Annotated in this window: 87 protein-coding genes and 3 tRNA genes (1 of these 90 only partly in view); 34 read left to right on the top strand and 56 right to left on the bottom strand. The window is 42.9% G+C overall.

Going from position 1 to position 115,343, the window contains the following annotated elements; genetic code table 11:
• Window positions 1-117: 117 nt before the first annotated feature.
• Window positions 118-1,356: a T9SS type A sorting domain-containing protein gene (locus H6550_03575; protein MCB9045201.1), complete on the bottom strand. Its 1,239-nt coding sequence runs from the start codon at window positions 1,354-1,356 to the stop codon at window positions 118-120.
• Between the two features lie 601 nt (window positions 1,357-1,957).
• On the opposite strand from H6550_03575, the gene H6550_03570 reads away from it, so the two are divergent.
• The gene (locus tag H6550_03570; GenBank protein ID MCB9045200.1) at window positions 1,958-3,688 is read left to right on the top strand and encodes a M3 family oligoendopeptidase; all 1,731 of its coding nucleotides are present in this window, start codon (window positions 1,958-1,960) and stop codon (window positions 3,686-3,688) included.
• A gap of 62 nt (window positions 3,689-3,750) precedes the next feature.
• On the opposite strand, the gene H6550_03565 is transcribed toward H6550_03570, so the two are convergent.
• Window positions 3,751-4,464, bottom strand: a complete 714-nt coding sequence (locus H6550_03565) for a nucleotidyltransferase family protein (protein MCB9045199.1) — start codon at window positions 4,462-4,464, stop codon at window positions 3,751-3,753.
• Window positions 4,465-4,570: 106 nt separating this feature from the next.
• Between H6550_03565 and H6550_03560 the strand changes: the two genes are divergently transcribed.
• Window positions 4,571-5,494, top strand: coding sequence for a bifunctional hydroxymethylpyrimidine kinase/phosphomethylpyrimidine kinase (locus H6550_03560; GenBank protein ID MCB9045198.1), 924 nt, complete (start codon window positions 4,571-4,573; stop codon window positions 5,492-5,494).
• A gap of 65 nt (window positions 5,495-5,559) precedes the next feature.
• On the opposite strand, the gene H6550_03555 is transcribed toward H6550_03560, so the two are convergent.
• Window positions 5,560-6,138, bottom strand: coding sequence for a hypothetical protein (locus H6550_03555; GenBank protein ID MCB9045197.1), 579 nt, complete (start codon window positions 6,136-6,138; stop codon window positions 5,560-5,562).
• A gap of 96 nt (window positions 6,139-6,234) precedes the next feature.
• Window positions 6,235-6,732, bottom strand: coding sequence for a TlpA family protein disulfide reductase (locus tag H6550_03550; protein MCB9045196.1), 498 nt, complete (start codon window positions 6,730-6,732; stop codon window positions 6,235-6,237).
• Between the two features lie 193 nt (window positions 6,733-6,925).
• Here H6550_03550 and H6550_03545 point away from each other — a divergent pair, with 193 nt between their 5' ends.
• A complete protein-coding gene (locus H6550_03545) occupies window positions 6,926-8,425 on the top strand; it encodes a hypothetical protein (protein MCB9045195.1) in 1,500 nt (499 codons plus the stop codon).
• A 66-nt stretch (window positions 8,426-8,491) separates the two neighbouring features.
• Window positions 8,492-10,090, top strand: coding sequence for an L-aspartate oxidase (gene nadB / locus H6550_03540; GenBank protein ID MCB9045194.1), 1,599 nt, complete (start codon window positions 8,492-8,494; stop codon window positions 10,088-10,090).
• Here the strand turns inward: nadB and H6550_03535 are convergent.
• The 8 genes from H6550_03535 to H6550_03500 all read right to left on the bottom strand — a co-directional run bounded on the left by H6550_03535 (window position 10,085) and on the right by H6550_03500 (window position 47,285).
• Window positions 10,085-11,863 (bottom strand): ABC transporter ATP-binding protein, encoded by a 1,779-nt coding sequence (locus H6550_03535; GenBank protein ID MCB9045193.1) that lies wholly within the window; start codon window positions 11,861-11,863, stop codon window positions 10,085-10,087. The two genes, nadB and H6550_03535, sit on opposite strands and share 6 nt — an antisense overlap.
• A gap of 132 nt (window positions 11,864-11,995) precedes the next feature.
• Window positions 11,996-15,121 (bottom strand): T9SS type A sorting domain-containing protein, encoded by a 3,126-nt coding sequence (locus H6550_03530; GenBank protein ID MCB9045192.1) that lies wholly within the window; start codon window positions 15,119-15,121, stop codon window positions 11,996-11,998.
• A gap of 298 nt (window positions 15,122-15,419) precedes the next feature.
• Window positions 15,420-19,442: a right-handed parallel beta-helix repeat-containing protein gene (locus tag H6550_03525; GenBank protein MCB9045191.1), complete on the bottom strand. Its 4,023-nt coding sequence runs from the start codon at window positions 19,440-19,442 to the stop codon at window positions 15,420-15,422.
• Window positions 19,443-19,740: 298 nt separating this feature from the next.
• The gene (locus tag H6550_03520; GenBank protein MCB9045190.1) at window positions 19,741-25,803 is read right to left on the bottom strand and encodes a right-handed parallel beta-helix repeat-containing protein; all 6,063 of its coding nucleotides are present in this window, start codon (window positions 25,801-25,803) and stop codon (window positions 19,741-19,743) included.
• Window positions 25,804-26,198: 395 nt separating this feature from the next.
• Window positions 26,199-32,405: a right-handed parallel beta-helix repeat-containing protein gene (locus H6550_03515; protein MCB9045189.1), complete on the bottom strand. Its 6,207-nt coding sequence runs from the start codon at window positions 32,403-32,405 to the stop codon at window positions 26,199-26,201.
• A gap of 480 nt (window positions 32,406-32,885) precedes the next feature.
• Window positions 32,886-38,909 carry a right-handed parallel beta-helix repeat-containing protein gene (locus H6550_03510; protein MCB9045188.1) on the bottom strand — a complete coding sequence of 2,008 codons (6,024 nt, stop codon included), beginning with the start codon at window positions 38,907-38,909 and terminating at the stop codon, window positions 32,886-32,888.
• Window positions 38,910-39,376: 467 nt separating this feature from the next.
• Window positions 39,377-45,418, bottom strand: coding sequence for a right-handed parallel beta-helix repeat-containing protein (locus H6550_03505; GenBank protein MCB9045187.1), 6,042 nt, complete (start codon window positions 45,416-45,418; stop codon window positions 39,377-39,379).
• A gap of 385 nt (window positions 45,419-45,803) precedes the next feature.
• Entirely contained in the window at window positions 45,804-47,285 is a 1,482-nt protein-coding gene (locus H6550_03500) for a hypothetical protein (protein ID MCB9045186.1), read from the bottom strand.
• Between the two features lie 214 nt (window positions 47,286-47,499).
• Here H6550_03500 and H6550_03495 point away from each other — a divergent pair, with 214 nt between their 5' ends.
• Window positions 47,500-47,985, top strand: coding sequence for a calcium-binding EGF-like domain-containing protein (locus H6550_03495; GenBank protein MCB9045185.1), 486 nt, complete (start codon window positions 47,500-47,502; stop codon window positions 47,983-47,985).
• A gap of 90 nt (window positions 47,986-48,075) precedes the next feature.
• On the opposite strand, the gene H6550_03490 is transcribed toward H6550_03495, so the two are convergent.
• From H6550_03490 to H6550_03475, 4 genes are all read right to left on the bottom strand, one after another.
• Complete coding sequence (locus H6550_03490; GenBank protein ID MCB9045184.1) at window positions 48,076-48,531, bottom strand: hypothetical protein; 456 nt, start codon at window positions 48,529-48,531, stop codon at window positions 48,076-48,078.
• A gap of 116 nt (window positions 48,532-48,647) precedes the next feature.
• Window positions 48,648-50,087, bottom strand: coding sequence for a HAMP domain-containing histidine kinase (locus tag H6550_03485; GenBank protein MCB9045183.1), 1,440 nt, complete (start codon window positions 50,085-50,087; stop codon window positions 48,648-48,650).
• Window positions 50,087-50,782, bottom strand: a complete 696-nt coding sequence (locus H6550_03480; protein MCB9045182.1) for a response regulator transcription factor — start codon at window positions 50,780-50,782, stop codon at window positions 50,087-50,089. Before H6550_03480 ends, H6550_03485 begins: the two co-directional genes overlap by 1 nt.
• Before the next feature lie 299 nt (window positions 50,783-51,081).
• Window positions 51,082-51,155, bottom strand: a tRNA-Asp gene (locus H6550_03475).
• 106 nt (window positions 51,156-51,261) lie between these two features.
• On the opposite strand from H6550_03475, the gene H6550_03470 reads away from it, so the two are divergent.
• The 6 genes from H6550_03470 to H6550_03445 all read left to right on the top strand — a co-directional run bounded on the left by H6550_03470 (window position 51,262) and on the right by H6550_03445 (window position 56,222).
• Window positions 51,262-52,215: an acetyl-CoA carboxylase carboxyltransferase subunit alpha gene (locus H6550_03470; GenBank protein ID MCB9045181.1), complete on the top strand. Its 954-nt coding sequence runs from the start codon at window positions 51,262-51,264 to the stop codon at window positions 52,213-52,215.
• 32 nt (window positions 52,216-52,247) lie between these two features.
• Window positions 52,248-53,123 carry a 4-hydroxy-tetrahydrodipicolinate synthase gene (locus H6550_03465; protein MCB9045180.1) on the top strand — a complete coding sequence of 292 codons (876 nt, stop codon included), beginning with the start codon at window positions 52,248-52,250 and terminating at the stop codon, window positions 53,121-53,123.
• Window positions 53,124-53,239: 116 nt separating this feature from the next.
• A complete protein-coding gene (locus H6550_03460; GenBank protein ID MCB9045179.1) occupies window positions 53,240-54,568 on the top strand; it encodes an adenosylhomocysteinase in 1,329 nt (442 codons plus the stop codon).
• Window positions 54,569-54,645: 77 nt separating this feature from the next.
• Window positions 54,646-55,272, top strand: a complete 627-nt coding sequence (locus H6550_03455) for a hypothetical protein (protein MCB9045178.1) — start codon at window positions 54,646-54,648, stop codon at window positions 55,270-55,272.
• Window positions 55,273-55,344: 72 nt separating this feature from the next.
• On the top strand, window positions 55,345-55,911 hold the full coding sequence (locus H6550_03450; GenBank protein MCB9045177.1) for a DUF1003 domain-containing protein: 567 nt from the start codon (window positions 55,345-55,347) through the stop codon (window positions 55,909-55,911).
• Between the two features lie 59 nt (window positions 55,912-55,970).
• Window positions 55,971-56,222, top strand: a complete 252-nt coding sequence (locus tag H6550_03445; GenBank protein ID MCB9045176.1) for a hypothetical protein — start codon at window positions 55,971-55,973, stop codon at window positions 56,220-56,222.
• A gap of 55 nt (window positions 56,223-56,277) precedes the next feature.
• On the opposite strand, the gene H6550_03440 is transcribed toward H6550_03445, so the two are convergent.
• Window positions 56,278-57,651 (bottom strand): T9SS type A sorting domain-containing protein, encoded by a 1,374-nt coding sequence (locus tag H6550_03440; protein MCB9045175.1) that lies wholly within the window; start codon window positions 57,649-57,651, stop codon window positions 56,278-56,280.
• Between the two features lie 163 nt (window positions 57,652-57,814).
• On the bottom strand, window positions 57,815-58,267 hold the full coding sequence (locus H6550_03435; GenBank protein MCB9045174.1) for a 3-oxoacyl-ACP synthase: 453 nt from the start codon (window positions 58,265-58,267) through the stop codon (window positions 57,815-57,817).
• A gap of 70 nt (window positions 58,268-58,337) precedes the next feature.
• Between H6550_03435 and H6550_03430 the strand changes: the two genes are divergently transcribed.
• Window positions 58,338-58,568 carry a hypothetical protein gene (locus tag H6550_03430; GenBank protein ID MCB9045173.1) on the top strand — a complete coding sequence of 77 codons (231 nt, stop codon included), beginning with the start codon at window positions 58,338-58,340 and terminating at the stop codon, window positions 58,566-58,568.
• 338 nt (window positions 58,569-58,906) lie between these two features.
• On the opposite strand, the gene H6550_03425 is transcribed toward H6550_03430, so the two are convergent.
• From H6550_03425 to H6550_03410, 4 genes are all read right to left on the bottom strand, one after another.
• A complete protein-coding gene (locus H6550_03425; GenBank protein MCB9045172.1) occupies window positions 58,907-59,380 on the bottom strand; it encodes an OsmC family protein in 474 nt (157 codons plus the stop codon).
• A gap of 9 nt (window positions 59,381-59,389) precedes the next feature.
• Window positions 59,390-59,932 (bottom strand): N-acetyltransferase, encoded by a 543-nt coding sequence (locus H6550_03420; GenBank protein ID MCB9045171.1) that lies wholly within the window; start codon window positions 59,930-59,932, stop codon window positions 59,390-59,392.
• Between the two features lie 59 nt (window positions 59,933-59,991).
• Entirely contained in the window at window positions 59,992-62,184 is a 2,193-nt protein-coding gene (locus H6550_03415) for a glutamine synthetase III (protein ID MCB9045170.1), read from the bottom strand.
• 100 nt (window positions 62,185-62,284) lie between these two features.
• On the bottom strand, window positions 62,285-62,923 hold the full coding sequence (locus tag H6550_03410; protein MCB9045169.1) for a 4'-phosphopantetheinyl transferase superfamily protein: 639 nt from the start codon (window positions 62,921-62,923) through the stop codon (window positions 62,285-62,287).
• 161 nt (window positions 62,924-63,084) lie between these two features.
• Between H6550_03410 and H6550_03405 the strand changes: the two genes are divergently transcribed.
• On the top strand, window positions 63,085-63,621 hold the full coding sequence (locus tag H6550_03405) for a dCTP deaminase (GenBank protein ID MCB9045168.1): 537 nt from the start codon (window positions 63,085-63,087) through the stop codon (window positions 63,619-63,621).
• Between the two features lie 34 nt (window positions 63,622-63,655).
• Here the strand turns inward: H6550_03405 and H6550_03400 are convergent.
• Window positions 63,656-63,728 (bottom strand) — tRNA-Gly (locus tag H6550_03400).
• Between the two features lie 287 nt (window positions 63,729-64,015).
• On the opposite strand from H6550_03400, the gene vgrG reads away from it, so the two are divergent.
• A complete protein-coding gene (gene vgrG / locus H6550_03395) occupies window positions 64,016-65,806 on the top strand; it encodes a type VI secretion system tip protein VgrG (protein MCB9045167.1) in 1,791 nt (596 codons plus the stop codon).
• An 11-nt stretch (window positions 65,807-65,817) separates the two neighbouring features.
• A complete protein-coding gene (locus tag H6550_03390) occupies window positions 65,818-66,117 on the top strand; it encodes a PAAR domain-containing protein (protein MCB9045166.1) in 300 nt (99 codons plus the stop codon).
• Here H6550_03390 and H6550_03385 read toward each other — a convergent pair.
• Complete coding sequence (locus H6550_03385; GenBank protein ID MCB9045165.1) at window positions 66,114-67,235, bottom strand: GNAT family N-acetyltransferase; 1,122 nt, start codon at window positions 67,233-67,235, stop codon at window positions 66,114-66,116. The genes H6550_03390 and H6550_03385 overlap by 4 nt on opposite strands.
• Window positions 67,236-67,351: 116 nt before the next feature.
• On the opposite strand from H6550_03385, the gene H6550_03380 reads away from it, so the two are divergent.
• Entirely contained in the window at window positions 67,352-68,011 is a 660-nt protein-coding gene (locus H6550_03380; protein ID MCB9045164.1) for an NAD-dependent epimerase/dehydratase family protein, read from the top strand.
• Here the strand turns inward: H6550_03380 and H6550_03375 are convergent.
• Both H6550_03375 and uvrB read right to left on the bottom strand, forming a co-directional pair.
• On the bottom strand, window positions 68,008-68,580 hold the full coding sequence (locus tag H6550_03375) for a hypothetical protein (protein MCB9045163.1): 573 nt from the start codon (window positions 68,578-68,580) through the stop codon (window positions 68,008-68,010). The two genes, H6550_03380 and H6550_03375, sit on opposite strands and share 4 nt — an antisense overlap.
• A gap of 48 nt (window positions 68,581-68,628) precedes the next feature.
• Window positions 68,629-70,656, bottom strand: coding sequence for an excinuclease ABC subunit UvrB (gene uvrB / locus H6550_03370; protein ID MCB9045162.1), 2,028 nt, complete (start codon window positions 70,654-70,656; stop codon window positions 68,629-68,631).
• A gap of 515 nt (window positions 70,657-71,171) precedes the next feature.
• On the opposite strand from uvrB, the gene arr reads away from it, so the two are divergent.
• Entirely contained in the window at window positions 71,172-71,915 is a 744-nt protein-coding gene (gene arr / locus H6550_03365; protein ID MCB9045161.1) for an NAD(+)--rifampin ADP-ribosyltransferase, read from the top strand.
• Window positions 71,916-72,016: 101 nt separating this feature from the next.
• Entirely contained in the window at window positions 72,017-72,466 is a 450-nt protein-coding gene (locus H6550_03360; GenBank protein ID MCB9045160.1) for a VOC family protein, read from the top strand.
• Between the two features lie 140 nt (window positions 72,467-72,606).
• On the opposite strand, the gene H6550_03355 is transcribed toward H6550_03360, so the two are convergent.
• Together H6550_03355 and H6550_03350 are read right to left on the bottom strand one after the other, a co-directional pair.
• On the bottom strand, window positions 72,607-73,368 hold the full coding sequence (locus tag H6550_03355; GenBank protein ID MCB9045159.1) for a hypothetical protein: 762 nt from the start codon (window positions 73,366-73,368) through the stop codon (window positions 72,607-72,609).
• Between the two features lie 34 nt (window positions 73,369-73,402).
• Window positions 73,403-74,452, bottom strand: coding sequence for an oxidoreductase (locus tag H6550_03350; protein ID MCB9045158.1), 1,050 nt, complete (start codon window positions 74,450-74,452; stop codon window positions 73,403-73,405).
• A 249-nt stretch (window positions 74,453-74,701) separates the two neighbouring features.
• Here H6550_03350 and H6550_03345 point away from each other — a divergent pair, with 249 nt between their 5' ends.
• Window positions 74,702-76,495: a serine hydrolase gene (locus H6550_03345; protein ID MCB9045157.1), complete on the top strand. Its 1,794-nt coding sequence runs from the start codon at window positions 74,702-74,704 to the stop codon at window positions 76,493-76,495.
• A gap of 49 nt (window positions 76,496-76,544) precedes the next feature.
• Here the strand turns inward: H6550_03345 and H6550_03340 are convergent, their stop codons facing one another.
• From H6550_03340 to crtI, 8 genes are all read right to left on the bottom strand, one after another.
• Window positions 76,545-76,973 (bottom strand): DUF1801 domain-containing protein, encoded by a 429-nt coding sequence (locus H6550_03340; protein MCB9045156.1) that lies wholly within the window; start codon window positions 76,971-76,973, stop codon window positions 76,545-76,547.
• A 6-nt stretch (window positions 76,974-76,979) separates the two neighbouring features.
• Window positions 76,980-78,680 (bottom strand): T9SS type A sorting domain-containing protein, encoded by a 1,701-nt coding sequence (locus tag H6550_03335; GenBank protein ID MCB9045155.1) that lies wholly within the window; start codon window positions 78,678-78,680, stop codon window positions 76,980-76,982.
• A 170-nt stretch (window positions 78,681-78,850) separates the two neighbouring features.
• The gene (locus H6550_03330; GenBank protein MCB9045154.1) at window positions 78,851-79,267 is read right to left on the bottom strand and encodes an SRPBCC domain-containing protein; all 417 of its coding nucleotides are present in this window, start codon (window positions 79,265-79,267) and stop codon (window positions 78,851-78,853) included.
• Between the two features lie 19 nt (window positions 79,268-79,286).
• Window positions 79,287-79,832 (bottom strand): isopentenyl-diphosphate Delta-isomerase, encoded by a 546-nt coding sequence (idi, locus tag H6550_03325; protein ID MCB9045153.1) that lies wholly within the window; start codon window positions 79,830-79,832, stop codon window positions 79,287-79,289.
• On the bottom strand, window positions 79,829-80,575 hold the full coding sequence (locus tag H6550_03320) for a lycopene cyclase domain-containing protein (protein MCB9045152.1): 747 nt from the start codon (window positions 80,573-80,575) through the stop codon (window positions 79,829-79,831). Before H6550_03320 ends, idi begins: the two co-directional genes overlap by 4 nt.
• Complete coding sequence (locus H6550_03315; GenBank protein MCB9045151.1) at window positions 80,568-81,044, bottom strand: sterol desaturase family protein; 477 nt, start codon at window positions 81,042-81,044, stop codon at window positions 80,568-80,570. The genes H6550_03320 and H6550_03315 overlap by 8 nt, the downstream gene beginning before the upstream one ends.
• A complete protein-coding gene (locus tag H6550_03310) occupies window positions 81,041-81,877 on the bottom strand; it encodes a phytoene/squalene synthase family protein (GenBank protein ID MCB9045150.1) in 837 nt (278 codons plus the stop codon). The genes H6550_03315 and H6550_03310 overlap by 4 nt, the downstream gene beginning before the upstream one ends.
• The gene (crtI, locus tag H6550_03305) at window positions 81,858-83,354 is read right to left on the bottom strand and encodes a phytoene desaturase (protein ID MCB9045149.1); all 1,497 of its coding nucleotides are present in this window, start codon (window positions 83,352-83,354) and stop codon (window positions 81,858-81,860) included. Before crtI ends, H6550_03310 begins: the two co-directional genes overlap by 20 nt.
• A gap of 354 nt (window positions 83,355-83,708) precedes the next feature.
• Here crtI and H6550_03300 point away from each other — a divergent pair, with 354 nt between their 5' ends.
• Together H6550_03300 and H6550_03295 are read left to right on the top strand one after the other, a co-directional pair.
• Complete coding sequence (locus tag H6550_03300) at window positions 83,709-84,575, top strand: hypothetical protein (protein ID MCB9045148.1); 867 nt, start codon at window positions 83,709-83,711, stop codon at window positions 84,573-84,575.
• Between the two features lie 102 nt (window positions 84,576-84,677).
• Entirely contained in the window at window positions 84,678-85,568 is an 891-nt protein-coding gene (locus H6550_03295) for a hypothetical protein (GenBank protein ID MCB9045147.1), read from the top strand.
• A 28-nt stretch (window positions 85,569-85,596) separates the two neighbouring features.
• On the opposite strand, the gene H6550_03290 is transcribed toward H6550_03295, so the two are convergent.
• The 3 genes from H6550_03290 to H6550_03280 form a co-directional block, all read right to left on the bottom strand.
• Window positions 85,597-85,839, bottom strand: a complete 243-nt coding sequence (locus tag H6550_03290; protein MCB9045146.1) for a DUF4342 domain-containing protein — start codon at window positions 85,837-85,839, stop codon at window positions 85,597-85,599.
• 126 nt (window positions 85,840-85,965) lie between these two features.
• A complete protein-coding gene (locus H6550_03285) occupies window positions 85,966-86,736 on the bottom strand; it encodes a hypothetical protein (GenBank protein ID MCB9045145.1) in 771 nt (256 codons plus the stop codon).
• Between the two features lie 21 nt (window positions 86,737-86,757).
• Window positions 86,758-87,327, bottom strand: a complete 570-nt coding sequence (locus H6550_03280; GenBank protein MCB9045144.1) for a hypothetical protein — start codon at window positions 87,325-87,327, stop codon at window positions 86,758-86,760.
• 265 nt (window positions 87,328-87,592) lie between these two features.
• On the opposite strand from H6550_03280, the gene H6550_03275 reads away from it, so the two are divergent.
• From H6550_03275 to H6550_03255, 5 genes are all read left to right on the top strand, one after another.
• A complete protein-coding gene (locus H6550_03275) occupies window positions 87,593-88,618 on the top strand; it encodes a rod shape-determining protein (protein ID MCB9045143.1) in 1,026 nt (341 codons plus the stop codon).
• A 78-nt stretch (window positions 88,619-88,696) separates the two neighbouring features.
• Window positions 88,697-89,551: a rod shape-determining protein MreC gene (mreC, locus tag H6550_03270; protein MCB9045142.1), complete on the top strand. Its 855-nt coding sequence runs from the start codon at window positions 88,697-88,699 to the stop codon at window positions 89,549-89,551.
• On the top strand, window positions 89,548-90,108 hold the full coding sequence (gene mreD / locus H6550_03265) for a rod shape-determining protein MreD (GenBank protein MCB9045141.1): 561 nt from the start codon (window positions 89,548-89,550) through the stop codon (window positions 90,106-90,108). Before mreC ends, mreD begins: the two co-directional genes overlap by 4 nt.
• Window positions 90,109-90,389: 281 nt before the next feature.
• Window positions 90,390-91,475 (top strand): three-Cys-motif partner protein TcmP, encoded by a 1,086-nt coding sequence (tcmP, locus tag H6550_03260; GenBank protein ID MCB9045140.1) that lies wholly within the window; start codon window positions 90,390-90,392, stop codon window positions 91,473-91,475.
• Window positions 91,476-92,198, top strand: a complete 723-nt coding sequence (locus tag H6550_03255) for a phage Gp37/Gp68 family protein (GenBank protein ID MCB9045139.1) — start codon at window positions 91,476-91,478, stop codon at window positions 92,196-92,198.
• A 372-nt stretch (window positions 92,199-92,570) separates the two neighbouring features.
• Here the strand turns inward: H6550_03255 and H6550_03250 are convergent, their stop codons facing one another.
• Window positions 92,571-93,698, bottom strand: coding sequence for a glycosyltransferase family 4 protein (locus tag H6550_03250; protein ID MCB9045138.1), 1,128 nt, complete (start codon window positions 93,696-93,698; stop codon window positions 92,571-92,573).
• A 55-nt stretch (window positions 93,699-93,753) separates the two neighbouring features.
• Between H6550_03250 and H6550_03245 the strand changes: the two genes are divergently transcribed.
• On the top strand, window positions 93,754-95,196 hold the full coding sequence (locus H6550_03245; protein MCB9045137.1) for a polysaccharide biosynthesis C-terminal domain-containing protein: 1,443 nt from the start codon (window positions 93,754-93,756) through the stop codon (window positions 95,194-95,196).
• Between the two features lie 3 nt (window positions 95,197-95,199).
• On the opposite strand, the gene H6550_03240 is transcribed toward H6550_03245, so the two are convergent.
• The 3 genes from H6550_03240 to H6550_03230 form a co-directional block, all read right to left on the bottom strand.
• A complete protein-coding gene (locus H6550_03240) occupies window positions 95,200-96,105 on the bottom strand; it encodes a YihY/virulence factor BrkB family protein (GenBank protein ID MCB9045136.1) in 906 nt (301 codons plus the stop codon).
• Window positions 96,106-96,165: 60 nt separating this feature from the next.
• Entirely contained in the window at window positions 96,166-96,561 is a 396-nt protein-coding gene (locus H6550_03235; GenBank protein MCB9045135.1) for a hypothetical protein, read from the bottom strand.
• A 103-nt stretch (window positions 96,562-96,664) separates the two neighbouring features.
• The gene (locus tag H6550_03230) at window positions 96,665-96,856 is read right to left on the bottom strand and encodes a hypothetical protein (GenBank protein ID MCB9045134.1); all 192 of its coding nucleotides are present in this window, start codon (window positions 96,854-96,856) and stop codon (window positions 96,665-96,667) included.
• 105 nt (window positions 96,857-96,961) lie between these two features.
• Here H6550_03230 and H6550_03225 point away from each other — a divergent pair, with 105 nt between their 5' ends.
• Entirely contained in the window at window positions 96,962-97,552 is a 591-nt protein-coding gene (locus tag H6550_03225; GenBank protein MCB9045133.1) for a NifU family protein, read from the top strand.
• A 59-nt stretch (window positions 97,553-97,611) separates the two neighbouring features.
• On the opposite strand, the gene H6550_03220 is transcribed toward H6550_03225, so the two are convergent.
• Window positions 97,612-97,941 (bottom strand): protein tyrosine phosphatase, encoded by a 330-nt coding sequence (locus H6550_03220; protein MCB9045132.1) that lies wholly within the window; start codon window positions 97,939-97,941, stop codon window positions 97,612-97,614.
• A 110-nt stretch (window positions 97,942-98,051) separates the two neighbouring features.
• Here H6550_03220 and H6550_03215 point away from each other — a divergent pair, with 110 nt between their 5' ends.
• Window positions 98,052-98,972 carry a L,D-transpeptidase gene (locus tag H6550_03215; GenBank protein ID MCB9045131.1) on the top strand — a complete coding sequence of 307 codons (921 nt, stop codon included), beginning with the start codon at window positions 98,052-98,054 and terminating at the stop codon, window positions 98,970-98,972.
• Between the two features lie 88 nt (window positions 98,973-99,060).
• A complete protein-coding gene (locus tag H6550_03210) occupies window positions 99,061-99,780 on the top strand; it encodes a GAF domain-containing protein (protein ID MCB9045130.1) in 720 nt (239 codons plus the stop codon).
• Here H6550_03210 and H6550_03205 read toward each other — a convergent pair whose 3' ends face one another.
• Window positions 99,781-100,458, bottom strand: a complete 678-nt coding sequence (locus H6550_03205) for a hypothetical protein (protein ID MCB9045129.1) — start codon at window positions 100,456-100,458, stop codon at window positions 99,781-99,783.
• Between the two features lie 3 nt (window positions 100,459-100,461).
• On the bottom strand, window positions 100,462-103,161 hold the full coding sequence (gene metH / locus H6550_03200) for a methionine synthase (GenBank protein MCB9045128.1): 2,700 nt from the start codon (window positions 103,159-103,161) through the stop codon (window positions 100,462-100,464).
• Window positions 103,162-103,400: 239 nt separating this feature from the next.
• Between metH and H6550_03195 the strand changes: the two genes are divergently transcribed.
• Window positions 103,401-104,264 (top strand): PAS domain S-box protein, encoded by an 864-nt coding sequence (locus H6550_03195; protein ID MCB9045127.1) that lies wholly within the window; start codon window positions 103,401-103,403, stop codon window positions 104,262-104,264.
• Window positions 104,265-104,292: 28 nt separating this feature from the next.
• Here the strand turns inward: H6550_03195 and ligA are convergent, their stop codons facing one another.
• The 4 genes from ligA to H6550_03175 are packed head-to-tail and all read right to left on the bottom strand — an operon-like array spanning window position 104,293 to window position 108,178.
• Window positions 104,293-106,377 carry an NAD-dependent DNA ligase LigA gene (gene ligA, locus H6550_03190; GenBank protein ID MCB9045126.1) on the bottom strand — a complete coding sequence of 695 codons (2,085 nt, stop codon included), beginning with the start codon at window positions 106,375-106,377 and terminating at the stop codon, window positions 104,293-104,295.
• 26 nt (window positions 106,378-106,403) lie between these two features.
• Window positions 106,404-107,024, bottom strand: coding sequence for a threonylcarbamoyl-AMP synthase (locus H6550_03185; protein MCB9045125.1), 621 nt, complete (start codon window positions 107,022-107,024; stop codon window positions 106,404-106,406).
• 12 nt (window positions 107,025-107,036) lie between these two features.
• A complete protein-coding gene (locus H6550_03180; GenBank protein ID MCB9045124.1) occupies window positions 107,037-107,564 on the bottom strand; it encodes an ATP-binding protein in 528 nt (175 codons plus the stop codon).
• Window positions 107,561-108,178 carry a nicotinamide mononucleotide transporter gene (locus H6550_03175; protein MCB9045123.1) on the bottom strand — a complete coding sequence of 206 codons (618 nt, stop codon included), beginning with the start codon at window positions 108,176-108,178 and terminating at the stop codon, window positions 107,561-107,563. The genes H6550_03180 and H6550_03175 overlap by 4 nt, the downstream gene beginning before the upstream one ends.
• 80 nt (window positions 108,179-108,258) lie before the next feature.
• On the opposite strand from H6550_03175, the gene H6550_03170 reads away from it, so the two are divergent.
• Complete coding sequence (locus H6550_03170) at window positions 108,259-109,617, top strand: PQQ-dependent sugar dehydrogenase (GenBank protein MCB9045122.1); 1,359 nt, start codon at window positions 108,259-108,261, stop codon at window positions 109,615-109,617.
• 65 nt (window positions 109,618-109,682) lie between these two features.
• Window positions 109,683-109,755, top strand: a tRNA-Phe gene (locus H6550_03165).
• Window positions 109,756-109,815: 60 nt separating this feature from the next.
• Here H6550_03165 and H6550_03160 read toward each other — a convergent pair.
• Window positions 109,816-111,141 (bottom strand): ATP-binding protein, encoded by a 1,326-nt coding sequence (locus tag H6550_03160; protein ID MCB9045121.1) that lies wholly within the window; start codon window positions 111,139-111,141, stop codon window positions 109,816-109,818.
• Between the two features lie 128 nt (window positions 111,142-111,269).
• Here H6550_03160 and H6550_03155 point away from each other — a divergent pair, with 128 nt between their 5' ends.
• A complete protein-coding gene (locus tag H6550_03155) occupies window positions 111,270-112,142 on the top strand; it encodes a hypothetical protein (protein ID MCB9045120.1) in 873 nt (290 codons plus the stop codon).
• A gap of 56 nt (window positions 112,143-112,198) precedes the next feature.
• Here H6550_03155 and paaJ read toward each other — a convergent pair whose 3' ends face one another.
• From paaJ to H6550_03130, 5 genes are all read right to left on the bottom strand, one after another.
• On the bottom strand, window positions 112,199-112,687 hold the full coding sequence (paaJ, locus tag H6550_03150; protein ID MCB9045119.1) for a phenylacetate-CoA oxygenase subunit PaaJ: 489 nt from the start codon (window positions 112,685-112,687) through the stop codon (window positions 112,199-112,201).
• Complete coding sequence (gene paaC, locus H6550_03145; protein ID MCB9045118.1) at window positions 112,681-113,442, bottom strand: phenylacetate-CoA oxygenase subunit PaaC; 762 nt, start codon at window positions 113,440-113,442, stop codon at window positions 112,681-112,683. The genes paaJ and paaC overlap by 7 nt, the downstream gene beginning before the upstream one ends.
• 2 nt (window positions 113,443-113,444) lie before the next feature.
• Complete coding sequence (paaB, locus tag H6550_03140) at window positions 113,445-113,738, bottom strand: 1,2-phenylacetyl-CoA epoxidase subunit B (protein MCB9045117.1); 294 nt, start codon at window positions 113,736-113,738, stop codon at window positions 113,445-113,447.
• Between the two features lie 24 nt (window positions 113,739-113,762).
• Complete coding sequence (gene paaA / locus H6550_03135; protein MCB9045116.1) at window positions 113,763-114,722, bottom strand: 1,2-phenylacetyl-CoA epoxidase subunit A; 960 nt, start codon at window positions 114,720-114,722, stop codon at window positions 113,763-113,765.
• A 193-nt stretch (window positions 114,723-114,915) separates the two neighbouring features.
• Window positions 114,916-115,343 carry the final stretch of a paraslipin gene (locus H6550_03130; GenBank protein ID MCB9045115.1) on the bottom strand. It continues 505 nt past the right edge of the window, so 428 of the gene's 933 nt are visible here — the last part of the coding sequence; its start codon lies off the right edge, out of view; its stop codon occupies window positions 114,916-114,918.

Genomic DNA, 115,343 nt, shown 5'->3' with positions numbered 1-115,343 from the left:
GAGTAATGCTGACACATGTTCAGAATGCATTCATAGGCTTTTGAAGAATTTCCTCTCAGCCCACTGGTCCAGGCATATCGCTCGGTCCTAAGATTGCTGAAGCGTCCCGCTTAACACTTACTGCACAACAAACTTTTTACTTACAGTGTGCCCGGATTGTTCAAAGTTCATTACATAATTACCCGGAGCCAGATCTTCTATATGCAATTGAACATTCAACTCAGCTCCGGTATGTAAAGTATACTGTTTTAAACTCCTCCCGGTGATATCTGTAATACTCATGCGCAACTGCCCTGGTTCTTTGAACTGCCCTTTTAGATGCAACGTTCCTGATGCGGGTATGGGATATAACGTAATATCAGCCTGCAACTGATCTAAACCCGCAACGCTCTTAGGCCAGTAGTGCTGGTAATAGTACACCTTTGTTATCGTGTTCTTATACGAGTTATACACTTCCTCCGTAGTGATCTTTGCAATTTTATCGTGGGTATTATATTCATAGGTAGACACACCCAACGATATAGTGGTGAAGAAGCTGTCCCGATACAGGTCTCCGTTTGGATGGTAGGTGTACCAGTGAACAGCACCATTAGTAGCCCCGTATATATTACTATCCACTATTACTCTGCGGGCGGTGTCGTAAGTATAAGCTTTTGCAAGCGAGAGCCTGTATACGGTATCTACTTCATCCCATGTATAATGTCGCGTTATAACACTGTCACCATTTAGGTCGTTCTCATATTCAGACCGGGTATATTTTCCCTGGCTGGGCAAACTATGATAAGAAGTGCTGTCGTTGATAAGGAAACCCGATGAATCGTAAGTGTATATAGTAGTATATGTGGTCAACGTCGGGTACGAAGGCCACTGTTGTCTGTAGATCAATCGCTCAAGTTTCCCCTGCGTATTGAAGGTATAGCTATAACTATCCCATGCCCAATATATTGGCTGATTAGGCCCTGCATATTTTGTGTATTCTTTTGAATACAATAAGCGACTGCCACCAGGGCTGTATATGTAAAAATCTTCTGACACAGTATCGGCGGAAGAATTATTCAACGTGACCAGGCTCGTTATCCTGTCCTGCTGATCGAATTTCTGTGCCCATACGTCGCCAAACTTTACCATGCTGCCCTGTTGCAAAGAATACCTGTCCGATGTAGTGAACAAAATAGTATCCGCCATTTTGTTACTGCCACGTCCTGAAGAGTCGTAATAATAGCAGGTAGAATCCTGGTAGGTTATTTTGAGTGATGCATCTCGTTGAGTAGTAACTACAGCCCCTACCCGCCACAATTGTGCATGGGCATACCACGAGAATAATATACCTAATAGAGTTATCGATATGGTTTTCATAATATGGTTTTAAAAGCAATATAAGTTACGGCTTTTTTTTGAATAACATACAGTGAAACCAGGTGTGACATGTAAATATCACCCGGCTGGTCAGAGTATGTCGATTTAACACCGGTAAATTCCCATAAAGACATAATTTTTATCATAAACAATTTTACGTATATTTACATATTATTAGTGCTGAATATTCAGCCAAGCTCTTTGACATATTGCCATGCAAACAATTAGCCAGGAAACACCACTGAGTTGTTAAGAGAAAATCCATCATTTACTTAACACTACTTAACAACTGAGCCTGCGAAATCGTTAAGGCCGATAAACCATCATCATTTACTTAACAACACTTAACAATTTCATCCTTTACTAACCCACTTATACATACACAATTACTTAAGGTGTTCTCTAAAATAGATACACCCCCTGAAAAACAGGCAAAAACGATACAAAACAATACTAAAAAGCACGTTTTGAACAGCGGGGACAACACACGATATTTTCTTATAATACATAACCATTTTGTAGCATAATGCACCACCTGCTTTACCATAATGTTTAGAATAGGAAGCTTATTTTTGCTACCGTCAATAAAACAAAGGATCTCATGAGTTTTACATTCGAACCGATAGAAAAGATAAAAAGGAGTTTTTTACCTGAAGGTTATACCCTGACCGACTGGCCGTCGCTGGAGCCTTACCTGGAAGACCTGAAGAACAGGCCACTGGACAGCAAAGAGGCGCTGGAAAAATGGATGAGCGATGTGAGCGAGATAGAGGCGGTAGTAGGTGAAGACGCTGCATGGCGCCAGATAAAAATGACGCTGGACACTACGGATAAAGCGGTAGAAGAGGCTTTCACCTATTTCTGCATGGAGATAGAGCCTAAGATGAAGCCCTATTTCTTTGAGCTGAATAAAAAATTACTGGCCTGCCCGTTTGTCAGCGAATTGGATAAGGACACATATTTCCCTTACCTGCGCAGCGTGAAGAACGCCGTAGAACTGTACCGCGAAGAGAATGTGCCATTGGAAGCCGAAATGAGCGTTCTGGCGCAACAGTATGGTGTGATATCGGGCAAAATGACGATAGAGCACGATGGTAAGGAATACACCCTGCAACAGGCAGCCAAGTTCCTGCAAAAGCCCGACAGGGAGTTGAGGGAAGCGATATTCCGCAAAGTGGCGGAGCGCCGTATGCAGGATATCGATCAGCTGAATGAACTGTTCAACAAGCTGCTGGCACTGAGGCAAAAAGTAGCGGAGAATGCAGGCTTTAAAAATTACAGGGATTACAAGTTCAAAGCACTGGGTCGTTTTGATTATACGCCGGAAGATTGCTTCGCTTTTCATGATGCGGTACGCGAGCATATACTGCCGTTGAACAAAATGCTGAGCGAACACCGCCGCAAGCGCTTGGGCCTGGATAAAATGCGCCCCTGGGATGGCAGTGCTGAGCCGGTAGGCACTGAGCCACTGCAACCATTTGAAACAGGCGCTGAGCTTTCTGATAAGTCGACACAGGTATTCAATAAACTGCGCCCGTACTTCAGCAGTTGCCTGCATACGATGACGGATATGAAACGCCTGGACCTGGAAAGCCGCAAGGGCAAAGCGCCGGGTGGCTATAACTGCCCGTTGCCCGAAACCGGGGTACCGTTCATATTCATGAACGCTGCTGGTACCATCGGCGACCTGATAACGATGATGCACGAAGGCGGCCATGCGGTACATTCATTCCTGGCACACCCGCTGCCATTGTCGTCGCTGAAAGAATACCCGATGGAGATAGCCGAGCTGGCCAGCATGAGTATGGAGTTGTTCAGCATGGAACATTGGGATGTGTTCTTTAAAGACGCTGACGAACTGAAACGCGCGCAACTGGAAGAGCTGGAGCGCGTAATAAGCGTACTGCCATGGATAGCTACAATAGATAAATTCCAGCACTGGCTGTACACCCACCCGGGGCATACCAACGAAGAACGCACTGCAGAGTGGGTGAAGATACTGGACGAATTCAGCAACCACCTGACAGACTGGAGCGGTTTTGAAGACTACCGCGCCGTGATGTGGCAGAAACAATTGCACCTGTACGAAGTACCTTTCTATTATATAGAGTACGGCATTGCGCAACTGGGTGCGATAGCTATGTGGCGCCAGTACCGCAACAACAAGGAGCAGGCGATGGATAACTATATGAAGGCACTGAGCCTGGGTTATACCAAAACGCTGCCGCAGTTGTATGAGGTAGCAGGCATACAGTTCAACTTCTCACCGGCTTATGTTTCTGAGTTAGGCGCATTTGTAAAAGAACGCCTGAACGAGATGGGAGTAGGCTAAATGGATCAGTTTAAATGAGTCAAGTAAATAAGAACAAGGCTCAACAACATTGAGCCTTGTTCTTACTCAAACAGTTCAGATGCTTTTTGCAGGGCGTCTGGCTTGCCCACATCAAGGAAGACATCACCGGTATGGTCAAAGCCTTTTATGGTATGAGTAGCGGCAAAATGCAGGTACACGTCTATAATAGAGAACTTGCCTTCGAAAGGCATATCAAATATTTTGGGTGACAGCACCTGTATACCGGAAAATGCATAGGGCAATACCGCCCTGTCAGCGTGTACTATTTTGGCTTCGCCTGTCTTGTTGTTCTGCCAGCCGCAAAGCTGCATCTTATCGTCAAACAACAAATGGCGTGACGAGTCTCGCTGCATAACGGCCAATGTAGCTACTGCATGTGATGAGCGATGTGTTTCAATCAGTTTATCTAATTGCAGGTTGGTGAGTACATCTACGTTCATCACTACAAATGCTTCTTCAAATTTGAAGTGATGTGCAGCCATTTTTAGTCCACCACCGGTTTCCAGCACTTCATCACGCTCGTCTGATATTACGTAGTTGCTGCCAAAGCCGTTGTTATCAGCCAGCACTTTTTCTATCTGGTCGGCAAAATGGTGCACATTTACGACAACATCGTAGATGCCATACTTCTGCAAATAGCGTATGCTATGTTCCAGCAGGGGTTTCCCATTCACCTCGGCTAGAGCCTTGGGGTGTTTGTCCGTAAATGGTTTTAAGCGCGTGCCGAGCCCGGCAGCAAAAAGCATGGCTTTCATAGGCGTAAAGTTAGCAACTGAGTTTGCTTATTCAACTAATAACGTGACTGAGGCGGGCTAATAGGCAAATAATATTACCTTTGCTGCGCAAAAAAACTGAATATATATGTCTTTAATGGTAGTAGGCTCAATGGCCTTTGACGCTTTGGAAACCCCGTTCGGAAAAGTAGACCGTATCATAGGCGGTTCTGCCACGTATGCTTCATGGGCTGCGTCAAACTTCACTAATGATATCCGCCAGGTATCTATTATCGGAGGTGATTTCCCTAAAGAAGAAATAGACAAGCTGGAACACCGTGGCGTGGATTTTGAAGGTGTAGAAGTAGTTGCAGATGGCAAAAGCTTCTTCTGGAGCGGCCGCTACCATATGGATATGAACACGCGCGACACCTTGGTAACAGAACTGAACGTGCTGGAACATTTCAACCCGCAAATACCGGAAAAATCGACGGAAAGCGAATTCCTGTTTTTGGGCAACCTGGTACCTGCCGTACAGGCAAGCGTTATCAACCAGATGAGAAAACGCCCGAAGCTGATAGTAATGGACACTATGAACTTCTGGATGGATGTAGCACTGGATGATCTGAAAAAGACTATGGCGATGGTAGATGTTATCATGGTGAATGATAGCGAGGCACGCCAGCTGAGTGGTGAATATTCATTAGTAAAAGCAGCGCAGAAGATACAGCAAATGGGCCCTAAGTATGTTATCATCAAAAAGGGTGAGCATGGCGCATTACTGTTTCACGATACGCATGTGTTCTTTGCACCTGCATTGCCTCTTGAAGAAGTGTTTGACCCCACAGGAGCGGGTGATACATTCGCAGGTGGTTTTATGGGACATATAGCACGTACTAAAGACGTGTCTTTCGAGAATATGAAGACAGCAATCATTGTAGGCTCAGCTATGGCATCGTTCTGCGTAGAGAAGTTCGGACCACTGCGCCTGCAGGAGATCACGAACGAGGATATTGAAGAGCGCATACAAGAATTTGTAGAGCTGGTGAATTTTGAAATAGAAGTACGCTAAAACCGAAATATTTTGTATCACTTACAGCCTCGCTGAGCGAGGCTGTTTTATTATAGTGTTTCCTTTCACTTTTTTCCCGGTCCTAACCTATATGTAAGTCCAATAGTTGTTGGTACATATATTAACACTGAGTTTTCTCTTGCATAATAGCTAGGACTCGTTGAACCAATTACATCACCCAAATGGAAAACATGACCATAATTGATACCTGCCCTTATACCCCACTCAGCATTGAAACAGAACCGTTCAGATAAAAATACATTGATACCTAGCTGAGGCCCGAAAAGTATGGCCGGATCAATATAATGTGCACCACTGTTCTTGGCTAAATAGTCATGCACCAATCCCTCTACAGACACACCATAATATATATTGAGCCCCTTAGTAGTATCAGGCACTTTATTCAGGCTAATACCTGCAATGCCATTTGTACTGGTCTTACCTTGTTCTCCCACTTTTAAAAGCCCACCTGTAGCAACTGAACCATAAGCAGCAAACTGCAATCTTGAGATATTGTGTGCATATTTCAGTCTTATTCCCGTGTGACTCAATCCGTTACCATCAAAACCGGCTGTAATAAATGACTGTGCTGATGCGACAGTTGTTGTTATCACAAATAATAAGGGAAACAGTATTCGTTTCATAAACAAGGTGTTGCAGATACAAATTACAACTATTCAACGTACAGAAAAAGCCCCGGAGTACGGGGCTTTTGTCTTATAAATGTAATGTTTGAAAAATTACTTCTTGCTGAACTCTTTGATCTTGGCAAATAATTCATTTTCACCACCTTGTGAATATCCCTGATGCGTATACACTACCTTACCTTTTCCATCTACGATAATTGTAAATGGTACGGTACGGAAATTAAGTGAGCGCATAAGGTCAGAATTCGGATCAATATAATACGGAAAATCCCAACCCTGTGATTTAGCGTAACTCCTTACCAGGCTTTCTGCACGAGCTTCGTCTACCGAAACAGTCATATAGTTGAAATCCACTTCTTTTTTCCACTCGTCCAGGTTCTTGCGAACTATCTTGATCTCTTTTTTACATGGCACACACCATGTTGCCCAGAAATTAACCAAAGTCACTTTACCACTTTCGAAAGTACTATTGAATGCTACTTTCTTATTCGTAGTTACATCCTTGATCTGGGTATCCGGAAGGTCTGTGTTTTGGGCCATTACAGCGGTGGATACACAAACTGAGAGTGCTAATACCAAAAGCTTTTTCATATATACATATATTATTTACTAAATAAACAAACGAAAACCTTGCCAAAGTTTGGCAAAGGTTCTAAATTCGGAAAATTTTATAACAATCCAATAGTAGTTAATGAAAAGATTTACAGTTCTTTTAACATTAATCGTATCATTATTTTCGACAAGTGTTGTGGCCCAGAATGCAGGAACCCTATCAGGAAGTTTAATGATGAATACCAAATTTTATAACCGTGACACAGCGATCAATGCAGCTAACAATCCCCTGTATGATAACTATTTGAGCGGTGGAGAGGCGTGGCTTAATTTGCGTTATTATAAAGATGGTTTTACAGCTACCCTTCGTGCAGATGCTTTTCATAATTCTAACTTATACAATCCGATACAGGCACTGAATGGTTATGGAATAGGTGCATGGAGCCTTAGTAAAGAATTTGATAAATTAACAGTTACAGCTGGTTATGTTTATGACCAGATAGGTAATGGTATATTGTTCAGGGCATATGAGAACCGTGGCTTACTGATAGATAACGCATTAATTGGAATTCACCTGAAATATGAATTATCTGACAACCTGAGTATAAAAGCTTTTTCCGGAGAGTCGAAATTCATATTTGACAGGTATAAACCCGTAATAAAGGGTGCAAGTATTGATGGTAGCTTTTCTATTGGTGACAAGGTGTTCCTTACACCGGGTATCGGTGCTCTGAACAGAACGCTCGACCAGGCCAGTATGGACCAGGTTGCTTCTACTATCAACAGCCAGGATGTTACAACCCGTTTCGTGCCCAAATATAATATGTATGCCTTCACGGCTTATAATACTTTAAATGTTGGTGATTTCACCTGGTCTGTAGAAGGGTCATATAAAACAGCAGAAGCAATAGTAGCTGCTGACGGGTTATTACATAACAAACCCGGCAATGTATTTTTCACAACATTGGGTTGGGCAAGAAAAGGTATTGCTGTAAACCTGACAGGTAAGCGTACTGAAAATTTCGAGATGCGTACCTCTCCCAACGAGATTTTGATACGTGGTATCATTAACTGGCAACCTATTGTAGCACGCCTGCGTCCTCAACGTCTCATGGCCAGGTACACTCCTGCCTCGCAGAACCTCTCAGAAATGGCAGGCGGAGCAGACGTGTTGATAGCACCAAATGACAATCTTACAATCACGGTTAACTATACACATATTAACACACTGAACGAAACCAAACTATTCAGAGAAGCATATTTTGACGTTGAATACCGTGGTTGGGAAAAATTTATCATTGATATAGGTAACCAATACATGGAATACAACCAGGAATTGTACCAGGTAAAACCACTCGTTCCATTGGTTGTGGCCATGACACCATTCTTTGAACTTACCTACCTTATAAATGACAATATGTCAATACGTACGGAATGGGAGTACCAGAACACAAAGCAAGATTTCGGTTCATGGATATTCGGGCTTGTTGAGTTTGACATAGCTCCCAAATGGTCAATAGCTGTATCAGACATGTACAACTATGATCCGGGCCCCAATGCACTAACCGGCAGCCAGCACTACTACAGTGTGTTCCTGGCACGTACTATCGGCCCGCACAGGTTCACAATATCGTATGACAGACAAGTCGAAGGTATCAACTGTACAGGTGGAGTATGCCGTTATCAGCCTGCATTCAGCGGTGTACAGATCGGTTTGACATCCGGCTTCTAAGAAAATATTTTATAGTAATTTACAAAGCGGTTCCACAGGAGCCGCTTTTTTTATAAATACATGCCCATGTTGCAAACGGATTTTCTCGTTATAGGTTCAGGAATAGCAGGACTTACATTCGCTGTGAAAACTGCGAAACATTTTCCTGAACGTTCGATCATGATACTGACAAAGGTGAATACCGATGAGACCAATACCAAATATGCGCAAGGTGGAATTGCCGTAGTGAATGACCCTGAACACGACAGCTTTGAGAAACACATTAATGACACCCTTGTAAGCGGTGACGGACTATGCAATAAAAATATAGTTGACCTGGTAATAAAAGAGGGTCCTGCCCGCGTACAGGAAATAATAGACTGGGGAGCCAACTTTGACAAGGACGACGAAGGAGACTACAAGAGAGGAAAAGAAGGTGGACATTCTGAAAACCGCATACTGCATCATAAAGACATAACCGGGTATGAAATAGAACGTGCGTTAATACAAGAAGCTGAAAAATATCCCAACATCACCATCCATAACTACTGGCACGTGGTAGACATCATCACACAACACCACCAGGGGCACCTCGTAACCAAATCAACACCTGACATTGAGTGCTATGGGGTCTACGCGCTTAACCTGCAAACGAATAAGATACAGAAGATACTTTCGCGCATCACAATGATGGCCTCAGGAGGTGCCGGACAAGTATACCGCACCACTACCAACCCGAAAATTGCAACAGGAGATGGTATAGCCATGGTGTACCGGGCTAAAGGCAGAATCGAAAATATGGAGTTCATACAGTTTCATCCTACCGGTCTGCATGAACCAGGTATCAGCCCCTCATTCCTGATAACCGAAGCTGTACGTGGTGACGGTGGCATACTACGCAACAAACATGGCGAAGCTTTTATGCCCAGGTATGACCAGCGTGCAGACCTGGCGCCAAGGGATATAGTAGCACGTGCTATAGACAATGAAATGAAAATAAACGGTACCGAACATGTGTACCTGGACTGCCGCCATATGGACCGAGAAAAGTTCATGGCGCACTTTCCTAATATATTCGCCAAATGCAAAAGTATAGGGATAGATGTTTTTGAACAACTAATACCTGTTGCACCAGCAGCACATTACTGCTGTGGAGGCATAAAGGCTGACGAATACGGCCATACATCCATACAGTACCTTTATACATGTGGAGAATGCTCCAGTACAGGCTTGCATGGAGCCAACAGACTTGCATCGAACTCTTTGCTGGAAGCGATTGTATTTGCGCACCGCTGTGCAGAGGATGCCGTACAAACTATATCTAAAACGCAGTTTTACAATAACATACCCGACTGGAATGCCGAAGGGACTACAACACCAAAAGAAATGATCCTGATTACTCAAAGCCTGAAAGAAGTACAACAGGTAATGAGTGACTATGTAGGCATCGTGCGTAATGATATACGCCTGCACAGGGCATTGAGCCGTCTCGACCTGCTACACGAGGAAACAGAGTACTTATATAAGACCAGCACTTTATCTCCGCAATTATGCGAGCTGCGCAACCTGATAACCATAGGTTACCTGATAGTAAAAAGTGCGCAATTCAGGAAAGAGAGTCGTGGCCTGCATTACAATGTAGACTACCCTGAAAAAAGTGAACTGGTGCAGAACATTGTGTTATGATGCTTTTGTAAGTGCAGGTTTACGTACATCCTTACGTTCTCCTATCTGCTGTCGCCACATGGCATAGTACAATCCCTTGTCATCCAATAAAGAATCGTGAGTGCCTGTTTCTACTATCCGGCCTTTTTCCAGCACATATATCCTGTCGGCGTGCATAATGGTAGATAACCTGTGAGCAATCATTACGGTTATATGCTCTTTTCTTGCAGTAATGTCTTTTATGGTATACGATATTTCTTCCTCGGTAAGCGAATCCAACGCAGAAGTAGCTTCGTCAAATATCATCAACCTGGGGTTACGCAATAAAGCGCGTGCGATAGACAACCGCTGACGCTCTCCACCAGACAATTTCAAACCACCCTCTCCTATCACTGTATTAATACCATTTTCAGCACGTGCCAGCAAATTCTGACAAGCAGATTTCTGTAGTACGTCCATTATCTCTTCATCTGTAGCGGAAGGGTTTACAAATAACAGATTTTCTTTAATAGTACCCGAGAACAATTGCGTATCCTGTGTTACAAATCCTATCTGGTGACGCAACTCGTCAAAATCAATCTCCTTGTTATCAATATCGTTGTACAGGATATTACCCTGCCTGGGGTTGTATAAACCTACCAGGAGTTTAACAAGCGTGGTCTTGCCGGATCCTGAGGGGCCAACAAAAGCGATTGTGTCACCAGTATGTGCAGTAAATGATATCTCTTCCAGTGCAGGGTGTGCCGCTGTATTGTGTTGAAAGCTAACCTTATCGAATTGCAGTTGCCTGATACTTTTCAATTCTTTCGGGTGCTCAGGCTTGGCTTCTACCTTCTTGGCAAATAATGTTTTCAGATTACCCAATGAGGCCTCTGCCTCGCGGTAGGTAATAATGATATTGCCCAACTCCTGCAGAGGGCCGAATATGAAGAAGGTGTAGAACTGCATGGTAACCATCTGTCCTAATGTCAGATCATTCTTAAAAATAAAATACAGCAGTGCAAACATGATCGTCTGGCGAAGCAGGTTGACAAAAGTACCCTGTACGAATGATATGGCACGGATACTGCGTACCTTCTTCAACTCCAGACCTAGTATCTTGATGGTTGTAGCATTCAGCCTCCGCACCTCTTGTTGTGTCAGCCCCAGGCTTTTTACCAGTTCTATGTTCCTGAGCGACTCTGTAGTAGAACCGGCAAGTGCTGTAGTTTCACCTACTATACTTTTCTGAATAATCTTGATCTTTTTACTTAGAACACTCGTAAGCATGCCCAATAATACAGCCCCCCCAAGGTAAATGACCACCAGCCATGAATTGAGTGTAAATGCATAAATGATAACAAAAACAATGCCTACCAGGGTAGCAAACAAAACATTCACAAATACACTGATGAATTTTTCAGTATCTGTACGTACCTTTTGTAATACAGAAAGTGTTTCTCCGCTTCGCTGGTCTTCAAACTCCTGGTATGGGAGACGTAAAGCATGTCTCAACCCATCAGTATAAATGCGTGCACCAAATTTCTGTATCACTACGTTTACTGTGTAATCCTGAAATGCTTTGGCAATACGCGATACCATAGCAGTACCTACCAGAAAAAGAAGGCCTTTTGTAATACCCATAATAAATTCATGCTGAGTCCATTTGTCGGGTTGTTTGGCAAATGGGTCAATAATGAACCTACCGAATATATAAGGATCCATCAATGAAAAAACCTGGTTAATAGCTGCCAGCAATAATGCCAATGCAACCAGAGGTTTATACCGACTTAAATATTGTAATAATAATTTCATGAAATAAGAATTGCTGCAAAGGTAATAGCTTGGTAAGTGACATAAGAAATAGCCCCTTAAATGATTTCTATATTCTTGTAAAAAAGTAGCCCCGCATATGCGGGGCTACCTATCTTTCCATACTCCTTACTATTATCGTGTTATAACAAATGGTTTATTCAATACACCATCACCTGTTGCTATGCGTATTATGTAGTTACCTGCAGGTAAGTCAGCAACATTTTGCGTGTAATGTTTTGCATTCACGGCATCAGCACTACTCACCAAACACCCTAAGGCATTGATAATGTATACCTTATCAATCAAAGAAACTCCGATTACCTTAACATTGATCCTATCCGTAGCAGGGTTTGGATATGCTAAAACAGTATTATTTGTACCTGTTTCCTGTACAGATAGTGGCCATCCCAATTGCATTGTATCGGTACCACAGCCGTTATACATTACCATCCTGACATACAGATCGCCATCAATGGTTTTAAAAGGATTATTCTGTGTGCTCGTTGTTCCGTCGCTGAATATCCACATTAATCCTTTTACGTTTACAGGGCCACTGGCAAAGAATTGATATGTATTGCCGTTTCGCACAAAAGAAATACCTGCAGCCTTTGGCAAGGGGTCGATGTTAACGATGATATCATCATCATCAACACAGTTTGCCCCGGCATCCACGTGCACTGTGTATTTGCCACTTTTTTTCACTTCAATGGTCTGTGTCGTATCTCCTGTGCTCCAAAGATATCTCGCACCCGGATAACCGGCATCTAGTTTGGCGAACACGTTCTTTATTTCGCAATAGCTGGTATCCCTGCCAAGATCAATGGTTAACGGTCCCGCCTGTATTGAGGTTGGAACCGATATGCTGGCACAACCTGTATTCTCTACCTGTACTGTGTATTTACCTGCTTGTGCAACAGAATATGTTTTGCCGGTAGCCCCCGGGATATTCACTCCATTTAGTTGCCATTGATAAGTAACGCCAGGTGTGCTGCCGGCATTTAGTACTAAACCATTGCCTGTGCAATATGTAAGGTTACCACTTGCTTGTATAACTGCATTTGGCGGAGCTATTGTATTTATCATTACCGGAACCGACTCAACTCTTTTACCTGCATAAGTTATCTCTACGCTATAACTACCTCCCTGGCTTGCGTTGTAAGTCGTGCCATTTGCTCCAATTATCTCAGTACCATTTAGTTTCCATTTGTATGCATCTCCCGTAACCGGTTCTGCACTCAGTAAAACATGATCGCCTATACAGATCGTGGTCTTGGATTGCAGTTTGATAAAAGCAGATTGAATACTCCCATTCTCCAATCCGGTAAACGAACCGAAATGCGTGAGGGAAGGGGCATCTATATCATTTGTGCCGGAATTAGAAGAACTCAGTATATCATTGTATATCATCCAGTTGTAAGTTGGAACACGTTGCGCCATACGCAAGTCGTTTTCGTTAGCTACAGTACCCATCCATATATCCATATAGTCGATGTTCAGGTCAAAGTCGTAAGAAGTAGCAGTTCCCATCGGAGTAATATCAGTATGGAAATACATACTACCAAATGGTGATGCGGCAGCTTCAACACCTGCACCTTTCTCTCCACTATACTGTCTTACTTCAATTTGTGGCACAGCACCGTATATACCCCATTTTATCTGCCCTACCTCTAACTGTCCGAAAGTAAATACCTGGATATCTCCGGGATCGGCACTGGAAGGCGTAGCCGTAGCCAATGGCGGAACTGTTTCCGGCAAAAACTCATATGCACCTATATCAGGAACACCGTCTAATGGGTTTTGTACCCTTGTGTTGTTATTTATGTCAACATTATTACCTGCAATGTGGAGTGCACGCCCATTTAGCGACCAGCATGCAGGATCATTTACATCAGGACGAAGATCAGTAGTACTGGTGAAACCGGGATCGTACGATATGGTGTGCATGTCCTGGTTATAAGCAGTTCTCCAAGCTGCCATAGTTGTGTATGTAGCAGATGGCGATGTTGTTTCTACGAGTTTGTTAGTACCATTGTAGATATTATTATAATCCCATATGTTATTATAAGATTGATTGCCATTATACAGATACAAGGTATAGCCGCTTCCTGTTTCATTAGAGAAAGCATTATTCAACACATCATTGTTGCCATAAGTCGAAGAACTAAAATAAAATCGTGCCGCAACACTTGTAGCAGATGTGCTCTTTACGTTAATGCTATTATTGACAGTTAATTGATATTTACTATAATAATTAAATAGTCCATATGCTGTAGATGTACTGTTATCTATAGCAATAGCATTATTCATTACCATATTTCTGTTAGTCGATGTGCCATAGTTATAATACAACCTCATACCATATTTAGTACCGGTATTGACAATAGTAATTTTGTTATTCTTAATGATCATACCACCATCATTATAATAAGCGTAAAGTCCGTAACGGGTTCCGCTGCCGTCAAAGTTTATTGTATTGCCTGTAAATTCAAGTTTGCTATCACAGTAGTAAATCCTTGCTCCATAATGTGTTCCACTTTGTGTTTTGGTTATAGAGTTATTCCTGAATTTCAAATTATTCTGGTAGTATAAGTAGTTTGAGTAATAGTAAATATTGTTGTACGTATTGTTCTCAATCACGGTATTCTTGGTAGAGTTGGCATATGATGAGCTGGAACCGGAAAAGTAAACACCATAGTATCCCCCGGTCATAGTGTTATTCTTTATTGTATTATTAGTTCCTTTAAGGCTTGTACCATACACACATGCCATATTTGAGCTAGTACCCCCTGCATCGAGTATACAATTATCTACCTCGTTATACGAAGCATTAGATACAAAATAGATAAGCCGTCCATAGTTAGAAGTAGTCGTAGTAACTGAAATATTCTTTATTGTTACGTACGAAGCATTATTCAGCCTTATTATATAGTTATTAGAAGAACCCGGGCCAAATCTTACAATCACACTTGCGGGATTACCCGTTTCAGACTGAATAGTAATACGATTTGCAGCACTTGCACCGATGATATTATTTATTGATACCTGGCCTACGTATGTACCTGTGCGGATATTAAAAGTGACGGGGCCGCTTACACCCTGACTATTCAGGTCATTAATTGCTGCAACAAGTGTTGCATAGTCGGGAGTAGCACCACCTACAGTATAGGTGCCACTCAATTGTGCATACGCTGGGGTATATACTGCAAACGCTGTAACAGCCAGCAGCATGGATTTTAGAATAGATGTGATTTGTTTCATTTATCAATAATTTTCGTAAACATTTACATTATAATGTGGAACATTATCATCGCCTGAGCCTTGTGTTAATACAATACACAGCACACAGAACTCCGTACCTTAAAATTATTGACAGACGACCTGAAATAGCGGAACGCGCAATTAAACTATAATGAAATAATAAATGTGTTTAACTGGTATTTAATTCAATTGCCGGATTTATATAATATCATTTTAATGTCCAGATTAATACGGGAGGCGACAATAAAAAAGGCAGGGTAAAATACCCTGCCTTTTTGGTTATTATAACTGAAACAAACTACCGTACTACATCAAACTTCCTGGTGACGGTACCAGATTCGGTAACAGCGCGTAAAATGTACTGTCCGTTTGCCATACCTGTCACATTTATTTTGTAAGTAGGGGTGTTATTTACTTTAGCGGTATACACAACTGCTCCCATGACATTTAAGACTTCAACAGACTGAAGCTTAACAGCACCTGCGTTTACAGTTATATTTTCAGTAGCAGGGTTTGGATAAATAGTCAGGTCAGAATTAGCAGATACAGCGTTATCAACCGTAAGAGGCCATCCAAGCTGTAGCGTATCAGTGCCGCAGTTATTGAATAATACCAATCGTACATATAGATCTCCGGATATGGTTCTTACTGGATTATTTACAGTAGTCATTGTACCATCGCTGAATATCCACATTACTCCTGTAACATTTACAGGTCCGCTTGCAAAGAATTGATAATCGTTACCATTCTGAACAAAAGATATACCAGAAGCTGTAGGCAAAGGGTCGATATTGACAGTGATATCGTCATCGTCTACGCAATTAGGTCCTGCGTCTACATGAACTGTATATTTACCACTTTTTCTTACTTCAATTTTTTGCGTTGTATCTCCTGTACTCCACAGATATTTAGCTCCTGGATAACCTGCATCCAGTTTGGCAAAGACATCTTTCACTTCACAATAGCTGGTATCATTACCCAGGTTTACTTTCAAAGGACCTGCAGTTATCGTAGTAGGTGTAGATACACTGGCGCAGGCAACATTCTCAACCTGCACGCGATACACTCCAGCCTGTGTAACCGCATAAGTATTCGCGGTGGCACCCGGTATATCAACCCCATTCAATTGCCACTGGTATGTAATGCCTGATACATTACCGGCATTGAGTGTTAATCCATTACCTGTACAGTAAGTAAGGTTTCCGTTAGCAGCTATTACCGCATTTGGAGGAGCGATTGTTGTCACTGTTACCGGAACAGATTCAACCACTTTACCGCTATATGTGATTTTTACACTATAATCACCCTGCTGAGTAGCACTATAAGTTGTTACGTTAGCTCCGGAGGCACCCACAATAGCAGATCCATTCCTGAACCATTCATAAAAGTCGCCATCTTTCGGTTCTGCGTCCAGCAATACTGATGTACCGATACATATGATCGTTTTATCCTGAGGTATTACAAATGCAGAAGGAACGCTTCCATTTTCAAGACCTGTAAATGATCCAAACCTGTTGACCCTGCCGGCAGTAATCTTTTTAGCAGGGGTATTGACAGTACTCAAGATACCATTATAGACCATCCATTGATAACCCGGTACTTTATGTGCTGTGCGTAGGTTAGCCTCATTTGCAATATCGCCTAACCAAATATCCTGGTAGTTCACGTCAAGTGCAAAGTCAAACGTAGTGCCTGTACCCAGCGATGCAACATCTGTATGGAAATACATGCTGCCATAAGGAGCTGCTGCTGCTGCAATACCTGTGCCTTTTTCACCACTATACTGACGTACTTCTAACGGTACAACTTGTGCATTCTGTCCCCAGGTAATAGAACCTATCTCATTACCACCAAACATAAACACCTGTGTATCACCTTTATCGGCACTAGACGGCGTAACAGTTGCTGTCGGAGGCAGAACATCGGGCAAGAATTCGAAAGCGCCAATGTCCGGAGTACCGTCCTGTCTCAGTGTCACACGGTTATTACCATTAATATCTTTGTCATTACCATCAATGTGCAAAGCACGACCGTTTATCGCCCAGCAACCTGCTTTGTTTGGATCTGGAGATCCATCATTTTTCAGCTCCGGATTATAGTTCCACGAATGTTTGTCTGTGCTGGATGCCGTTCTGTATGCAGCAAAGTCGGCCCTTGTACCATTGTAATAGAAACCATTAGATCCTGCTGATGTATACCAGTTGTTGTAATCGATTATGTTATTAGTACCTGAATTATCTATATATACAGCATAACCACCACCTGTGTTTGATGAGACGTTATTATATATCTCGTTGTTGCTGTATCCTGAGGACATATACAAACCAAAAGTAAGGCAAGTACTATATGTACCTGTTGCCAGCACAGTATTGTTGTACATCATGATGCTGTTAGGATAGTTGATGTATATACCTCCATAATTCGAATTGCCGCCGATCATAGTAACGGCATTGTTTGCAATGATACCTTTATTAGAGGTACTTACACCACTTACATAATCCATTAATAATCCGTATCCGTAGTTATTATTGATCCTGTTCCCGGTTATTTCGGGAGCATTCTGCGAATAAGCAGCATACATATTATAATATGAAGTGTTGGTACCGTTGAGCGTATTATTTTTTACTTTCAGTTCTTTTGTATTATAAAAATACGCTCCGAAATAATAGTATTGAGAGATCGTATTATGCTCTACCAAAAGGTTCTGTGTATAGTTTCCTGAATTACCATCCCAAACAAATCCATAATATCCACCCGAGATCGTGTTGTCTTTAAACGTAATATCTGTATTAGTTCCGGAAAGACTTGTAGCTACGAAGGCAGCACTGGCTGTAGATGCTGATGTTGGTGCATTGAAATTACAACCTTCAAACATATCATCAGAAACGGATCCTTCCATTGTTACACCATATGCCAAAGCTATTGTAGTAAAGGTCATGTTCTTCATTCTCACATGGCTTGCCCCTTTCATTGACAACACAGTTCCGGGGCCAGACAAGTTAACAGAAGATGCAATACCGTTCTCTGCCTGGAAGGTTACAGTATTAGTTGTACTAGAACCCAGAATACTTGTTAAAACAGCCGTTCCCTGACTATATGTGCCGGGACGCACATTGAACACAACAGGTCCGCAAACACCAAATTGAGAAACGGTATTTGCTGCTGTTACCACATCCGGGAAATCAGGATTGCTACCCCCAACAGTATATGTACCATTTAATGCAGCACCTAACACTACTTTTAATGTATCATCACCGTTTACGGTATCGGCAACACCATTCGGTAAAGATGTATAAATTTCCAACGTACGCGGAGCTGTGCCAAAGAAAACATTGCCGAGTGATACTATAGCAGAGTTACCTCCTGAACTACCGAGTGTACCGATAGCTGTACTCCAGTTGATCGTTGGCTGAACTATATTATCAAGCTTCCAGTGTACCTCTACATTATTAATGATATTCTTACCATTATTACTGATCGTTACTTCTACAGGCAATGTGACATTAGGGCAAAATGCTGTGTTAGGGCTGGCGATATTAGTGGTCGCCGCATTGTTATAACCCTTCCTGATATAGCCCCAAAGATAACTCTGACCAGTTGCCGGTTTTGCAGTAATATTAGTTGTAAACGTTGAGGTAGACGGTACAGGACTCGCAGATGAATTATTCAATGTCTGGAAATCGTTGTTATTATTACCTACTATACCAATGGTGGCTGAAGAGAAGGATGCAGTACCTACTTCTTGTTTGTAAATAAATTCTATCGCATCGTCACCTTCATACAATTTTATCTGCATAGTAATTTCAGGGTTGGCCGTTGATGATAAAGGTCTTGTATTTCTCCACTCGAAAGTAAACACACGCTCCCCAGGCGCTCCTGCAGTCAAATAAGTAGTCACACTACCTGCACCCTGCAGGTCATCCCACAAAGGCATGAGCATCGGAGTAATTGATGATGCATTAGCTTTACTGTTGCTATATTGAGTACTTGTTTTTGTACCAAATGCCATCCATCCATTAGAACATGCACTTACAGTAGTATATGCATTACCACAATAGTTGAACGTAAACCCTATTGGTATACCTGTTGCTGTTTTATCATCGGCCTGAGTGTTGACCGATGTACCACCGGATAGATAGGTGAACGTTTTTGAGGATGCTGTAAATGGATAGGATGCTGCTGTGAGGAACTGTGCGTCGGACCGGCTATACGCCATTAACATGACCAGGAAAAAGCAAATAGAAAAAAATCTATCTTTTTTGTTGACAAAAATACGCCTAACAGGCAATTTTGTTTTGGTGAAAATTAGTAGCTGTTTCATAAAAAGGAATTATATCGTTTTACCATTACCACAGAAAACAACGTATAAAAAATGTAACGTAGTTCTGTTAATCAAAGGTAAGGGAAGAATAAATTACCAACAAAATCAGCCAGTAAAATATTTGAATAAATATAATTTAATCTGTTTTTAATCCCTTTTACCTAACCATTCACATAAACAAAATATTACTATGACAGTATAAACATACCGACAGACAACCATTATTAACTCTTGATTAGTGTAATAACAAAAAAGGGTGGACAGAAGTCCACCCCGTTTTTGTTATTGTTATTAGAAGCTACTTTAATACATCAAATTGTTTTGTGATCGTGCCGGAATCGGTTATTGCTCTAAGCATATAATGGCCATTTGCAAGACAGCTGATATCAATACGATGTTCATTACCGTTAACAGTTGTCTTGTATACAACACTGCCCACACTATTCACTACTTCTACTGTCTCTATCGCTGTCTGCGGCAATCTAACTGTAATTTGGTCTTTCGCAGGGTTAGGATAGATGCTTAGCTCGTCTTCACCGACTACATTTTGTACGCTTAGCGGCCAGCCCAACTGTACAGTATCACTGCCACAGGCATTGAACATCACCAGCCTTACATACAAGTCGCCTGAAATAGTCTTCGTTGGATTCGTTTGTGTACTTACAGAACCATCACTGAATATCCATAAGAAACCAACTGCACCTACTGGACCGCTCGGGAAGAACTGGTACGTATTGCCGTTCTGTACAAAAGAGATACCATTCGCTTTCGGTAGCGGGTCGATCGTTACCTGGATATCATCCTGCCCTACGCAGTTAGGACCACCATCTACCTGTACAGTGTACTTGCCGCCTTTCTTAACCTCTATCGTACGCGTTGTATCGCCGGTGTTCCACAAGTATTTCGCGCCGGGGTAACCTGCATCCAGCTTCATCCATACATTCTTGATCTCACAATAGCTGGTATCCCTTCCCAGGTCTACTACTATCGGTCCGGAGCTAACGGTTGTCTGTGTTGAAGTGCTGGAACAGCCGATGTTCGTTACAACTACAGTATAGTTACCTGCTTGGCTTACAGGGAAGGTATTGTTCGTTGCACCAGGGATGTTATTGCCGTTCAACTGCCACTGGTAGGTCACGCCTGTAGTGTTACCCGCATTCAGCGTCAGGCCGTTACCCGTACAATAGGTCAGAGGACCATTCGCGTTGATCAGCGCATTCGGTGGCGCGATTGTCGTTACCGTAAGTGGTACTGATTCTACGCTCTTACCACTGAAGGTGATTACCACGCTGTAGTCTCCTGGCTGGGTAGCCAGATAAGTTTTAGCATTAGGGCCTTCAGCGCCACTTATTGCTACTTTATTACGATACCATTTGTAATAATCACCATCTTGTGGTTCGGCGTTCAATACTACACTGTTGCCAATACAGATAACCACACTACCCTGCGCACGTACGAAGGCCGAAGCGATACTGCCGTTCTCAAGAGCCGTATAAGATCCGAAACGGTTCAGTTTGGACGCATCTATATTATCGGTAGTGGTATCAACTGTACTCAGTGAGCCACTGTATACCATCCATGGATAACCGTTTACGCGGTGCGCAAGGCGCAGGTTGTTCTCTGCTGATATGTCACCTAACCAGATATCCATATAATCCAGGTTGAAATCAAAATCAAAGGTTGTTCCGTTGCCCACAGGCGCTACATCCGTATGGAAGTACATACTGCCCATAGGGCTCGCCGCAGCAGCAATACCGTTACCTTTCTCACCGCTGTACTGGCGTACAGTTACAGCAGTAGACGGAGCTGTAAGGCCCCAGGTGATACGTCCTACTTCATTACCTGCAAAAGTGAATACCTGTGTATCACCCGGATCAGCTGTAGCAGGATTTGCAGTTGCAGCAGGAGGAGCTACCTCTGGTATTATTTCGTAAGCACCCAGATCTGGTGCACCATCCACGCGTTTCTCAATACGAGGATTTCCATTTATATCCTTATTGTTACCGGTGATGTGTACACCGTGACCATTCAGCGCCCATACACCGGGATTGGTGGTCAAAGGAGCAGGGTTTGTGCTGCTGATAAACGGAGGGTCGTAAGACACAGAGTGTGCATCAAGACCAGAACCTGTGCGCCATGCTGCCAGATCAGCAGCGGTACTGTTACCGGTCATCATCTGGGTTGTACTGCTGGAGTAAAGGTCATTATAATCCATTTCAGTACCATAACCTGAACTAAATGTCACACTGGCAGCATAACCACCTGCACGGTTGGCAAACACGTTGTTATATATCTTGTTATTCGGGTAAGTACTCAGGTAGATATAAGCACCATAATACGATGTTGAACTTCCACCGTTGTTGATCAGTGTATTGTTGTATATATCACAATTGGATGGATAGTACAGCAACATAGGATAGTAACACGTAGTGTTATCAGCAGTAATTACCGCGTTGTTCATCACCCTACTGCGTTTGCTCGTAGTACCGTCAACATAGTACAAATACATACTATACCCGTAGAAACCAATCACTTTGTTACCATAGATATCCGAGGTCTTATTAGGATTATTCGGGTTATACATATAAGCCATCAAACCATAGTAAGAAGTTCCCGGTTGACGTGCAATTATCGTATTGTTACGTGCTGTCAGCTCATTACTGTAGTAAATATAGGTACCATAATAGTACGGGTTCATCGTACAGTTGTCAACTGTCAAACCTTTACTGTAAGGTGCGCTGGTAGTGTACCAGTAGATACCATAGTATCCACCTTCAAGACTACAATCTTTGAACGTGTTGTAATTACAATCTGACTGGCCGCTGTTCCATACGCAACGAAAGTTACTGCTCGCAGTCGTGCTCACTATGACACGGCAACCCAGAATACTATCGTAAGACGCCTTGTTTTGGAACTCAATACCAGTACCATAACTACCACCGGCTGCTACTATGCCCAAATTTCGAATGGTGAAGTTTGATGCACCATTCATAAATAAGGTCGGCATGTCACCACTACCGGTTGCCGAATAACTTATTTGAGTAGTAGTTGGGTCACTATTTGTTGACTGGAAGGTTACATGATCAGTTGTATTAGATGCAGATACTGCATTTTTCAATACAACCTGGCCGGTATATATACCAGGACGAACATTGAATATTACATCACCACAAGTACCGTATTGGTTCAAAGCATTTGCAGCAGCTACTACATTCGGGAAATCCGGTGTGGTACCGCCTACTGTATAAGTGCCGCTCAGCGCTGCGAAGTAATCCTGGTTCAATGTATCATCGCCAGGTATTGGATCCTGAACTCCATTAGGAAGGTAGGTCCACGCTTTGATATTGACTGCAGAATTACCGAATGCGATCGGAGCCAGTGTAATAATTGCTGTATTGCCGGCACTGCTGCCATTGATGTCGATCGGTGTAGTGTAATTAATGGTGGTAATTGCTCCTCCATTGATCTGCCAGTCGATCTTCACATTATTGATCTTATTGTTACCGTTGTTCTTGATACGCAGACGTACCGTATAGGTACCCGGGCAGAACGGTGGTACAGGGTCGATGATCGCGTCAGCGCTCGCGTTATCACTTACGTCAATACCAGTGAAAAGAGCACTGACTGTCTGCACTGTTGGTGTAAGTATAAAGTTGCGTACTACGTTAGATGAACTGGTGCTGGGAGCATATCCAACCCAACTGTTACTACCCACTTTCTCTGCAAGACGCAAAGCTGATTTAGAGGCAATAGTACCAAGCCATGGGTCTTTAAAATATAAACTCTGCTCGCAACCTGAATTAGACCCTGTACCCTGGAAATCGGCGTAATAGAACATCTGGGTTGGATTGATTGATGTAATGCCGGGGGGATTTGTACCCGTATACTGTTTTACAGAAAAACCTGTGGGTACGGTATTGCCCCATTTGAGCACAGCTACGGTATCTTCTCCGAATGTTACCACTTGTGTTCCATTTGCCACAGGTGCAGCAGGTGCCATAGTACAGTTAGGAGGTGTAGCAGTTGGCGTGAATTCGTAAGCTCCTAAATCCGGAACACCTGCTACTGTTGTCAATGCACGTGCGTTACCATTGATATCCTTGTCGTTACCTGAAAGTTGTACACCACGTCCGTTCAGTGACCAACTGTTGGCATTGGCTGGATTTGGCCTGAGATCAGGAGCTGAAGTACTCGTGCTGTAAAACCCGGGGTTGTATGACAGGGAGTTCATATTCTGGTTCATGCCTGTACGCATAGAAGTGACAGTAGTGTATGTAGTACCTAGACCACCCCAATACAACATCGTACCTCCATTAGCCCAGTAGTTGTTATAGTCCATGTCATAAAACTGCGGTTGATAACCGTACTGCAAATAACCTGAACCGGTACTACTGCGAGAAAAAACGTTATTACGTACCGTAGCAAACTGACTTCCACTGGACTCGTAACAATAGAATGTATAGTGGGTACTTGTACCTTCAGTATGCACAGTGTTGTTATAGAAATTACCACCACCACTATTGTAACCACCAATATACCCATAACAAGTGCTGCTACCACTTGCATAAATTACGTTATTTGCAATCGTCGCATTAGATGCATAATAATTGTAAAAACCATAAACTGTACTTGCGCCACCAATAGCCGTAACCTTATTGTTCTTTACTGTCCATGGGTTCGTACCGCTGGAGTTACCATATGAGTAGATACCATATGCAGCACTCGCAGATTTTACGTAAACTGTGTTATCCGACAGATCGAGTCCATTAAAATAATAACCCATGTAGTTATAGGCAGCAGTACCGGTGGTTGTCATATTCACCTGGTTACCTTTTATTTCGTTACCTGTAGCTAAACTGTTATAGTTATAGTATCCAAAATAGTTGTACAATGCCGCAGTAGAAGTGGCGGTCATTGTTATACTGTTATTATTGTAGTGTACTGGTTGTTGGTTGTAATATGTATAATAGCCTACATAAACGTAAGAAGTACCTGTAGTCGTCGATACGTTGACAACATTATTATTGAATTCAAATCCATTTTCACCGTAGTAGTAGCCTGCATACAGATATTTTGTGCCTGTAGTACCAATCATATTGATAGTATTCCCATTCATTTGAAGGCCATACTGGTAGTAGTATCCAGCATAAATATACTGCGTACCCGCTCCACTATTTATCGTGATATTGTTGTTATTGAACTGGCAATCCTGCTGATAGTAATAGTGTCCGTATATATATACTGTAGTTGTTGATGTTGCGTTAATTACGTTGTTATTGATATAACATTGTTTACCGTAAGTAAATGCAGTACTACTATTGTAGTTGTAATTGTATATTGGGTAAAGTGTCGTTGTATTACTCAACGTCATATTATTATTTGCAAAACTATAGTAGTTGCCATAATACATTGTTGCACCATACAAGGTAGTTGTACTGGTTACATTGATGGTATTATTACTTATACTACCGCGGTTGCTGATATCACCATCGCAATAGTACATATAGATAGGATAGTTGGCACCCGTAATTGATGTACCTGTGTAACTATTGCCTTCTATTTTATAACCACCATTACCGTAGTACATATAAAAACCATAAAAAGTTCCGGCTCCTGTACGTGTAATAGTATTATTTAATATCTTGTTATTCGTTGTATAATAGGTATAGAAACCATATGCATACGGGCTGATTAGCGTGTTCCCCGAGAACTCATTGTTCGTGCTTCTTGAGGATGTTGAACTACCATACCAGTACACACCATACGAACCGCCATTGATCGTGTTATTCCTGATAATATTATCGTTGGCGGCACCAATACCAGTACCGAATACACGTGACATTGTGTTTGAGGTAGACGTATTTACCGTTCCTGTTAGTATACAATTCTCTACGATATTATAATCAGCATCACCATTAAAACGTACACAAGTACCATATGTAGCATGTGATTTATTTAATGTTAGGTTTCTTACCCTGATGTACTTTGCTCCATCTAGATAGAAGATGTTGTTCAATGTCGTAGTACTGCTTGTACTACTGTTCACCAGTACGGTAGTTGCGGCATTACCATTCTCAGCTTCGAACGTGATCGTGTTCGTTGCGCTGGCACCGGCAATGTTGCCAATAGTGGCAATAACAGTGTTAGCATCTGTCCATGTACCGGAACGTATCTTGAACGTAACCGGACCAGACACACCTGCACTCAATGCACTTGCAGCTGCCTGCAATGTTGAGTAGTTGGCACCTGAACCATAAACGGTGTAGGTACCATTCAGTTGAGCAAATAATGATGCCTGGCCTATCAAAACCATCGACACCAACATTACCAACCGAGTTAGCTTTTTGTTAAGTTGCTTCATTTTGTTCATTTTTTTAGACGTTTACCTATTATTTCAATTCGTAAAAATTTTTATCACGAATTGTTATTTTACTTTTATCCCTAATGCGTACGATGTTTCTTTTAAAAGCACATCAGAGATGAAAATAAAATTAAACTTAAATTAAAATGAAATTAAAAGCAAAAATATTATTAAGATTTTATTGTATTTTTTAATGTTCGTCCGGCGCATATATTGTGATATATTTTATAACAGCGCAATACACTTTAACTATAATATACATGTATTATTTGGGGTTTAAGAACATTGCTTCTGGCAGGTAGTTATTTTGACAATAATGTTCTGTGTAATACAAAACAAAAGGGCGACCATTACTAGTCGCCCTTTTGCTTTATTGTAGTTATTATGATCTCTACTTATTTCAGTATATCGAACTGTTTAGTGATCATACCATCCGCAGTTATTGCACGCAGCATGTAGTGACCATTGGCCAGTCCGCTGATGTCTATGCGGTGCTCGTTACTGTTTACTGAAGTCCTGTATACGACACTTCCTACACTGTTCACTACCTCTACGGTCTCTATCGCTGTCTGCTGAAGTCTCACTGTTATGTGATCCCTCGCAGGGTTAGGATAGATACTCAGCTGGTCTTCTCCCGCTACGCTCTGTACGCTCAGAGGCCAGCCTAACTGTACCGTGTCACTGCCGCAGGCATTGAACATCACTAACCTTACATACAGATCTCCGTCGATCGTCTTGGTCGGGTTGTTCTGGGTACTGCTCGAGCCATCGCTGAACAACCACAGGAACCCTACCGCACCTACAGGACCACTCGGGAAGAACTGGTACGTATTGCCGTTCTGTACAAAGGAGATACCATTCGCTTTAGGTAAAGGATCGATCGTTACCTGGATGTCATCCTGACCTACGCAGTTAGGACCGCCATCTACCTGTACTGTATACTTTCCGCCCTGCTTAACTTCTATCGTACGGGTCGTATCACCGGTGTTCCAAAGGTATTTGGCACCCGGATAACCCGCATCCAGCTTCATCCATACGTTCTTAACCTCGCAGTAGCTCGTGTCATTACCCAGGTCTACAGTCAGTGGACCGGAACTTACTGCGGTCTGCGTCGAGGTGCTTGAACAACCGATGTTCGTTACCACTACTGTATAGTTACCAGCCTGGCTTACAGGGTAGGTATTGTTCGTTGCGCCCGGGATGTCATTACCGTTCAGCTGCCACTGGTAGGTCACGCCTGTAGTGTTACCCGCATTCAGCGTCAGGCCGTTACCCGTACAATAGGTCAGAGGACCGTTCGCGTTGATCAGCGCATTCGGTGGTGCGATCGTTGTTACTGTTACAGGTACTGACTCTACGCTCTTGCCGCTGAAGGTGATCACTACGCTGTAGTCACCGGGCTGCGTGGCCAGGTAGCTCTTCGCGTTAGGACCATCGGCACCGGGGATCGCTGTTTTGTTACGGTACCATTTGTAGTTGTCCCCATCCTGTGGTTCGGCGTTCAGCAGTACGCTGTTGCCGATACAGATAACTACACTGCCCTGTGCACGTACAAAAGCCGAGGCGATACTGCCGTTCTCAAGAGCCGTATAAGATCCGAAACGGTTCAGTTTGGATGCGTCTATATTATCGGTGGTCGTATCTGCGCTACTCAGTGAGCCGCTGTACACCATCCATGGATAACCGTTTACGCGGTGCGCAAGGCGCAGGTTCTGCTCTGCAGCTATGTCTCCCAGCCAGATATCCATGTAATCCAGGTTGAAATCAAAATCAAAGGTCGTGCCGTTACCTACTGGTGCTACATCCGTATGGAAGTACATGCTGCCCATAGGGCTCGCGGCAGCAGCAATACCGTTGCCTTTCTCACCGCTGTACTGCTGTACTATTACAGGAGTCGTAGGTGCGGTAAGGCCCCAGGTGATGCGGCCCACTTCATTGCCCGCAAAGGTAAACACCTGTGTATCGCCCGGATCTGCCGTTGCAGGGTTCGCGGTGGCGGCCGGTGGCGCTACTTCAGGTAGTATCTCATAAGCTCCTATGTCAGGTACACCGTCCACACGGTTTTCTATACGGGGGTTACCATTGATGTCCTTGTTGTTTCCGGTGATATGTACACCATGACCGTTCAATGCCCATACTCCCGGATTGGTCGTTAAAGGAGCAGGGTTCGTATTGCTCGTAAACGGTGGATCGTAGGATACTGAGTGCTTGTCATTGCCTGTAGCTGAACGCCATGCCGACAAGCTGGTTGAAGTACTGGCACCTGTCATCAATTGACTCTTACTGCTTGAATACAGGTTATTATAGTCAACCTCTGTGCCGTAACCGGAGCTATATGTAATTGATGCGGCGTAACCACCTGCACGGTTAGCAAACACGTTGTTATAGATCTTGTTATTCGGATAAGTACTCAGGTAGATATAAGCACCGTAATATGAGGTTGAAGAATTTCCGTTATTAATTAACGTGTTATTATACACATCGCAGTTGGATGGATAGTACAGCAACATAGGATAGTAACAGGTCGTGTTACTGGCTGTCAGTACTGCATTGTTCATCACCTTACTGCGCTTGCTCGTCGTACCGTCAACATAGTACAGGTACATACTGTAACCGTAGAAACCTACGATCTTGTTGCCATAGATCTCCGAGGTCTTACCCGAGTTATTCGGATTATACATGTACGCCATCAGGCCATAGTAGGAAGTACCCGGCTGGCGTGCGGTAATGGTATTGTTACGTGCGGTCAGCTCATTACTATAGTAAATGTAGGTACCATAGTAGTAAGGGTTCATTGTACAACCGTCAATGGTCAAACCTTTACTGTATGGTGAGCTGGTCGTGTACCAGTAGATACCATAGTAACCGCCTTCCAGGCTACAATCCTTGAAAGTATTATAGTTACAATTTGCCTGGCCGCTGTTCCATACGCAACGCAGGTAGCTGCTCGTGGCTGTACCTACAATGATGCGGCAACCCACAAAACTGTCATTCGACGCTTTGTTCAGGAACTCAACACCGGTGCCGTAATTGCTGTTCGCTGCTACGATACCCATATTACGGAACGTGAAATTAGAGGCCCCGTCCATGGTCACGGTAGGAAGATCACCAGTTCCAGCTGCCGAATAACTTACCTGCGTAGTGGACGGATCTCCGTTCACGGACTGGAAGGTCACATGGTCAGTTGTATTCGATGCGGATACCGCATTCTTTAATACCACCTGGCCGGTATAAACACCCGGGCGTACATCAAATATCACATCACCGCAGGTACCATATTGATTCAGCGCGCCTACCGCAGCCACAACCGTCGGGAAATCCGGCGTGGTACCGCCTACCGTATAAGTGCCGCTCAGCGCTGCAAAATAATCCTGGTCCAGCGTATCATCTCCCGGTATAGGATCCTGAACGCCGTTAGGAAGGTAGGTCCAGGCTTTGATATTGACGCCCGCCTTACCAAAGGTCACAGGGCCAAGGGTGATGATCGCCTCGTTACCGGCGCTGCTGCCGTTGATATCGATCGGCGTCGTATAGTTGATCGTAGAGATAGCACCGCCATCTTTCTGCCAGTCTATCTTTACATTATTGATCTTGTTGTTACCATTGTTCTTGACACGCAGGCGTACCGTATAGGTGCCCGGGCAGAACGGTGGTACAGGGTCGATGATCGCATCTGCACTCGCATTATCGCTCACGTCAATACCCGTGAACAAAGCACCCACATCCTGCACGCTTGGTGTATGGATAAAGTTACGCACCACGTTGGAGTTACTTACACTAGGTGAATAACCCGTCCAGCCATTACTACCAACTTTCTCTGCAAGACGCAATGCGCTTTTTGATGCGATCGTACCCAACCAGGGATCTTTATAATACAGGTCCTGCTCATAATCCAGGCTCGTACCCGTGCCCACAAAGTCTGCATAGTAGAACATCTGGGTAGGGTTAATAGAAGTAATACCCGGAGGGTTGGTTCCTGTGTATTGTCTTACCGCAAAACCGGTAGGTACAGTATTGCCCCATTTCAGTACCGCTACTGTATCCTGGCCAAACGTTACCACCTGAGTGCTGTTTGCTGTTGGGGTAGCAGGTATCAGCGTACAGTTAGGCGGTGTAGCTGTAGGCGTGAACTCGTAAGCACCAAGGTCAGGTACACCTGCGATAGTTGTCAAAGCACGGGGGTTACCGTTCAGGTCCTTGTCATTACCCGTCATCTGAACACCACGGCCATTTAACGCCCAGCTGGACGGATTGGCAGGATCAGGACGAAGATCACCGGTTGCCGTGTTCATATAACCAGGCAGGTAGGACAATGAGTTCATATCCTTACCACTCGCATTACGCCAGTCCTGGATCGTATTGTAGGTAGCAGAAGGCGTTACACGGTAGATCAGCCCCGATGCTCCCGGCTTGTATATATTATTGTAGTCCATGCCGGAGATATAAGCATCCGTATACATATAGATGCCGTAACCGTTGGCACTGGTCTTGGATATTACGTTGTTATAGAAGGTACCTGTGTAGTTGGATGCGGTCTGGTAGATATATGCACCATAGTTGGTACCACCGGTCGCATCGCTGTGGAACGTATTATTGTACACATCAACATTGGTGCTGTAAGCCCAGTATAAAGGACCATAGCAGGAGCCTGCTGTTTTTGTGTACACAGCATTGTTATACACCTTTACATTGGTCTGGTAATAGACCATCATACCATAGACACTGGCCGAGCTACTGATACAGCTGATCTCGTTATTGGCGATAACACCTCCGGTATAACCATTGTTGTACATATAACAGCCATACATAGTACCGGCTTTGTTATTGTTATGAATCTTATTGCCGTTGAAACTAAAGTTACTACTGTAGTAGCAGTAGTTGTAAATAGAGGCTGAAGAAGATGTACTGGTATTGGTAGTATTAACGGTATTACCATCAAATACACCATTGGTAGAACTGTACAGGAAGTAGTTGTAAGTATAGTAACTGGTAGTGTTGTATGAATTAATGACATTGTTTTTCATTTCACCACCGGTAGAACTATAGTTATGATAGTTATAGATATAATAAGTACCCCCGGTCTTGTTGATAGAAATAGTATTGCCGTTCAGTTTAGAATAGGATGAACTATATAATAAATAGTTATTCATGTAACTGGCGTTCTTACAGTTATATTCCACTGTATTGTTTGTAAACTCAGCGTAAGAAGAACTGTAAACAGGGCCATAATTATACATGTACGAAGAGGCTCTTGAGCTCACTTTAATATTGTTACCGTCAGCCTTACTATAACTACTGCTATAAACCGAACCACGATTATACATATAACCTGTTCCCAAGTGGTCGATCTCCATTGTGTTATTATTAGAATTACAGTATGATGCGCTATACATAAGGCCATATAAGTAACAATATGCACTATTATTGGCAGATTGGGTCATCTTGATAGCGTTATTATTCATATCCGCATATGAAGCACTATACAAACCATAGAAATACATATAGTACTTGTTCAGGGTAGTTATGGAGTTATTGCTGATATCGCCATAGCTACAACCATAACCCATATAGTTATATACATAACCTGATGTACCGGTTGAGGTAGCGTTGATCGTATTGTTCTTATAATCCAGGTAATAAGAATAGTAGTTATAAGCTGGATATACTGAGCTCGACGTACTCACTGTGAAGTTATTACCGGTCACCTGGCACCTATCAGAAGAACTACCATCGCAATAATAAACATACATCGGCATAGCAGTACTGCTTTTGTTTATTATGCTACCGCTGTTGTTCCTGATCTTTACATAATCGCTGTAATAAGCATATACACCGTAGAAAGATCCAGACATGTTAGAATTGATTGAATTATTATCTACAACTGAATACTTTGTATAGTATATACGTATACCATAGGCATATTGGTTATTCATTGTATTTCCCGTAAACTCATTGTAAGGACTCTGAGATGATGAAGAACTACCATTACCCTGCCAATAGATACCGTAAGATCCATAATTGATGGTATTATTCCTGATGATGTTATTGTTTGCACTGGCTAATGAAGTACCATACACACGACTCTTATCTGTACTGGTTGTCGTCGAAGAACTTCCTGTCAAAATACAATTTTCAACAATATTGTAATCAGCATCTCCTGCAAAACGAACACACACACCATATGTTGAATGCGACTTGTTTAGTGTAAGATTTCTCACTCTTACGTACTTACCACCATTAAAGTAAAAGATGTGGTTGGAAGAAGTACTGCTGCTACTATTACTATTTGTTATAGTAGTTGTAGCTGCGCTGCCATTCTCAGCCTCGAATGTGATGGTGTTCGTGGCACTGGCACCGGAGATGTTACCGATAATCGCACTGGACGTACTGGAACTACTCCAGTTACCGGGGCGTATCTTAAATACTACCGGGCCGGACACACCCGCACTCAGCGCATTGGCTGCAGCCTGCAGGTCGGCATAGTTGGCACCCGAGCCATAAACAGTATATACCCCATTCAACTGGGCATTAACCGATACAGCCGCTACCAGCAAAAATACTGCCGATAGCACCGATACCTTCATTTTGTTGATTTGCTTCATAAAATAATTTTTAGACGTTTACCTTAAAATTAACAATAGCAACTTCACACTAATAGTGCAAAAGTTTATATTATTTATTTCGATATTGTTTTAAAGATAAATTGGTCTTCTTAAAATAGAATGAGCATTCAATTAAAATGAAATGAACATTGAATTAAAATAAAATGAATTATAAATTAAATTTAGATTAAAGAGCAAAAACAATTAGAGAAATATTACAAGTGATAAGGCCCTGTATATGCTCAAAGTATCTTAGCATCTATATAACTGATAATTAATTAATTGCGGCATATAGTCGAGAAAAGAATTAGCCAAATAGCGTTAAGCATTAATTGAGAATAAAAATATGATAATTATAAGATTAAAATAAAATGAAAAACATTCCAAATCCTATCTCTACATAAAGTAGAAACGCATGCTGAAATAGATTCAGCATGCGCTTTTTGTATTGATGTGATATCCTGTTTTGTTACAGGATACTTACTTCAGTATATCGAACTGTTTAGTAATCATACCATCTGCCGTTACTGCGCGCAGCATGTAGTGGCCATTGGACAGTCCGCTGATGTCTATGCGATGCTCATTACTGTTAACCTGGGTCCTGTATACGACACTTCCTACACTGTTCACTACCTCTACGGTCTCTATCGCCGTCTGCTGAAGTCTCACTGTTATGTGATCCCTCGCAGGATTAGGATAGATACTCAACTGGTCTTCTCCCGCTACGTTCTGTACGCTCAGCGGCCAGCCCAACTGTACCGTGTCACTGCCGCAGGCATTGAACATTACTAACCTTACGTACAGATCTCCGTCGATCGTCTTGGTCGGGTTGTTCTGGGTACTGCTGGAACCATCACTGAATAACCACAGGAACCCTACCGCGCCTACAGGACCACTCGGGAAGAACTGGTACGTATTGCCGTTCTGTACAAAGGAGATACCATTCGCTTTCGGTAAAGGATCGATCGTTACCTGGATGTCATCCTGGCCTACGCAGTTAGGACCGCCATCTACCTGTACTGTATACTTTCCGCCCTGCTTAACTTCTATCGTACGGGTGGTGTCACCGGTATTCCAAAGGTATTTCGCGCCGGGGTAACCTGCATCCAGTTTCATCCATACGTTCTTAACCTCGCAGTAGCTCGTGTCATTACCCAAGTCTACCGTCAAAGGACCCGAACTTACAGAGGTCTGGGTAGAGGTGCTTGAACAACCGATGTTCGTTACCACTACTGTATAGTTACCTGCCTGGCTTACAGGGTAAGTGTTGTTCGTTGCACCCGGAATGTCATTACCGTTCAGCTGCCACTGGTAGGTCACCCCTGTAGTGTTACCCGCATTCAGCGTCAGGCCGTTACCGGTACAATAGGTCAGCGGACCGTTCGCGTTGATCAGTGCATTCGGTGGTGCGATCGTCGTTACTGTTACAGGTACTGACTCTACGCTCTTACCGCTGAAGGTGATCACTACGCTGTAGTCGCCGGGCTGCGTGGCCAGGTAGCTCTTCGCGTTAGGGCCGTCTGCACCGGGGATCGCTGTTTTGTTGCGGTACCATTTGTAGTTGTCGCCATCCTGTGGTTCGGCGTTCAGCAGTACGCTGTTGCCGATACAGATAACCACACTACCCTGTGCACGTACAAAGGCCGAAGCGATACTGCCGTTCTCAAGAGCGGTGTATGATCCGAAACGGTTCAGTTTGGATGCGTCTATATTATCGGTAGTGGTATCAACTGTACTCAGTGAGCCACTGTACACCATCCATGGATAACCGTTTACGCGGTGCGCAAGGCGAAGGTTCTGCTCTGCGGCTATGTCACCTAACCAGATATCCATATAATCCAGGTTGAAATCAAAATCAAAGGTTGTTCCGTTGCCCACAGGAGCTACATCAGTATGGAAGTACATACTGCCCATAGGGCTCGCCGCAGCAGCAATACCGTTACCTTTTTCACCGCTGTACTGCTGTACTATTACAGGAGTCGTAGGCGCAGTAAGCCCCCAGGTGATGCGGCCCACTTCATTGCCCGCAAAGGTAAATACCTGTGTATCGCCCGGATCTGCCGTTGCAGGGTTCGCGGTGGCGGCAGGTGGTGCTACTTCAGGAAGTATCTCATAAGCTCCCAGATCCGGAGCACCATCTACGCGTTTCTCTATACGGGGATTTCCATTGATATCCTTATTGTTACCGGTGATGTGTACACCGTGACCGTTCAGCGCCCATACACCGGGATTGGTCGTTAAAGGAGCAGGGTTCGTATTGCTCGTGATAGAAGGATCATATGTTACAGAATGTTTGTCATTACCGGTAGCTGAACGCCATGCTGAAAGACTACCTGATGTGCTGTTACCAGTCATGAACTGACTCTTACTACTTGAATACAGGTTATTATAGTCAACCTCTGTACCATAACCGGAGCTGTAACTTATACCTGCAGCATAACCGCCGGAAAGGTTTGCAAAAACGTTATTGAACACTTTATTGTTCGGGTAACTACTCAAATACAAATAAGCTCCGTAATAAGATGTTGACGAAGTACCGTTGTTCACAAGTGTGTTATTTAACACATCACAGTTGGACGGATAGTACAGCAACATAGGATAGTAACAGGTCGTGTTACTGGCCGTGATCACTGAGTTATTCATCACCTTACTGCGCTTGCTCGTCGTACCGTCAACATAGTACAGGTACATACTGTAACCCCTGAACCCAACAACCTTGTTGCCATAGATCTCCGAGGTCTTACCCGAGTTGTACGAATTATACATATAAGCCATCAGGCCATAGTAGGAAGTACCCGGCTGGCGTGCGGTGATCGTATTGTTACGTGCGGTCAGCTCATTACTGTAGTAGATATAGGTACCATAATAGTACGGGTTCATCGTACAGTTGTCTATCGTCAGGCCCTTACTGTAAGGGGCACTGGTAGTATACCAATATAAGCTATAGTAACCACCTTCCAGGCTACAATCCTTGAAGGTATTAAAGTTACACTCTGCCTGGCCGCTGTTCCATACGCAACGCAGGTAACTGCTCGTGGCTGTACCTACGATGATGCGGCAACCCACAAAGCTGTCATTCGACGCTTTATTCAGGAACTCAACACCGGTGCCGTAATTGCTGTTCGCTGCTACGATACCCATATTACGGAACGTGAAATTAGAGGCCCCGTCCATGGTCACGGTAGGAAGATCACCGCTTCCCGAAGCTGAATAACTTACCTGCGTAGTGGACGGATCTCCGTTCACGGACTGGAAGGTAACATGGTCTGTTGTATTCGATGCCGATACCGCATTCTTCAATACCACCTGGCCGGTGTATACACCCGGGCGCACGTCAAATACCACATCACCGCAGGTACCGTATTGGTTCAATGCTCCGGCTGCTGCCAGCACCGTTGGGAAGTCAGGTGTAGTACCGCCTACCGTATAAGTGCCGCTCAGCGCAGCAAAATAATCCTGGTCCAGCGTGTCATCTCCCGGTATAGGATCTTGTTTACCGTTAGGCAGGTAGGTCCAGGCTTTGATATTGACGCCCGCCTTACCAAAGGTCACTGAACCCAGTGAGATGGTTGCCTCATTACCGGCGCTGCTGCCGTTGATATCGATCGGCGTCGTATAGTTGATCGTAGAGATAGCACCGCCATCTTTCTGCCAGTCTATCTTTACATTATTGATCTTGTTATTACCATTGTTCTTGATACGCAGGCGTACCGTATAGGTGCCCGGGCAGAACGGTGGTACAGGCTCGATGATCGCATCTGCACTCGCATTATCGCTCACGTCAATACCCGTGAACAAAGCACCTACATCCTGCACGCTCGGCGTATGGATAAAGTTACGTACCACGTTAGATCCGCTCACACTTGGCGAGTAACCCGTCCAACTGCTGCTACCTACCTTCTCAGCAAGGCGCAGCGCACTTTTTGATGCGATCGTGCCTAACCAGGGGTCTTTAAAATACAGGTCCTGTTCGTAGTCCAGGTTAGTACCTGTGCCCACAAAGTCTGCATAATAGAACATCTGCGTAGGGTTGATAGAAAGGATACCCGGAGGGTTGGTTCCTGTGTACTGCCTTACTGCAAAACCGGTTGGTACCACATTACCCCAGTTCAACACGGCTACCGTATCCTGGCCGAAGGTAACTACCTGCGTACCGTTTGCTGTTGGTGTAGCCGGCGACATGGTACAGTTAGGTGGCGTAGCTGTTGGCGTGAACTCATAAGCGCCCAAGTCAGGCACACCTGCGATAGTTGTCAATGCACGGTTATTACCATTAATATCTTTATCATTACCGGTCATCTGCACACCGCGGCCATTCAAGGCCCAGGAATTAGGATTAGCAGGATCGGGACGAAGGTCACCGTTATTTACATTCATAAAGCCCGGCATATATGACAGCGAATTCATGTTATCGCCTGTGCCGTTACGCAATGCCTGTATGCTTGAGTAATTAGCGCCTACATATGGATTGTAGAAAAGGCTACCGCTTGGTTGATATATATTATTATAATCACTGTGGAAGTTACCAGGATTGGTTGCATAGATGTACATAGCATAACCATTACCACTGCTCTTACTCACAGAGTTATTGTAAAAATCTACACTGTACTGGGTACCATACATATAACAATACACGCCATAGTTAGTACTTGATGTAGCGCCACTGTGGAATGTATTATTGTATATTTTGGCATTGGTAGGGTAATAACACATGAAAGTGTAGTTGTAGCTACTGGCTTTTGTATATATAGCATTATTTTTGATGGAGCCTACAGGGTAGTATGCATAAAGGCCATAGGCATAATATGAGGTTGTTGCTACGATCTCGTTATTCTCAATATCTCCGTTTCCACCACTCAAGAAGTTGATATATAAACCGTATGCATACCCGCTCTGTGCTGTTGAACGTATCTTATTCCCTTTTACGGTTGAGGTACCGTAACCATAGAAGTAGTTATAAACACTATAGATAGTAGAACCGGAACGTGTGTGTTTGATATCTATATCATTGCCCTCCATGGTCATATCATAACCATAGTAGTTAAAATAGGTATACCAATAATAGTTAGGTCCGCCCGATGCAGTTAATTTATTATTCTTGAACAACAGATCATCTGAATAATATGATATGTAATTGTACATGTAATAACCGCTGTTGTTCTGCTTAACCTCAGTTATGTCATTACCGGACATTTCACAATTATCAGCATAATAAGCCCAACGATTATACCAATATGACGAACCTGAATAAGTCATATGTAAGGTGTTATTTTTGAACTTGGCATAATTACTATAACCAAGTGCATATGTGTATCCATAATAGCTGGCATTATCAGAACTTTTAACAGTTATCGTATTGCCTGTTACCTCAGAATAGTTACTGCTATAAGCTCCGTAGAAATAGAAACTGCGTCGGTTAGTTGCAGAAATCGTATTGTTCTTAATAGTGTTGTACGAGCCGCTATATGACAGGTACAGGTAATTAGTACTCGTTCCTGTGCAATTTGACGTTATATTGTTATTTTCATATGTTAGCCATGTACAACCATAATTATATACTGGATATATAGTACTGCTGGAAGCTAATGTAAATGTGTTTCCTGAAACTTCTGCATGTGTTGAGGAGTTCCCGTCACAATAATAAACATAAATGGGCATTGTGGTAGACGTGTTACCTGTCAGACTACCTGTATTATTTTTTATCTGCAGATTTTCGTCGCCATAAGAACAATAAATTGCGTAGATAGAACCACTCAACGTTGAGTTGATAGTGTTATTATTGATCTTTTGATTCTTCGTATAGTAGGTATAGATACCGTAGTTATACTGATTCGTCAGTGTATTGCCTGTAAATTCATTATCCGCTGAAAGGCTTGACGATGAACTTGAGCTACCACGCCAGTATATGCCATAGTAACCGCGATCAATGGTGTTATTCCTTATAATATTATGATGGCCGCTTGACATTGATGTAGCGTAAACACGATAACAACTGCTTGAGGAACTTGTTCCTCCGCCGTTCATCACGCAATTTTCAACAATATTGTATTGAGCCGCTCCGGCATATCGTAAGGCACATGCATATGTTGAATGTGTCCTTGTTAATGTGAGGTTGCGTACTGTAACGTATTTTGCACCGTTAAAGTAAAAGATGTGGTTGGAAGAAGTACTGCTGCTACTATTACTATTTGTTATCGTAGTTGTAGCAGCGCTGCCATTCTCAGCTTCAAACGTGATCGTGTTCGTCGCACTGGCACCGGAAATATTACCGATAATCGCACTGGACGTACTGGAACTACTCCAGTTTCCCGGACGTATCTTAAACACCACCGGTCCTGACACACCTGCACTCAATGCACTGGCCGCTGCCTGCAGGTTTGGATAGTTGGCACCGCTTCCGTAAACGGTATAAGTACCGTTCAACTGAGCCTGTACAGATATCGTAGCCAACAGCAGTATTATTACTGATAGCACCGATAGCTTCATTTTGTTGATTTGCTTCATAAAATAATTTTTAGACGTTTACCTTAAAAATTAACAATAGCAACTTTACACTAATAGCGCAAAATTTTATATTATTTATTTCGATATTGTTTTAAAGATAAATCTGACTACTTAAGATTGTATGAGCAAGCAGTTAAAATAGAATGAACATAAAAGTAAAATAGACTAATAATAAGATTAAAATAAAATTAACATGGTGACAATAAACTATAATATAATATAGTTTATGTTGTAATTATCGATTGTATAAACTAATTGGTAACTAATTAGTTATATTATTTTCGCTCATTATCCCTTGTCAATGGTACCATCTTACACACAATCAACTTAAAACAATATTAAAAGCCGATTATATCTATGTAAATAAAATATACAAAAAATGTATTTTAAAAATAAAAGCGCATGCTGAAATAGATTCAGCATGCGCTTTTTGTATTGATGTGATATCCTGTTTTGTTACAGGATACTTATTTCAGTATATCGAACTGTTTAGTGATCATACCATCCGCAGTTATTGCACGCAGCATGTAGTGACCATTGGCCAGTCCGCTGATGTCTATGCGGTGCTCGTTACTGTTAACTGATGTCCTGTATACAACACTTCCTACACTGTTCACTACTTCTACGGTCTCTATCGCTGTCTGATGCAACCTAACCGTAATTTGATCTTTTGCAGGATTAGGATAGATACTCAGCTGGTCTTCTCCCGCTACGTTCTGTACGCTCAGAGGCCAGCCTAACTGTACCGTGTCACTGCCGCAGGCATTGAACATCACTAACCTTACATACAGATCTCCGTCGATCGTCTTGGTCGGGTTGTTCTGGGTACTGCTCGAGCCATCGCTGAACAACCACAGGAACCCTACCGCACCTACAGGACCACTCGGGAAGAACTGGTACGTATTGCCGTTCTGTACAAAGGAGATACCATTCGCTTTAGGTAAAGGATCGATCGTTACCTGGATGTCATCCTGACCTACGCAGTTAGGACCGCCATCTACCTGTACTGTATACTTTCCGCCTTGCTTAACTTCTATCGTACGGGTCGTATCACCGGTGTTCCAAAGGTATTTGGCACCCGGATAACCCGCATCCAGCTTCATCCATACGTTCTTAACCTCGCAGTAGCTCGTGTCATTACCCAGGTCTACAGTCAGTGGACCGGAACTTACTGCGGTCTGCGTCGAGGTACTTGAACAACCGATGTTCGTTACCACTACTGTATAGTTACCAGCCTGGCTTACAGGGTAGGTATTGTTCGTTGCGCCCGGGATGTCATTACCGTTCAGCTGCCACTGGTAGGTCACGCCTGTAGTGTTACCCGCATTCAGCGTCAGGCCGTTACCCGTACAATAGGTCAGAGGACCGTTCGCGTTGATCAGCGCATTCGGTGGTGCGATCGTCGTTACTGTTACAGGTACTGACTCTACGCTCTTGCCGCTGAAGGTGATCACTACGCTGTAGTCACCGGGCTGCGTGGCCAGGTAGCTCTTCGCGTTAGGACCATCGGCACCGGGGATCGCTGTTTTGTTACGGTACCATTTGTAGTTGTCACCATCCTGTGGTTCGGCGTTCAGCAGTACGCTGTTGCCGATACAGATAACTACACTGCCCTGTGCACGTACAAAGGCCGAAGCGATACTGCCGTTCTCAAGAGCGGTGTATGATCCGAAACGGTTCAGTTTGGATGCGTCTATATTATCGGTAGTGGTATCAACTGTACTCAGTGAGCCACTGTACACCATCCATGGATAACCGTTTACGCGGTGCGCAAGGCGAAGGTTCTGCTCTGCGGCTATGTCACCTAACCAGATATCCATATAATCCAGGTTGAAATCAAAATCAAAGGTTGTTCCGTTGCCCACAGGAGCTACATCCGTATGGAAGTACATACTGCCCATAGGGCTCGCCGCAGCAGCAATACCGTTACCTTTCTCACCGCTGTACTGCTGTACTATTACAGGAGTCGTAGGCGCGGTAAGCCCCCAGGTGATGCGGCCCACTTCATTGCCCGCAAAGGTAAATACCTGTGTATCGCCCGGATCTGCCGTTGCAGGGTTCGCGGTGGCGGCAGGTGGTGCTACTTCAGGAAGTATCTCATAAGCTCCTATGTCAGGTACGCCATCTGCCAGCTTATCAATACGCGTGTTACCATTTATGTCCTTCGTGTTACCGGTGATGTGTACACCATGGCCGTTCAGTGCCCATACTCCGGGGTTAGTGGTTAAAGGGGCAGGGTTTGTATTGCTCGTGATAGAAGGATCATATGTTACTGAATGTTTGTCATTGCCGGTAGCTGAACGCCATGCTTTTAAGCTACCTGATGTACTGTTACCCCTCATAAACTGGCTCTTGCTGGTTGTATACAGGTTATTATAGTCAACCTCTGTACCATAACCGGAGCTATAACTAATGTTCGCCGCATAACCGCCTGCCAGGTTCGCAAATACATTATTGAACACTTTATTGTTCGGGTAACTACTCAAATACAAATAGGCTCCATAATATGATGATGAATTAGACCCGTTGTTCACAAGTGTGTTATTCAACACATCACAGTTGGACGGATAGTACAGCAACATAGGATAGTAACAGGTCGTGTTACTGGCCGTGATCACTGAGTTATTCATCACCTTACTGCGCTTGCTGGTTGTACCGTTTACATAATACAGGTACATGCTGTATCCCCTGAATCCTACTACCTTATTACCAGATATCTCCGAGGTCTTATTATTGTTGTATGGATTATACATATAACCTAACAAACCATAATATGAGGTGCCCGGCTGGCGGGCTGTCACCGTATTATCTCTCAAAGTCATTTCATTACTATAGTATGCATACAAGCCGTAGTAGTAAGGATTAAGCGTACAATTATCCAATGTCAGGCCTTTACTATATGGCGAACTGGTGGTGTACCAGTAAACACTATAATAACCACCTTCCATACTACAATCTTTAAAAGTATTGTAGTTACACTCTGCCTGGCCGCTATTCCATACGCAACGCAGGTAGCTGCTCGTGGCTGTACCTACGATGATGCGACAACCCACAAAGCTGTCATTCGACGCTTTATTCAGGAACTCAACACCGGTGCCGTAATTGCTGTTCGCTGCTACGATACCCATATTACGGAACGTGAAATTAGAGGCCCCGTCCATGGTCACGGTAGGAAGATCACCGCTTCCCGAAGCTGAATAACTTACCTGCGTAGTGGACGGATCTCCGTTCACGGACTGGAAGGTAACATGGTCTGTTGTATTCGATGCCGATACCGCATTCTTCAATACCACCTGGCCGGTGTATACACCCGGGCGCACGTCAAATACCACATCACCGCAGGTACCGTATTGGTTCAAGGCATCTACTGCGTCCACAACAGTCGGGAAATCCGGTGTGGTACCACCGACAGTATAGGTACCGCTCAGTGCAGCAAAATAATCCTGGTCCAGCGTGTCATCTCCCGGTATAGGATCTTGTTTACCGTTAGGCAGGTAGGTCCAGGCTTTGATATTGACGCCCGCCTTACCAAAGGTCACTGAACCCAGTGAGATGGTTGCCTCATTACCGGCGCTGCTGCCGTTGATATCGATCGGCGTCGTATAGTTGATCGTCGTGATGGTACCGCCATCTTTCTGCCAGTCTATCTTCAGTCCATTGATCTTGTTATTACCATTGTTCTTGATACGCAGGCGTACCGTATAGGTGCCCGGGCAGAACGGTGGTACAGGCTCGATGATCGCATCTGCACTCGCATTATCGCTCACGTCAATACCCGTGAACAAAGCACCTACATCCTGCACGCTCGGCGTATGGATAAAGTTACGTACCACGTTAGATCCGCTCACACTTGGCGAGTAACCCGTCCAACTGCTGCTACCTACCTTCTCAGCAAGGCGCAGCGCACTTTTTGATGCGATCGTGCCTAACCAGGGGTCTTTAAAATACAGGTCCTGTTCGTAGTCCAGGTTAGTACCTGTGCCCACAAAGTCTGCATAATAGAACATCTGCGTAGGGTTGATAGAAAGGATACCCGGAGGGTTGGTTCCTGTGTACTGCCTTACTGCAAAACCGGTTGGTACCACATTACCCCAGTTCAACACGGCTACCGTATCCTGGCCGAAGGTAACTACCTGCGTACCGTTTGCTGTTGGTGTAGCCGGCGACATGGTACAGTTAGGCGGTGTAGCTGTCGGCGTGAACTCATAAGCGCCAAGGTCAGGCACACCTGCGATAGTTGTCAAAGCACGGTTATTACCATTAATATCTTTATCATTACCGGTCATCTGAACACCGCGGCCATTCAAGGCCCAGCTATTAGGGTTAGCTGGATCAGGACGAAGGTCCCCGTTATTTACATTCATAAAGCCCGGCATATATGACAGCGAGTTCATGTTATCACCCGTGCCGTTACGCAACGCCTGAATGCTCGAATAGTTGCCCCCTACATATGGGTTGTAGAAAAGGCTACCGCTTGGTGAGTAAATATTATTGTAATCACTGTGGAAGTTTGCAGGTGTTGTGCAATATACATACATAGCATAACCATTACCACTGCTCTTACTTACAGAATTGTTATAAAAATCCACACTGTACTGAGACCCATACATATAGAAATAAGTCAGATAGTTAGTACTTGACGTAGCGCCGCTATGGAATGTATTGTTATATATCTTGGCATTGGTAGGATAATAACATCTGAACGTGTAGTTATAGTTACCCGCTTTTGTATATACAGCATTGTTCTTGATTGAGCCTGATGGATAATAAACATACAGACCATATACACCATATGAAGACGTTGCAATGATCTCATTATCCTCAACATCACCACCACCTCCGCTGAGGAAATTGATGTAAATACCATACGCATAACCGCTCTGTGCCGTAGAACGAATCTTATTCCCTTTTACGGTTGAGGTACCGTAACCATAAAAATAGTTGTATACACTTCGAATACTCGAACCTGAGCGGGTGTGCTTGATATCAATATCATTGCCCTCCATGGTCATATCATAGCCATAGTAGTTGAAATATGTATACCAATAATAGTTAGGTCCGCCCGATGCGGTGAATTTGTTGTTTTTGAATTGTAAGTTATCAGAGTAGTAAGAGAAATAGTTGTACATGTAATAACCGCTGTTATTTTGTTTCGTCTCGGTTATGTCATTACCAATAATTTCACAATTATCAGCATAATATGTCCAGCGATTATACCAATAATAAGTACCCGAATACGTCAGGTCAAGGGTGTTATTCTTAAGTTTTGCATAGTTACTATATGCTAATGCATAAGTATAGCCGTAGTAACTGGAATTATCAGTACTCTTAATTTTAATATCATTACCCTCCACTACAGAATAATTACTGCTGTATGCGCCGTAGAAATAAAAGGTTCGTCTGTTCTGTGCGGATATTGTATTATTCTTAATAAGGTTGTGAGAACCGCTGTAAGAAAGGTACAGATAGTTGTAACTGGTACCAGTACAGGTTGATGTTATTTTATTATTCTCGTAAGTAAGGTATGTACAGCCATAGTTATAAACCGGGTACATACTACTACTGGATTGAAGTGTAAAATCATTACCTGAAATAACACCGTGTGTACCGGAATTACCATCGCAATAACGGATATACAAACTATATGTTGTAGATGTTTTACCCGTAATGTTACCCTTGTTATTTTTTATCTCCAAAGCACCATCACCATAATGACAATAAACAGCACCATAAAAATAACTGCTCAATGTAGTGTTGATCGTGTTGTTATTGATCTTTTGATTTTTAGTATAGTATGCATATATACCTGCATACCTTGGATTATTCAGTGTATTACCTGTAAACTCATTGTCGGCAGATAAGCCAGAAGACGAGCTATAACTACCCCTCCAATAAATACCATAAGAGCCTCTGTCTATCGTATTGTTCCGTATAATGTTGTGGTGTCCGCTTGACATAGAACTCGCATATACACGGGCTTTATAATCACTTGTACTACTCGAAGTACTTCCTTTAAGCACACAGTTCTCAATAATATTATATTGCGCAGAACCCTGGAAGTAAAACACCCTACCATAAGAAGAGTGGGTTTTGTCCAGGGTCAGGTTTCTTACGCGTACATATTTTGCACTATTAAGCCTGAAAATAAAATTACCAGACGTGCTACTACTGCTGCTGTTTGTGTTCCTGATCGTCGTAGTCGCAGCACTTCCATTCTCTGCTTCAAAAGTGATCGTGTTCGTCGCACTGGCACCGGATATGTTGCCGATAACGGCGTCAGAGGTAGATGAGCTACTCCATGTGCCGGGTCTTATTTTAAATACCACCGGACCAGACACACCTGCACTGAGCGCATTTGCCGCTGCTTGCAGGTTTGGATAGTTGGCACCGCTTCCGTAAACGGTATAAGTACCATTTAATTGGGCACTTGCTGCAAACCCACACAATAACACTACCAGAATTGATAGTGACGGGAGTCTCAGAAATCTTAATTTGTTGATTTTTTTCATAATAACTATTTATACGTTTACCTAAATATTTTTTCGCTCACAAGCTTGAGTTGTTGATAACAAAGTGGGATCATTTGAAACAGTACTAGGAATTGTTTAATAACAAAAATCAATCAACTCGCAGATACTAAAATTATATATAATCGTATGTAGCAAGAAACCACACCAATTAAAATGGATAGAAGAGAATATTAAAATAGGAACAACAGGAACAACAGAATTATTTAATAATCAATAAATTACAAACAATTAAATAATTATTAACATTGTATAATCACACAAGTACAGCATGGCTGTAAGGTACAATAGAAGGGCAATTGAATGGAATTAAATACAGATTAAACGATATTAATTGTACGTAAAAATGATATTAACCTAACAGTGGCTATCTGTCTAATCTGTTGAGGCCTGCCTTAGCTTGTTGGTCTATAGAATTTTTGAAATCATGGTCCTTCATTGATATTGCAAGCCTGAACATCTCAATTGCTTTATCATTTAACCCTGACTTTTCATAAAGAAACCCAAGTTGTAAAGCCGACCTTGCAGCAAATTGTTCTTGCCTTTCCTTACCTAATTTTATTGTTTTATTGTAACTTTCAATTGCAATAGCAGAATGTCCCAACTCTTCATTCACCCTGGCAAGCCTGAAACGATACTCAAGCTCAAATGGTAAGTCCGACATATCTTCAGGTCTTACAGAATTCAAAACTGTAAGCGCTTCATGATAATATCCGCCATCAGTAAACAACTGGGCCTTTAACAATAGCCTGTCTGGCCATTTATCATGCTCAGCAAAACGCTGGGCCTGTTTATCCGAATCTGTGTTTTCTGTCCCTTGGGTAAGTATCATTTTCTTGCAATAGTTGGCCATACGTGTATTTCCCTGCAAGTGATACGCATAGCACATCTTCTGCCAGGCATCTTTAACAAATATCCCTCCACTGTAGTGTTTCAGGAAATTATTCATTCTGTTTACAGCATCTTTATCCTGTTTGTATAGCAAAGCATACCCATATTCATAGTCGAAAATCGGATACTTTTTATAGTTGCTGCTCTGCTCCGCCTCATGTAATATTTTTATTGCAACGTTCGCTTTCCTGTAGTTAATGGCAATATTTGTCTTAACAAAGCAATACATCAGGTTATCTGTTGTATTAAAGACATCAGCAGAGACGATCTTCCAGGCCTCCTCCTTATCAGACAAAAGATAATAATTGAGATAGGCGTAATAGATAAGCGCTTCTGAATACAATGGATCTGTTTCTGCATGAGTGTCCAGGAAGCTTTTCACTTTATTCACTCCTGACTTAACATCTCCCCTCATACCGAATATAGAAGCTACCCATTTGAAATTATCAGGAAGAACACCAACAGTTGCTTCCTCAATTCCTGAAAAAATATCGTTATAAGCAAATTTTGGGAATAGCTTCCTGTTTTCTTTTAACAATAAGTATGACCTGCGAAAGCTGCTGGCTGCTTTCAGTTTTTCATTGAACCTTAAATGAACGAAAGCCCAGTGCATATATATCCCGGCTTTACATAACCTATGCCACGGAGAATGCTCATCTCCCCGTTCCATCAGGCTCAACCGTTCATTCTGATGATGTTTTAACTGGGTATAATCTACCGGATCGCCATTATAAAGTAATAAAAGACAATCGTCGTAATCGGAAATATAGGTTGCCATCAGGTTATAAGGGTCTGATATAAGCTCCTCCCTAAGCAGTTCTTTTGCCTCTTCGGGATGTAGTGACATATATTGATTATACGCCTTATTACAACCATCGGTATATTGATAATGATATTGTTTCGCCTCCGCTATGGTACACGTGAACAAAACAAACAAAGTCAATATATATCTTTTCATCTGCCGCAAAGGTATAACCTACCATCCAATACACCTTATATTATCTATTATTTAACTGATTATACATTATTAAATATCACAAGAGATGGTATTGTAAAAAATAGAAAACAAACAACATGTGTTTATCAACTTTATTTAAGGAAACTTGTTATCAAAGCATAATGAGCGTATTTTTGGCACTAAATTTGTCATTCAATTAAAAAAAACAACTTCTATGAAATCAATTCGTAACATCGCATTTAGCGCATTATTAGCTGTTGGCGCTTTCACAATGGTGACTTATACAGCATGTACAAAAGATGAGTGTAAAGACGTAGTATGCCAGAATGGTGGTACTTGTGTAACCGGCACATGTAATTGCCCTACCGGGTATGAAGGCACAAATTGTGAAACCATCACAAGAGATAAATTTGTGGGAACATATACAGGTACAGAAAACTGCACAGTAGGTTCTGACACATACTCAATAACAATTGACAAAAACTCAGACGATTTGAAAATGACATACAAAAATGTCTACAATCAAAATTATTCTGCAGTTTGTACAGTAACTAACACTACAACATTCACATTTAACGAAACACAAAACGGTGCTACATTTACTGGAACAGGTACATTAAATGGCAACACATTAACTGTTGATTATACCATTACTGACGCTTTGTCAAGCAACACTTGCAAATACATCGGTGTAAAATAAGAAAATAGAATTCTAAAAATAATAAATATATAAGGGCCTGACTGCAGTCAGGCCCTTATATATTTATTAGAACTTAAATAAAGTGATGAACTACTTGCCCATTTTAGGCTTGCCATTACCTACCTCATCAGGGTTGTTATTACCCATTTTAGGTTTACCATTACCTACTGTGTTTGGATCCGAATTCCCCATTTTAGGTTTACCATTACCTACTGTTTCTTTAGGTGTATCCATAGGTTTTGTACTGTTACCGTTACCATTAACAGGAACAGATTCCTCACCTACTGAATTGTGTTTTACAGGCTTTTTAGCTACAACTTTCTTACCACTCATAGCAGCCATTATTGAGTCAGCCCTGGCAATAGCCATTTCCATGATATACTCATTATTTTTGGCTTCCAGATCCATCCTTATCTGCTCTACCCTAGCGTTTACGATAGAGTCTACTTTTGCCTGCATTTCGTCTGCATTGCCTGAAGTATCGGTGTTACAAGACGCGAAAGCCATTATGCCTCCTGTTATCAGTAATAATGATTGCTTTTTCATTCCTATTGTTTTAAATGTTTTGCAAAAATATATAGATATGTGGATAATAAGCAAATAGAGTGCCATTTATTATAACACACAAGATGTTAAAAAGTTAAAAATGACTGTCCACAATATCATACCCGACCATTCCTTGCGGGTATTTCCTCGTCGGGTTCAGCAACCCCCTCAATAGGCAGTGTAATAATAAAGGTAGTCCCTTTCCCTATTTTTGACTTTACTTCAATGGTCCCCTTATGCAAACCAATGATCCTTTGTGCTAATGGCAATCCTAAGCCGGCACCACTTACATAACCCTGATGCCTGTTGCTACGATAGAATGGTTGAAATATATGTTCCAGGTCATGAGCGTCAATTCCGGGTCCTTTATCGTGTATAGCTATTATTATGCTTTTACCGGTAAATGAAAGTACAATGCTTGCTTTTTTATCTTCAGAGAATTTGCAGGCATTGTGCACAATATTCTTAATCGAGCTATACAGCAAATGTTCGTTGCCATATATTATAAGCGCCGAAGCATCCTCTGGCAATTGATCAAATTCAATATTTACATCATACATAGGGCTGACTTTCTTCAGTTCTGCCGGAATACGCATCAACAATTCATCAACCCTTACAGAAGTAAGCTCTGTTCCTCCCATTGACCCACTTACTTTTGCTATCTCCAACAAACTGCGCACAAGCAAGCTTAGCCTCTTTATATCATCATTAATAGAAAGCATGGCTTTTTTATAATCATCGCTGGACCTGTCGCGTTGCAAAGCGACATCCATCTGGCTGGCTATTGCAGCCAAGGGGGTTGACAACTCATGAGAAGCATTGTCAATAAACCTTCTCTGCAGGTTAAAAGACGCCTGTAACCTGTCAAGCAAATCATTAATGGTAATTGCAAGTTTTTGTAATTCGTCTTTGCCTTTTCCGGTGTCCAACCTTAAAGAGAATTTCTCAGAAGAGATATGTCTTATTTTATGTGTAAATTCAGTAATAGCTTTTATCAGGCTCAAGGAAAATATATATCCAGTAAAAATTATAATTATTACACTGATAAACAGGCATATAAACAAAATAAGCTTCAATTTCCCAAGCCAGTTTTCCCTGTCTATGTCATATGCTGCGGTGATAATTATATAATTACTTGTTGCATCTACATATTCAATTGCAACAGCATCCCTGTTATCAACTTTAAAATAATACGGATGCCCATTTGTTACATTATTGACGATATTGTCATTGATACGTATTGGTGTTGCTTTTGGGTCGTTGTAAACAAAATCCTTATCATTCTTGTAATCAAATATGTATATACTTTTATTATATAAAGAACTCGGAGAGGATTTGTTGATTGCCTTGATGATCTCATAGGTTTTAATAAGTTCAAAGTCAAACTTAGGGGACTTTATCAGCTCCAATGTGCTGTTTGCCTTATTTAAGAGCCTTTCTTTAAAGCGAGCCACCATATCCTGGTAGGAGAAAACATACAGAGCTATACTGAATAACAACAATATTATTGTTACCAGCACAGTGTATACCAGTGTTATGCGGTATTTTATTTGCATTAATCCTCATCAACTTTTAGGATATACCCCATACCAACCTGTGTATGTATCAGTTTAGGTTCAAAATCCTTATCCAATTTCTTTCTGAGGAAATTTACATACACGTCTATTACATTGGTCTGGGTATCAAAATCGATCTCCCAGACATTCTTAGCAATATCCGCACGTGACACTACTTTCTCTTTATTTCTCAGCAAATACTCCAAAAGTTGAAACTCTTTTGCGGTAAGTGGTATTTTTTTATCGCTGCGCCTTACTTCTTTGTTGTCCAGGTTCATCTCGAGATCAGCTATCTGGAGTATCTTTTCCTCTTCAGCATCTACCCGCAGGTCCGAACGCCTGAGGAGAGCCTTGATTCTTGCTACTAACTCCCTGAATTCGAACGGTTTAGTAATATAGTCGTCAGCCCCAAGCTCAAAACCCTCTATTTTGTTATCGGTAAAGTTCATAGCAGTCAGCAGGATAATTGGCACGCGCTCGTCGTGCTCCCTGATCAGTTTACAGAGTTCATAGCCATTGACAAAAGGGAGATTGATATCCAGTATGATCAGGTCGTAGGCATTATCCAGGAACAGCTTTTTGCCGTCTAACCCATTGTATGCTACAGTTGCCTCATAGTCATGTTCGCTCAAACCCGCTTGTATCGTATCGGCTATCTTTTTCTCGTCTTCTACCAGTAAAATCGTATATTTCATAAACTGTACTTCTATTGAATTGCATCGAAAATTACTATATGCTGAGACTTTAATGATTAAAAAATAATTAAATACATCTCAACATATCGCATACCTCCTAATTATGCCTACTATAAAGATAACCTTTTTTGACTTTTTAGGCACACCTTATCGTGCTAACATCCTGAGACTTTGCAGGTTCATGCTTTTTTGCGAACAATTATTGAGTATCATCCAACACCATTTTGCCATGAAACATTACAGATGAAACTACGGTACGGCAAAAAACAAAAAAGCCACACAATTTGCGTGGCTTTTTGCGGACCGGACGGGACTCGAACCCGCGACCTCCGCCGTGACAGGGCGGCATTCTAACCAACTGAACTACCGATCCTGTTCGTAGTTGGGGCTGCAAAGATAAATGCAAAATCTTTAATTCTGCAAATCTTCTTTAAAAATAATTCAAAGCTTTACTTTTGTAGTCCTTTAAAAAATATTCTATGCAGTTTCTGGATTTTGAACAACCCATTGAAGAGCTATTTGCACAGGTAAATAAACTAAAAGAGCTGTCTGCTAAAAATGGAGTAGACGTGAGTAAAACACTCACTGAACTGGAAGCTTCTATTGAGAATGAACGCACCAAAATATACCAGGACCTTACTCCATGGCAAAGGGTACAACTCAGCCGCCACCCTGACAGGCCATATACCATGTATTATATTGAGCAACTCTTCACCAACTTCAGAGAGCTTTATGGCGACCGCCAGGTAAAGGATGACAAAGCAATGATTGGCGGTATGGCCGAACTGGATGGCATGCCTGTAATGGTAATGGGGCAGCAGAAAGGCGTGAATACCAAAATGCGCCAGATGCGCAATTTTGGCATGGCCAACCCTGAAGGCTATCGCAAGGCGCTTCGCCTGATGAAAATGGCTGAGAAGTTCAATCGCCCCATTGTAACATTTATTGATACGCCGGGTGCATACCCCGGGTTAGAGGCTGAAGAACGAGGACAAGGCGAAGCAATAGCTCGCAACCTGTTCGAAATGTTTAACCTGACCGTGCCGGTGATTTGCGTTGTAATAGGCGAGGGTGCTTCAGGCGGAGCCTTAGGCATAGGAATAGGCGATAAAGTAGCTATGCTGGAAAACACTTGGTATACCGTTATCTCCCCTGAGAACTGCTCTACTATCCTGTGGCGTAGCTGGGACTATAAAGTACAGGCAGCAGAACAATTGAAACTGACATCGGAAGACATGAAGAGTTTCGGGCTGGTAGACGATGTTTTAAAAGAGCCTAACGGCGGGGCGCATGCCAAACCGGAAGAAATGGCCGCCACGCTAAGAAAATACCTTGTTGATACTATAAATGAACTATCGGCAATGGATAGTGATAAACGTATAGAACTGCGTATCAACAAATTCTCTGCTATGGGTTTTTACGAACAGGTATAACATTTTTGAATTATTAATCTTTGACTTATTATATGCATCAATTTGCAGGAACAGGTGTAGCACTTGTTACACCTTTTAACAATGACAGCTCAATCGACTTCAACTCACTGGAAAAACTAGTGAACCATGTAATAGATGGCGGAGTAAATTTCCTTGTCGCATTGGGCTCTACGGGAGAAACACCTACACTTAACAGGGAAGAACAACAAAAAGTATTGTCTTTCATAGTTGAGACATGCAATGGCCGCGTGCCTGTAGTGTGCGGTATTGCTGGCAATGACACTGCCGAAGTGGTGAACAATGTTAAGACATATGACCTGACGGGTGTAGCCGGTATATTGAGTGCTTCTCCGCATTACAACAAACCTTCCCAAGAGGGCATTTACCAGCACTTTAAAGCTATAGCTACTGCAACGGATAAGCCGATAATACTATACAACGTACCGGGAAGAACAGGCAGCAATATGGCTCCGGCAACTGTATTGCGCCTTGCTAATGAGTTCAAAAATATCGTTGCAATAAAAGAAGCCAGTGGAAACCTTGGTCAGTGTATGGAACTGGTAAAAGACAAACCTGCACACTTTGCGATCCTGAGTGGCGATGATGACTTGTTTATCTGCCAGGCTGCAATTGGTATGGAAGGTGTTATTTCAGTAGCCGCCAATAGCTTCCCTAAAGATTTCACTACGATGGTCAACCACCTGCTGGCTGGTGACTTTGCAGTTGGACGAGCCATGCACTATAAATTGATAGATGGTATACGCCTGTTGTTTGCCGAGGGCAACCCAACAGGTGTGAAATGTACGCTGGATGAGTTGGGAATATGTCCTGCTCATGTACGCCTGCCATTAGTTAAGGCTACCGATGACCTCAGGGCTAAAATAAAAACCTATTTGTCAAACAATTAAAGGCTGGTAGTTGTTAATGATTAACCTGTTATTAAACATATGACAATACAGGCTAATAACACAGAATTACTTACCTTTGCAATTCTTTAAATTTAAATTGATAAAATATAATTAGTATGAGTACTATGACTCGCTCTGAGATCGATTTTAAAATGCCTTACAAAGTGAAAGACATCAGCCTGGCTGAATGGGGACGTAAGGAAATAAGGCTGGCTGAGGCAGAAATGCCGGGTCTTATGGCTATCCGTGAAGAATATAAAGGCGAACAACCCCTGAAAGGTGCTCGTATTGCAGGCTGCCTGCATATGACTATCCAGACTGCAGTTTTGATAGAAACACTGGTAGAACTGGGAGCTGAAGTACGCTGGAGCTCTTGTAATATATTCTCTACGCAAGACCAGGCTGCCGCTGCTATTGCTGCTGCCGGTATTGGAGTTTTTGCATGGAAAGGACAGACACAAGCCGAGGCTGACTGGTGTATCGAACAGACATTATTCTTTGGTAGCGAAGACCGCCCTTTGAATATGATACTGGATGATGGTGGCGACCTGACCAATATGGTACTGGATAACTATACTGAACTGGTAGCCGGTATCAAAGGCCTGAGTGAAGAAACTACTACGGGTGTTCACCGCCTGGAAGAACGCGTTAAGAAAGGTACATTACCAATGCCTGCTATCAACGTAAACGACTCAGTTACTAAATCTAAATTCGACAACAAATACGGTTGTAAAGAATCATTGGTAGATGCTATACGTCGTGCTACTGACGTAATGATGGCAGGTAAAGTTGCAGTTGTTGGTGGTTATGGTGATGTAGGTAAAGGTTCTGCCCAATCACTACGTGGTGCCGGTGCCCGTGTTATCGTTACTGAGATCGACCCTATCTGCGCTTTACAGGCAGCAATGGACGGTTTTGAAGTAAAGAAAATGATCGATGCGGTAAAAGAAGCTGATATCGTCGTTACCGCTTCAGGCTGTTGCGACCTGATTACTGAAGAGCACTTCCGTGTAATGAAAGATAAAACGATTGTTTGTAACATCGGCCACTTCGATAACGAGATAGATATGGCATGGATGAACAAAAACTATGGGCATACTAAAGACACTTTGAAACCACAGGTAGACATCTACAATGTAGATGGTAACGAGATCATCATCCTTGCTGAAGGCCGTTTGGTGAACCTGGGTTGTGCTACCGGCCACCCTAGCTTTGTAATGAGTAATTCATTCACAAACCAAACACTGGCACAGATAGAGCTGTGGAAACACACAGATCGTTACGAGAATAGAGTGTATGTTCTGCCTAAGCACCTGGATGAGAAAGTAGCACGTCTGCACTTAGCTAAAATCAATGTAGTGCTGGATGAGCTTTCTGAAACACAGGCTAAATACCTGGGTATTACAAAAGAAGGCCCATACAAGCCCGAACATTACCGTTATTAATAGCAGTTTAGCTTAATGATATAAAAGCCTCTCCTAGTGGAGAGGCTTTTTGTTTATCTTTAGACTTTCTGTTTCCAATGCGATATTATTTTACTTGTATAACCTTCCTTTTACTAACGATTAACTGCAATGCCAATAAGCAAGAAAAAGCGGTTCAACAAAGCTTTGAAGCACTCAAACAAGCTTTTCTTAAAAGAGATGGGCAAACAGCATTGCAATATGTCAGCAGCTCGACCATAATATTTTACAATGAATTGATAAACTGGGCATTGCATGCTGATAGCATTCAGGTAAATAGCATGACCGTAATGAACAAAGTAAGTGTTTTAGCTATCAGGGCTGAAAAAGATCTGAAAATGTTGAAACAAACTAACGGTGAGCAGCTTTTTGCAGAAGCTGTAGAGAAAGATAAAGTAGATAATATTTGGTTCAATCAATTCACACTGGATAAAATAACCTTCGAAGATAGTACTGCACTGGCATCAGTAATATATGAGAGCGAGGAAATAATATTCAAATTCAGGTTTGTTTTTGAACAAAGCAGCTGGCATTTTGATATGTTATCCTTTTTTAAGATAAATGAATACCTGATTCGAGATGAAATAAAAAAAAGCAATAACACTGAAAATGATTATGTCCTTGAACTATTAAAAGATGCTTATGGCGACCTGTCGGAAAGCGATCTTTGGCAACCTTTAGAATAATATAATATTATTAGTGTTCGATTTTATTTTTCACCCTGTTCTTACGTAGATTTAAATACAAATTGAAACACAATGGAACAAGCGCTTCCTCAGGACGAAAAACTGTCGGCTTTACTGAATACGCAGAATGAGCACCTTAAAAAGCTCAATGAGATCGTTGCTAAATCAATACAGGAAGAGCAATTACTCACAACCAACCTGCTCAACCCACCTACAGAAACTATCACACGTGGGCAAAAACTCTCTGATAAAATTGCTCAGTTTGGAGGTAGTTGGATGTTCATCATTTCATTTCTCACTATCCTGATGGTATGGATAGTATATAATGTTACAGCATCTCCAAAAGATATATTTGACCCCTACCCTTTTATTTTGATGAACCTCTTGCTTTCCTGTATTGCTGCAATACAGGCACCCATCATTATGATGAGCCAGAACAGGAAAGAAGAAAAAGACCGTAAACGGGCCGAGAACGATTATATGGTAAACCTGAAGGCAGAACTGGAGATAAGGAGCTTACACGCAAAAATAGACCTGCTGATACAAGAGCAAATAAAAACGCTCTACGATTTCCAGGTAACACAAATGGAACAACTACAAAAGCTAACAGCCGATATTGACAAGAATAATATTAAGTAACAAAAAACTGAATCATTGAAACAAAACATATATTATCTTTAGCGGCAAATCTATTTGCTATGCACAAAAATTTATCCAAAACTCTTATCATATTCTTTGCAGCTGTCAGCTTTTCGTCTTGTGTAAAAACATTTACCTGCGAATGCACATACAAAGATTCGAACTTCACTTATTCTACCGAAGAAAATTATGTAGGCACTAAGAAAAAAGCACAATCTGATTGTGACAACATGAAAGATGACATTAACTACGGTTATAACTCTTTAGGCACAGGAACAGTTAGTTGCACACTAAGAGCCGGTTTAGAATAACTACCCTTACGATACAATTGATCAAGAGCAGGAGTAATTCCCGCTCTTGATTTTTCTACTGCTTTACAAACCGATCACTACCCAATATATCACCACCTTTATCAGTTAAAACCACGGTATATACTCCCTGTACTAGCTGCGAAACATCTATGGTGGCTGTATGCTGTGCGGCAGCAAGATCTGCAACAACCACGCCATTGGATGCCACTATTTTAACAAACGCTATATCTTTATCAGCTCTGACATGCAACATTTCTCCTGCAGGGTTAGGAAATATATTCATTTTAGTTTTCGCTGACAAATTATTCAAAACTGATGCAGGGTAATACTCTTCAAAATACAGGTTTGACTGGTCGTATGGCGTAGTAGAAAACTGGCCGCCGCCTATATATTTATATCCATTAGAACGCACGAACAGGTCATTGCCTTCATAAACATACACATCTTGCTCAACGGTATCCCAACCGTTATTGTACTTGTATATGGTGTATCCGTCATAATAACTGTTATTGCCAAAAGTATACACCAATATCTCATAATCCTCCCACTGATTTGTGTTATCATTCCAGGAGAACGTTTCATGGAATGAAGGGTCTGTATTATTGCCTGTATAGGAGAAACTGTCTTTTTGCTGGTTCATAAAACCATTACCGTAATCGGCTGAAGTGACCTGTGTTATCTGCCTGTTTTGTCCATCATAAGTAAATGTATTTCTCAGAGAAAGTTCCCATTGACTGTTCACATAACGGTATGAAGAAAAGTCGATCAGGTTGTTGTTGCTATCATATGTATAAGTACGTCTGCCCGTTTGCATGCTGTTTATCACGCTATAAGTACTATCCTCAATACGCTTACCCTGGCCATCATATATCACGTACATCGAACTCTTAACAGTAAGCGCTGTAGCTCCGAAAGTATCCAGTATATCTATTCGCTCCAACATACCGCCACTGTTATAGTAACCCTTGTATTGTAACCATATGTAATCATCCTTCAATTCTGTGAATATCACTTTATTTTGTACGTTATATTCATACCGGTACACAGCGTTCAGGTTAAAACCACTTCCATAGTCATGCCAGTTTACAAGTGTATCACATGGCAGGTTATTGACCTGGTTGTAACCCGTCATGCTGTAAAAAGTATAGTATGAATCAGGGCCTTTGTTCGCAGACCCTCTGCCATGCGAATAAAAATACCGGTTGCTATCTGTGATACTACCATTTAAGTAGTAGGAATTGGCAACCATACGTTTCATAACGACGGTAGGTTTACTTGCTGACCTTGCTTGACACATTTGCATTTCCATTACTGACGGGGGCAAACCATATAACTCATCTGGTAATTGAAATGTCCTGTTAAACATAAACGGAGCAGCACCTACATACAGAGATACAGCGCATAACAAAGAGGTAAATAATTGTTTCATGAATAATTTTTTACCAAATAGAGATAAATAAAATCTTCATGAAAAGAGATTTAACTTTTGTTAACTATCATTTGACAGTATGCTTGCACAAATTGTCATGGTATGAAATTGCTATGACAATCGAGCCTTATTTCGAACATTCTTAACGAAATAAAGGGAGGGATCATTGCACAGAAATAATGGTAATCCTGTTGTTATTTAATGTAATTGCATCTCCTTTCTTTTTACCAAGCAATAATTTACCGACAGGTGACGACGCCGATACCGCATAATATTTTTTACCATCAATTACATGAGATCCTGCACTTACACTGATATAATATCCACCCGTAACGGTTACAACTAAACTACCTGCTGTTACAACATCTGTACTCATACCAGGGTCAATAGCATTCAATACAGCAAGGCCGGCTTGTGCTTCACCCAGGCGTCTCAAATTCATATTGATCTCCTGTTGCAGCATCTCGCGGGTAGTCTCGTATTTGTCACCCATACTGCTTTTTGTTTCGGCGGCAATCGCAATTCTCCTGTCTGCAATAGCAGCCTCTATATCATCGATATTCTTATTGATATAATGCGTACACAGATCATGTAGCTGCTCTTTCAATTCATTCATAAAACAACACTCTATTGCCAATATATAGATTTCAGTTGGTTATATTTGTTACTGTCTCAAATCAAAAGCTATGTTCAAACAGATATTGGCGACTCTTATGTTAGCTTTTGTCGTCTTCAGCATGTCTTCGTGTATCAAAAGATACCATTGCCTGTGTTATATAGATTATGGCAGTGGGGTTGACGAGCCTGTAGATTACGAAACACTCGGTACCAGGAAAACTGCTGAAGCTGATTGCAAAGAGGAAGATGAATCTAACAAAGCCATTTTCGCCGGAGATACCTATTGTACTCTTCGATAATCATATTCCTGATCTCAAAAAATGCTGCCGTTTTTTTGATAAATAACCTGGGTCAGTTCCAATTGCAGATGTTGTCTTAACTTTATTGTATAACTTCCTTGGTATCTCTTATGTGCAAACACTTGTTTACGATCATATTATTCTCAATAATACTCTGCACAACAACTTCATGCGTCAAAACGCGCGAATGTGAATGTACAACTACCTATAATGGTATGTTGATAAGCAAAAACACAGGGACTTACACAGGGACAAAGAAACAGGTACTTACAAGTTGTAAGAACGAATGGACATCATTGATACCTGAATACATAACCAGCTGCAAAATAAAATAGCCTTTAAGGCTTTACCTCACAATGCGGCTCATGCCTTACAGGGAAATTACACGAGTTAGCAATAAAACATTTTTCGTGCGCCTTATCGTGCAGGCTATTGGCCAGTTCAACTTTTGACGCATCGGTAATAGTAACAACTGGATGCAGTACCACTTCTTCAAAATGACCGCCACCTGTTTCGTTTTGCAACATGCGTCCTGTAGCTGTATCAGTATAATCTGTTACTACCACACCGGCATCTGCACACAAGTGCAGGTACCATAACATATGGCAACTGGATAAAGAATATACCAGCATATCCTCAGGGTTATGTTTGCTAACATCTCCTCTAAAGGGTGTGTCCGAAGAACAAAGAATATCTGCTTTGCCTTCAACGGAAAATGTATGCGCACGCTCATAGGCTGCAGCGTCTATAGTTCCTTCGCCTTTATTACCTGTCCACTCTATAGTGGTAGTGTAGTGGTGGTGTTTACTCATAGATTAAAGCTAATAGTTTTTTCCAATTTCCTTTATACTTAATGGTTCAGACAGTAAGCTCTTATGCTCACCTATATCTAACTGAAACCACTTAGTGTCGTGCCATGCTCCATTCTTATATCCTATATTTTTAAAAGTACCTACATCTTCAAAACCTAAGCTTTTGTGCAGGCGTTCGCTACGCTCATTAGGAGCCGTCATACCAGCAAATACGTTCATGTAACCCTGTTGCTTCAGTAGTTCAAACAGTTTTGTGTACAACAACCTTCCAACACCCTTACCACAAAAATCCTCCGCTATATATATGGCAGACTCTACACTCCATTGGTAAGCGGTTCTTGCCCGGTGCTGTCCTGCATAGGCATAACCAACTATCACACCGTCTTTTTTGCACACCAGCCAGGGGTATTGTTCGGTAATATTAGCAATGCGTTGCTGAAACTCTTCAAGCGTAGGTACTTCATACTCAAAACTGGTATTGTACTTTGTAATGTAAGGTGTGTAAATACCCAGCACCCTTTGCACATCTTCGGGCTCGATGAGCCGTATCATATATTCTGTCATATAGTTGAATTAAAAACGCCCCGCAAATTTGCGGGGCGTTACAGTTATTATCTTAAGAACAGCAGCTCACGATATTTTGGCAGCGGCCAAAGTTTATCATCAACTATCAGTTCCAGCTTATCAACGTGGTAACGTATGGTATCGAAGTAAGGTTTCACCTCGTTGCAATACATATCAGCACGTTTGTGACTGTCGGCTTCATTATTGGCACGCTTGCGTGCGTCTATCATCTTCTCCACATTATTATTAATGTTCTGGATGTGCCCGCTTACTATCTCAACTAAGTTCAGCTGCGCTTTGTACGTATTCTCGCCCAGTCCCAGGTCTTTCAACCCTTTCACATTCTCTATCAGCGAATTCTGGTAAGCGATGGCTGCAGGTAATACATGGTTGGTTGCAATGTAACCCATGATACGTGCTTCTATCTGTACTTTCTTCACATACTCTTCCAGCATGATCTCAACACGTGCTTCCAGTTCACGGGCACTGTATATATTGTTATCAAAGAACAGTTTCTTAGCATTGTCTGTCAGGTAAGCACCCAGCGCTTCAGGAGTGGTTTTCATATTGCTCAGGCCGCGTTTTTCAGCTTCCTTAGCCCACTCATCGCTGTAGTTATCACCTTCAAAACGTATCTTCTTCGACTCAGCAATGTATTTGCGCAATACATGCATGATAGCTATTTCTTTCTTATCACCTTTCTCTATCAGGGCATCTACCTCTGCTTTGAATTTCTTCAAAGAGTCAGCCATAATGGTATTGATGATCATCAACGGAGAACCACAGTTGGCAGCAGAACCTACGGCGCGGAACTCAAATTTATTGCCAGTGAAAGCGAAAGGACTGGTACGGTTACGATCAGTATTGTCCATCAACAGTTCCGGTATCTGCTTGTGGATGTCTAACTTCAGTATCACCTCATCCTGCTCGCTGAATTTCTCTTTCACTCGCTCTTCTACTTCGTTCAGCACCTGTGTCAGGTACTGGCCTATATATACAGATATAATAGCCGGAGGAGCTTCGTTAGCACCCAGGCGGTGGTCGTTTCCTGCCGATGCAATAGCTGCGCGCAACAGGTCAGCATTATCATGTACCGCTTTGATGATGTTCACAAAGAAGGTCAGGAACATCAGGTTGGTACGTGGTGTCTTACCGGGAGACAGCAGGTTAACACCTGTATCTGTAGCAAGGCTCCAGTTATTATGTTTACCGCTACCATTCACACCGGCAAATGGTTTTTCGTGCAGTAATACTTTCAGTTTATGACGCTTGGCCACCTTGGTCATTACATCCATCAACAAGCTGTTGTGGTCAACAGCAATATTCGCTTCTTCAAATATCGGTGCGCACTCAAACTGTCCCGGTGCTACCTCGTTGTGGCGGGTACGCAGTGGGATACCCAGCTTGTAAGACTCTTGTTCAAAGTCTTGCATGAAAGCGTAAACGCGCTCGGGTATAGTACCAAAGTAGTGATCTTCTAATTGCTGTCCTTTTGCAGGTGCGTGGCCTACCAGCGTACGTCCGCACAGTACCAGGTCAGGGCGCGCATTGGCCATTACCTCGTCTACAACGAAGTACTCCTGCTCCCATCCCAAGGTTGCTGTTACTTTCGATACATTCTTATCGAAGTAATGACACACATCAACAGCGGCTTTATTCAGCTCGTGGATAGATTTCAACAAAGGTGCCTTATAGTCCAGGCTTTCGCCGTTGTAAGCTATAAAGATGGTCGGGATGCACAACGTCTTACCTTGTCCGCTTTCTATAATGAATGCCGGGGATGAGGGATCCCATGCGGTATAACCACGTGCCTCGAAAGTAGCACGGATACCACCGTTAGGGAAGCTCGATGCATCAGGCTCCTGCTGTATCAGCGCGTCGCCATCAAATATCTCAATGGCGCTGCCATCGCTCTTGATAGTAAAGAAAGAATCATGCTTCTCAGCTGTAGTACCTGTCAGTGGTTGGAACCAGTGCGTGAAGTGAGTAACACTATGCGCCTCGGCCCAGGCTTTCATACCTGCTGCTACCTGGTCTGCCACACGGCGATCCAGTTTTTCACCTGCTTTAATTGAAGCCATCAGGCTCTTGTAAGCCTCATCGCTAAGGTACTCGCGCATTGCGCGCTCAGTAAATACATTGCTGCCAAAAATTGAGGTAACTCTTTTGCCGGCATAGTGGCCGATCTTTTTTTCCTCCTTGGCAAGGTCTTGTAGTGCGAGATAACGTAAAGAAGACATTAGATTAAATTTTTCACAAATTTAACCACAATGCATTCATTTTAGCAAATTTTTCTTCAAAATACACAAAATAATAAATATGTTAAATTATTTTAATGACTTAAAATGAAGGATGCAATATCTCATCGTGAATGGCATAGGCACACGCAAACTCTTGTTTTACAATGCCTTGTATCTGTACATGCATCTTTGGAGCAGTTAATTGAAGAAATATATCAAATTCGTGAGTATGTTCCTTGTCAGTATATTTTTCTATTGGCAGGTGGTCTATGAACTCCACTCCCCTTCTCCCCTGCCATTTATAGGCGGCTTCTTTGGCGCTCCATGCCAGGGTGATCAGTTTCGGGTCGTTATGAAATAACTTTTGCTCCTGTTCCGAAAGGAATTTATGCTGCAAAGCCTCCATCCTCGGGTGCCAGCACTGTATATCTATACCGCACTCCACATAAGGACTCACCACTGCCGCCACATATGGCCATGAGTGAGATATGGAAAAGAAGTAGTCGTTATTATTAATGCGTGGCTTGTCATGCTCGTCGCTGTATATATTTAACAGTGGAAAATCCTGTTTCAGGTATTTGAGTAGGAAACGGCCTGCCAGCCTTTCCATCCGGCGCTTTTCGTTCTTTATGTCAGAGATAATACCCGTGCGCTCCGTGAAAAAGCTTTCCGGCTCTTCTATCTTCCATATAGCGGCCAGGCTATAGGCGTCGCTGCTCCATTCTCGGTATAATGGCATAAAACCCCTCCGGCTCCCCTAAAGGGGAGAGACATTATTTATGGTCACGTGAATATTCACCCTGCAAATATAGCCTGTAGGGCACGGATAGGGGAAAATTTGGGTATAAAAAACAACTAAGCCCCTTCAGGGGTTTGGGGTTTGCTATTATATTTGTACCCATGATACTCTCTGACAAACGCATCCTGGAAGAAATGGAAAAAGGTACTATCAAAATTGAGCCGTACAACCGTGCCGACCTGGGTAGTAACAGTTACGATGTGCACCTGGGTTCAACTCTGGCTACTTACCGTAACCATATACTGGATGCCAAGGAGCATAACAAGATAGATGTGTTCGAGATTCCGGAAGAAGGTTTTGTATTGTACCCGCATATTTTCTACCTGGGAGTTACGGCTGAATACACAGAAACACATGCGCATGTCCCTTTTCTTGAAGGCAAATCCAGTACAGGCCGCCTGGGTATAGACATTCATGCTACTGCCGGTAAAGGAGATGTTGGTTTTTGTGGTAACTGGACACTGGAGATATCAGTAAAACAGCCGGTAAAAGTATATAAAGGTATGCCCATAGGCCAACTGATATACTTCCCTGTTGATGGCGAGATAGAAGTAAAATATAACCAGAAGAAGAACGCCAAGTACGGCAACCAGCCCAACCTCCCCGTTGAAAGTATGATGTGGAAAAACAAATTCTAATTAAAAAAGCCCCGGATAACGGGGCTTTTTTATGAGCGGAAAACGAGACTCGAACCCGCGACCCTCAGCTTGGGAAGCTGATGCTCTACCAACTGAGCTACTTCCGCTTATAAACTAAAGTTACACAGATCTACTATACAAATATCATCTTCAGAAATAACCGGCCTTCTGTAGTTACAAGAACTTAACCCGAGCGAATTCGTAACATCTGAGATTGTTTTGTAAATTGTTCATTCGTCTATCATGAATATTTACATGACACGATCACCATTCGGGAACATTTACCCAATGATCTTCGGTTGCATCTACCCGGCAATATGTGTATTGAACCATGTCGACGAAAAAGATATTCTATAGAATAAATAACTTAATAACATTTTCAATAAACACGATCATGCCTGCACAATCTCCTAAAACAGAAAACACAAACCTGGTATCTTATGAGATACTGGTCAATGGTAGTCCTATAGATAGCGCTATCAATGTAGCTTCCATTAATATCACCAAACAGATCAACCGCATACCTGTTGCAAGTATCGAACTACTGGACGGAGATTCGGCAACAGGTAAATTTCCCATAAGCTCCGGCAGCACATTCGTACCCGGGAATATCATTGAAATAAAGCTGGGCTATGACAACAAATGCCTGACTGTTTTTAAAGGCATTGTGGCAGAACAGAATATCAGGGCAAATACCGGCATGGGGTCTGTGCTGGAAGTAATATGCTACGACCAGTCTATCGGGATGACTGTAGGCCGTAAGAACGGCACATACATCAACACAAAAGACAGTGACACAATACAGAAGATCATTTCAGGCTACAGTGGGTTAACCGCTGATATTCAAAGTACAGGAAATACACTCAACCAGTTGGTACAATACTATGCCACCGACTGGGACTTTATCTGCACCCGTGCGGAAGCTAATGGCCAGGTGGTCATTGCCAATAACAATAAAGTAACCACGCAAACACCATATACCAATACCAGTTCTGTTCTTACACTTACATATGGACAAGACATTATAGACATGAACCTTCAACTGGATGCAACCGCGCAACTTGCATCCGTAGTATCGTCGTCATGGGATGATACAATGCAGAAGGTAATACAAGACAGTTCAACACAATCTGTTGCGGGTCCGGGCAACATAAGCAGCAAACAATTATCACAGGTTATAGGTCTGTCAGCTTATCAACAACAAACATCAGCACCTCTGGACAATAGTAACCTTACCACATGGTCAAAGGCAGAACTGACATGGTCGGGACTGGCTAAAATACAGGGCAGTGTTACCTTCCAGGGTAGTAATATAGTTGAACCAGGCACTTTTGTAACACTTGCCGGTGTAGGAGACCGGTTCAATGGCGATGTATACGTCTCCGGTGTAGAACATCATCTTACAGATGGTATGTGGACAACAGTGACCGAACTGGGACTACCTGCAGACTGGCCTTCAACCGGCAATGAGGACATATCTGCTCCACAGGCGGCAGGGTTACTACCTGCTATACAAGGCATACACAATGCGGTTGTATTACAAATTGCACAAGATCCGGATAATGACTACAGAATATTAGTCAAGATACCCCTCATCTCAGATACAGGTATCTGGGCGAGGCTGTCCAACTTCAGTGCTACAAGCGGTGCGGGCAGTTTCTTTTATCCGGAGGTGGGCGATGAGGTATTGGTAGGTTTCATGAACAACGACCCTCGTTACCCTGTAATAATGGGATCGGTGTACAGCCAGAAAAACAAACCGCCATATACACCCGATGATAAAAACACGAAGAAAGGTTTCATTACCAAAGCGGGATTAAAACTTGAATTTGACGATGAGAATAAGATAACTACCGTAACAACACCGGCAAATAACAGCTTTGTACTGAACGATAAAGACAAGACCGTTACCGTAAGCGACATGAACGGGAATAAGCTGGTGATGTCGGCATCGGATATCAGCATTAGCAGTCCTAAAAATATTAATATCTCAGCAAACCAGCAGGTAAACATTAAAGGCAACATGGGTGTAACCCTACAGGCAACTGCCGGGGATGTAAAAATATCAGGTATGAATGTAAAAACTCATGCCGATATGGAAGCAAGTATTGAAGGTAGCGCTACCGCCAGCCTGACAGGCGGTGCACAAGCAACCATAAAAGGCGCAATGGTAATGATCAACTAAAAAATGAAATTATGCCCCCAGCAGCAAGATTAACAGATTTTCATGAATGCCCGATGGTTACACCCGGCATACCTCCCGTACCCCACGTCGGCGGCCCCATAACCGGGCCGGGATGCCCCACGGTATTAATAGGCAAGCTACCTGCAGCAAGAGTAGGGGATATGCTTGTATGTGTTGGCCCACCCGACACTATAGTAAAAGGTTCTGCCACTGTAATGATAGATGGCATGCCCGCAGCCCGTTTGGGTGATACTACTGCACACGGGGGACAGATAGTACTGGGCGATTTTACTGTAATGATCGGTGGTTAGAACATCTTGATAAAACAGCGCTTACGTTTGTGCTGTATATGGTCGTAGTTTTTCCAGTGGCTGATGGCCTTCTCATTGGTCTCGATAATGCCGGTGGTCTCCACATGAGTTACGCCATGCTCAAACATTACTTTCTGCAATTCGGTAATAAGTATGGCACTCACACCTTTTGCCTGCCATTCGGGATGAATAGCTGTAAGCAGCAGATCTACAACCTTAGGTTTCTTTAACGCCTGCATGATATGATACCAGCCAAGCGGGAATATCTTTCCGCCCGCTTTTTGCATAGCCTCACTGAGAGATGGCAGGCTGATGATAAATCCTATCAGGTTACTATCCTCATCCTCGATCATCTTTACAAACTTAGGATTGAGAATGGTAAAATATTTATTGATGTAAAAATCTGCCAGGTCCTTATCCATCTTCACAAAGCTGAACAGATCGCCGAATGCACTGTTCAGCAGGTCGAACGCGCGGTTGGCTTGTTCTTTCATTTCTGCCTGTGTATTGAAATGAATCACGTTCAGCTTGTAACGCGTCTTGATCATTTCATTAAGCTTCAGGGCTTTCTCCGGTATAGAATCAGCCAGCTTCAGGCGAAACTCTACCCAGTCCCTTTCTTTTTCGTACCCTGCCGCTTCAATATGCTCTTTATAATAGGGCAGGTGATATTCTGATGCGATAGACGGCAAATGGTCGAAGCCTTCTATCAACACGGCCTGGTGATCGAGATTAGTGAAACCCAGCGGCCCATGCACGCCTTCCATTCCTTTATCCTTTATCCATGCTTCAGCAGTAGCAAGTAAACCGCTGCTTACTTCTTTATCATCAATAAACTCCAACCTGGTGATACGACCCAGTTTGGTACCCACCTGCTCATTATACGCATTGTTGATAATAGCACCGATACGGCCTGCCACTTTACCATCCTTAAGGGCTATCCAGAACTGCGCATCACAATGATTGAACGCAGGGTTGGTAGCCGGCTGTAACGAATTCAGCTCATCTTTTTTCATTGGTGGCACCCAGTATTTATTGCCTTTGTACAGGTCATAAGGAAACTGTACAAACTTTTTCAGGTCGGCTAATGTATTACAAGGTTGTATCGTAACGGACATGCGTATCAATATTTATGGCTACAAGATAAGTTATTATGCGTATTGTTCTAAACAGGTAAGGGTTTGTTTAATGTGTATCTCTCATGGCATAATGTCTGTACCTTTAATATATGAAGCTGAAAGTCATAGTAACAGGAACGACAGGCATGGTGGGCAAAGGCGTATTGCTGGAGTGCCTGGACCATCCTGAGGTAGCCGAAGTGCTGGTAGTGAACCGCAGCAGCATCGGTATGAACCACCCGAAACTCAAAGAACTGATTCATAAGGACTTTTACGACCTGTCGTCCATAAAAGACAGGCTGCAGGGTTATGATGCCTGTTATTTCTGCCTGGGCGTTTCGGTTATCGGGCTTAGCGAGCAGGAATATACCCGCATCACTTACGACCTGACCATGCATTTCGCCCAAACAGTCATCAACCCCGGCATGACCTTTATTTACGTATCCGGTACGGGTACAGACAGTACCGAAGACGGAAAAACCATGTGGGCCCGCATAAAAGGACGTACCGAAAACGCCCTGCTCAGGATGCCCTTCAGAAAGGCATATATGTTTCGCCCGGGTATCATACTGCCCGTAAAAGGTGTGCGCTCCAAAACTGGATGGTACAATGCCATATATAATATCATGCGTCCATTCTTCCCGCTGCTCAGGCGCTCCGGTTCTGTAACTGATACTGAAAAAGTAGGACTGGCGATGATCAATATAACCTTGCATGACAGTGATAAACTACATTTAGAGAATAAGGATATTAACGAGCTGGCTACCATACATTAAAACCTATACCTGAGCCCAAAGGTCACAGGAAAAGAAACAAAAAAATCATTCTCTATCTTATCAGCCCGGTAATATTCAGTAATTCCTTGTTGGTTAGTCAGCATCGGATAAAAGCCATAGACTTTATACCAGAACTGTGTGCTGCGCACTGCTACTTCAGTTGTTAATGAAAAATGTTTACTGAGATAAAACGCAGCTCCACCCTGCAGGCCTAATGTATATCCTCTCATGTGTTGCTTCGGCGCATACATGCCTTCATTCCGCTGATAATACCCGGCGGCTGTACCTGCATACAAGTAGGAACGGAGAATGTTGAATTTCTTATTTACTAATAATTCCGGCGTGATGTATTCATACATGAAAAAGTCGCTACCTGCCACTAATCTCACACCTACCTGCAATTTATCAATTGTACGCAGGTAGCTGAGCGCGACCCTAGTGTCTCCGTTATCCATATCCCTGAAATCACTGGTTGGCTGAAAGTTGAGACCAGTGCTGAATGTGATCTCGTTTTTCTGTGCCAGTGAGACTCCGGGTAATAACATAAGAACTGCAAGTAGTTTTTTCATAGTTAGTGTTTTATGGTCAGACAATAATAATTGTTCTATGGTTGGTACTTATTTCATCCCTTCATACTCTTTTTGCATAGCCAGCATTTTGTCGCGGAGGCGGGCTGCTTCCATAAAGTCCAACTCTTTTGCGGCTTTCTCCATATCCTTTTTCGTTTTGTTGATGAGTTTTTCCAACTGTGCCGCTGTTTTGTAGGTCACTTCTTCTTCGGCGGCCATAGGTGCCAGCTCGTCGTGTATGGCATACTTACTATCCTCATCATAACCTTTAATGTCCAACACGGATGTTTGCTTGAATACCTCGTCCGTACTTTTCTTAATGGTCATCGGGGTGATGCCATGTTCAGTATTGTAAGCGATCTGTTTTTCCCTGCGGCGGTCGGTCTCATCTATGGTGCGTTGCATGCTATCCGTCATACGGTCTGCATAGAATATAACCAGGCCATCCGCATTACGTGCCGCACGGCCCGCCATCTGTGTCAGCGAACGTTCGTTACGCAAAAAGCCCTCTTTGTCTGCATCCAGTATCGCCATGAGTGATACCTCCGGCAAGTCGAGCCCCTCCCTGAGCAGGTTAACACCAACCAACACATCTATACCACCCAGCCTTAATTCGCGGAGTATCTCTACCCTCTCCAGCGTATCAACTTCACTATGAATATACTTACTCTTGATATCTATTCTTTTCAGGTATTTATCCATCTCCTCGGCCATACGTTTGGTGAGCGTGGTAACCAGTACACGGTCGCCTTTTTTAATGCGCTTGTCTATCTCGTCCAGCAGGTCGTCTATCTGGTTCGTACTGGGGCGTATCTCTATCGGCGGGTCCAGCAATCCCGTAGGACGCACCACCTGCTCTACCACTACGCCACCAGTGCGGTGCAATTCATAATCGCCCGGCGTGGCACTTACAAATACTACCTGGTTCAGCAGTCCTTCAAACTCATGGAAGTTAAGCGGGCGGTTATCCAACGCGCTGGGCAGGCGGAAACCGAAATCTACGAGGTTCAGCTTACGGCTGCGGTCGCCACCATACATGCCACTTATCTGCGGTATGGTCACGTGGCTCTCGTCTATCACCATCAGGAAATCATCAGGGAAATAGTCCAGCAGGCAGAAGGGGCGTGTACCCGGCTCACGCCTGTCCAGGAAACGGGAGTAGTTCTCAATACCATTACAAAAACCCAGCTCTTGTATCATCTCCAGGTCATAGCTTACTCGCTCTTTGATACGTTGCGCCTCCAGCGGCTTGTGTATCGTTTTAAAATAGTCGTGCTGGGCCATCATCTCATCCTGTATCTCGTGGATGATCTGCCCCATCATATCTTTAGGTGCCAGGTATAAGTTAGCGGGGAATATCGCCGCATTGTCCATAGTGCCTATGCGCTTGCCAGTGTCCGGCTCAAAACTCTCAATCTCTTCCACCTCGTCGCCAAAGAAGGTGATGCGGTAACCATAATCCACATATGGCAGATTGATGTCTACCGTGTCGCCTTTTACACGGAAGGTACCTCTAGTAAAATCGCCCTGGCTACGCATGTATTGCGCGCTCACCAGGTGGTGCAAAAAGCCGTTCCGCCCGATGTTATCGCCCCGCTTGAAACGGATGATACCATTGGCATATTCGGTTGGGTTACCCATACCATAAATACAGGAAACGGACGCCACTACAATAATGTCACGGCGGCCGCTGAGCAGGTTGCTGGTAGCACGCAGGCGCAGCTTGTCCAGCTCTTCGTTTATCGACAGGTCCTTTTCGATATAAGTATCGCTGGTAGGAATATAGGCCTCCGGCTGATAGTAATCGTAATAGCTTACAAAGTATTCCACCGCATTGTCGGGGAAGAACTGGCGTAACTCGCCGTATAGCTGCGCCACCAGTGTTTTGTTATGCGTCAGCACCAGGGTAGGCTTTTGCGTTTCCTGTATCACATTGGCCATGGTAAAGGTCTTACCGCTACCCGTTACCCCGAGCAGGGTCTGGAATTGCTCCCCTTCGTTGATGCCCTTCACCAATTCGGCAATGGCGGTGGGCTGGTCGCCGGCGGGCTGATATGGACTTTGTAATCTGAACATAAGATGTAAAGTTCGTTAAGTTCCCCCTATCCCCCTAAAGGGGAGACTAATTTTGTTAAGTAAATTGGTAATAGCTAACAATTGGCAACAATACTAAACAACTGAATATCAGCGTGATTCGCTGTATTTTGTTAAGGTTTGTTAAGTAAAACCGGAATCTTTCCGTTGTTAACAATTCATAAAAAATCCCGCTGTTGAGCGGGAGAATATCTTTAGTTATATGGCTTATGAGTTGCCTTATTGTGTCGTTCATGGTTATTTATATGTCTTTCAGCCTGGTATCTAATCTTGATACCAGACAATACTAAATACAGTAGCAAATATACAATATTTAATTTATTTATGCAAATTTATTTTTATAAAAAAACAGGGGGTAAGAGAGAGCGTATTTTGTAATAGAACGAACCCACACCCCTGATTATTGCGCAGAAAAAATATAGTGCCAAATGTTTTTCTGCTTTGGCTGATGCGGGTACTTTTGATGGAACGTAGATAGTCAAAACCAACTTATACATATGGAATTCAGCCCGTTCAATCCTGTTGTGAAACTTTGCATCCGGGGCATGGATATGGAAGAAAAAGGCCAACCCGAAGACGCCGTAAAACTATTTCTTGCTGCATGGAACGAAGCAACAGACGACTTTGAAAAATACCTGGCTGCTTATTATATAGCCCGGCAACGAAACGCATTAGCCGACAAACTGAAATGGTACGAAACCGCATTACAATATGCACTACAAGTAAATGATGATGGTGTTACAGGAGCCTTCCCAAGGTTGCACACAAACATTGCCCAATGCTATGAAGAACTGGGAGAGAGCGACAAAGCCCAAAAGCATTATGAAACCGCTGCCACCTTTCCCAGCCAACCGACAGACGAGGGGCCATTCTATCACGGCACAAAGGCTGACCTACAAGTGGGTGATATGCTGACGGCAGGACGGAGGTCTAATTACCAGTCGGAAATAATGATGAACCATATCTATTTCACGGCTCTGCACGGCGGGGCAGGACTTGCCGCTGCACTGGCAAAAGGTGAAGGACGTGAACGTGTGTATATAGTGGAGCCGACAGGTGAGTTTGAAAACGACCCGAATGTTACGAACAAAAAATTTCCAGGCAACCCTACCCGCTCATACAGGACAGATGCACCACTGAAGATAGTTGGAGAAGTAACCGATTGGCAGCAACAAGTACCCGATGAATTGCAAAAATGGCGGAAGAGGCTGGACGATAATAAGGGAGAGATCATTAACTGATTTAAAATCAACGCAGAGTGTTGCAGGTGAAGAACACCTGCAGCGGCGGAAAGATCATCAACTTAACGGATATCATTATATTCATTCATAAATGAGTTAAAATGGCAGGAAACAGATCATTAGTCATGCACAATATGGGTATCGTTGTTGAGTCTCTCGACAAGGCGATCTCCTTCTTCGCTGAACTAGGCATGGAGCTGGAAGGGCGGACCATGATCGAAGGTGAATGGTCTGGCAGAGTTACCGGGCTGGGCGACCAGCATGTAGAGATCGCTATGATGGTGACGCCTGACGGCCACAACCGGATCGAGCTATCAAGATTTCTAACCCCTGCTACTATCTCAGATCACCGCACAGCACCGGTAAACGCCCTGGGCTATCTGCGCCTCATGTTTGCGGTTGAAGATCTTGATGATACGCTATCCAGGCTAAGCAGGCATGGCGCCGAGTTGGTTGGTGAAGTAGTAGAGTATGAGAACATATACAGGCTTTGCTACATTCGCGGAGTAGAAGGACTGCTTATAGGACTTGCAGAAGAACTGAAGAAATAACATGCTGCACATCAGATTGGAATAAACAACAGATTTTATTCCCGGACCAATGTGTTGTTTTTGTCTTTTGCAAATCGGGGGATTTGCGTCCTTTGCGACGTAGGCAGGCGACTATGCCGAACTGAGGGTTATCATTGTTACTATTTATGTTTGCTTCTCTGCTGCCAAATACTGTCCCTATATTGTTCAATAATCTCACCTGTAATCGGATCCTCTACATATATAGTATCTGCAATGTTGACCTTTTCATAATTCATTGCATTTTTCACAATAACGTGGATAGAATCTGTTTTACGTAACTCTCCGTCACAATCTTTCACGTAAATATTACCAAATATTAGTTTGTCATTATTTTTCAGCGTATGAAAAAAATCAATGGTTGCCTGGTCAATTCTCGGACCCTCAACCTTTCTGTTAAAAATTTGCTTGCCATTTCTGTATACAGCAATAACATAACTGCTAACCGGAAACCTCATATCAGCATGCAAATCCCCCGGAGCAATAATACCGAGTTGTGCTAAAATGACAGAATGATCCATTTCCCCTGAAGATTTACCGGCAAATTTCGGAGGCAGAACAGGCATTCTACGTACATAAAATTCAACACTATCAATATTTTCAGCAGTGTTGCCTACCTTTTTCTTTATGTAGATCATTGCAGGGCCTGCAACATTAGCATGATAGATATAATGGCCGATACCAAGATACTCATCCTGCTTAATGATTCCGTTATTAGTACTTAATAAAACCTCTGTTGCGGCAAGCCCTTCTACAGCAACTGTTATATGATTGCCAATACACAATCTTAAATTCTTTTCCATATCATTTTGAATCGCGACTACTTGAGCAATCCCAATTGTTGAGAACAAAGAATATAGAATCGTTAAAACAGACAATTTCATCTAAATGAAGATAATAATTTCTATATAGACACTACTAGTTCATCTCCATCACAGCCAGGCTGCCATTAGCCCCTGCCAGGAACATCTTGTCCTGATTGTAGGAAGGTTTAATAACATGAAAGCCTTTATCATCTGATAATGGTTCCCAATTCACTCCGTCATCGGTAGAAATATCTATACCAGAGGGGCCTACTGCAAAGGTTGCTACCGGCCTTTCTCTTTTTTGCCTGTCGCTTATATTGGCGAGGCATTCGCGGTAGCCACGTGTAGTAGTAACGGGTGCATGCCAAGTCTCTCCTTTATTGAGTGAATAGAAGAAATTAGCTTTTTTCAAAGTATCGTTACGGTAGTCACCTCCGGCTATGAGCCAGTGACCTACGCTGCGTCCATGTATAAATGAGAATATGCCCGTACTTGCTGAGGTTGCCAGCATAGGCGTGGGTATGCTACGCCAATGCCTGCCACGGTTGCGTGAGAACAACAGCCTGGATGTTTTTCCACCCACCGCCACAACCACTGCGCCATGCAGAAAACAACTGATGACCGTACCACTTGCAGCAAAAGAGGCCTCCCCTTCTGCCATTACGGGCCTTTGTTTTTCTTTACGTTCCTGCCATGTCTTACCACCATCGTTTGTATAGAGCAATAACATGCGCCCGCCTATCGGGTCGCCATGTATCAGTCCATGCTTCTTATCCCAGAAATCTACGCCATCTATAAAAGCTGCGCTGTCGTTGTTCTCATATACCTTCTGCCATGTGGTGCCTCCATCAGCCGTGTGTAGTATATAAGCGGGGCTACCCGCATTAGCAATTACAGCGTTGTTGGCATTGAAGGCGTATAATGTGCGGAAGTCGCAATGTTCATAACCCGGTACCTGTTGAAATGACCAGTTGTTACCGCCATCTATACTGCGCCCTATCCAGCCTTTGCTGCCGCTAACCCAAACCGAATTATCGCCGGCTACTGACAAGCCGCGAAAAGACGCGTCGGTTTTGGTATCTACATATCGCAAAGTATACTTCTGCCCATAAATAGAAGGAGAAAGAAACAATAGTATAAACATCAATACGGAGCAGCGCATACGGCAATTTACGGAATATATGTTCAGGGTATAATACAGTATTAATTGGTGAAGAACACCGGTAATAAAAAGGGAAACATAACGCAGGCTGTACTCCTAAAAACATATAAGCATGTATAATATTTATTTAGTAATATTATATATGGTTTGCCTTACTAATTTCAGATGGATATACACAACCTACGATAAGAATGTGCTTACCTGAAAAAATGTGCGGATGCAGCACTTAAATCTCTGCAAAAAAAGATAATGAAAAAGTGTCTCTTCGCTTTTCTACTCTGTGTGTCCGTGTCGGGAACACAAGCACAACAGTTCAATACCACACTGGCTACAATGTTGCAGGATACTTTGAATACCTATGTTGGACAGATATCTAATATCAAAGGCATGTCGGCAAGCGTATATGTACCGGGGCAAGGTATTTGGAATGGTGTAATCGGCAACTCCTACTCCGGTAGCCCGGTAACAAAAGATATGAGGATGGGCATAGCCAGCAATACCAAACTTTTTGTAGCTACCGTTATGCTGAAACTGGCAGAAAATAAGATCATTAGCCTGGATGATTCGCTAAGTAAATGGTTACCCACATATACCAATGTCAATCCGAATATTACTATAAGGCAGTTGCTCAATCATACCAGCGGAGTTTCAGATCCCATTTTTGTTGCTCCCTGGATGGACACTATCAATGACCATCCTACAAGAGTATTTACACCTACAGAAGTATTAAGTTGGCTGGGGCCGCCGATGTTTCAGGCAGGTACATCTTATGGATATTCAAACGTCAACTATATACTGGCAGGTATGATAGCAAAAAATGCAACCGGCTATCAGATCTCAAAGCTGATACGTGACAGCATTCTGACACCATTGAATATGGACAGCAGTTTTTATGACGTAGAAGAGGCTACCAACGGAACAATAGCACACCGATGGTGGAATAATATTGACTATAACGATACATCACGTGTAGGATTAAATACGGCAGGAGGGTGTGCGGGAGCTTTATTTTCTACAGGGTCAGAAATGGTACAATGGTATACAGCACTTTTTGACGGGCAGATCATCAATCAATCATCCTTAAATGAATTGACTGATTTTTTGCCTACCGGATCTCCAACATATCAATACGGGCTTGGATTCAGCCGCGAGACCACACAGGGACTTACCTACTGGGGACATGGAGGCAGCACATGGGGATACCGTAGCAAAATGATCTATGACTCCTGCCTGCATGTATCGGTATGCGGACTTACTAATTGTTACCCTTCAGGCATGGAAGCAGTTACTTACCTGCTTTACAGAGTCGTAAAAAATCATGTACCCGGTTGCAGTGGAAAGATAACGGGTGCGGCAACCGTTTGTTCAGGCACAGATTCTGTCAGCTATACAGTACCTGCTATTCCTAATGCCTCGTCATATATATGGGAACTTCCGGCGGGTGTAACAGGTAGTAGCAATACCAATACTATTAAAGTAAACTTCGGTACAAGTGCCACGTCGGGCAATATCATAGTAAGAGGTGTGAATAACTACGGGGCCGGAGGTTATTCTACTTTTAACATTACCGTTAATGCCAAGCCAATAACACCTGTTATTTCAATTTCAGGTAACATGCTTACATCAAATGCTCCGACAGGTAACCAGTGGTATAATTCAGGAGGCATAATAGCGGGTGCCACTTCCAATACTTATTATGCTACGACAAACGATGAATACTATTGTATAGTAACAAGATCAGGGTGCGTATCTGACACATCAAACAAACAACTTTTTACAGACATATCATCCGTTGACAATATCAACACATGGCAAATATATCCTAACCCTGCCGGAGATGATATTACTCTGAACACTACCGGCCTAACTACAACAAAACTGAGCCTGAATATTTATAACATTTTGGGTCGTGAAGTGAAAAATGAGGAAATAGTCGGGAACCTGCAGAAGATCAACATCTCTGCACTACCCGACGGGATATTTATAGTTGAACTCAGATCGGATGAGACCATATATAAACAACGTTTGATCATAAAAAGGTAGGTATGTTGCTTCCGTGTCAGATAACTGCAATTCTACCCAATTGTCATTCTCATTTATTTGAAACCTCAGCACCGTATCGTATAGCTGCTTCCAGTGCGGATACATCTATATCCTTCAGCTTACGGAAGCGGATGCAATACCCCGTCACTTTTGCCTTACCGATCTTTGGCCCGTATTCACGGGCCAGTAGTGCCTTATCTTCAATACCCAGAATATACACCGAGATACCAGTAGCGTTTGCACACATGCCTATCTGAAAGAACTCTTTGGTTTTTCCATCGGCATATTTTATCGTCTGTTCTCCATACCCGATGGTGGGGTTGGTGACCGTTTCATTCTTGTCGTTCTTACCTGTATCGAACCACAACTTACAGCCAGGCAGCACTTTGAGTATGCGGTCGTGCAACTCCTTCATATCACCACGCTTAGGTTCAGGCTGGCTTTCAATATTATCTTTTATCTGCTGCTCTATTGTCATGTTGGTTTATTCCTCTATGGTTATCCTGGTACGGTAGATATTCTGCCCTTGTGTGATGTGTACCAGGTATATACCCGCAACATGATCAATCATACGAACTGATATTTTGTTACTACCTTCTTTCGTGTCATTGTACACCACTCTGCCGTCCAGGCCTGTGACCACTATGTTGGCCACTTCTTTCGTTGGCAGATCAATAGTGAATGAACCGTTGCTCGGATTGGGATAAATGGTAACCGGGCTTTCAATATCTACGGTATTAATAGCAGTAGGCACCTGTATGGTATCGCATACCCAGGTATATATAAATGGTGCGGCCGCGCACTTTGTACGTGCACATATCTTGTATGTTGATCCCGGAACAAGTCCAGTCAGGCTTAATATATTAGATGTAGTTACTGTTCCTTTTGTTGGCGGAGTTGACTGGATGAGTTCTACGTAATACTCGTAGCCTAATGCGCCCGGCACAGCAGGCCAGTTAACCGTTGCGGTAGTAGGGGAAGTAGCCTTTGCCACTACTGAATCTAACTGTGCGCATAGTGGTGGTGGTGTAACCAACTGGCAACCTGTATCGCTGGTAAGTATCGGCATATAAGTGATCTTGCCGGACGAGAAGTTATCATAATAATCATAAATAGAAGAGTCTATACCCGGAATAGAGGTGGTACCCCACCAATTATACTTCAGTGTAAAATCAGCTGTATAATTCTCTTTGAAATTGTATGACAAGTTATTTGTAAGGCAATTATTGGTAATCACAAGACTGTCGGGATAACTTGGCGTATTAGATGCACCGCTATTCCGGTCGATACCGATATCGTTGTAGGCAATTGTATTACCTGATATAGTGCATAGGTCTAAATCCCATATCTGTAAACCCCGGGTGTTGTATATAAACAGGTTATTAGAAATAGGTGCATTCTTAGTTCTGGAAAAGCCTGAAATGTTGGTGGGTGAATTGCGGAAAGTGAGCCCGGCGTAGGAGTTCCCTTTAAAAGTATTCCACCTGACATCAGGACTTTGCTCATAATCAGACAGACTGAGGCCCGTTTCATTGTAATTAAATTCATTATTTTGTACAGTCAACCCTTTATAACTTTCATCCTCGCAACCAACAATATTGTCCGATATAATACAGTTTGTAAGTGCTCCTGTGGCATACCTGCTAAAATTATACAGCCCTTTGCCATTCTCTGTTACCAGGCAGTTATTGATATTAAAATAGCAATCAACAGCCGGGGCAAAAACATGAGTTTCAACTGCGACACTATTATGCTTAAATACAGATTGACTGACATTTAAACTCGGCCCTTCAGAGTAGATAGCATATAGCGCATATTCAAACCTGCAATACTTAAAGCTGCTCGTATCATGGATGCCTTTTAACCTGAGTGTGATACCACGCCACTGTGCGTAATATAAAGGGTCGTTTATTTTATGCGCAAGAAAATAAATGCTGTCGGTAGTATTACCCTCAGCTATGAGCTTACCATCTACATAAAAGAACTTGCCACTATCCACCAAAACGGTAACGCCCGGCTGTATGACAAGTGTAACGTTTGAGTCAACAGAAAGGTCTCCATCCACAATATAGGGGCTATTGGCTTTGGTCCATGTTGTATTGGTTGAAATAATGCCACTTACATTAGTGGTTGCGTGTGCTTTTATGATGCTAAAACAAAACAGGAGTAACAGAATCTGTTTCATAGGTTATCATTTATATAAATATACATTAAATATTAATGTGCGTAACATTCTCAATGATTATAATCCATTTAAAATTTACCCGGGGCAATTCCTACCCAAAAACTAATAAATCATTAAATGAAAAGCCACCTTGTAGAGGTGGCTTTTCATTTAATATCTTTTCAGTCGAGCTACAAACTTTCAGTATACTTTACATAATTGTTGAGTATGGCCTGCCAGCCGCCCTGCTGCATTTCTACAGGGTTCACCTGCTCGGGGTCGAACATGGTGGTCACCAATGTTTTGCCACCCTTGTCTTCGAAGGTTGTTTTCACCTTTCGGCCATCGCCTAAGGTATAGCTGAGGTCGCGGTGCTCATTCACATCGTCGTATACACCTCCAAAGTCGAAACCGAAGCTGCCATCCTTAGCCTCCATACGTGCGGTGTATTGACCACCGGGGCGCAGGTCGTTCGATGCTGAAGGACAACACCAGTCGTCTGAAGCGAAATTCCATTTCGTGATGTGTTCGGGATCAGTATAAGTATCCCATGCTGTTGCTATGTCTGCCGCAACAGTTGCATCTATGGTTATCATTGTCTTTTCCATGTTACAATATTACAGCTTTTTATGCTGCAGTTCCTGCGCGCTCTTCTGCATGAGCCATAAAAAGAGGTAAGGCTAATTTAAGCCAGGCCGTGTAGGATTGTGGGTCTTCCTCTACACGTTGCAGTAATGTATTTACAGGCACAAACTCATAATCCTTCACTTCGTCCGGGTTTATGTTCGGCACCTTGTCTGTGTAACCTGTGTATATATGGTCGTACTCGTTCTCGATGAGGCCATTGCCTACATCAGCTTTGTATCGGAAGGCAAAGGCTTTTTCTATATCACAATCAAAACCCAGCTCTTCTTTCAGCCTGCGGTGTGCGGCAGCATATGTGCTTTCTCCCTTACGGGGGTGCGAGCAACATGTGTTACTCCATAAGCCCGGAGAATGGTATTTGTGGTCAGCACGTTGCTGTATCAGCAACTCGTTGTTACTGTTGAAGACGAATACTGAGAAAGCTCTGTGCAATAGCCCGTCTTTATGTGCCTGCATCTTATCGGCCAGGCCCATCCATTCGTCCTGCTCGTTCACCAGTATTACTTTTTCCTGTTCTGCACTGTTCATTTTACCTGTTTTAAAGTGTAGTTTTTATGTGTGTCATAACTGCCTGTCATTTGTTTAGCAAACCGCTCTTTTATCCATTCATATCCACCGATATTGAGCAAGAGCAGCAACATGGCATAAAAACAATCCTCTAACGGGATTGTAAATATCCGAAAATTCAGATTATGCGCATTATTGTACCATACTATAGGGATATCGAGGGTACTGCCTGTGAGTATGCCATTGGATATAAAAAAAGGTACCAACATGATGGCATATACCACGAAAAACCTGTCGAGCCAGAGGGTGGAACGACGCGCCATACCCACCAGCAAAGCACTAAGCAGGAAGAATGTTACTGAAGAGTATAACCTGTCAATATATAACAACGCTGTAACACTAAGGGCGGCAGCAAGCACATATGACAACAACGCAGCAAGCAGCGGGAAAGATGTTTTGACATATGATGCGAATACATAGTAGGTGTAAGTACATGCATAGGGAATGCAGATGAAGAACAGCACCTCCTCGATGGGCAGGTTGTACAATTTAATGCCGGTTATATAGTCGGGGTTGAAGCCCCAGATACCCATATCGGTAAAGATAGCGTCCCATGCCAGGAACAAGGCTGAGACGAGGAGGTTGGCGGGCAGGTAGTATTTCCACTGCCTGTAAAAAGGTGAGCGTGGATGGAAAGAAGCTACCAGCGGCACAATAATGCACAGCAGATCTATCAGCAGATATGTGTAATTTTTATCAGGCACTTCTTTTCCTGTTTAGCTCTTCTTTAAAATATTTCACCGGCACCCATAACATACCAAAACACTCTCCTTGTTCTTTGCCCAAATGTTTATGATGCATCTTGTGCGCACGTCGTATTGCGCGCAGGTAAAAATTATCCGTATGTTTCAGCCATTTGAAACGCTGGTGGATAAAAATATCATGTACAAAAAAGTAGGTGAACCCATAAATAGTAATACCTATCCCTGCAAACAACAATATCCTGAGTGGCGGTGCAAAAGTTCCTATTGCCATAAGCGCTATTCCCGGAAGCGCGAAAATGAGAAAGAAATAATCGTTTTTTTCGAAAAAAGAGTCTGAGGTCTTGGTATGGTGGTCTTCGTGCAAGTTCCACAGTGCGCCGTGCATCAGGTATTTGTGCGCCAGCCAGGCTACTCCTTCCATGCTTATAGCTGCGGTAATGGTAGTTAATATGTAAATGGCTGTCATCATACCAGGTGCAGACTATGTTTGAAATAAGAAGTAAATAATAACGCAAGCTTAGCATAATTAGGTATACGTATACGCTGCTGCATAATGCTGTGCGACGGCAGGGAACGTATCTTAAGGAACAGTTGCTTATAATATACAAAGGCCACATAGACACCAAAACGAGAACTGTCAGGCAGTTGTTTGATACCCTCTAAAGCAACATTAAAATCCTGTTCTATCTCATTTTCTATGTGCAGTTTGTCCTGCATAGAGAAGTTACTCATGTTCACACCCGGGAAATATGTCCTGCCCAGTGCTTCATAATCGTCTTTAATATCACGCAGGAAGTTGACTTTCTGCAGGGCTGCTCCCAGTCTCATTGCTGCCGGTTTCAGTTTTTGGTACAGTGTTTCATCTCCTTCTGTAAACACACGCAGGCACATAAGTCCAACCACTTCTGCTGAACCAAGAATGTACTCATCGTAGCTCATCCTGTTGTGTGCCGACTGGTCCAGATCCATCTCCATACTATTCAGGAAACAGTCTATCAGCTCCCATTCAATATTATAGTCGTGCACCACCTTCTGAAAACTGTTCAACACAGGATTAATACTGATACCCCGTTCAATTGCTTTAACAGTATCTTCCCTGAATTCACGAAGCAGCGCCTCCTTGTCGTAATCATGAAAAGTATCTACTATCTCATCGGCAAAGCGCACAAAACCGTAAATGTTATAGATAGGCTGGCGCAAGCGTTTGCCGAGGCAAAGAATACCTAACGAAAAGCTATTACTATACGCCTTGGTCGTTATCCTGCTTGTGGTGTCTGATATGTTATCGAACAACTGCTTCATAAGGTTTCTTTTTGAGTGTTTTAAGCGCTTCTGTCGCTGCCAGTTTGCCGGATATTAAAGCCGGCGGCACGCCGGGACCAGGCACGGTTAACTGGCCTGTATACAACAGGTTGGGTACTTTTTTATTTCTTAATGATGGTTTTAATATTGCTGTCTGTCGCAGTGTATTGGCCAGCCCGTATGCATTGCCCTTATATGCATGATAATCCTGCATGAAATCCTTGAGGCAGTAGCTTTTTTTATACACTACATGTTCAGCAATGTTATCGCTGCAATGTTTTTCTATTCTTTTAACTACTTCCGGGAAATATTTTTCTCTCATTTCGGGCGTATCTTCTATGCCCGGTGCAATGGGTATAAGTATGAACAGGTTCTCCTGCCCCTCAGGTGCTACGCTATCATCGGTCTTTGAAGGGCAGCAAACATAGAATAACGGATCTTGCGGCCAATCAGGATTTTTATATATATCTTTCGAATGTTGCTCAAAGTCTGCGTCGAAAAACAAGTTGTGATGCTGAAGTTTCTTGACCTTTTTATTAACGCCTACATAGTATATCAGGCACGAAGGGGCGAAAGTTTTTTTATCCCAATATTTTTCGTCATAATTCCGGTATTGTTCTTCCAGCATGTGCTGTTCTACGTAGTGATAGTCTCCTGATGCTATTACAGCATCAGTCTTTCTGAAACCATCAGAGGTAGTGATACCCCGAACTTTACCATCAATGACATTTATTTCGTTTACCGGACTACTGGTATGTATCTCCACCCCCAGCGAGCGCGCCAGATCTTCCATTGCCATTACGATCTTACTCATACCACCCATAGGATACCATGTGCCTTGTGTAAGTGCCGCATGGTTCATCAAAGTATAGAGAGCGGGAATATCTTTGGCCATAGCACCAAGGAAGAGTATCGGAAACTCCATCAGTTGCATCAACCGCGGGTCTTTGAAATAGGTACGCACATGACTGCTGACCGACTTGAACAGGTGCGCACCCATAATACCCTTCAGCACATCATAGTTGATATACTCCGTTACAGACAGCCCGGGCTTATATACCAGGTCTGTCATACCTACTTTGTATTTATAGTCCGCGTCATTAAGAAATGCGGTAAGACGCGCGGAACAACCCGGTTCTATTTCTTCAAATACGTTGTACAGTTCTTCTTTATTTGCCGGAACAGTTAGCGGCTCACCTTCTTTAAAAAACACCTGGAAACCCGGATCAAGCTGTACAAGCTCATAGTAGTCGGACACCTGTTTGCCAAAGTCTGCAAAGAAACGTTCAAATACATCCGGCATCCAATACCAGCTGGGCCCCATGTCGAACATAAAACCCTCATCGGTGTAATGCCTGGCCCTGCCGCCTATAGTTGCATTCTTCTCATACAAAGACACTTTAGCCCCTGCTTTTGCCACATAACATGCCGCAGCTAAACCTGAAAATCCGCCTCCTATAACAGTAACATTATCCATAATCCCGAAAGGTGATAAACAGGATTCACAGATTAAGGTTGAAGGCAAAAAGGTGCCCGAAACCCAATTCCAACTGATTGATTAACCTTTGTTTCAAAAACAAAACTGAAACTTCAACAAAAAGCCCTGTTTATGTGCCGGGGTTATATACGCATAGGAATTAATTATAGATTGCCTGCTTACAATTGAGCACCTCCTTTTTCAATAGTCCAATACAAATACTCAATTCTATAGTGTATTTCATTAAAAATTAACTGATTAACGATTTTTAGCACGGTATTTGTGGCGGTATTGCTTGCACTAATATTAAAAAATCATTACGTTTACGTTATCACATCTAAAACTATACCTCAAATGAAGAAAGTTCTCATTGCGGCAGCGGCGCTGTCATTGACGTTCGGTTCCTCCTGTACAAAGCAAACTTCAACTTTGCCCCCGGTAACCGATACCGTTTATATTGATTCTAACGCAGGCAAAGTGCCCATAGATACCAGTACTACCATTTCCGGTATCAGAGACATCAGGATCAACCCGTGGGGTACAGCATCTGCATCAATAACTGTTAACCGCAACAGCGGACTGGAGCAGAAGGTATCTATGATGATATCAGGCGTTCCGGAAAATGCCATGGCAAAATTCAGTTCTGAATCAGGTTATACTTCATTCAATACAACCCTGATGATAGAAGCTATGTTCCTGAAACGTGGCACCTATCCATTGACGGTTGCCAGCAAGACTGAAAAAGGTAAAACAACAGATTATACGATCAACCTGACCGTTGATACATTGACTACGAAAGAGAGCAACGCAATGCTGTACTCTAGTTTGTCTAATCCACTATCGTCAAAAGACACAACAACGGATAGTGTACTATACACTACTACCTACATTTATAATAACATCGCAGAATCTCAACTATACCTAAGAAGTCTGCTTTTGGCATATAATGACCTTACCTCAAAAAGATATGTCAGCTATAGTGCAACAACTTCGTATCATATCAAGATCAATTTCGATAGCGAAACAGGCATGTTAACTATACCTGACCAACTGATAGAAGGTCGTACAATAACCAATGGCAATATGGCTACATTTACCGTAAAAGGAGAAGGGAAGATCGACCTGAAAAAGAATATGGCTGAAATTCTGTACACGACCTCTTATGATGATGGCACCGGCATAGTGACTCAATCGTACAAACTGGTTACTCCACTGCTATAATTTTATTAATCACATTTAAAAAAACTCCCGTTCAATACGGGAGTTTTTTATAAATTGTATAGTTAATTACGTATTCATCTATCATTTACCAAACTTTATATTATGAAAAAAATCCTCGTAACCTTATGCCTGGTAGTATTATTTCTTGGTTCATGCCAGAAAAAACAAAGTACCATTTTACCGCCCGTCACAGATACTGTATATATTGATACCACATCTATAGATACCAGAAGTGTTATTATTTCAGAGTTGAGAGACTTTAGCGTTCCTTCATGGGGCACCGGCTCTCTGACCATTGCTATAAAACCTAAAACAGGTTCAGGCCAGAAGGTAGACTTATCATTATCAGAGCCCCCGGCAAAGGCAAACATAAAACTAAGCAGTGCATCCGGTTTTGCACCATACAATACAGACATTATTGTTGAAAGCTTCTTTCTGAAACCAGGGCCACACCCTTTGAAAATCACCTGCAAAACTTCAAACAAGGAAGTAATAGAATATACGGTCAATATCGTTTCAGATACTATAACAGACAGCGCTTGCTACGATAGATTTTACAGTTTAATTGAAAAAACAATTATAGTCACAGATGTCTTAACTGAAAGTGTTGTTAATCATTATACAACCAATATTACAATTCGATATTACAGTTACCCATACTACATACCTGAACTATCGCTCTACATCAATTCTATCCCATTGAGCTTAAGCTCAAATGCGGCAAAATCATATACCAGTGTAAACTCATCGTCATTGCCGGGTGAAGTACAATTCAAAATTAACCCCGGAACAGGAGCCATCACTATTGATGAACAAACGGTACGCGGGCGATCAGTAACAAGTGATTATAAAGACTTTAAGATAAAAGGAACCGGACAAGTTGACCTTTTGAAAAACAGCTACAACATCACATATACTACTACTTATGTTGATTCTGGCAACACTGTTACAACCAGCTACCGGCTGGAAGGAACTTTGAGAAACGAACATTAATAAAAAAAGCCGCTACATAGCGGCTTTTTTATTCTTCTTCTCTTTCTACTGCAATGGTACAATCACCTACAAGGGCAGCCAGTGCTCCTACCGCTGCCAGTATCGGTGCCAGCAAAGCACCCACAACACCAATGGTAAGCGGGAAACTCATCAACTCTTTACCTTCATGATCTTTTATTGTCACTTTGCGAACATTACCTTCAGCTATCAGTTCTTTTATCTTTTTCACTAATTGCTCACCGTGTACTTCAAATGTTTCTTTCATACTCATAATAATGGATTTAATGCTTCAAAGTTGAGTCATCAGGTTATCCTAAAAAATGAGTTTTGTCATGTCTTACAACGAAAAGCCCCTGCCAATGCAGGGGCTTTTCGTTATTCTATTATTCATTTTGCATTATCCGCTTATCTTGGCCAGTTTCACTATCTGCCCGTCTGGCTTTAACTCATATAATAACATACCGCCCTGCACCATGCATATCAGCATATTATTGTAGGGTATTACGTCATAATAAGTATCGTCAAAGTATTTTTGTTTCAACGTAGGATAGTAGGGTTGTGATATATCATAGAGGCTCAGCCCGTTGCTACCGTTACATACATACAGAGTTTTACCAACCATACCCAGCCCCCACGGGCTCTCTAATGGCACAACATTCCTTTCTACCGGGTTCAGTACATGTTGCACGTCATATACATACAATGCGTTTTGCGTACCACCACACGTGGTTCCGCTACGTACAGTCACATATGCTATCGTATCGTTGGCCACCACGGGATCGCAGGCACGTACGTGGCTGGCAATACCCAGTTTGGTTGGCTTGGATGCGTCAGCTATTGAATAAACATACATGGCATTCTGAGAACCGATGAACAGTTTATCCTTATAGCTGTAAATAGTTTCTATATCCTCGCCCAGTATCTGTGTACTGGTCAATTTAGGCGATGCCGGATTAGCTAAGGAATAAGCATGTAGTTTCAGGTCGTCAACCACATACAGGTAACCTTGTGCAATGGTAAACCTCGCTAACGAGCCCCCTTTACCTGAGCCACCATTATCTACGGATGCAGGTTCAGAAGTAGATGAACCAACCGAATTGGATGCTTTATCGCAGGAACTGATAAATGCTATAAGAGCTACAAAAAGTATATATTTAAAAGACTTCATGATCGTTGTTTTTTTGTGGTTTTAATTTCTCCTGCAAACAGGGTTATTTAATGTTTTGGGTTCCCAACCTACTACAACACCTTTTGATGCGTCTACGCATTCAAAGTATCCGGCAACAGGCGGCAGAGTAGGATCTACTAAATGAAACACGCCCGACACGCGGTCTATTACCTGCACGTTGTTGATGTCACTGATGTTCAGCACAACAAGATCATTCACGTTATTGGTGTACAGGTTATTGTCCATCACGGCCATTTCCTGCGCACCCGTTACTTGTATAAATTTCACTTTTTGAGGATTATTGCCATCCTGGATATCTATCACATGGATACCTTTGCCTACTTCTACCTGGTACAGCATATGTCCTCTCACATATATCTTACCACCTTTCTCAATTGCCTGCGGGTCTTTTGATGCAATAGTGCCTGCCACATCATCTGCTGCATAAACAGGAGCCCAGCCTTCTACTTTGCCGACTTGCGGAATTGGTTCTACAACTTGCGTATGACTATTTCCAAACGGGTCGCATGAAGATGCTGATAACACGAGCGGGATCACTAACCAGCTCAATAAACGGGGTGTTTTATTCATAAAAAGGGTTTTTAATATGATTTCAATTTTACTATAGTATTACTCTATGCAAAATCTGTGCTAATTTTTTTGAGTGTAACCGGGAATTAATAATGAGATAACATTAGACGAGGCTCATATAGTTTTTTACTTTATTTACTTTTCGGTTGCAAAAGTCCTATTTTTGCCTTGAACAGTGCATTTTTTCGTGTTTTTCAGGTAAAAAACCGTAGTTTTCACTGTCAGGACAGAAACATAGTTTAAATTATTTATATATACCCTCTATATGGGATTGTTTAATTTTTTGACCCAGGAGATAGCTATCGACCTGGGTACGGCCAATACGTTGGTGATACATAATGACCAGGTAGTTGTTGATGAGCCATCTATTGTTGCTATCGACCGTCAATCTAATAAAATAGTAGCGGTGGGTAAAAAGGCGATGATGATGCACGAGAAGACGCACGAGAACCTGAAGACCATCCGCCCGCTTAAGGATGGTGTGATAGCCGACTTTAACGCGGCCGAGGGTATGCTGCGCGAGATGATCAAACTGGTGCACCCTAAAAAGAAACCCTGGTTTCCTCCCAGCTGGAAAATGGTGATATGTATCCCCTCCAGCATTACCGAAGTAGAGAAACGTGCCGTACGCGACTCTGCCGAGCAGGCAGGCGCCAAAGAGGTATATATGATACATGAGCCGATGGCCGCTGCGCTGGGTATCGGTATAGACGTGGAAGAACCTACAGGTAACATGATCATAGATATAGGCGGTGGTACTACCGGTATATCAGTGATAGCGTTGGCCGGTATTGTTTGCGACCAGTCTATACGTATTGCGGGTGATGAATTTACCGCGGATATTATGGAGGCTATGCGCCGCTATCATAGTTTGATGATAGGTGAGCGTACGGCCGAGCAGATAAAGATACACGTAGGTTCTGCGCTTAAAGAGCTGGATACGCCACCCGATGACATTGCAGTAAACGGACGTGACCTGGTAACGGGCATTCCTAAGCAGATCATGGTATCGTACCAGGAAGTGGCCGAGGCGCTGGATAAATCTATTTTCAAAATAGAAGAAGCTATACTGAAAGCACTGGAAAGCACACCACCCGAGCTGGCAGCGGATATATACCGCCGTGGCCTGTACCTGACAGGTGGTGGCGCCTTGCTCAGGGGGCTGGATAAGCGTATCTCTCAAAAGATAAAATTACCGGTACATGTAGCAGACGATCCGCTGCGTGCCGTGGTAAGGGGTACGGGCATGGCACTGAAGAATATCGCCAGGATGCCTTTCCTTATGAAATAACTAAGTGTATGCAGCAAAACGGTACTTTTCCGATTGCTTGTACCACATAACTTAAAATACTTAAGAGCAGCATAAGCAGTGCGCAATTTTATTCTGTTCATACGGAGGTTCTTCAATCTCATACTTTTCCTGGTACTGGAGATAGTATGCATCGTACTCATTGCACGTACTGATACAGTACAAGGTAACGACATCATGAGCTCGTCGAACATGCTGCTGGGTACTATGTACCAGCAACGAAATGATGTGGCCTACTACTTCGCGCTGAAGAGTATGAACGATAGCCTGGTGCATGAAAATGAAGCGCTGCGCAGGCAACTATCCGCACACGACGGCATTGATGTGTTACGTGATTCATCTGCTAACTATGCTATACCCAACCCTGACAGTTCGGCAAAGGTCAAGTATGCCGATTACTATTACCGTTATGCAAAAGTCATCAACAATACCGTTGGTTCTGTAAATAACTTCATTACGCTGAACAGGGGCGAGGACGATGGAATAAGAAAAGACATGGCCGTTATATCGGCCAATGGTATCGTGGGCAGGATAGTGAATACATCAGCACACTTCTCAACAGCACTATCTGTACTCAGCAAAAAGCAACAGGTAAGTGCACGACTGAAAGATGGTACTGTTAGTTATGTATCGTGGGACGGACAAACACCGGACAAACTGCTGATGAAGGATGTACCCAACCAGATAAAAGTGTCGAAAGGAGATACGGTATTCACTACTGAATATTCGTTCTTCCCCGGTGGTGTGAACATTGGCATTGTATATAAAACCGCACTGGTAAAAAGTAAGAACCTGCAGATATTATACCTGAAACCAACTACTAACTTCCGCAGGCTGCAATATGTGTATGTGGTAGAGAATAAAATGGCACCGGAACGCCGTCAACTTGAACAATCAGCAACAGGCAAAGAATGAGTGTACTGATAAAAAATATCATCCGTTTCTGCGTTATCCTGCTTATACAGGTGCTGATACTAAATAAGGTTACACTGCAATGGTGGGCGCAACCTACCGGCTTCCCTATTTTTATACCATTCCTGTATCCTTTGTTCCTGCTGTTGCTGCCTTTTGAAACACCCGTGGCAGTAATGCTATTAGCAGGCTTTGTATGCGGTCTGAGTGTAGACGCATTTATGAACACCGCGGGCATGCATGCTTTTGCTACCGTGCTCATAGCCTACTTCCGCATCAACGTGCTGAATGCACTGATGCCCAAAAACCTGACCGAATATACCGGGCAGACACCATCGGTAAAGAACATGGGCTGGCTGCCTTTCGTGGTTTATGTATCCTTCCTCATTGTGATGCACCACACTGCCTTCTTCATTATTGAGCTGTGGAGCATGCAGAACATTGGCTACCTGATGCTGAAGATATTAGCATCCAGCATTACATCCGTACTACTCATACTGGTGTATGTATTGCTCTTTACCCGCCAGGCAGGCGCAGGTAAGTCGCAGCGGATCATTTAGTCATTCCCCAATCATTGCCGTCATTATGAGGAGCGAAGCATGAGCGACGTGATAACTGTGCAACACTCATTGAAGCAATTGAAAAGATATTTTGAATGAAATAATCCCCTGAGCACTTAGACACAGCCTGGTTCACATCTCCTCCCTCGTATTATACAAAATTCTCCTGCCAAATGGCAGGGTGTTTTTCCCGTTTTTATTTTTCCTCAAGTAAAGTACTTTGTTCTGAGAATGTACACAAGATACATTATTGTACATTTGTTTAACCTAAACTATTTCCGATGGCAGTAAAGAGTATTTTTAGTGAACCTTTCGATGAGGGAACGAAATCAAAACTGCAACTTTATAAACAGTATTTTGAAGAATGGCTACCTGTATTTATTGCTCCTCAAAAGGTGTATTGGAAAAATGTACAGGTATTTGACTTTTTTGCGGGCGAAGGGTGTGATATTACAGGATATCTTGGTAGTCCGCTAATTGCCTTAAGTGTTATTAACAGTTTAAATCAATACATTGACAAAAATGGAATTGATTTAAAAGTCTTGTTCAATGAGAAAGACCCAAATTCATTTGAAAAACTTAAAAGACATGTTGATGAATTTGAGACAAGTGGCAATTACCATGTAGAAAAACGTTGTGATGAATTTAAGAATGTATTTGACGAGTATTCCGAAAGCATGAAATATTCAGCAAACTTCATTTTTCTAGACCAAAATGGTATTAAAGAAATTACGGAAGAGGTTTTTAAACAACTAATAAACTTACGTAAGACAGATATGCTATTTTACATCTCGTCTTCGTATTTTAAAAGATTTGCAGAAACTCCTGAGTTTAAGAAGTATTTTCCAACTCTGAGCAATGACATAAAACAAGCAAACTACTTTGATGTACACAGAAAAGTGCTAGATTTTTATAAGTCTTTAATACCGGAGAATAAAGAATACTATTTGGCCCCATTTTCAATAAAAAAAGGTTCAAACATATATGGATTAATATTTGGGAGTAATCACACTTTAGGAATAGAAAAATTTCTAAATGTTGCTTGGAAAAATGACACTTTAAGAGGAGAAGCTAACTTTGACATAGACAACGAAAAAATAAATGAACATGCCCCTACCATGTTCCCTCACTTAAACGTTCCAAATAAGAGACAAGTATTTGAAAAAACATTAGAAGATAAAATAATCAATGGTTCTTTAAATACGAATAGGTCTGTATACTTGTTTACCTTAACTGAAGGTTTTTTACTTAAAGATGCAAACGTAATTTTAAAACGCTTGAAATCAAGTAATAAAATAGAATACAGATTTAAACTAATTTCGAGCAATCTTCATAGAGAGGAAATTCATAAAATTGAAATCAAATAAATGGCACAGAGCAGCATAGAATGGACCGAAATGACCTGGAACCCTACAACAGGGTGTACAAAAATTTCAGCAGGGTGCAAATATTGCTATGCAGAAGTAATGTCCAAACGTTTGCAAGCAATGGGAGTTGAGAAATATAAAGATGCTTTTAAAGTCCGTACTCATCCAGACACCCTTAAAACACCCTATACATGGAAACAACCCAAAATTGTTTTCGTTAACTCTATGAGTGATTTATTCCATCCCCAAATACCACTATCATTTATTAAAAGGGTATTTCAGGTAATGAATGAAAACCCACAGCATGTTTTCCAAGTATTAACCAAACGAGCTGAACGTCTTTTAGAATTACATACAGAGCTAAAGTGGACACATAATATTTGGATGGGTGTCTCTGTAGAAGACAACAGAGTAATTGAACGTATAGACTACTTAAGGCAAACTAATGCAAGGGTAAAGTTTCTATCCTGTGAGCCTCTTATAGGACCTCTTGAAAACATAAATCTAAACAACATAGACTGGGTAATTGTTGGTGGTGAAAGTGGTCGTAAGCCGCGCACTATGGATCCCGACTGGGCATTAGATATCCAACAACAATGCGAAAATGCAGGGGTCGCATTTTTCTTTAAACAATGGGGTGGTACTAACAAGAAAAAAGCTGGCAGGATCCTTAATGGAAGAACTTATGATGAAATGCCAAACTATAGACTTGAAGAATTATAATTTATGCCACCCCCGTTGGGCGTAGCCCCCGACTACGTCCTTCCCGGCAGTCAATCCCCTGATTGACACAAAAGCGAGATCACCCTACCCAGTCCACATTATATTTTTAAAATACAACAAAATTACGTATATTTACAATATAATTGCGCATTGGAAATATGGCAATTCAAGCTCTTTGAAATACGAAACGGAAAAGGATAAAAGGGAACAAAGTGGCAACTTTTTAAAAATAGTCGTTTGCAGGAAACAAAAAGAAACAAAACACCCGCAAACAGTTGGTAATTAGCCAATTACATCAGAAACAGCATGAAATAAAGTTGTCGTTTTGGAAACAAACAGGAAACAAAACGGAGCTTTTGGAAACAAAATGCGTTACTTATTCACGCACTGCATCATATTCTCCCAAAGCACTTTCGAGGCTCTTTCCCAGGTAAATTTGGCTACCTGTTCCGGTGCATGAGCGATGAGTTTAGCCCTCAGTGCTTCGTCTTTGTATAGCATCTCCATTTTGTTGGCAATATCCTCTACATCAGCAGGGTTCACCAGCAGCCCGGCTTCGCCGGCCACTTCGGGCATAGACGATGTATTACTTACAATGGCAGGCACATTACATTTTAAAGCCTCCAGTATGGGTATGCCAAAACCTTCGAAGAACGATGGGTACAGCATAGCATAGGCACCACCTATCACGGCGGGCAACTCGTCTACGTTCATATAGCCTACCCATTTCACATCATCCTTAAAAGGCATGTTCTCCTTCATCTCCAGCACCTCCTCATACTTCCATGCAAAACGGCCCACGATCACCAGCTTCATGTTACTGCGCTGCATTTTTTTGAAGGCAACAAATGCCTTCAGCATGTTCAGTATGTTCTTGCGGGGGTGCAGGGCACCGGCAAAAACGAAGTACTCGCAGCCATCGGCATACTTTTCTTTCACAGCTTCTTTCTCCCGCCATTCCAGCTCACGGTAAGCATCGTGTACCCCATTGCAGGCCACGTCTATTTTTGCAGGGTCTATGTCATACTGGGTCACCATATCCTGTTTGGAGTATTCAGATACGGTCACTATCCTTTTGGCTTTGTTGGCAAACTTTGGCTGAAAGAACTGCCAGTAATACCTGTTAGCAAACGAAAGGTGTTCAGGATAATGCTCAAAAGCCAGGTCGTGTACCACCAGGCAGGTAGGTATCGGCGTCCTGAGCGAACAAAATCCGTCGGGCGACAGAAATACATCTATCTTGTGCTTTTTAAGCACATAGGGTAGTGTCCAGTCGAACCAGAGTGCGAACAGGATAGGATGCCTGGCCTGCGGCGGCACCACCACGGGTGTGACATTGGTAGAAAAAACAAAAGACTCATCATAGGGCCTGTCGAAGAAAAAGAAAAAATCGTGCTCAGGATGTTCATGCACCATTCTTTCCAGTGTCTGGCAGGTGAACCAGCCGATCCCTTCCAGTTTTCCCTTCAATAAAAGTCTTGTATTTACGCCTATACGCATAGTAATGGCGACAAAAATATAATTTTACCACTTACAGCCAACGAATATTAAGCCAATGCGTAAGTTTTTTGTCAAAAACCTCCTTTTTACAATAGCGGTCAACCTGCTGGTGAAGCCGTTATGGGTGTTTTTGATAGACCGGAACGTACAAAACACCGTTGGCCATGCCGATTATGGTACCTACCAGGCTTTGGTGAACCTGGGGCTGATATTCAATATCGTGCTGGATTTCGGGCTTACATATTACAATACCAACATTATATCCAGTAATCCCGGCAAACTTCGCACCCTGTTTCCTGCCATGCTTTCGGCACGGCTGGCACTTGTGTTAGTATATGGCGTGCTGGTAATGGGTGCCGCGCTGGCAATCGGGTACTCGGGGCGGGAAATGTTGCTGCTTACAGGGATATTACTCATTCAGTCGCTCAACTCGCTGATGCTCTTCCTGCGCAGCAATGTATCGGCGCTGCACAAGTTCAGGCTGGATGCGCTCCTGTCGGTAACTGATAAGCTGCTGATGATACTCATATGCAGTGTACTACTATTCAGTGCGGCATTTGCGGCCGGGTTTAAAATAGAGTGGTTCGTGGTGGCACAGATCATTAGTTACGCAGTAGCTGTAGTGATCGGCATGGCAGTATTGAAAAAAATGGCCGGAGTATCCTTCAACCTGTCACTGAATGTAAATGAGGTGACGGGCATCATCCGTAAAAGCCTGCCCTACGCATCGCTGGTATTCCTGATGGCTGTACACATGCGGGTAGATACCATATTGGTAGAACGCCTGAGCGGACCCGAGAGTAAGAACTTTGCGGGTATCTATGCGGCAGGGTACCGCTTGCTGGACGTAGGTAATATGTTCGGCATTATGTTCGCAGGCATGTTGCTACCTATGTTCGGGCGGATGCTCTCGCAGCAAAATGACATACAGCCTATCGTCAGGTTATCAGTCAATATGCTGTTGCCGGCGGCATTTATAGCTACAGGTGCGGCAGTGTTCTTTGGCACGGATATTATGCAATTGCTGTACACCGATGCTGATGCTTATGGTGGACAAGTGTTTGCCTGGCTCATGGCTTGCTTTCCTGCCTATTGCATCATGTATATCTACTCTACCCTGCTTACAGCCAATGGCAATCTTATCCTGCTGAATAAAATAGCTGTCGTGGGTGTTATCATCAACCTGTCGCTGAACCTTTGGCTGATACCACAGCACCAGGCTTTGGGAGCGGCACAGGTGGCCTTTATCACCCAATCTACACTGGCAGTGTTATACATGTTCTTCTCCGGCAAAAACCTGAAGCTGGCCAAAAGCATTAAACTGGTCGCCGCCCACCTTGGCTATATACTTATGCTGGGCATTACAGGCTATGGCTGTACACTCTTACCTGTTGAATGGATGTACCAGATGTTCTTGTTCGGTGCGGTATCGTTGGTATGGATATTCGTGTTCAGGTTTGTGTCTGTAGGTTCTGTAAAGGCATTAATGGAGAAGTAGCTCCTACCAGGGTTGCAACTCTTTCTCCTGCTTAACAATAAATACTGCATTGTTCTTCAATGCTGTCTTTCCACCCGACCTAATGATACTGACTTTGGTAAACTCGGCCCCGAAATAGAGGATTATTGCTGTATAATATACCCACAACAAAATGACGATTATTGATGCCGCCGCACCATAAGTATTACTCATTTCTGTTGATGCTATGTACATACCTATGACATACTTGCCCAGCATAAAAAGTGATCCTGTGAACACTGCACCCTTCAGGGCATCCTTCCAGCGGATAACCACATCAGGCAGCAGCTTATATATGCAAGTGAATAAAAATGTAATGACTGCGAATGACAGGACAAAGTCGAACAGGTAGATAATGTATATCAGCTCATCCGGCAGATCAGCGAAGAGATTGTTGGATAAAACATTGATAAGCGAACTGAGCATCAGCGACACCATGAGTAAAAATGCGATGCCGAGGATCATTGAAAAAGATAATAACCTTGTCTTGATATACCGCCACCAGCCATAGCGTGGTTTTGCTTTTACCGACCATATATAGTTCATGCTGTCCTGCATATCTGCAAATACGGTAGTGGCACCGAATAAAAGTATTCCAGTACCTAACAGGCTGAAAGCTCCTGCATTTTTGTCCTGTAACTCACGAATGATGTTTATCAACTGGTCGGCACTGCTCTGGCCCACCAGGTCTTTCAATTGCCAGTACACCTTCCACATCACGTCCTTGGTCTCAAAAAACACACCTGTAACGGATACAACTACCAGCATTAAAGGCCCTAGGGAGAATACTGTATAGTAAGCAAGAGAAGCACTCAGTTTAGTAACATTATCTGTAACAAACGAACTGATAGTGCCCTTCAGCAACTCATATGTCTCTTTTAAGCGGTGCATGTAGAATTACTTATAAAAAAGTGCCGCTACAAAGGCGGCACTTAAAAGATCATTTGTTTGTTACTCTTTCATATAAAGGCCACCGTCATTAGGCACCCTTCTTACACTGAAATTAAGGTAGTGCATATTGCGTCGCATGTTCTTAGCTACGCCGTCGTTAGAAAGCACCTCTTTACCTTCATACACATCACCGGGCATGTCATAGCTGGCCTTCAACCGGGGGTTGCCGGTTGGCACATCATAACGTACATATGCCGTAGTGCAGGGTGCCTCTTTCCTGTTGGTATTCTTATCCCATACCTCGTAGGCAGCCAATACATTCGATTTAGTATTGTCCCCTTTTGTCACCACTATAGTTTCAGTCTCACATTTTTCATCTCCTTTCATCTGTGCATTAGCCTGTACTTGCGTCAACGCGAAAGCAGCCGCGGCTAACATAATTATTTTGTACTTCATAACATTTGGTTTTTTTAGTTTGATAAAATATTTCATCGTGATAGCTCTTAGTTTACTAACAAGCTCAGCACCAGTTAGTTTTATAACACAATGTTAAAAGCGCTTATTCTGTTTTTGCTCTTATTTCATCTTTCTGATGCCCTGCATTGTTCAGGTCAGTAGCCTGGTTCCTGTGCCTCATGGCTTTATTTTGCATCTTAGTATGGTCTACCTCCCTTGTAGGCCTGGGCGAAGAACATGCCATGACAGCAGTTAATAATACAATTACAAATAGACCTGCTATTAAGTGTTTCATAATACTTTAATTTTTATGTTAATGTAAATTATTATACCTCTATATGGGGAATTGATTGGTGATAGATAGCTAAATGCTTAATTTTGTAACAAATTGAATTGAAAAATGTTGAAGACAGGAAATACCATCGTGAGCATATACACGGAAATGACGCCTAATCCGGAGACAATGAAGTTTGTAGCCAACAAGCTGTTGTATCCCGGTAAAAGCATTGATTTTCCTGATGAAGCAAGTGCAGCACCCTCACCGCTGGCTAAAGAATTATTTGCATTCCCATTCATCCGTGGGGTATTTATCGCCAGCAATTTTGTAACTCTGACCAAAACTCCTGAGACTCAATGGGACGAAGTAATTCCTTCAGTACGCGAGTTTCTGAAGCAATACCTTGAAGAGGGTAAAGTAGTACTGCACGAAGACCAGATAGTACAGAAAGTAGAGAGCAATACAATTAACGCTGACGACACAGATGTAGTAAAGCGCATAAAGGAACTTTTAGAAAACTATGTAAAGCCTGCTGTGGAGATGGATGGTGGAGCTATCAGCTTTAAAGGTTATGATGCCGGCGTGGTAAAACTGATGATGCAGGGTTCCTGCTCCGGTTGCCCATCATCTATGATAACCCTGAAGGCCGGTATTGAAGGTATGATGAAACGCATGATACCTGAAGTGAAAGAGGTGATAGCTGAATCAGAGTAAGCATTGTTTTTTGTAATTAATAGTTGTATCCCCGGTCATTCGTTCCGGGGATATTCGTTTTATCTTATTTGCTGCAAGTGGCTATCTATACTGTCACGTAGCATGGCAACCAGTTCATCGTCCATATACCCATATTCGTCCGGAATGTCCAGTACAATAATGATCTTATCCTGCATATTTTGTGGAAAATTTTGCCTGATACGTACCTTGTGCTCTTGCTCCATAACGAATATAATATCTGCACTATCTATCATTTTGGCGGTCAACCTTACACGTGCAGATGGTTCAGTACCTGCAGAACTAACACTGAGTCCTTCAATATTCCTGTAAATGGCCTCTGCTGTAGGGCTACGCCATTGGTTACGACTGCAAACAAATAATAGATTCATCGCCTAAAAATACAGAAACTGAATTTCTGTACTGATAATTATCATACGGAGGTTTCCTATTTTGAGCTAATATTGCCATTCTTAAAAAAAACGATTCAGACGTTTCGTATATGTCAAACCGCTCGTTATGCACTTTACTGGTATTTCTCTACTGCCTGCCGCTGGCAACAGCACAGGGTTATGTAGACCAAGACAAAGTAGCCAGGTTGCAGAACAGCCAGCTTATGCCCGTAGACAACCTGCAGAAAGTAAGCTGGCACCTGTATGAATACGGCGACCATGTAAAAGGTGACAGCCTTGGCAACTGGGGAGAGTTCCTGGCACATATTGATTCCATACCAGGCGATGACAGCGCCATGAAACGGTACATAGTAGAACTGACCAACCGTATAACCGGGGACAACTTCAAAAATGGCAGGGCGTTGATGATACCGGACTCATTCGTGCAGGATTTCAAAGCATACAGTCCCTACCCTTTTTATTACACTGCTGCTGACACCGTTGCGAAACTTTTTATCATCGACAAGTTTACACAGACATTCGGGGCATATGAATATGGCAAACTGGTGAGATGGGGGCTGTTATCATCGGGCAGAACAAATGACAAGACCCCGGCAGGGCGTTATAACTTCAACTGGAAAGATGAGTACCGACTTTCTAATGCGGCACCTCCCGGAGAGAAGTGGGAACTCTTTTTCATGTTCGACTTTCAGGCCATTTGGGGACTACATGTGCACCAGTATTCTCTACCCATCAACAAGCCTGTATCTCATGGCTGCGTTAGAGTTTCTATGGCCGATGCAAAGTGGAACTATAACTGGGCCAATGGATGGGTACATAAAAAAGGAAAACTGGTGCGTAATGGCACACCTGTGATGATAATACATGACAACCCTACAGGCAATGCAGCACACTGGAAGATAACAGATGGCAAAATAGAAAGCCTGGTGATATTACCAGAGCACCTGCTTGATATACCAGCAGGCCTTCACTCTACAACTTCAGCAGTACCATGGCAGAGCGGATGGTAAGTGTCCTGCACATTTATTTTCATCTGAAATGAACCTTTTACCATCGATAGGCGTATATATTGTTTGTACTAATCTTTAATGCAACAATATGCCTGAAATACTTGAGCATGAACGCCTGGAGGCAGTCAATCGTTTTTTATTACTGGACTATGATAAATCTAATGAGTTTCAGGATATTGTCAACTTCGCAGCTGAATTATGCGGCACACCTGTAGCACTTATTACGCTGTTAGATAAAGAAGTGAACTGGGTAAAAGTGAGAACAGGTATTGACGCTCCGGCTATGCCCAGGGAGACCTCTTTTTGTCAATATACCATACAGAATGACAGCCTGACCATTATACCGGACGCACTGGAAGACAGTCGTTTTGATAATAATCCTCTTGTGCATGAACCACCCAATGTTCGTTTTTATGCCGGTGCTCCACTTACATTAAAAAATGGACTCAGGATGGGTAGTCTTTGCCTGTTTGATGGCAAACCGAATAATATATCCACAATGCAACAAAAAGCATTGACGGTAATGGCCAGGCAAGTAACCTTCCTGATGGAGCTGGAACTGAGTTACCAGGTACTGGCTGAAAATCTGAAAACGCTTGAAGAGAAAAATGAGTCGTTGAAGAACATAGCACACATGCAATCGCATGACATCAGACAGCCACTTACCTCTATCATGGGACTTATTAATATAATAAAGGATGACAACTATATTGCTGACAAAGAGAAATTAATATTGCTGGAAGAAGCAGCAACTGACCTTGATAACAAAATACATTCTATTGTTGAAGAGACCGGTGTAAACAGATAATTACAGCACAATATACCAGTAAGCAGCCAGCATAGAGAGTATACCCAGAATATATCCCGACCATATTTCAAACTGGGTATGCGCACCTAATAACATGCGTGCTGTGCCACTTATTCCTGCCACAACAATACCTATGAACAGTGGTACTGTCATACTAACGGGGCTGAGTATCAGCAGCACAATGAGTACACCCAGCATACCTCCGGCTGCCATTGTGTGCATACTTATTTTAAAGAAGATACTGCACATAAACAGTACAATGATACCCCAGTAAGCGCCCCGTAAAAGCACCTGCAATATTACCGGCGCATCCAGGTTTTTGAAGACATGACTGATCCACCAATAACATATCAAGGTTGCCAGTAAGGGTATTATCCGCTCCTTATTCTTGCGCAGCAGGATACTATCTATGAACCCCAACCCTTTTAGTAACAATACAACCAATATAGGAAAGAATATGGTTGTCAGCGCTATCTGTATGAATACCATAGACAGAGCCTTTCCTTCATACTGTACAAAACTTACAGGGCTGACCTGGTAAATGACCCAAGCCATAAGGACAGGCATAAAAACAGGGTGTAATATATACGAGACAACTGTCGCAACTATCCTCAGAAATTTCGAGTCAGTACCTCCATTATCATGTTGCCCTAAAGTGTCCATTGTTTGTTCGTTCATTGTTTATGCTTCTATTACTGGAGATAACCATTTAGTCGCTTCTTCAATACTCATACCTTTGCGATGAGCATAATCTCTCAACTGATCTTCCTGAATCTTGCCAACGCCAAAATAAGTGCTTTGCGGGTGGCTGAAGTACCAACCACAAACTGCAGCCCCCGGATACATGGCCAACGATTCGGTTAGCTGTATACCAGCTACTTCGGTAGCATTCAACAATTCAAACAGTTTGTATTTCTCAGTATGATCCGGGCAGGCAGGATAACCGGGTGCAGGGCGTATACCCTGATATTTTTCCTTTACCAGGTCTGCAATATTAATATCCTCGTCTTTGGCATAGCCCCAGAACTCTGCGCGGGTGCGTTTGTGCAGTACCTCTGCAAAGGCTTCAGCCAGCCTATCGGCCATGGCCTGCAGCATGATCTTATTATAATCATCGTGATTATCCATAAAATTTTGCAAATGAGGTTCTATACCATGTATAGCCACTGCAAAAGCCCCCATGTAGTCACTGCCTTTCTCTACTGGCCTTATGAAATCTGACAATGAGAAATGCGGTTGTCCTGCTGCTTTTTTCTGCTGCTGGCGCAACGACTCAAGGAAGCAAAGATCATGTCCTTTATCATCTTTCAACTCTATTGTATCAGGCGCTACTTTATGTGCCTGCCAGAAACCAACAACACCTTTCGCTGTCAGCCACTTTTCGGCAACAATCTTATCCAACATAGCATTGGCATCATTATACAGTTTTGTGGCCTCTGTTCCTGCATGTTCATCAGTAAGGATATCCGGGAACTTCCCTTTCATTTCCCATGCGATGAAAAATGGTCCCCAATCTATGTACTGCCTTATCTCAGCCAGGTCGTAATCTTCAAATAATTTAGTACCTGTAAATGACGGTACAGGTGGCGTGTAATTATCCCAATCAATAACAACAGGGTTACCTTGTGCCTCTGCAAACGGTATGTATTGCTTATGTGTTTGTTTATTCGCAAAATCTACACGCAGCTTTTCATACTCAGCATTTATATTATCAAGAAACGGCTGCTTGTTCTCTTTACTCAACAAACTGCCTGCTACCGTAACACTACGGCTGGCATCCAGTACATGCACCACACCATTATCATAACCACCTGCAATTTTCACAGCAGTATGTATGCGCGATGTAGTAGCTCCGCCTATCATCAGCGGCTGCTTCATTCCGCGTCGTTTCATTTCTTTTGCTACATGCACCATCTCATCCAGCGATGGCGTGATCAGCCCACTCAAACCGATAATATCCGCACCTTCTTTTTCAGCTGTATCCAGTATCTTGTCAGCAGGTACCATCACTCCCAGGTCTATTACATCGTAACCATTACAGCCCAATACCACACCCACGATATTCTTACCAATATCGTGTACGTCACCTTTTACCGTGGCCATTAATATCTTAGCCGCTCCGGCCTGCTCTACATCAGTATTACCTGATAGTCTGCGTTCTTCTTTTTCTGCTTCTATATAAGGAGTAAGTATCGCGACACTTTTCTTCATAACGCGGGCACTCTTAACCACCTGCGGCAGGAACATCTTACCACTGCCAAACAGGTCACCCACCACATTCATGCCGTCCATAAGCGGGCCCTCTATTACCTCGAGTGGAGTATCGTATTTCTGCCTCGCCTCTTCAGTATCCGCGTCTATATAGTCAGTAATACCATTCACCAGTGCGTGCTTCAAGCGTTCTTCAACTGAGCCATTGCGCCACTCATCCGTTTTCTTTTCCTGTTTGTCCTTTGCCTTAACCGTGTCTGCGAATGTGACCAGTTTTTCCGTAGCATCATCACTCCTGTTCAGTATCACGTCCTCGCACAGCTCCTTGAGTTGTGGTTCTATCTGGTCATATATCTGCAGCTGACCGGCATTTACAATACCCATATCCATACCTGCCCTGATGGCGTGATAGAGGAATACACTGTGCATTGCCTCGCGCACTACATCATTTCCCCTGAAAGAGAACGATACATTACTGACACCACCACTTACTTTCACCAAAGGCATTTTCTGCTTGATGATGCGTGTGGCTTCAATAAACTCAAGCGCATATCCATTGTGTTCTTCTATACCCGTAGCTACGGCAAATATATTGGGGTCGAAAATGATATCCTGCGGGAGGAAGCCTACCTGCTCTGTCAATATCTTATAGGCACGTTCACAAATATCCACACGGCGCTGAAGTGTATCAGCCTGTCCGTTCTCGTCAAAAGCCATCACGACAACCGATGCGCCAAAGTTTTTGCATGTGCGCGCCTGCTCAATAAATTTCTCTTCCCCTTCTTTCAGTGATATAGAGTTAACTACACACTTACCTTGTATGCATTTCAACCCTGCATGTATGATCTCGAACTTAGACGAGTCGAGCATGACAGGGATCTTTGCGATATCCGGCTCAGCCTGTAATAAGTTGATGAATTTGGTCATCACCGCTACGCCGTCCAGCATAGCATCATCCATATTCACATCCAGTATCTGCGCACCATTCTCTACCTGCTGCCTGGCTACAGACAAGGCTTCTTCATATTTATCTTCCCTGATAAGGCGTGCAAATTTTTTGGACCCTGTAACATTGGTACGTTCGCCAACGTTTACAAAATTGCTCTCGGGGCGTATTACCAGCGGTTCTAATCCACTCAGTCTTAAATATGGCTTTCTACTATCTGACATGTGATCTTTTCGGGATATTGTGCGCAAAGGTAGTAAGTAAGGCGGTTTATTTAGCTGTAAAATGCTTAAGGCTATAAGATTAGACGGAGATTTTGTTTAACTTTTTTATTGAAAGCTTATTAAAATATCAACAAAATAAAAAAAAGGGCTTATTTTAGACTTAACCTTGTGGATATAAGAAACATACAAATTATCCTCATACCCATATAAAAGCAGGAATCATTATAAGAAGCCAACTTATGAAAGGGCATATATTTGAGGATATAATAAATGACATTGAGGATTATGCTTTGTTCCTGCTGAATGCAGAGGGCAAGGTCGTTTCGTGGAACCGTGGTGCTGAGCGTATAAAAGGCTATAAAGAGCATGAAGTAACCGGTAAGAGCTTTGAGATATTTTATACAGAAGAAGACCGGCAGGCAGGTTTACCACAAAGATTGCTGGAAGAAGCGCGAACCAATGGGCGTGTACAGACCGAAGGCTGGAGAGTGGCCAAGGATGACGACAGGTTTTGGGCCTTTGTAGTAATAACAGCAGTAAAAGACGCTGATGGTAAGGTAATAGGGTTTGTAAAAATAACACGTGACCTGTCTGAACGGATGGCAGCGGAAAAAGCCATTAGTGATTATGAAACAGACATAAGAGAACTGGCACTGAAGTCTCAACGCCTGAAAAACATCTACCAGATATTCCAGTCGGAAGTAACGGACTACGCTATCATTATGCTGGACAAAAACGGTATGATAGTAGACTGGAACCCCGGAGCACGAAAGATTAAAGGTTATGAATATGAAGAAGTATTAGGTAAACACTTCAGTATATTCTATAGCGAAGAGGACAAAAGAAACATGCTGCCTGAATCTCTGCTGATGAAAGCAGACATGGAGGGGCGTGTAGAACATGAAGGCTGGCGCATTAAAAAAGACGGCAGCCGCTTCTGGGCCAATGTCACCATCACGGCATTGCATGACAGGGAAGGACAGGTACGTGGCTATGCAAAAATCACCAAAGACCAGACCCGACAACTTTTAGCCGAAAATGCATTGAAGCAACGGATAGAAGAGTTGGAGCAAGAGGTAGAAAGACTGAAAGTTAATTCATAATAAAAAGGGGAGTAACTCCCCCCTTTTATTATCCTATCATCGAAAGAAATTCTTCTTCGGAAAGTATGGTCACTGTTCCAAGTTTCTTAGCTTTTTCAAGTTTACTGCCGGCGTCTGCGCCAACCACAAGATAGTTGAGCTTGCTGCTGACACCACCAAGAATAGAGCCGCCCTTTTCTTCTACCATAGCCTCTGCGGCACTGCGTTTGAATTGAGTAAGCGTACCGGTAAACAGAAACGTCTTACCCGACAACTCACCTCCAGACTGTTTGTTACCGGAATGTGTATTTACCAGGTTCACCCCCTCTGCTTCCAGTTCGTCCAGCATATGCCTGTTTTCAGGATTATGGAAGAAGTGCACGACAGATGACGCTACTTTAGGGCCAACGTCTTCCAGTGCCAGTAGCTTTTCTTCATTCCAGTCGTACAGGTCTTTGATATTGGTAATAGCATTAGCTAATGTCTTTGCTGTTGTTTCGCCTACATAGCGGATACCCAAACCAAATATGACACGGTTGAGCGGTTGTGTTTTTGAATTTTCTATTGCTGTTTTCAGATTGTTTACCGACTTTTCTTTGAATCCTTCCAAAGTCAATACCTTGTCCCAATCTATTTTATAAATACCGGGAATATGCGCTAACAAACCAAGGTCGTAGAACTTGCGAATGTTTGAGTCACCCAGGTTGCGTATATCCATAGCGTCTTTGCTGGCGTAGTGGATGATACGTTCTACCACCTGTGCAGCACAGTTGATGTTTATGCAACGCAATACGGCTTCTCCCTCAGGTTTATCCAATTCTTCTCCACACACAGGGCATACCGTCGGGAAAACAATAGGCTGTTCATCGCCAGTACGTAACTCTGACAAAGGCTTTACGATATATGGTATAACATCTCCCGCACGCTCCACCAAAACAGTATCGCCGATATGCAGGTCTTTTTCGCGTACAACATCCTCGTTGAACAAGGATAGTGAGCTCACCATAACCCCACCTATTGGCACAGGCTCAATTTTACCCACAGGTGTAATAGAGCCGGTACGTCCTACCTGGAACTCTACGCGCAAAAGCTTACTTGTTGACTGCCTGGCTTTGAACTTATACGCTACCGCCCAGCGGGGATGATGAGAGGTCATGCCCATCGTGTCCTGCATATCAAAGCTATTCACCTTTGCCACCAACCCATCTACCTCGAAAGGCAGGTCATCACGCCTGGCTTCAAACTCATTGCAGTAATCAATTACACCGTCAATGTTTTTGAACACCTTCATTTCTTTGGCAGGTGTCGGGAAGCCTAATTGATATAACCAGTTGATGGCATCGTAGTGTGTGTTCAAGGCAGGCGGTTTTTCACCTGTCAGCGTATAGTCACTGATGTGGTAAAGGATAGCACTCAGTTTACGCTTACTTACCTCCTGCGGGTCCAGGATACGTAATGTACCTGATGCGGCATTGCGTGGATTGGCCAGCGGTGCCAATCCTTCAGCTGCACGCTGTTCGTTATATGCCGCAAACACATCCTTATGTATCACCACTTCTCCACGAATCTCGACCTGGCTTACACCCTGCTGCACAAAAGCGGCAGACAGCGGCAGGGAACGTATCATTTTGGCGTTAGTTGTTATTTCCTCTCCCATCACTCCATCACCACGGGTAGCAGCACGTACCAATTTTCCATTCTCGTATATCAGCGAAATACTTGCCCCATCGTACTTCGGCTCTACACAATATTCTATACTATCAGTACCGGCAAACTCTTTGCAACGTTTATCCCAATCGCGCAGATCTTCAGCATTGTAAGTGTTATCCAGGCTCAGCATCGGCACAAGGTGTGCCACTGTAGGAAATTTTTCGCTCAGTCCTTTTGCCACCCTTTGTGTTGGAGAATCTGCCGTTACCTGTTCCGGGTATTTTTCTTCCAGTTGCTTCAGTTTGTGAAACAGTGTATCATATTCCACATCGGCCAGAACGGGTTCATCCTGCACATAATACTTCCAGTCAGCATAGTTTATGGTCTCTCGCAGAGCGTCTATCACTGCAACATCTTCCCCTGTTGTTTCTAATAAAGATTTAGCCTGCGTGTACAAACGCTGCTCGTCCTGTTTGGTGTACATACTTTGAAAAAATATCCGTGAAGATACTAACTGAAAAGGTTTTCCCAATTGCCTGCACCTTCCCTTATCAGCTCAGGGGATCCGGACGTACAATCGACAACCGTAGAAGAACGAATACTTCCGGGCCCTGCATCTATTACTATATCTACCAGGTTTTGAAAGTTTTCATACATCACCTCCGGGTCAGTATAATATTCCACATCTTCATCCATAGGCAGTGAAGTGCTTAAGATGGGATTGCCTAATTGCTCTACTATCATCCGGCATATGTTATTATCAGGCACGCGAATACCTACAGTTGCTTTTTTTGTCTGCATCAGTTTTGGCACCTGCTTACTGGCATTTAATATAAATGTGTAAGGCCCGGGCAATGCTTTTTTCAGTATCCTGAACGTAGGCGTGTCTATACTCTTGGTATAATCGGATATATGACTAAGGTCGGAGCAAACAAAGGAGAACTGCGCTTTTTTAGGATCAACACCCTTTATCCTGCATATTCTCTGAAAAGCTCCGGGATTGGTAATATCGCAACCAATACCATATATGGTATCAGTAGGATAGATGATAACGCCTCCCGCCCGCAGTGTTTCCACTACTGTATCAATGTTCCGCTGTTGCGGATTATCAGGATGAATGTGTATCAGCATAATACAAAGTTACTAAAGGATAATTTGCCTTACTGCATCCATAGCAGATTTAAGCCTTTCTTCATGCGTCCCCCTTATATCTACCCAGGGCTGGTTGCTGTTTTGCACTATATCTCGATAGATATTGTAAAAATACGTACGCTCTTCCGGTGCAGGGTGTTCTCTCAGGGGGTCGTCTTCCCACTCGGTATCTATGTAGGTGAGCAGGTACAGGTCGTATTTACGTTCTGCTATCTGCTCTGTAATGTACCTGTCGCAGGCGTTATACTTTGCCTCGCTCCACACTTTTATTACGTTCAGGTCGGTATCGCATATCAATGTCCCTGATACTTTTGCCGCCAGTTCGTCTTCCAGCTTTACTTGTCCTTTTGCTATCTCAATAAGATCATTCTGCTCATATGGCCTATCCAGTCGCTCCAGGTATTCGCGCGCATATTCAGGTACCCACAACGTACCCAGCTCCACTGCCAATGCCGCCGACAAAGTACTTTTACCTGTCGATTCAGGCCCGATCACTACTATTTTTTTCACATTACTCATTGTGCAAATTGCAGGTGATATAGTTTCCGCCACCTGAAATAACCAAACATAGCCACGGTGAATAGTATAACCGTCAGCAAGGCTGTCATAGGTATTCCTTTGTATACCAATAAGGGAATGGCGATAAAATTGGAAACATTCAGGAGTATCCAGTTCTCTATTTTATGTTTTGCCAACAGCCACATACCCGCCCATGCAAAAGCGGACACCAGCGCGTCAGCGAAAGGCACTGTAGAATCCGTGTACTTACTGAGCGTAGTGTACAATATCGCAAAACCAAGTATTACAATAGCACCGACCATGATCCAGTCTTTAGCAGTGCAATAGGATATAGCTGAGGCTTTGCCGTCTTCCCGGTTCTTTACCCAACGTATCCAACCGTAGATACTCATTACCAGGTAATAACCATTCAGCAGTGTTTCTGCATACAAACCCACTGACGACATGATATACAGGTACAACCCAGTACTTATAATACCCGTAGGATATAATAACATATTATTCCGGTTGGCTAAAATAACACTGGCTACACCAAATAAAACCGCTATTGCTTCCGTTATAGTGGTATTAAGCAGCTGAACTGTAAAATCATAAGCGAGTCCCTGTAATGACATACGCTGTAAAAATAATAGCTGTAACTGATAACACGTCATTATAGTAAACTTTATTCAGACGTGCCAAAACATACACATACATGAAACAATATGTTTACTTCCTGTCCATATGTCTATTATTAACCGTAACTGTCTCCGCACAAATGACCACGCGTGTAGTAGCTGACCATCTTTTCATCCCGTGGGAGATGGTCTATGCTCCTGACAATCATATATGGTTCACACAAAAGAATGGATACATATGCCGGTTAGAGCCTTCAGGCGGAGCAATTGACACCCTGTACCATGAGGTGAATACCAGCGTTATCAAAGAAGGAGGACTTCTCGGAATGGTGTTGCACCCTGATTTCCCCAACACACCATACATATACATTGCTTACAACTATGACAAGTCAGGCAGTTATACCGAACGCATACAGCGCCTTACTTACAGTAGTGGCATGCTGGGGAACCCATTTGTACTGCTGGATAATATAAACGGTGCAAAATATCATAATGGCTGCCGCCTGGCGATTGTAGACAACCACCTGTTCATCACTACCGGTGATGCTACTACAGGAAGTGTAGCACAAGATAATACTGCAATAAACGGAAAGATACTGCGTATCAACCTGGATGGGACGATACCGGCAGACAACCCCATACCCAGCAGCCCGATATGGAGCAAAGGACATAGAAATGCTCAGGGGCTTATTTATGCAAATGGGTTCCTGTACAGTTCGGAACATGGGCCGGATACTGATGATGAGTTCAACATCATACAAAAAGGCAGGAACTATGGCTGGCCCAATGTGGAGGGCTATTGTAACCTACCGGCAGAAATAACATTCTGCAACGACTCAAACGTGGTAGAACCATTACATGCATGGACACCCACCATTGCTGTAAGCAGTATCGCTTATTACAACCACCCTATGTTTCCCGACCTGCAAGGCTCCATACTCATGAACACCCTTAAAGACAAACAATTGTACGAACTGGAACTGAACAACACACATGACAAAGTGAGTAATATCAAGATCATATCGCAAGTTACAGGGCATCGCCTCAGAGCTATATGTGTTGACCCTGACGGCAGGATATATGTTTCTACCAGTGACTCTAAAGCAAGCGGAGATAGTGCACTGACTGACCAGATCATTGAGATATATGACCCCAGCTACAGCCATGTAGGACAAGTGCTTAAAGAAAAAGGGCAAACAGTTGCGGTTTACCCCAACCCTGCCAGGAACGAAATAAATATTTATGCTAATATATCGAAAGGTAATGATGAACATGAATACATGCTGACCAGTACTTCAGGGCAAGTTGTTTCAAAAGGGGAACTACAGTCAGGTAATAATACAATTAACCTTGGCAACCTTGATAGTGGCGTGTACTGGGTAGAAGTTATCCGGCAGGGAACCCGTGTATTTGGCACAAAGTTCAGTAAGCTGTAAATACATTGTGATGATTTTTTGGTTATTTCAGGATTAGTTCTATTTTTGCCATCCCAAATCGGGACGGTGTGGTAGCTCAGTTGGTAGAGCAAAGGACTGAAAATCCTTGTGTCGGGGGTTCAATTCCCTCCCACACCACCTCAAAAGCCTTTCAGTAATACTGAAAGGCTTTTTTTATTGGCAATATTGCTTTATTGATCATAATGTTCTCTCTTGCATTTTAAATACCCGGTGAATATTTACCAAAATGTCCTGCATAGTAATATGATCTGCTCCACGATCCAATGCCTGAAGGTTGCTATGTGTTAAAACATCATTTATGTCCCCTCCTGTCAATTCATAATCACCTGCAATTACCTGCAGGTCGACATCTTTATCAACCGGGATACCTGTATTAAAAGCTTTTTGCAGCAAAAGGTACCGTTGGGGTGCATCCGGCACCGGAAAATGAACAGTTGATTGAAACCTTCGTTTGAATGCCTCGTCTATAAATGTTCTCATGTTTGCGGCCACAATGATCAGGCCTGGATATTCCTCTATTCGCTGTAACAGGTAAGCCAGTTGCTGGTTGGCATAGCGGTCATTAGCATTGCGCGTTTCCGTACGCTTACCAAACAGTGCGTCGGCCTCATCAAAAAACAATATCCAGTCACCTGTTTTTGCTTCATCAAAAATAGTTGATAGGTTTTTCTCTGTTTCTCCTATATACTCCGAGACAATAGTGGCCAGGTCTACCCTGTAAACATCTTTACCAGCAGTTTTTCCAATAAGACATGCAACGGTTCTTTTGCCCGTACCTTCAGCACCATAGAAGAGACAACGATAACCCGGGCGCAACTTTTTACGCAATTCGGAGTCTCCTACAAGCGTACTTGCATGTTTTATCCACATGTTTACTTCATTGACCTTCGACAAAGTGGTTTCGTCCAGCACCATATCATCCCATTCCAGATCGGTATCTATCTGCCTTGCTAATTGTACCTGAGCTGCAGGGTTAGCAGCCATACTTATCATTTCATATAAATGTTCATCTGAAATAACAAGAGGACCATTAAGCACTGGCTCATAAAGATTGACTTTGCCAAGACTCAATATCTTCCTGAAAAGAACACTGGTCCTGAGTTGTTGCAAAGCATTCATCCTATTATAGATGTCATTTCCCGCAAGCAGAAATATAGCCGTCTGTCCGGTTGGAATAACCCCCTTGTGGTACCCTGTGGTGACACCCCCAAACTCGGTAAAGGGCTGTCCGGTCATATCATTTCTTGTCAGGAAAGTATCCAGTAACTCGGGTTGTAGATGCGGTGCAATAGCTAATGCGAGTACCAGGCGCTCCGCAACAGAAAGGCATCTGACGATCTGCGTATAACCCGGCATATCAACCTGCAATTCAGGAGGTGGAATATCGTCAATCCTGAATGAATCCTGCTCATCGCCGAAGTATGCCCTCATCCTGTGATCAATAATAATGGCCAGCCAGTTTATTTCCCGTGCCAGTACAATGCCGTTATCACTTGTTTTCATTTTATGAGATTTATGTACGTAAATATATTATAAATAAAACCCTAAACATGTATATCCATCTTTATTATCTGGTTACATTTACCATTAATTGAAACAATACAATCTGTAACTCAAACGTTAACTGGTATATGAAACACCTCTTGCATGCCCTGGTTATTTTGTTGTTGTGCGTCGGCACCTCCCATGCTACCCCGCCAACAATAATTAATCTCTCCAAGGCTATTGAGCAACACATTGTTACTGTAAATGCGGAAACTACAGGTAGTAGTTATAATCAACAGGCTTTAAAGTTGACCATCAAAAATACGGGCAGTCTTACTTTCAACCTTGTTATGAACCCCGGCGTTATTTTCAGGCCTGACTCCGCAGGATACCAGCCTCTTATTCTTGCCGGGGAAGAAAAGATGTACATGACACCACTGAAAGAAAACACAATAACCGTGCAGACCTTTTGCGCAGACAGCCGTATGTCAGCACCTGCAAAAGGTATCAGTTATACTTACCAGGGAATGGGCAACGACACACTGGTGAAAGCGCTATACTTCATCAAGCAGAACAGGATATACAACATCCTGGGCCAATCAGCTGTATGGATGTTTACCAACGGGCATAGTCTGAACCAGGTATATGATCCTGCCAACGAATTTGTCTCCAAAAAGCTGATGGATTATCTCATCAATATCACGGGCAGAACAGAACCACAGTATTACGTACAAACTACCGTAAATAATGCAGTAGGCGAAGTAGTGTATGACCCTAAAACGCTTAAAATATTTGCAAAGTTTGAAGAGCAACTGGATGCCCCTAAAAAACTAACACTCGGCATATACAATGAAAATGGTGAAATGATTCAATCAGTTTTCGAGGACAGGACATATGGCAAGGCAGGACATCGTTTCCGGGTAGAATTTGAAGCAATAGGTGTTGATCCCGGCAAGTATTACATACGATTAAAAGAAGGCGATGCGGTGCTACGGGAGACCATGGTGGAAGTAAAATAAAAGAGAACGTCTGCAGTTTCTTCTGCAGACGTTTGTATATAAGGGGCATCAGTAGATCAATGACATTTAAAATATTCAAATGGCTCTTTGCAAGCATTACATTTGTACAATGCTTTGCAAGCAGTGGCTCCGTACCTGCTTAACACCTCGGTATTTTTAGACCCACATTGGGGGCAGGCAATATGAGCCTCCGCCAAAACAATATCCCCGCATGAAGAATGCTCGGGCGGAGCTATTCCATACCTGCGCATCTTTTCTTTTGCTTCATCTGTTATCCAGTCTGTATTCCACGCAGGGTTGTATACCAGCTTTACCTTTGAGTTGATGCCTTTGCTATCCAGCAGAGCTTTTATATCCGCCTCTATTATACCCATTGCAGGACAACCTGTATATGTGGGCGTGATGATCACCTCGCAACCTTCGTCAGTTATATGTACGTCGCGCAGCATACCTATTTCAGCAATGCTTACAACAGGTATTTCAGGGTCTGCTATCTCGGACAGCAGCTCCATTACAGCGTGTTTTGTCAGTTCTTCACCTACCATTTTGCATCAGGATAAGCTCGTTGCAGGTATTGCATTTCGCACAACATATGTCCCAGGTGTTCTGTATGCACTCCCTTTCTGCCACCTGTCTGCATGTATTCGGCATATGGTAGTGTGAGTGTTGCATTGGTAATCACCTCCGTTATTCGTTGCTGCCATTCAGGGTACAATTTCGCCAGGTCTACACCAATACCTTGCTCCGCTAAAGCGGCATCAGTTTCATTCATTTCGAATAACTCACCTGTGTACATCCAAAGATCGTTCAGCGCCTCCTGCATCTTATAATGACTTTCTGCGGTGCCGTCTCCCAATCTTACCACCCAGTCAGACGCATGCGCCATGTGGTACTTTACCTCTTTGAGTGTCTTAGCTGCCAGTGCCGCTAATGTTTCGTCCTTACTGTTCATTAATGCGGAGTAGAAGTAATACTCAAATGTAGACATGTACAACTGTCTGGCCATAGTAGTAGCAAAGTTGCCGTTGGGTACTTCTGTCAGCAGGTTGTTGTAGTACTGACGTTCATTCCTCCTGTAAGCAAGGTCATCTTCTGTTCGGCCCTTACCTTCCAGCTCTGCCGCATAGCGATATAATCCTTGTGCGCGGCCTATCAGGTCTAGTGCAAAATTCGTTATCGCCAGGTCTTCTTCCAGTATCGGGCCATTGCTGCACCACTCTGCCAGCCTGTGCGATAATACCCATGCATTATCACCTAGGTGCAATGCATATTCGTATGTTAACTGTTTAGTGTCTTTCATACCTATATCTGTTTTGCGCCTTCAGGCATTACATAAAATGTGGGATGGCGATATACTTTATCATCAGCCGGGTCGAAGAACATATCCGCATCATCGGGGTTAGATGCTACTATTGAACCCGCAGGCACTACCCATATACTGGAGCCTTCTCCCCTGCGTGTATATATATCGCGGGCATTTTGCAAAGCCATACTCTTGTCAGATGCATGAACACTGCCTGCATGCATGTGATGGCTACCGTTACGGCCTTGTATGAATACTTCCCATAGATCGAGTTGAGAATCCTGTGTTGCCATTATTGAAAGTTTTTTTATAATGAATTAATTGTATTTCTCAGCCTGCTTCATTTTATACATTTCAGCAGCTGCTCTCACCCATGCTCCATTGTTGTGCGCTTTTACATGATGGGCTATGCGTTGCTTATTGCAGGGACCATTACCTTTTATCACCCTGTAAAACTCTTCCCAGTTTATTTCACCATGATCGTAATGGCCTGTTTCCTCGTTCAACTTCAGCTCAGGGTCCGGTATCGTCAAACCAATCACCTCTGCCTGTTGCACGGTCTTGTCAATAAACTTCTGCCTTAGCTCATCATTACTATGTCTCTTTATCTTCCACTTAAAAGCGTCTGATGAATGAGGGGAATCAGAGTCGTGCGGGCCAAACATCATAAGCGATGGCCACCACCAGCGGTTCATGGCATCCTGTGCCATTTCTTTTTGATCGGCAGTACCATTCATCATGGTCGCCATTATCTCATATCCTTGTCTCTGGTGGAAACTCTCCTCCTTGCAAATACGTACCATAGCCCTGCTGTATGGACCGTACGATGTGCGTTGCAGCGACACCTGGTTAACTATGGCAGCACCGTCTACCAACCAGCCTATAGCACCGATATCAGCCCATGTTAACGAAGGATAATTAAAAATGTTAGAATACTTGGCCTTACCTGCCTGCAGTTGTTCTATCATTTCAGCACGACTGATACCAAGTGTTTCTGCGGCACTGTATAAATATAACCCGTGTCCGCCTTCATCCTGAATCTTGGCTAAAAGTATTTGCTTGGCCCTCATGCTCGGGGCACGTGTTACCCAGTTCCCCTCGGGTTGCATACCAATAACTTCTGAGTGAGCGTGTTGGGATATCTGGCGGATCAGGTGGCTCCTGTATCCTTCGGGCATCCAGTCCCTGGGTTCAATAGCATCGCCATTTTGTACCCTTGCTTCAAACTTTGACAAGCGGGTATCTTCCGTTGCCAATACGTTCTTTTCGCTGTCCATTTTGCATCTTTTTTATAAATGAATAATTAAGGTCAGCACCTCTAAACTCAATAGTACAACAGGTTAAGATGCAGGAACATGATTTTTGTCATATCATATGGTGACAGATGTCAGTTTTGATATAAGCATATGCAACTGGAATAAAAAAGGGGAAGCATCAGCTTCCCCTTTAAATAAATACTTACTGTCTCTATTAACCCGCAGTGTTATTATTGGTCTTCTTAATTACCTGTGTAGCTGTAGCAATGAGACTGGATAGATCTGCCATATTCGAAGGTATGATCATAGTATTGTTCTCCTTGGCCAGCTTACCAAACTCACCGATATATTGCTCCGCTATACGCAGGTTTACTGCGTCACTACCACCCGGAGCATTAATAGCCGTTGCTATTTCACGGATACCTTTTGCCGTTGCCATTGCTACTGCTTCAATCTCTGAAGCCTTACCATCTGCCTCATTGATACGTTTCATTTTCTCACCCTCTGAGCGTGCTATCAATTCACGTTTCTCACCCTCTGCCCTGTTGATGCGCGCCTGCATATCACCTTCCGAATTAGCGATATTGGCACGCTTTTCCCTTTCTGCACGCATCTGTTTTTCCATGGCGTCCTTAATGCTTT

This window comes from Chitinophagales bacterium (assembly GCA_020636495.1).
In the GTDB taxonomy this organism is placed as follows: Bacteria; Bacteroidota; Bacteroidia; order Chitinophagales; family Chitinophagaceae; genus UBA5543.
The sequence above is the reverse complement of the archived record's forward strand: the minus strand, read 5'-3'. Positions and strand labels throughout refer to the sequence as shown.

What these genes read in the sequence shown, in the direction of transcription:
- H6550_03575 (MCB9045201.1), bottom strand. Translation starts at nt 1,356, where the DNA reads ATGAAAACCATATCGATAACTCTATTAGGTATATTATTCTCGTGGTAT.
- H6550_03570 (MCB9045200.1), top strand. Translation starts at nt 1,958, where the DNA reads ATGAGTTTTACATTCGAACCGATAGAAAAGATAAAAAGGAGTTTTTTA.
- H6550_03565 (MCB9045199.1), bottom strand. Translation starts at nt 4,464, where the DNA reads ATGAAAGCCATGCTTTTTGCTGCCGGGCTCGGCACGCGCTTAAAACCA.
- H6550_03560 (MCB9045198.1), top strand. Translation starts at nt 4,571, where the DNA reads ATGTCTTTAATGGTAGTAGGCTCAATGGCCTTTGACGCTTTGGAAACC.
- H6550_03555 (MCB9045197.1), bottom strand. Translation starts at nt 6,138, where the DNA reads ATGAAACGAATACTGTTTCCCTTATTATTTGTGATAACAACAACTGTC.
- H6550_03550 (MCB9045196.1), bottom strand. Translation starts at nt 6,732, where the DNA reads ATGAAAAAGCTTTTGGTATTAGCACTCTCAGTTTGTGTATCCACCGCT.
- H6550_03545 (MCB9045195.1), top strand. Translation starts at nt 6,926, where the DNA reads ATGATGAATACCAAATTTTATAACCGTGACACAGCGATCAATGCAGCT.
- nadB (MCB9045194.1), top strand. Translation starts at nt 8,492, where the DNA reads ATGTTGCAAACGGATTTTCTCGTTATAGGTTCAGGAATAGCAGGACTT.
- H6550_03535 (MCB9045193.1), bottom strand. Translation starts at nt 11,863, where the DNA reads ATGAAATTATTATTACAATATTTAAGTCGGTATAAACCTCTGGTTGCA.
- H6550_03530 (MCB9045192.1), bottom strand. Translation starts at nt 15,121, where the DNA reads ATGAAACAAATCACATCTATTCTAAAATCCATGCTGCTGGCTGTTACA.
- H6550_03525 (MCB9045191.1), bottom strand. Translation starts at nt 19,442, where the DNA reads ATGAAACAGCTACTAATTTTCACCAAAACAAAATTGCCTGTTAGGCGT.
- H6550_03520 (MCB9045190.1), bottom strand. Translation starts at nt 25,803, where the DNA reads ATGAAGCAACTTAACAAAAAGCTAACTCGGTTGGTAATGTTGGTGTCG.
- H6550_03515 (MCB9045189.1), bottom strand. Translation starts at nt 32,405, where the DNA reads ATGAAGCAAATCAACAAAATGAAGGTATCGGTGCTATCGGCAGTATTT.
- H6550_03510 (MCB9045188.1), bottom strand. Translation starts at nt 38,909, where the DNA reads ATGAAGCAAATCAACAAAATGAAGCTATCGGTGCTATCAGTAATAATA.
- H6550_03505 (MCB9045187.1), bottom strand. Translation starts at nt 45,418, where the DNA reads ATGAAAAAAATCAACAAATTAAGATTTCTGAGACTCCCGTCACTATCA.
- H6550_03500 (MCB9045186.1), bottom strand. Translation starts at nt 47,285, where the DNA reads ATGAAAAGATATATATTGACTTTGTTTGTTTTGTTCACGTGTACCATA.
- H6550_03495 (MCB9045185.1), top strand. Translation starts at nt 47,500, where the DNA reads ATGAAATCAATTCGTAACATCGCATTTAGCGCATTATTAGCTGTTGGC.
- H6550_03490 (MCB9045184.1), bottom strand. Translation starts at nt 48,531, where the DNA reads ATGAAAAAGCAATCATTATTACTGATAACAGGAGGCATAATGGCTTTC.
- H6550_03485 (MCB9045183.1), bottom strand. Translation starts at nt 50,087, where the DNA reads ATGCAAATAAAATACCGCATAACACTGGTATACACTGTGCTGGTAACA.
- H6550_03480 (MCB9045182.1), bottom strand. Translation starts at nt 50,782, where the DNA reads ATGAAATATACGATTTTACTGGTAGAAGACGAGAAAAAGATAGCCGAT.
- H6550_03470 (MCB9045181.1), top strand. Translation starts at nt 51,262, where the DNA reads ATGCAGTTTCTGGATTTTGAACAACCCATTGAAGAGCTATTTGCACAG.
- H6550_03465 (MCB9045180.1), top strand. Translation starts at nt 52,248, where the DNA reads ATGCATCAATTTGCAGGAACAGGTGTAGCACTTGTTACACCTTTTAAC.
- H6550_03460 (MCB9045179.1), top strand. Translation starts at nt 53,240, where the DNA reads ATGAGTACTATGACTCGCTCTGAGATCGATTTTAAAATGCCTTACAAA.
- H6550_03455 (MCB9045178.1), top strand. Translation starts at nt 54,646, where the DNA reads ATGCGATATTATTTTACTTGTATAACCTTCCTTTTACTAACGATTAAC.
- H6550_03450 (MCB9045177.1), top strand. Translation starts at nt 55,345, where the DNA reads ATGGAACAAGCGCTTCCTCAGGACGAAAAACTGTCGGCTTTACTGAAT.
- H6550_03445 (MCB9045176.1), top strand. Translation starts at nt 55,971, where the DNA reads ATGCACAAAAATTTATCCAAAACTCTTATCATATTCTTTGCAGCTGTC.
- H6550_03440 (MCB9045175.1), bottom strand. Translation starts at nt 57,651, where the DNA reads ATGAAACAATTATTTACCTCTTTGTTATGCGCTGTATCTCTGTATGTA.
- H6550_03435 (MCB9045174.1), bottom strand. Translation starts at nt 58,267, where the DNA reads ATGAATGAATTGAAAGAGCAGCTACATGATCTGTGTACGCATTATATC.
- H6550_03430 (MCB9045173.1), top strand. Translation starts at nt 58,338, where the DNA reads ATGTTCAAACAGATATTGGCGACTCTTATGTTAGCTTTTGTCGTCTTC.
- H6550_03425 (MCB9045172.1), bottom strand. Translation starts at nt 59,380, where the DNA reads ATGAGTAAACACCACCACTACACTACCACTATAGAGTGGACAGGTAAT.
- H6550_03420 (MCB9045171.1), bottom strand. Translation starts at nt 59,932, where the DNA reads ATGATACGGCTCATCGAGCCCGAAGATGTGCAAAGGGTGCTGGGTATT.
- H6550_03415 (MCB9045170.1), bottom strand. Translation starts at nt 62,184, where the DNA reads ATGTCTTCTTTACGTTATCTCGCACTACAAGACCTTGCCAAGGAGGAA.
- H6550_03410 (MCB9045169.1), bottom strand. Translation starts at nt 62,923, where the DNA reads ATGCCATTATACCGAGAATGGAGCAGCGACGCCTATAGCCTGGCCGCT.
- H6550_03405 (MCB9045168.1), top strand. Translation starts at nt 63,085, where the DNA reads ATGATACTCTCTGACAAACGCATCCTGGAAGAAATGGAAAAAGGTACT.
- vgrG (MCB9045167.1), top strand. Translation starts at nt 64,016, where the DNA reads ATGCCTGCACAATCTCCTAAAACAGAAAACACAAACCTGGTATCTTAT.
- H6550_03390 (MCB9045166.1), top strand. Translation starts at nt 65,818, where the DNA reads ATGCCCCCAGCAGCAAGATTAACAGATTTTCATGAATGCCCGATGGTT.
- H6550_03385 (MCB9045165.1), bottom strand. Translation starts at nt 67,235, where the DNA reads ATGTCCGTTACGATACAACCTTGTAATACATTAGCCGACCTGAAAAAG.
- H6550_03375 (MCB9045163.1), bottom strand. Translation starts at nt 68,580, where the DNA reads ATGAAAAAACTACTTGCAGTTCTTATGTTATTACCCGGAGTCTCACTG.
- uvrB (MCB9045162.1), bottom strand. Translation starts at nt 70,656, where the DNA reads ATGTTCAGATTACAAAGTCCATATCAGCCCGCCGGCGACCAGCCCACC.
- arr (MCB9045161.1), top strand. Translation starts at nt 71,172, where the DNA reads ATGGAATTCAGCCCGTTCAATCCTGTTGTGAAACTTTGCATCCGGGGC.
- H6550_03360 (MCB9045160.1), top strand. Translation starts at nt 72,017, where the DNA reads ATGGCAGGAAACAGATCATTAGTCATGCACAATATGGGTATCGTTGTT.
- H6550_03355 (MCB9045159.1), bottom strand. Translation starts at nt 73,368, where the DNA reads ATGAAATTGTCTGTTTTAACGATTCTATATTCTTTGTTCTCAACAATT.
- H6550_03350 (MCB9045158.1), bottom strand. Translation starts at nt 74,452, where the DNA reads ATGCGCTGCTCCGTATTGATGTTTATACTATTGTTTCTTTCTCCTTCT.
- H6550_03345 (MCB9045157.1), top strand. Translation starts at nt 74,702, where the DNA reads ATGAAAAAGTGTCTCTTCGCTTTTCTACTCTGTGTGTCCGTGTCGGGA.
- H6550_03340 (MCB9045156.1), bottom strand. Translation starts at nt 76,973, where the DNA reads ATGACAATAGAGCAGCAGATAAAAGATAATATTGAAAGCCAGCCTGAA.
- H6550_03335 (MCB9045155.1), bottom strand. Translation starts at nt 78,680, where the DNA reads ATGAAACAGATTCTGTTACTCCTGTTTTGTTTTAGCATCATAAAAGCA.
- H6550_03330 (MCB9045154.1), bottom strand. Translation starts at nt 79,267, where the DNA reads ATGGAAAAGACAATGATAACCATAGATGCAACTGTTGCGGCAGACATA.
- idi (MCB9045153.1), bottom strand. Translation starts at nt 79,832, where the DNA reads ATGAACAGTGCAGAACAGGAAAAAGTAATACTGGTGAACGAGCAGGAC.
- H6550_03315 (MCB9045151.1), bottom strand. Translation starts at nt 81,044, where the DNA reads ATGATGACAGCCATTTACATATTAACTACCATTACCGCAGCTATAAGC.
- H6550_03310 (MCB9045150.1), bottom strand. Translation starts at nt 81,877, where the DNA reads ATGAAGCAGTTGTTCGATAACATATCAGACACCACAAGCAGGATAACG.
- crtI (MCB9045149.1), bottom strand. Translation starts at nt 83,354, where the DNA reads ATGGATAATGTTACTGTTATAGGAGGCGGATTTTCAGGTTTAGCTGCG.
- H6550_03300 (MCB9045148.1), top strand. Translation starts at nt 83,709, where the DNA reads ATGAAGAAAGTTCTCATTGCGGCAGCGGCGCTGTCATTGACGTTCGGT.
- H6550_03295 (MCB9045147.1), top strand. Translation starts at nt 84,678, where the DNA reads ATGAAAAAAATCCTCGTAACCTTATGCCTGGTAGTATTATTTCTTGGT.
- H6550_03290 (MCB9045146.1), bottom strand. Translation starts at nt 85,839, where the DNA reads ATGAGTATGAAAGAAACATTTGAAGTACACGGTGAGCAATTAGTGAAA.
- H6550_03285 (MCB9045145.1), bottom strand. Translation starts at nt 86,736, where the DNA reads ATGAAGTCTTTTAAATATATACTTTTTGTAGCTCTTATAGCATTTATC.
- H6550_03280 (MCB9045144.1), bottom strand. Translation starts at nt 87,327, where the DNA reads ATGAATAAAACACCCCGTTTATTGAGCTGGTTAGTGATCCCGCTCGTG.
- H6550_03275 (MCB9045143.1), top strand. Translation starts at nt 87,593, where the DNA reads ATGGGATTGTTTAATTTTTTGACCCAGGAGATAGCTATCGACCTGGGT.
- mreD (MCB9045141.1), top strand. Translation starts at nt 89,548, where the DNA reads ATGAGTGTACTGATAAAAAATATCATCCGTTTCTGCGTTATCCTGCTT.
- tcmP (MCB9045140.1), top strand. Translation starts at nt 90,390, where the DNA reads ATGGCAGTAAAGAGTATTTTTAGTGAACCTTTCGATGAGGGAACGAAA.
- H6550_03255 (MCB9045139.1), top strand. Translation starts at nt 91,476, where the DNA reads ATGGCACAGAGCAGCATAGAATGGACCGAAATGACCTGGAACCCTACA.
- H6550_03250 (MCB9045138.1), bottom strand. Translation starts at nt 93,698, where the DNA reads ATGCGTATAGGCGTAAATACAAGACTTTTATTGAAGGGAAAACTGGAA.
- H6550_03245 (MCB9045137.1), top strand. Translation starts at nt 93,754, where the DNA reads ATGCGTAAGTTTTTTGTCAAAAACCTCCTTTTTACAATAGCGGTCAAC.
- H6550_03240 (MCB9045136.1), bottom strand. Translation starts at nt 96,105, where the DNA reads ATGCACCGCTTAAAAGAGACATATGAGTTGCTGAAGGGCACTATCAGT.
- H6550_03235 (MCB9045135.1), bottom strand. Translation starts at nt 96,561, where the DNA reads ATGAAGTACAAAATAATTATGTTAGCCGCGGCTGCTTTCGCGTTGACG.
- H6550_03230 (MCB9045134.1), bottom strand. Translation starts at nt 96,856, where the DNA reads ATGAAACACTTAATAGCAGGTCTATTTGTAATTGTATTATTAACTGCT.
- H6550_03225 (MCB9045133.1), top strand. Translation starts at nt 96,962, where the DNA reads ATGTTGAAGACAGGAAATACCATCGTGAGCATATACACGGAAATGACG.
- H6550_03220 (MCB9045132.1), bottom strand. Translation starts at nt 97,941, where the DNA reads ATGAATCTATTATTTGTTTGCAGTCGTAACCAATGGCGTAGCCCTACA.
- H6550_03215 (MCB9045131.1), top strand. Translation starts at nt 98,052, where the DNA reads ATGTCAAACCGCTCGTTATGCACTTTACTGGTATTTCTCTACTGCCTG.
- H6550_03210 (MCB9045130.1), top strand. Translation starts at nt 99,061, where the DNA reads ATGCCTGAAATACTTGAGCATGAACGCCTGGAGGCAGTCAATCGTTTT.
- H6550_03205 (MCB9045129.1), bottom strand. Translation starts at nt 100,458, where the DNA reads ATGAACGAACAAACAATGGACACTTTAGGGCAACATGATAATGGAGGT.
- metH (MCB9045128.1), bottom strand. Translation starts at nt 103,161, where the DNA reads ATGTCAGATAGTAGAAAGCCATATTTAAGACTGAGTGGATTAGAACCG.
- H6550_03195 (MCB9045127.1), top strand. Translation starts at nt 103,401, where the DNA reads ATGAAAGGGCATATATTTGAGGATATAATAAATGACATTGAGGATTAT.
- ligA (MCB9045126.1), bottom strand. Translation starts at nt 106,377, where the DNA reads ATGTACACCAAACAGGACGAGCAGCGTTTGTACACGCAGGCTAAATCT.
- H6550_03185 (MCB9045125.1), bottom strand. Translation starts at nt 107,024, where the DNA reads ATGCTGATACACATTCATCCTGATAATCCGCAACAGCGGAACATTGAT.
- H6550_03180 (MCB9045124.1), bottom strand. Translation starts at nt 107,564, where the DNA reads ATGAGTAATGTGAAAAAAATAGTAGTGATCGGGCCTGAATCGACAGGT.
- H6550_03175 (MCB9045123.1), bottom strand. Translation starts at nt 108,178, where the DNA reads ATGTCATTACAGGGACTCGCTTATGATTTTACAGTTCAGCTGCTTAAT.
- H6550_03170 (MCB9045122.1), top strand. Translation starts at nt 108,259, where the DNA reads ATGAAACAATATGTTTACTTCCTGTCCATATGTCTATTATTAACCGTA.
- H6550_03160 (MCB9045121.1), bottom strand. Translation starts at nt 111,141, where the DNA reads ATGAAAACAAGTGATAACGGCATTGTACTGGCACGGGAAATAAACTGG.
- H6550_03155 (MCB9045120.1), top strand. Translation starts at nt 111,270, where the DNA reads ATGAAACACCTCTTGCATGCCCTGGTTATTTTGTTGTTGTGCGTCGGC.
- paaJ (MCB9045119.1), bottom strand. Translation starts at nt 112,687, where the DNA reads ATGGTAGGTGAAGAACTGACAAAACACGCTGTAATGGAGCTGCTGTCC.
- paaC (MCB9045118.1), bottom strand. Translation starts at nt 113,442, where the DNA reads ATGAAAGACACTAAACAGTTAACATACGAATATGCATTGCACCTAGGT.
- paaB (MCB9045117.1), bottom strand. Translation starts at nt 113,738, where the DNA reads ATGGCAACACAGGATTCTCAACTCGATCTATGGGAAGTATTCATACAA.
- paaA (MCB9045116.1), bottom strand. Translation starts at nt 114,722, where the DNA reads ATGGACAGCGAAAAGAACGTATTGGCAACGGAAGATACCCGCTTGTCA.